This is a genomic window from Pectobacterium quasiaquaticum (assembly GCF_014946775.2).
GTDB classification, from domain to species: Bacteria; Pseudomonadota; Gammaproteobacteria; order Enterobacterales; family Enterobacteriaceae; genus Pectobacterium; species Pectobacterium aquaticum.
The window spans coordinates 1,553,773-1,669,115 of the sequence record NZ_CP065177.1; the positions used below are offsets into that span (position 1 = coordinate 1,553,773).

General features: G+C 46.5%; 104 protein-coding genes, 1 tRNA gene and 5 pseudogenes (2 of these 110 only partly in view). 61 read left to right on the top strand and 49 right to left on the bottom strand.

Features of this window, described 5'->3' with window-relative positions; all coding sequences use genetic code 11:
* From IG609_RS07165 to IG609_RS07175, 3 genes are all read left to right on the top strand, one after another.
* Positions 1–137: the 3' end of a tyrosine-type recombinase/integrase gene (locus IG609_RS07165; protein WP_193399469.1), read on the top strand. Its footprint begins 1,114 nt before the window's first position; 137 of the gene's 1,251 nt are visible here — the last part of the coding sequence; its start codon lies beyond the left edge, outside the window; its stop codon occupies positions 135–137.
* A 183-nt stretch (positions 138–320) separates the two neighbouring features.
* Complete coding sequence (locus tag IG609_RS07170) at positions 321–2,012, top strand: ATP-binding protein (protein WP_193399470.1); 1,692 nt, start codon at positions 321–323, stop codon at positions 2,010–2,012.
* Entirely contained in the window at positions 2,012–2,485 is a 474-nt protein-coding gene (locus IG609_RS07175) for a hypothetical protein (RefSeq protein ID WP_193399471.1), read from the top strand. The genes IG609_RS07170 and IG609_RS07175 overlap by 1 nt, the downstream gene beginning before the upstream one ends.
* Here IG609_RS07175 and dndE read toward each other — a convergent pair.
* Genes dndE through dndB form a run of 4 tightly spaced genes read right to left on the bottom strand, consistent with a single transcriptional unit; the run spans position 2,465 to position 7,494 of the window.
* Positions 2,465–2,800: a DNA sulfur modification protein DndE gene (dndE, locus tag IG609_RS07180; RefSeq protein ID WP_193399472.1), complete on the bottom strand. Its 336-nt coding sequence runs from the start codon at positions 2,798–2,800 to the stop codon at positions 2,465–2,467. The two genes, IG609_RS07175 and dndE, sit on opposite strands and share 21 nt — an antisense overlap.
* Positions 2,801–2,802: 2 nt before the next feature.
* Positions 2,803–4,761: a DNA sulfur modification protein DndD gene (dndD, locus tag IG609_RS07185; protein ID WP_193399473.1), complete on the bottom strand. Its 1,959-nt coding sequence runs from the start codon at positions 4,759–4,761 to the stop codon at positions 2,803–2,805.
* Positions 4,751–6,418: a DNA phosphorothioation system sulfurtransferase DndC gene (gene dndC / locus IG609_RS07190; RefSeq protein WP_193399474.1), complete on the bottom strand. Its 1,668-nt coding sequence runs from the start codon at positions 6,416–6,418 to the stop codon at positions 4,751–4,753. The genes dndD and dndC overlap by 11 nt, the downstream gene beginning before the upstream one ends.
* Positions 6,415–7,494, bottom strand: a complete 1,080-nt coding sequence (gene dndB, locus IG609_RS07195; RefSeq protein WP_193399475.1) for a DNA sulfur modification protein DndB — start codon at positions 7,492–7,494, stop codon at positions 6,415–6,417. Before dndB ends, dndC begins: the two co-directional genes overlap by 4 nt.
* 129 nt (positions 7,495–7,623) lie before the next feature.
* On the opposite strand from dndB, the gene dndA reads away from it, so the two are divergent.
* Positions 7,624–8,748 carry a cysteine desulfurase DndA gene (gene dndA, locus IG609_RS07200; RefSeq protein WP_193399476.1) on the top strand — a complete coding sequence of 375 codons (1,125 nt, stop codon included), beginning with the start codon at positions 7,624–7,626 and terminating at the stop codon, positions 8,746–8,748.
* Positions 8,749–8,862: 114 nt separating this feature from the next.
* Here dndA and IG609_RS07205 read toward each other — a convergent pair.
* From IG609_RS07205 to IG609_RS07270, 13 genes and pseudogenes are all read right to left on the bottom strand, one after another.
* Positions 8,863–8,952, bottom strand: a pseudogene (locus IG609_RS07205) (phosphorothioated DNA-binding restriction endonuclease); the annotation flags it as partial.
* Positions 8,953–9,040: 88 nt separating this feature from the next.
* Positions 9,041–9,586, bottom strand: coding sequence for a helix-turn-helix transcriptional regulator (locus IG609_RS07210; RefSeq protein ID WP_193399477.1), 546 nt, complete (start codon positions 9,584–9,586; stop codon positions 9,041–9,043).
* 49 nt (positions 9,587–9,635) lie between these two features.
* Positions 9,636–11,090: a flagellin N-terminal helical domain-containing protein gene (locus IG609_RS20455; protein WP_193399478.1), complete on the bottom strand. Its 1,455-nt coding sequence runs from the start codon at positions 11,088–11,090 to the stop codon at positions 9,636–9,638.
* 336 nt (positions 11,091–11,426) lie between these two features.
* Positions 11,427–11,845: pseudogene (locus IG609_RS20600) on the bottom strand (hypothetical protein); the annotation flags it as partial.
* 210 nt (positions 11,846–12,055) lie between these two features.
* Positions 12,056–12,661 (bottom strand): hypothetical protein, encoded by a 606-nt coding sequence (locus IG609_RS07230; protein ID WP_193399480.1) that lies wholly within the window; start codon positions 12,659–12,661, stop codon positions 12,056–12,058.
* Positions 12,662–12,670: 9 nt separating this feature from the next.
* Positions 12,671–16,936, bottom strand: coding sequence for an RHS repeat-associated core domain-containing protein (locus tag IG609_RS07235; RefSeq protein WP_250127245.1), 4,266 nt, complete (start codon positions 16,934–16,936; stop codon positions 12,671–12,673).
* Positions 16,929–17,372: a DUF1795 domain-containing protein gene (locus IG609_RS07240; RefSeq protein WP_193399482.1), complete on the bottom strand. Its 444-nt coding sequence runs from the start codon at positions 17,370–17,372 to the stop codon at positions 16,929–16,931. The genes IG609_RS07235 and IG609_RS07240 overlap by 8 nt, the downstream gene beginning before the upstream one ends.
* A gap of 28 nt (positions 17,373–17,400) precedes the next feature.
* Positions 17,401–19,230, bottom strand: coding sequence for a type VI secretion system Vgr family protein (locus IG609_RS07245; RefSeq protein ID WP_250127246.1), 1,830 nt, complete (start codon positions 19,228–19,230; stop codon positions 17,401–17,403).
* A gap of 121 nt (positions 19,231–19,351) precedes the next feature.
* Complete coding sequence (locus IG609_RS07250; RefSeq protein WP_039503428.1) at positions 19,352–19,870, bottom strand: Hcp family type VI secretion system effector; 519 nt, start codon at positions 19,868–19,870, stop codon at positions 19,352–19,354.
* A 331-nt stretch (positions 19,871–20,201) separates the two neighbouring features.
* The gene (locus IG609_RS07255; RefSeq protein ID WP_193399484.1) at positions 20,202–20,789 is read right to left on the bottom strand and encodes a hypothetical protein; all 588 of its coding nucleotides are present in this window, start codon (positions 20,787–20,789) and stop codon (positions 20,202–20,204) included.
* Positions 20,790–20,942: 153 nt separating this feature from the next.
* Positions 20,943–21,368, bottom strand: coding sequence for a putative zinc ribbon protein (locus tag IG609_RS07260; protein ID WP_129705764.1), 426 nt, complete (start codon positions 21,366–21,368; stop codon positions 20,943–20,945).
* 92 nt (positions 21,369–21,460) lie between these two features.
* Positions 21,461–21,673: a helix-turn-helix transcriptional regulator gene (locus IG609_RS07265; RefSeq protein ID WP_193399485.1), complete on the bottom strand. Its 213-nt coding sequence runs from the start codon at positions 21,671–21,673 to the stop codon at positions 21,461–21,463.
* Positions 21,674–21,777: 104 nt separating this feature from the next.
* Complete coding sequence (locus tag IG609_RS07270; RefSeq protein WP_193399486.1) at positions 21,778–22,368, bottom strand: YagK/YfjJ domain-containing protein; 591 nt, start codon at positions 22,366–22,368, stop codon at positions 21,778–21,780.
* 770 nt (positions 22,369–23,138) lie between these two features.
* On the opposite strand from IG609_RS07270, the gene IG609_RS07275 reads away from it, so the two are divergent.
* From IG609_RS07275 to vapC, 11 genes are all read left to right on the top strand, one after another.
* A complete protein-coding gene (locus IG609_RS07275; RefSeq protein ID WP_193399487.1) occupies positions 23,139–24,194 on the top strand; it encodes a hypothetical protein in 1,056 nt (351 codons plus the stop codon).
* Positions 24,195–24,289: 95 nt separating this feature from the next.
* A complete protein-coding gene (locus IG609_RS07280; protein ID WP_193399488.1) occupies positions 24,290–25,177 on the top strand; it encodes a GTPase family protein in 888 nt (295 codons plus the stop codon).
* A 183-nt stretch (positions 25,178–25,360) separates the two neighbouring features.
* Positions 25,361–25,519, top strand: coding sequence for a hypothetical protein (locus tag IG609_RS07285; protein ID WP_189654467.1), 159 nt, complete (start codon positions 25,361–25,363; stop codon positions 25,517–25,519).
* A 146-nt stretch (positions 25,520–25,665) separates the two neighbouring features.
* A complete protein-coding gene (locus IG609_RS07290; protein ID WP_193399489.1) occupies positions 25,666–26,499 on the top strand; it encodes a hypothetical protein in 834 nt (277 codons plus the stop codon).
* A gap of 57 nt (positions 26,500–26,556) precedes the next feature.
* Positions 26,557–26,907 (top strand): hypothetical protein, encoded by a 351-nt coding sequence (locus tag IG609_RS07295; RefSeq protein WP_193399490.1) that lies wholly within the window; start codon positions 26,557–26,559, stop codon positions 26,905–26,907.
* A 122-nt stretch (positions 26,908–27,029) separates the two neighbouring features.
* Positions 27,030–27,503, top strand: a complete 474-nt coding sequence (gene radC / locus IG609_RS07300) for a RadC family protein (protein WP_193399491.1) — start codon at positions 27,030–27,032, stop codon at positions 27,501–27,503.
* 39 nt (positions 27,504–27,542) lie between these two features.
* On the top strand, positions 27,543–27,878 hold the full coding sequence (locus IG609_RS07305; RefSeq protein WP_193399492.1) for a type IV toxin-antitoxin system YeeU family antitoxin: 336 nt from the start codon (positions 27,543–27,545) through the stop codon (positions 27,876–27,878).
* Positions 27,879–27,947: 69 nt separating this feature from the next.
* Complete coding sequence (locus tag IG609_RS07310; protein ID WP_193399493.1) at positions 27,948–28,268, top strand: TA system toxin CbtA family protein; 321 nt, start codon at positions 27,948–27,950, stop codon at positions 28,266–28,268.
* 117 nt (positions 28,269–28,385) lie between these two features.
* Positions 28,386–29,219 carry a DUF4942 domain-containing protein gene (locus IG609_RS07315; protein ID WP_193399494.1) on the top strand — a complete coding sequence of 278 codons (834 nt, stop codon included), beginning with the start codon at positions 28,386–28,388 and terminating at the stop codon, positions 29,217–29,219.
* A 93-nt stretch (positions 29,220–29,312) separates the two neighbouring features.
* Positions 29,313–29,543 (top strand): type II toxin-antitoxin system VapB family antitoxin, encoded by a 231-nt coding sequence (gene vapB, locus IG609_RS07320; protein ID WP_104209861.1) that lies wholly within the window; start codon positions 29,313–29,315, stop codon positions 29,541–29,543.
* Positions 29,543–29,947, top strand: a complete 405-nt coding sequence (gene vapC / locus IG609_RS07325) for a type II toxin-antitoxin system tRNA(fMet)-specific endonuclease VapC (RefSeq protein WP_193399495.1) — start codon at positions 29,543–29,545, stop codon at positions 29,945–29,947. The genes vapB and vapC overlap by 1 nt, the downstream gene beginning before the upstream one ends.
* 401 nt (positions 29,948–30,348) lie before the next feature.
* Here the strand turns inward: vapC and IG609_RS07330 are convergent.
* Positions 30,349–30,561: pseudogene (locus tag IG609_RS07330) on the bottom strand (IS110 family transposase); the annotation flags it as partial.
* A gap of 88 nt (positions 30,562–30,649) precedes the next feature.
* Here IG609_RS07330 and IG609_RS07335 point away from each other — a divergent pair.
* The 4 genes and pseudogenes from IG609_RS07335 to IG609_RS07350 all read left to right on the top strand — a co-directional run.
* Positions 30,650–30,913 (top strand): annotated as a pseudogene (locus tag IG609_RS07335) (integrase core domain-containing protein); the annotation flags it as partial.
* Positions 30,914–30,942: 29 nt separating this feature from the next.
* Positions 30,943–31,161 (top strand): annotated as a pseudogene (locus tag IG609_RS07340) (IS3 family transposase); the annotation flags it as partial.
* Positions 31,162–31,443: 282 nt separating this feature from the next.
* Entirely contained in the window at positions 31,444–35,052 is a 3,609-nt protein-coding gene (locus IG609_RS07345; RefSeq protein ID WP_193399496.1) for an AAA domain-containing protein, read from the top strand.
* Between the two features lie 51 nt (positions 35,053–35,103).
* Positions 35,104–35,948 (top strand): IS5 family transposase gene (locus IG609_RS07350; protein ID WP_250116837.1). Its coding sequence is split into 2 segments (ribosomal slippage): positions 35,104–35,449 and positions 35,449–35,948, totalling 846 coding nucleotides; the frame shifts between segments, so codons are not numbered across the junction.
* Positions 35,949–36,333: 385 nt separating this feature from the next.
* On the opposite strand, the gene IG609_RS07355 is transcribed toward IG609_RS07350, so the two are convergent.
* The 3 genes from IG609_RS07355 to IG609_RS07365 are packed head-to-tail and all read right to left on the bottom strand — an operon-like array spanning position 36,334 to position 37,409.
* Positions 36,334–36,678, bottom strand: a complete 345-nt coding sequence (locus IG609_RS07355; protein ID WP_226374164.1) for a hypothetical protein — start codon at positions 36,676–36,678, stop codon at positions 36,334–36,336.
* 49 nt (positions 36,679–36,727) lie between these two features.
* Positions 36,728–37,144, bottom strand: a complete 417-nt coding sequence (locus tag IG609_RS07360; protein WP_250127247.1) for a flagellin — start codon at positions 37,142–37,144, stop codon at positions 36,728–36,730.
* Positions 37,095–37,409, bottom strand: a complete 315-nt coding sequence (locus IG609_RS07365) for a hypothetical protein (RefSeq protein ID WP_226373433.1) — start codon at positions 37,407–37,409, stop codon at positions 37,095–37,097. The genes IG609_RS07360 and IG609_RS07365 overlap by 50 nt, the downstream gene beginning before the upstream one ends.
* A 526-nt stretch (positions 37,410–37,935) precedes the next feature.
* On the opposite strand from IG609_RS07365, the gene IG609_RS07370 reads away from it, so the two are divergent.
* From IG609_RS07370 to IG609_RS07385, 4 genes are all read left to right on the top strand, one after another.
* Positions 37,936–38,073: a YnfU family zinc-binding protein gene (locus tag IG609_RS07370; RefSeq protein ID WP_240348903.1), complete on the top strand. Its 138-nt coding sequence runs from the start codon at positions 37,936–37,938 to the stop codon at positions 38,071–38,073.
* A gap of 38 nt (positions 38,074–38,111) precedes the next feature.
* Positions 38,112–38,303: a hypothetical protein gene (locus IG609_RS07375; protein ID WP_116162547.1), complete on the top strand. Its 192-nt coding sequence runs from the start codon at positions 38,112–38,114 to the stop codon at positions 38,301–38,303.
* A gap of 86 nt (positions 38,304–38,389) precedes the next feature.
* Complete coding sequence (gene lpxL, locus IG609_RS07380) at positions 38,390–39,313, top strand: LpxL/LpxP family Kdo(2)-lipid IV(A) lauroyl/palmitoleoyl acyltransferase (protein WP_193399062.1); 924 nt, start codon at positions 38,390–38,392, stop codon at positions 39,311–39,313.
* 265 nt (positions 39,314–39,578) lie between these two features.
* Positions 39,579–48,212 carry a glycoside hydrolase family 94 protein gene (locus IG609_RS07385; RefSeq protein WP_193400359.1) on the top strand — a complete coding sequence of 2,878 codons (8,634 nt, stop codon included), beginning with the start codon at positions 39,579–39,581 and terminating at the stop codon, positions 48,210–48,212.
* Between the two features lie 263 nt (positions 48,213–48,475).
* On the opposite strand, the gene IG609_RS07390 is transcribed toward IG609_RS07385, so the two are convergent.
* Positions 48,476–48,694 (bottom strand): KTSC domain-containing protein, encoded by a 219-nt coding sequence (locus IG609_RS07390; protein WP_193399064.1) that lies wholly within the window; start codon positions 48,692–48,694, stop codon positions 48,476–48,478.
* A 307-nt stretch (positions 48,695–49,001) separates the two neighbouring features.
* On the opposite strand from IG609_RS07390, the gene dsrB reads away from it, so the two are divergent.
* The gene (dsrB, locus tag IG609_RS07395) at positions 49,002–49,205 is read left to right on the top strand and encodes a protein DsrB (protein WP_193400362.1); all 204 of its coding nucleotides are present in this window, start codon (positions 49,002–49,004) and stop codon (positions 49,203–49,205) included.
* Between the two features lie 68 nt (positions 49,206–49,273).
* Here dsrB and IG609_RS07400 read toward each other — a convergent pair whose 3' ends face one another.
* A complete protein-coding gene (locus IG609_RS07400) occupies positions 49,274–50,995 on the bottom strand; it encodes a methyl-accepting chemotaxis protein (protein ID WP_193399065.1) in 1,722 nt (573 codons plus the stop codon).
* 309 nt (positions 50,996–51,304) lie between these two features.
* On the opposite strand from IG609_RS07400, the gene IG609_RS07405 reads away from it, so the two are divergent.
* The 15 genes from IG609_RS07405 to IG609_RS07475 all read left to right on the top strand — a co-directional run bounded on the left by IG609_RS07405 (position 51,305) and on the right by IG609_RS07475 (position 67,746).
* The gene (locus IG609_RS07405; RefSeq protein WP_404825822.1) at positions 51,305–52,249 is read left to right on the top strand and encodes a DMT family transporter; all 945 of its coding nucleotides are present in this window, start codon (positions 51,305–51,307) and stop codon (positions 52,247–52,249) included.
* 808 nt (positions 52,250–53,057) lie between these two features.
* A complete protein-coding gene (gene flhD, locus IG609_RS07410; RefSeq protein ID WP_010279486.1) occupies positions 53,058–53,408 on the top strand; it encodes a flagellar transcriptional regulator FlhD in 351 nt (116 codons plus the stop codon).
* Between the two features lie 3 nt (positions 53,409–53,411).
* Positions 53,412–53,990, top strand: coding sequence for a flagellar transcriptional regulator FlhC (gene flhC, locus IG609_RS07415; protein WP_102118424.1), 579 nt, complete (start codon positions 53,412–53,414; stop codon positions 53,988–53,990).
* Positions 53,991–54,123: 133 nt separating this feature from the next.
* Positions 54,124–55,011, top strand: coding sequence for a flagellar motor stator protein MotA (gene motA / locus IG609_RS07420; RefSeq protein ID WP_102118425.1), 888 nt, complete (start codon positions 54,124–54,126; stop codon positions 55,009–55,011).
* Positions 55,008–56,063: a flagellar motor protein MotB gene (gene motB / locus IG609_RS07425; protein WP_102118426.1), complete on the top strand. Its 1,056-nt coding sequence runs from the start codon at positions 55,008–55,010 to the stop codon at positions 56,061–56,063. Before motA ends, motB begins: the two co-directional genes overlap by 4 nt.
* Before the next feature lie 39 nt (positions 56,064–56,102).
* Positions 56,103–58,106, top strand: a complete 2,004-nt coding sequence (gene cheA / locus IG609_RS07430) for a chemotaxis protein CheA (RefSeq protein WP_193399067.1) — start codon at positions 56,103–56,105, stop codon at positions 58,104–58,106.
* A 31-nt stretch (positions 58,107–58,137) separates the two neighbouring features.
* Positions 58,138–58,635: a chemotaxis protein CheW gene (gene cheW / locus IG609_RS07435; RefSeq protein ID WP_014915920.1), complete on the top strand. Its 498-nt coding sequence runs from the start codon at positions 58,138–58,140 to the stop codon at positions 58,633–58,635.
* Positions 58,636–58,770: 135 nt separating this feature from the next.
* A complete protein-coding gene (locus IG609_RS07440) occupies positions 58,771–60,447 on the top strand; it encodes a methyl-accepting chemotaxis protein (protein ID WP_193399068.1) in 1,677 nt (558 codons plus the stop codon).
* 402 nt (positions 60,448–60,849) lie between these two features.
* A complete protein-coding gene (gene cheR, locus IG609_RS07445) occupies positions 60,850–61,722 on the top strand; it encodes a protein-glutamate O-methyltransferase CheR (protein ID WP_102118429.1) in 873 nt (290 codons plus the stop codon).
* On the top strand, positions 61,722–62,774 hold the full coding sequence (locus IG609_RS07450; RefSeq protein ID WP_102118430.1) for a protein-glutamate methylesterase/protein-glutamine glutaminase: 1,053 nt from the start codon (positions 61,722–61,724) through the stop codon (positions 62,772–62,774). Before cheR ends, IG609_RS07450 begins: the two co-directional genes overlap by 1 nt.
* A gap of 38 nt (positions 62,775–62,812) precedes the next feature.
* On the top strand, positions 62,813–63,202 hold the full coding sequence (gene cheY, locus IG609_RS07455; protein WP_095699942.1) for a chemotaxis response regulator CheY: 390 nt from the start codon (positions 62,813–62,815) through the stop codon (positions 63,200–63,202).
* Between the two features lie 9 nt (positions 63,203–63,211).
* Positions 63,212–63,856 carry a protein phosphatase CheZ gene (gene cheZ / locus IG609_RS07460; RefSeq protein WP_102118431.1) on the top strand — a complete coding sequence of 215 codons (645 nt, stop codon included), beginning with the start codon at positions 63,212–63,214 and terminating at the stop codon, positions 63,854–63,856.
* 245 nt (positions 63,857–64,101) lie between these two features.
* Positions 64,102–65,253 carry a flagellar biosynthesis protein FlhB gene (gene flhB / locus IG609_RS07465; protein WP_193400366.1) on the top strand — a complete coding sequence of 384 codons (1,152 nt, stop codon included), beginning with the start codon at positions 64,102–64,104 and terminating at the stop codon, positions 65,251–65,253.
* Complete coding sequence (gene flhA, locus IG609_RS07470) at positions 65,246–67,330, top strand: flagellar biosynthesis protein FlhA (protein WP_193399070.1); 2,085 nt, start codon at positions 65,246–65,248, stop codon at positions 67,328–67,330. The genes flhB and flhA overlap by 8 nt, the downstream gene beginning before the upstream one ends.
* Positions 67,331–67,338: 8 nt before the next feature.
* Entirely contained in the window at positions 67,339–67,746 is a 408-nt protein-coding gene (locus IG609_RS07475) for a flagellar protein FlhE (RefSeq protein WP_226373435.1), read from the top strand.
* Between the two features lie 55 nt (positions 67,747–67,801).
* Here IG609_RS07475 and IG609_RS07480 read toward each other — a convergent pair whose 3' ends face one another.
* The 3 genes from IG609_RS07480 to flgA form a co-directional block, all read right to left on the bottom strand.
* On the bottom strand, positions 67,802–68,239 hold the full coding sequence (locus IG609_RS07480) for a flagella synthesis protein FlgN (protein WP_102118435.1): 438 nt from the start codon (positions 68,237–68,239) through the stop codon (positions 67,802–67,804).
* Between the two features lie 5 nt (positions 68,240–68,244).
* Complete coding sequence (flgM, locus tag IG609_RS07485) at positions 68,245–68,541, bottom strand: flagellar biosynthesis anti-sigma factor FlgM (RefSeq protein WP_116156116.1); 297 nt, start codon at positions 68,539–68,541, stop codon at positions 68,245–68,247.
* Positions 68,542–68,682: 141 nt separating this feature from the next.
* Positions 68,683–69,351 carry a flagellar basal body P-ring formation chaperone FlgA gene (flgA, locus tag IG609_RS07490; protein ID WP_193400368.1) on the bottom strand — a complete coding sequence of 223 codons (669 nt, stop codon included), beginning with the start codon at positions 69,349–69,351 and terminating at the stop codon, positions 68,683–68,685.
* A gap of 165 nt (positions 69,352–69,516) precedes the next feature.
* Here flgA and flgB point away from each other — a divergent pair, with 165 nt between their 5' ends.
* From flgB to flgL, 11 genes are all read left to right on the top strand, one after another.
* On the top strand, positions 69,517–69,933 hold the full coding sequence (gene flgB / locus IG609_RS07495) for a flagellar basal body rod protein FlgB (RefSeq protein WP_102118438.1): 417 nt from the start codon (positions 69,517–69,519) through the stop codon (positions 69,931–69,933).
* 28 nt (positions 69,934–69,961) lie between these two features.
* Positions 69,962–70,366 (top strand): flagellar basal body rod protein FlgC, encoded by a 405-nt coding sequence (flgC, locus tag IG609_RS07500; protein ID WP_010279553.1) that lies wholly within the window; start codon positions 69,962–69,964, stop codon positions 70,364–70,366.
* Between the two features lie 15 nt (positions 70,367–70,381).
* Complete coding sequence (flgD, locus tag IG609_RS07505) at positions 70,382–71,056, top strand: flagellar hook assembly protein FlgD (protein WP_193399074.1); 675 nt, start codon at positions 70,382–70,384, stop codon at positions 71,054–71,056.
* A gap of 74 nt (positions 71,057–71,130) precedes the next feature.
* Positions 71,131–72,366: a flagellar hook protein FlgE gene (gene flgE / locus IG609_RS07510; protein ID WP_193400370.1), complete on the top strand. Its 1,236-nt coding sequence runs from the start codon at positions 71,131–71,133 to the stop codon at positions 72,364–72,366.
* A gap of 21 nt (positions 72,367–72,387) precedes the next feature.
* Positions 72,388–73,143: a flagellar basal body rod protein FlgF gene (locus IG609_RS07515; RefSeq protein ID WP_193399076.1), complete on the top strand. Its 756-nt coding sequence runs from the start codon at positions 72,388–72,390 to the stop codon at positions 73,141–73,143.
* 27 nt (positions 73,144–73,170) lie between these two features.
* Complete coding sequence (flgG, locus tag IG609_RS07520) at positions 73,171–73,953, top strand: flagellar basal-body rod protein FlgG (protein ID WP_011093286.1); 783 nt, start codon at positions 73,171–73,173, stop codon at positions 73,951–73,953.
* 179 nt (positions 73,954–74,132) lie between these two features.
* Positions 74,133–74,846, top strand: a complete 714-nt coding sequence (gene flgH, locus IG609_RS07525) for a flagellar basal body L-ring protein FlgH (protein WP_039545081.1) — start codon at positions 74,133–74,135, stop codon at positions 74,844–74,846.
* 16 nt (positions 74,847–74,862) lie between these two features.
* Positions 74,863–75,972: a flagellar basal body P-ring protein FlgI gene (locus IG609_RS07530; protein ID WP_039545079.1), complete on the top strand. Its 1,110-nt coding sequence runs from the start codon at positions 74,863–74,865 to the stop codon at positions 75,970–75,972.
* Positions 75,972–76,934 carry a flagellar assembly peptidoglycan hydrolase FlgJ gene (gene flgJ, locus IG609_RS07535; protein ID WP_193399077.1) on the top strand — a complete coding sequence of 321 codons (963 nt, stop codon included), beginning with the start codon at positions 75,972–75,974 and terminating at the stop codon, positions 76,932–76,934. The genes IG609_RS07530 and flgJ overlap by 1 nt, the downstream gene beginning before the upstream one ends.
* Positions 76,935–77,059: 125 nt before the next feature.
* Positions 77,060–78,742: a flagellar hook-associated protein FlgK gene (gene flgK, locus IG609_RS07540; RefSeq protein WP_193400372.1), complete on the top strand. Its 1,683-nt coding sequence runs from the start codon at positions 77,060–77,062 to the stop codon at positions 78,740–78,742.
* A gap of 31 nt (positions 78,743–78,773) precedes the next feature.
* Positions 78,774–79,727, top strand: coding sequence for a flagellar hook-associated protein FlgL (gene flgL / locus IG609_RS07545; protein ID WP_193399079.1), 954 nt, complete (start codon positions 78,774–78,776; stop codon positions 79,725–79,727).
* A 367-nt stretch (positions 79,728–80,094) separates the two neighbouring features.
* Here the strand turns inward: flgL and fliR are convergent, their stop codons facing one another.
* From fliR to fliF, 13 genes are all read right to left on the bottom strand, one after another.
* The gene (fliR, locus tag IG609_RS07550; protein ID WP_193399080.1) at positions 80,095–80,880 is read right to left on the bottom strand and encodes a flagellar biosynthetic protein FliR; all 786 of its coding nucleotides are present in this window, start codon (positions 80,878–80,880) and stop codon (positions 80,095–80,097) included.
* Positions 80,881–80,882: 2 nt separating this feature from the next.
* Positions 80,883–81,152 (bottom strand): flagellar biosynthesis protein FliQ, encoded by a 270-nt coding sequence (gene fliQ, locus IG609_RS07555; protein ID WP_010279609.1) that lies wholly within the window; start codon positions 81,150–81,152, stop codon positions 80,883–80,885.
* A gap of 20 nt (positions 81,153–81,172) precedes the next feature.
* Complete coding sequence (fliP, locus tag IG609_RS07560) at positions 81,173–81,949, bottom strand: flagellar type III secretion system pore protein FliP (RefSeq protein ID WP_116186175.1); 777 nt, start codon at positions 81,947–81,949, stop codon at positions 81,173–81,175.
* Positions 81,946–82,368 (bottom strand): flagellar biosynthetic protein FliO, encoded by a 423-nt coding sequence (gene fliO / locus IG609_RS07565; RefSeq protein WP_193399081.1) that lies wholly within the window; start codon positions 82,366–82,368, stop codon positions 81,946–81,948. Before fliO ends, fliP begins: the two co-directional genes overlap by 4 nt.
* Entirely contained in the window at positions 82,368–82,781 is a 414-nt protein-coding gene (fliN, locus tag IG609_RS07570; RefSeq protein WP_193399082.1) for a flagellar motor switch protein FliN, read from the bottom strand. The genes fliO and fliN overlap by 1 nt, the downstream gene beginning before the upstream one ends.
* Complete coding sequence (gene fliM / locus IG609_RS07575; protein ID WP_102118448.1) at positions 82,774–83,787, bottom strand: flagellar motor switch protein FliM; 1,014 nt, start codon at positions 83,785–83,787, stop codon at positions 82,774–82,776. The genes fliN and fliM overlap by 8 nt, the downstream gene beginning before the upstream one ends.
* A 5-nt stretch (positions 83,788–83,792) precedes the next feature.
* On the bottom strand, positions 83,793–84,272 hold the full coding sequence (fliL, locus tag IG609_RS07580) for a flagellar basal body-associated protein FliL (RefSeq protein ID WP_102118449.1): 480 nt from the start codon (positions 84,270–84,272) through the stop codon (positions 83,793–83,795).
* A 155-nt stretch (positions 84,273–84,427) separates the two neighbouring features.
* Complete coding sequence (locus IG609_RS07585) at positions 84,428–85,726, bottom strand: flagellar hook-length control protein FliK (protein ID WP_193400373.1); 1,299 nt, start codon at positions 85,724–85,726, stop codon at positions 84,428–84,430.
* Positions 85,723–86,169 carry a flagellar export protein FliJ gene (gene fliJ, locus IG609_RS07590; RefSeq protein WP_010279625.1) on the bottom strand — a complete coding sequence of 149 codons (447 nt, stop codon included), beginning with the start codon at positions 86,167–86,169 and terminating at the stop codon, positions 85,723–85,725. Before fliJ ends, IG609_RS07585 begins: the two co-directional genes overlap by 4 nt.
* A gap of 8 nt (positions 86,170–86,177) precedes the next feature.
* A complete protein-coding gene (gene fliI / locus IG609_RS07595; protein ID WP_102118452.1) occupies positions 86,178–87,548 on the bottom strand; it encodes a flagellar protein export ATPase FliI in 1,371 nt (456 codons plus the stop codon).
* Positions 87,548–88,270, bottom strand: a complete 723-nt coding sequence (gene fliH, locus IG609_RS07600; RefSeq protein ID WP_193399084.1) for a flagellar assembly protein FliH — start codon at positions 88,268–88,270, stop codon at positions 87,548–87,550. Before fliH ends, fliI begins: the two co-directional genes overlap by 1 nt.
* Positions 88,263–89,255, bottom strand: coding sequence for a flagellar motor switch protein FliG (gene fliG / locus IG609_RS07605; protein ID WP_116162528.1), 993 nt, complete (start codon positions 89,253–89,255; stop codon positions 88,263–88,265). Before fliG ends, fliH begins: the two co-directional genes overlap by 8 nt.
* Positions 89,252–90,955 (bottom strand): flagellar basal-body MS-ring/collar protein FliF, encoded by a 1,704-nt coding sequence (gene fliF / locus IG609_RS07610; RefSeq protein WP_193400375.1) that lies wholly within the window; start codon positions 90,953–90,955, stop codon positions 89,252–89,254. Before fliF ends, fliG begins: the two co-directional genes overlap by 4 nt.
* A 258-nt stretch (positions 90,956–91,213) precedes the next feature.
* Here fliF and fliE point away from each other — a divergent pair, with 258 nt between their 5' ends.
* A complete protein-coding gene (gene fliE / locus IG609_RS07615) occupies positions 91,214–91,528 on the top strand; it encodes a flagellar hook-basal body complex protein FliE (RefSeq protein WP_039545060.1) in 315 nt (104 codons plus the stop codon).
* Positions 91,529–91,626: 98 nt separating this feature from the next.
* Here fliE and fliT read toward each other — a convergent pair whose 3' ends face one another.
* The 3 genes from fliT to fliD are packed head-to-tail and all read right to left on the bottom strand — an operon-like array spanning position 91,627 to position 93,857.
* Positions 91,627–91,998, bottom strand: coding sequence for a flagella biosynthesis regulatory protein FliT (gene fliT, locus IG609_RS07620; protein ID WP_193399085.1), 372 nt, complete (start codon positions 91,996–91,998; stop codon positions 91,627–91,629).
* Between the two features lies 1 nt (position 91,999).
* On the bottom strand, positions 92,000–92,407 hold the full coding sequence (gene fliS / locus IG609_RS07625; RefSeq protein WP_193400377.1) for a flagellar export chaperone FliS: 408 nt from the start codon (positions 92,405–92,407) through the stop codon (positions 92,000–92,002).
* A gap of 31 nt (positions 92,408–92,438) precedes the next feature.
* The gene (fliD, locus tag IG609_RS07630; RefSeq protein WP_193400379.1) at positions 92,439–93,857 is read right to left on the bottom strand and encodes a flagellar filament capping protein FliD; all 1,419 of its coding nucleotides are present in this window, start codon (positions 93,855–93,857) and stop codon (positions 92,439–92,441) included.
* A 276-nt stretch (positions 93,858–94,133) separates the two neighbouring features.
* On the opposite strand from fliD, the gene IG609_RS07635 reads away from it, so the two are divergent.
* The 8 genes from IG609_RS07635 to phoH all read left to right on the top strand — a co-directional run bounded on the left by IG609_RS07635 (position 94,134) and on the right by phoH (position 106,180).
* Positions 94,134–95,027 (top strand): flagellin N-terminal helical domain-containing protein, encoded by an 894-nt coding sequence (locus tag IG609_RS07635; protein WP_226374221.1) that lies wholly within the window; start codon positions 94,134–94,136, stop codon positions 95,025–95,027.
* A gap of 161 nt (positions 95,028–95,188) precedes the next feature.
* Positions 95,189–99,379, top strand: coding sequence for an FkbM family methyltransferase (locus IG609_RS07640; protein ID WP_193400382.1), 4,191 nt, complete (start codon positions 95,189–95,191; stop codon positions 99,377–99,379).
* Positions 99,380–99,465: 86 nt separating this feature from the next.
* Positions 99,466–100,632, top strand: coding sequence for a nucleotide sugar dehydrogenase (locus IG609_RS07645; RefSeq protein WP_193400384.1), 1,167 nt, complete (start codon positions 99,466–99,468; stop codon positions 100,630–100,632).
* Positions 100,633–100,746: 114 nt separating this feature from the next.
* Entirely contained in the window at positions 100,747–102,651 is a 1,905-nt protein-coding gene (locus IG609_RS20460; RefSeq protein WP_193400386.1) for a flagellin N-terminal helical domain-containing protein, read from the top strand.
* 33 nt (positions 102,652–102,684) lie between these two features.
* Positions 102,685–103,233 (top strand): hypothetical protein, encoded by a 549-nt coding sequence (locus IG609_RS07660; RefSeq protein WP_226374222.1) that lies wholly within the window; start codon positions 102,685–102,687, stop codon positions 103,231–103,233.
* Positions 103,234–103,418: 185 nt separating this feature from the next.
* Entirely contained in the window at positions 103,419–104,141 is a 723-nt protein-coding gene (locus IG609_RS07665; protein ID WP_193397609.1) for an RNA polymerase sigma factor FliA, read from the top strand.
* Between the two features lie 203 nt (positions 104,142–104,344).
* Positions 104,345–104,860, top strand: a complete 516-nt coding sequence (gene fliZ / locus IG609_RS07670; RefSeq protein ID WP_193400387.1) for a flagella biosynthesis regulatory protein FliZ — start codon at positions 104,345–104,347, stop codon at positions 104,858–104,860.
* Between the two features lie 531 nt (positions 104,861–105,391).
* On the top strand, positions 105,392–106,180 hold the full coding sequence (gene phoH / locus IG609_RS07675) for a phosphate starvation-inducible protein PhoH (RefSeq protein ID WP_193400389.1): 789 nt from the start codon (positions 105,392–105,394) through the stop codon (positions 106,178–106,180).
* A 71-nt stretch (positions 106,181–106,251) separates the two neighbouring features.
* Here phoH and IG609_RS07680 read toward each other — a convergent pair whose 3' ends face one another.
* The 3 genes from IG609_RS07680 to IG609_RS07690 form a co-directional block, all read right to left on the bottom strand.
* Positions 106,252–107,838, bottom strand: coding sequence for a methyl-accepting chemotaxis protein (locus tag IG609_RS07680; RefSeq protein WP_193400392.1), 1,587 nt, complete (start codon positions 107,836–107,838; stop codon positions 106,252–106,254).
* Between the two features lie 476 nt (positions 107,839–108,314).
* Positions 108,315–108,404: transfer RNA gene (locus IG609_RS07685), tRNA-Ser, on the bottom strand.
* Between the two features lie 216 nt (positions 108,405–108,620).
* A complete protein-coding gene (locus tag IG609_RS07690; RefSeq protein ID WP_010287191.1) occupies positions 108,621–109,259 on the bottom strand; it encodes an RpiB/LacA/LacB family sugar-phosphate isomerase in 639 nt (212 codons plus the stop codon).
* A gap of 345 nt (positions 109,260–109,604) precedes the next feature.
* On the opposite strand from IG609_RS07690, the gene IG609_RS07695 reads away from it, so the two are divergent.
* Entirely contained in the window at positions 109,605–110,258 is a 654-nt protein-coding gene (locus tag IG609_RS07695; protein ID WP_193397613.1) for a tellurite resistance TerB family protein, read from the top strand.
* Between the two features lie 94 nt (positions 110,259–110,352).
* Here IG609_RS07695 and fabA read toward each other — a convergent pair whose 3' ends face one another.
* Positions 110,353–110,871, bottom strand: a complete 519-nt coding sequence (fabA, locus tag IG609_RS07700) for a bifunctional 3-hydroxydecanoyl-ACP dehydratase/trans-2-decenoyl-ACP isomerase (protein ID WP_014915875.1) — start codon at positions 110,869–110,871, stop codon at positions 110,353–110,355.
* Positions 110,872–110,962: 91 nt separating this feature from the next.
* Positions 110,963–112,732 carry an AAA family ATPase gene (locus IG609_RS07705; RefSeq protein ID WP_193397614.1) on the bottom strand — a complete coding sequence of 590 codons (1,770 nt, stop codon included), beginning with the start codon at positions 112,730–112,732 and terminating at the stop codon, positions 110,963–110,965.
* Between the two features lie 177 nt (positions 112,733–112,909).
* On the opposite strand from IG609_RS07705, the gene matP reads away from it, so the two are divergent.
* A complete protein-coding gene (gene matP / locus IG609_RS07710; RefSeq protein ID WP_193397615.1) occupies positions 112,910–113,368 on the top strand; it encodes a macrodomain Ter protein MatP in 459 nt (152 codons plus the stop codon).
* A 113-nt stretch (positions 113,369–113,481) separates the two neighbouring features.
* Here matP and ompA read toward each other — a convergent pair whose 3' ends face one another.
* Positions 113,482–114,573, bottom strand: coding sequence for a porin OmpA (gene ompA / locus IG609_RS07715; protein ID WP_193397616.1), 1,092 nt, complete (start codon positions 114,571–114,573; stop codon positions 113,482–113,484).
* Positions 114,574–114,935: 362 nt separating this feature from the next.
* Positions 114,936–115,343 carry the 3' portion of an SOS-induced cell division inhibitor SulA gene (gene sulA, locus IG609_RS07720; RefSeq protein ID WP_193397617.1) on the bottom strand. The gene runs 99 nt beyond the window's last position, so the window shows 408 of its 507 coding nt (coding positions 100–507); the start codon falls outside the window, past its right edge — the gene reads right to left on this strand; the stop codon is at positions 114,936–114,938.

The window sequence follows — 115,343 nt, forward strand, 5'->3', positions numbered from 1 at the left end:
GTAATGGCGTTCGCGCGGCGTATATCCATAAGGCAGAGCATCTGGATGAACGCAAACTGATGCTGCAATGGTGGGCTGATTTTCTTGATGCGAATCGGCAGAAAGCGGTTAGCGCGTTTGATTTTGCAAAAAAATAGTTTTGACCATTAACTAACATTTTATAAGGTATGCAGAATTTCATACCTTATTTTTTGTATCTGTCCAAGGCTTACGGTATAAAAGGGTATTAGCCTAGGTTTGCGGCATCTATCCATGTTCCCAAATACCTCGGCTCGATAGTTCTAGTGGGGAATGTGAGATCAATCATGTTTGGAGAACACATGAATAATGAAATAGCGATCGATTTTAACGCTGGTAGAATATGTGAAGCTATTGCCAAAATTGGCTATGAACCACATACTGCAATTATGGATATAATTGATAACTCAGTAACAGCTAGCGCAAAAGATATCAGCGTTAACTTAATTCTTGCGGAGGGTAAAAATCTAAAATCAAGAAATGCGGTGTCAACTTATGTAATTACAGATAACGGTAATGGCATGGACTCGGATGGTATAAAAAACGCATTTTCACTTGGTTCAAATAATAGTAACTACGCACAAAATAGCTTGTCAAAGTATGGGTTGGGTTTGAAGTCAGCGGGGCTTTCTTTAGGAACATCAATTTCCATTATAAGCAAAGTCGATGGCTGCATATACGGTCCTTTCACATTTGATAGCAAGGCTATAAAAGAACAAAATAAGCTTTTCATAAATAAAAGAGAGCTTGATGATTTTTTGGGGCTAATACCTGATTTCTTTTCTGAAAGCACATCAGGAACGGTAGTGCTGGTGCAAGGATGTGAAAGTATTAACCAGGCATCGCCTAAGTTAACGACGGAGAAGTTGAAGAAGCGTCTTGGTGTAACGTACTTTTCTTTTTTAAAGAAAGATGATCCTTTGAGAATAACATTAGATATAAAACCATATGGCCAAGTTGGTAATGTAATACCTATTCAGCCAAGGGATATGTTATTCATGGATAGTCCTGATTTTAAAGAACGGTACATTCCCGATGAATATGATTATTATAGCCCAATTCTTGCCATGAAGGATAAATGGGTTCTTCAGGATGTAAAAGGAGATGATCTTCCTGTTATAGAAATAAAAGCTGTCGTTTTTCCACAGGCTAGTATGGCTGAGTCTAAATCGCCACTTCCTCAAAGTTTAAAAGATAAAATATCTACATATGAAATATCTAAAGAAAATAGTGGTTTTTTTATATACAGAAATGGCAGATTAATACGCTGGGGAGATGATTTGGATGGAATAATAACAAAGGACGATTTTAATGTAAGAATAAGGATGGATTTAGAAACTGCTCATGATGATGTTCTACATGTTGATATTACAAAGCAAAGATTAGAAGTTGATGATGAAACTCGAAACAAATTAAAGGCTATAGTTGATAAGGCTTTGATTACAGCAAAAGATATTCGAGGTTATTGCCAGAATAAATTAAAATCGACTAAAAATGAAGAGGGGTTAGGATTTACTGCAACTATAGAAAATGTTTCAGAGGATGATCCTGATTTGATTACAGGTCAGCTAAATTCTGAGATTATTAAGAGAAGAAATGACAGTGCTATAGATGGAGAAAATGCTAAACAAAAATTAGATATCACAGTAGATGATAAAATTCATCATAGCTTCAGAAAGATTATATATTCAGATAAAGTTGATTATGGGATGGTGTGGAAAGCATTTTATGATGCAACAGAAGGCGTTTTTGTAGGTATTAATAAAAATCATCCTTTCTATAAAGAATTCCTATCGAGGTACCCTGAAAATAGTACTGAACGTATCGTTTCAGAGGCCTTGATATTCTCGGTCGGGCTTGCTGAACGGAATACGCGAGATAACCTTGTAGAGGTTGAGGTGGAAATTTTTAATAAGGTTTTTAAAAAATTCCATAATAATTTAAATAATTGGTTGGCCGAATGGTCGGGTGAAAATATTAACTTGGCAGAATAATGATTAAGAGTAATGGTGTATTGGTTGGAGCAAGATATTGCTCCAATATATATTTTATTATTCACAATGGTTATTTATACATTGGTGAGACCGGAGGCCATCCTTCAATCAGATGGGGAGGGCACTTGAGTAAGGGGGGAACCCTCAGGGAGAATTTAAGGAGATTTGAGCAGGATGATATTAATGAATGCGAAGAAATTTTTTTCGCTAGTATTGCAACTAATATCATTGACTATGAAGATGAGTTAAACAGAAAGATAGCTAGAAAGGCTGTTGAGTACGAGGTTCAAAGGCATTTTTTTTTAAATACATGTGTTTTTGGGGAAGAACTTCGTGTTGTATCAACAGTCTCTAGCAATCCAGTAAGGTATCGCTTTGGTTTTGATCCTGATTCATTTTCACAAGCCATACTAAAAATGGCTGTTGAAAAATACAAAAAATGGAAAATAATGCTAGAGTGTGGAGATCTTTAAGAGGGTATTTAAGCCTCGAGATATATGAATTTTGATAAAGTCATGTATGTTCTGCTCCACCATATCTTTTTGCCTTCTGAACAATACGATTGATTCATAAATCTTATGCTCGCTACCTGCAAATGTTCTCCAGGTCATTTCAACATTACTATCCGAAGGAATATCTTCCTTCGGTGGTACTGTTGGATCGGCTAATGATTTACAAAGCGCCCAGCGGCACAGAACATTCCAATTTTCTATACCAGTTTTGCGTTTAAGAGTGATAAGTTGTTGTTTCTGTTTTTCAGATAAACGAATAATATCAATGTGTTGCATGATTAAAAGTACCCTTCTTTAAAGCTGGACGTTTTGCTTTGCTCACTATGACTAATATGGAACTCACGACTTATGTATGGTTTTAGTTGTTGATAATACTCACTAATAATTTCCTCATCGGTGGATAGCAAGATTACTTGCGGACCTGCCTTGGGAAAGTAGTGATTTACCAACTTACTACGGTGTTTACCGTCTAATCTACTAAGTGGTGTATCAATAACGGTTGGTAGTTCTTTACCTGAGGCTTCAGCTAAGCCCCACAAAATGGCGATTGCTAATAGCTGCCGCTCGCCTGCTGAAAGTTTAGCTGTCTCAAGTATATTACCTGCTGCATCATAAAGTGTGATAGCAAAGCTTTCAGGGCAAATTTTTAACTGACTGATAAGCTGTGACTTGCGGCCTAGTGCATCAAATTTTTGCTTAACTAATGTCTGCAACCGATCGATATTTTCACTTATTAACAGTTCAGCAAATCTTTGCAAAGTTGTTTTTAGCTTTTTAATGTGGCGGCTTACTTGGATAGTCCTTTTTTGTTCGAAAGTATCTTTGTTTTGCTGTGCCAATAAATTGGTATAGCGCTGTGATAAAATATTATTTTTTGCAGTTGTCTGTTCAAGTAATTGTTGTTTATGCTTACACTGTGTCGTGAGGTTTTTAAGAGTTGCCTCACATTCAGCTAATTCAGTAATTAAATGTTGAACTGATTCATAATCAGGTACAGTATCCAGCTGTTGTTGTAGTAAAGCTTGTTGCTCAAGCAGTTGTTGTTGTTCTTTTTGTAAATTCTGCCGTTGTTTATCTTCCTGTGTAATTTTTTCTTCTAAACCATTAAAAATACCCATTTCCGTTTTCAAAAAACATTCGACATTAGCCAGAACCTGTTGCTCTTGCGCTTGTTCGGCTATAATTTTATTAACGTGAAAAACGGTCTGTTCAGGTGCAGCTGTGGTTTTTAGTACATTGAGGATTTTTTCGTTATAAGTACTAATTGCTTCATCCAGTATTTTTGCCTGTGTTGCCTCAGTTTCTAGACGAATTTGCATTTTAGCTTGTTCAATCAGGTCTTTCACTAATCCCAGTGGGCCTACGCCAGCAGCCAATTTAATTTGTTCGGCTTTATTTAGGCTTAGTTTAGTTTCAATAGTACCTAGCTCAAACTTGAGTTCGTCACGCTTTTCAATTAGATGGGCACCGGCATTACGTACAGCTTGACGAGCTTTGTTAACAGTAATAGTGGTGCTACTGATGTCATGTTCAATTTCAACTAGTTCTTTTTTCAAATCTAAAACTGCAGTATTACACTGACCTATTTCATTTTCGCAAGACTCTACTTTCGCAATGATGCTTTGATCAACATTGGCTGCAAGGCGTTTTTTATCCACTTGAGCAAGGTCAATTTGCAATTGCGACAGTAAATCCAGGCCTAACAGGCTCTCAATACCTGTTCTGACTAGTTCTGATGAGCGTTGTGGATGTGCCAGATTTTCAATTTTCTCACCATCAAAGAAAAATAAATCCGACAAGCTGAGTGGGATAAATTCGTTAACAAATTCATCCCAGTGCTGGCTTAGATGCTCATTTAGCTGACGATCTACATGTACCCTAATTTTATCTTTGGTATCTACGCCATTTACATACCAGCTACGTTCGATATCGTAGAGATTAATTCTATTTTCTGTTTGATGTGTAAAGGTTAAATTTAGTCTCACTTCGGCTTCTGGAGGCGAAAAACGATTTTTACAGCTTGCTAAAAATGCACTATAAGCAGTACCTGCTCGGTTAGAACATCTTGCATGTTTGCCGTACAACACCAACTGTATGGCATCAAGAAAGGTTGTTTTACCTCCACCATTTAATGCACCTAGTAAGATCACTGGCTTATGGCGCTCCACCTCGAGGTTAATCGAGTGCTCACCTTGATAAATGCCAAAATTTATAATTTGTAATTTATTAAATATCATCGCTGACAACCTCTGTTTCAATCAGCAATGAGCTATATCCCCGTTCCTTGACTGAACGGGTAATAATAGCAATCTGCTCATTAATAGATTCTTTTTCTCTTTCCGACAAGTTTGGTGAATTGTCATATTGAATTTGCAACTCGAGCCTTTTACGTTCAAGAGCAAATGATTTGGCCTCATCCAAGGATGAAAATGCCCCTTTCTCTAAGCTATCTGTTAACTCTGCAGCTAAATTAGCTCGCCGCAACTGGCTTTTGTGTCTATTAGCAATAACCATAGCAGCACGTATTTGTTGATACATGAGGCCTTCATCATCGTTATTTTCAGTGCATAAGGTTTTGAGTTTATCCAACACTGTTTTGTTCAGAATAGGGTGATGAGCTCGGCGTGAGCCGGGGTAAGGTTTCCCCATGATTTTTTGGTAAATTGCAGGAAGATTATCTTCTGCTTCTAGTTTTTCCTCCAGCCAGATACGACGTATTTCTTCTAATTCTTCTAAAGGTAATAGTTCAAGATTTTTTACTTCTACTGGTCCCATTTCCTGCACTGCTACTTGAGCTAGCAATACTTTCTCAAGTAGTTCTTCACGAAAACTCTGTACGTATGGTCCTGGAACAATATCAGCCCCATTTTTTGTTATGTGTACAGTCAACGAGCCATTCATGCGGCGGAAATCACGACGTGATTTATCTCGACGTAGTTTGCTTAATTTTTTGTCATGATCGGCATCATTCACGTCAATTTCATTGCGAAGTGCTAATAACGGATACATCCATTCTTTTTCTTCGTCATTAGCAATCATCGCTGACATGGATTTATCTTCAGACACCATAGTACAAACATAGCAACCAAATCGGCTATCACCACAGCTTTGGGTACTTTTATCGACTACGAGTGGACATTCACCACCTTCAGTTGCTCCTTGGTACATGCCCATTAAATCCTGATTTGGGAAATTCCAAGGGTTGGATACTGAGTTCAGATATATCCAAACATCATCATTAGTCCAGTCGGCAATAGGAGGATAGACCCAAACCCTATCTAGAGTACCATTTGCCGTTAGGCCATCAGCTCGACGTGTATTGGTTTCAATATTTTCATAGTGCTCCATTGTTGCCGCGCGGGTTGTGCTTTCAGCTTTGCGCGTACCTAGAACTAAAATTGCCTCGCCTCGTTTATCGACTAATTTATTGATAAAATTATTGGAAGGAGCAATTTTTAGACGATCAGTACACCAACGGAATTTATAGCGTGGAGCAGGGTAGCCTTTGCCAATGAGATTAACCCAAAACCGATCTTTGACATCAGGTGTCAGGCGATGTGGCTGAATAGGAAGATCTTGCTGTTGTTTGGCTTCGAGCATACGTTCTAATGATTTTTCAACCCACATAGCAACAATAGGATTTTCTACAAGTGTATCTGTGCTAATGACATGCACATCTTTATGACACAGACCTTCTTTTCTGAGCTCTTGCAGAGCAGACCATACAAGCTGTAAAACTGCAGTGGAGTCTTTACCTCCACTATACCCGATGACCCAAGGAATTTGATCTGATAGATATAATTTCTTGATATGGGAAATAGTGGCAGCAACAGTCGCTTTTAGGCCTTGTTTGTTAAATGCGGAGTAAGAAGGACTGTTCACTGGCAAGCTCATTTCTTTAATCCTAAAAATTTATCTTCGACTTTTTGTTGCTCAAGGTTTAATGGTAGCTGTAAATGTTGTTTTAGAGCGTTCAATGTTAGTAAAGCGGAATGTACACTATGATCCATTCGACCTTTATTAAAGCAGCGTTCCATCCATAATTTGTTTGTTCGAGCCCAATTTAAACCCTGGAATTTATTTAGTATTGCTTTCCAATTTTTATGCTCCGCAAGCAGTTCGTTGCCAAACATAGCAAAACTTTTCAGAAGAATCGCACTGAATAGCACATAATTTGCCCTGTCCGCCGGTTTGATCTGATGATTTTTTGCTTGTTGCCAGAGGGGTAAATTGCTTGCTAGCTCGTCCCAATATTCCACGGCTTTTTCTGCTTGTTGCTGCCAATTTTTTTCAGTGATATCAGGACAAAGCTCCATACAGGCTGCATGCACTGAACTATGCATAAAAAATTTAGCTGAACGCTTGCTGATACGACTCGAAAACTCAACCACACCATTAAAAAACTCGCTACCCTCTACAACATGATTAGTCAGGTTTTCTTCAGGCGTAGAGCCATACAACACTGCGATGGATCTATTGGCTGGTATAGGGTAAAGGTTCAAATCACGGAAGATTTTTTGGCGTTGTTTAAGATTTTTATCAACGAAGAAAACGACAGATATAGTTTCATCTCCCAGTGCGGGGTCTTCCTCTAACGCTTGTTGAATAGCGGCACTTCGGTGTTGACCATCAGTCAGGTAGAACTCGGCGTCTTCATCAACGACAAGATTTCCAATCTTATTGCCATGCCCTTCAGCGGCTATGGGCTCAAAGTATGTTTGCCCTTCAATACAAGCCGTGATGGCTGAAAATGTATAATCCAGCCTGTTGTTGTGGATATAACGTGCAATCTGTGGGATGCGGCTATGATTTAACACTCGTTGCGCTTTGTCACTTTCTGCCAGCATTGACTCATCTAACGTAAAAATTTTTTTAAGTCTTTTGAGAGGACACATCACAATATAGTATTCGTGCCCAGCTTGAATCCCTCGAATCGCGGGGAAACTCATTCCAGATACTATATGGTTCACTATTAACAGCCCTCAAAGTTTCACTGTGCAGATTGTGTTCGAACGAAAAAATAGCTTGTTCGTACGAACATGAGCTAGCATAGTAGCAAAACCGTTGGATGATGTCTTTAGATTTTTAGGAACAAGCAAATGACAGTTTACCTCGATTACAGTGCAACTACTCCTGTCCTTCCTGAAGTGGCTGATCTTGTCTATACAATGATGGTTGAAGAGTATGGTAATGCTGGAAGCCGCACACACGAGTATGGGGTTAATGCAAAAAGAGCTGTAGAGTTGGCTCGCCATCAGGTTGCTGCTGTAGTAAAGGCTGATAAAACTGAGGTTATCTTCACCAGCGGTGCCACGGAAAGCAACAATTTAGCTATTTTAGGTTTGCGTGAGTTTGCTGAAAACGCAGGAAAAAAACACATAATTACCAGTAAGATAGAGCATAAAGCCGTATTGGAGCCTATTGCTCACTTAGAAGCTCAAGGTTTTGATGTGACTTATCTTGATGTTACACCTAATGGACTGATTGATACTGCGCAGTTAAAAAGATCATTACGTGAAGATACGGTGCTCGTATCGATTATGCATATTAATAACGAGACTGGCGTTATTCAGCCAATTGATGAAGTGTGCCAATTATTGAGTGAGCATAATGCATACCTACATGTCGATGCGGCACAAAGTTTTGGTAAGTACCCATTCAATCTTGAAAATACACGTATTGATTTCATCAGTGTTAGCGGGCATAAGCTTTACGCACCAAAAGGTATTGGAGCATTAATTATGCGACGCCGTGGTTACCTCAAATCACCGTTAAGACCACTTTATTACGGTGGTGGGCAAGAAAAAGGGTTACGTCCAGGTACCTTAGCAACTCCATTAATAGCAGGTTTAGGATTAGCTAGTGAGTTATCAACAAAGAACGCAGATAAATGGATTAAGCATGTTTCTGTATTAAAAAATGATTTCATTGCCGCTGTTACCGAACTTGGCGCTGTGGTTAATGGGAGTAATACGTCTCCTTATGTTTTAAATTTTTCTATTCCAGGTGTCAATTCAGAGGCTGCTATGGTTCAGCTTAAAGGGATAATTGCTATTTCAAATGGCTCTGCTTGTACTTCCAACAAGTACAGTCCGTCTCATGTACTAGTGGCTATGGGACTTGATGCTGAGCAAATAGATGGGGCTATTCGAGTTTCCTTTGGAGCCCATACACAACAAATACCATATGAAGAAATTCAGAAACAGTTAGGGGCATTGCTTTGACATTATATTCTAAATAACTATTGCATAATAGCGAACCACTTGCGGGTGTGGACTGTCAGCACTAGCCTTGCGAAATGAGCAGTGAAGAATCAATGTGCTAAATTATTTATGCCGCAGCAACGGCTTATGAGGCGCACGTTGATCACCTTTACGCCATATAGACATATTGGAAATTGCGGTTCGAAGTTCCTGGACAGATGGCATACGCAACACAAACTGAAAGGGAATATATTGCGATAATGCTCGCAAAATCAGAGGGATTCAAGCTTCCTGTTGCTCTCGGAATGTTACCTCATGCCACCTTATCGACGTAGATAACCCTGTGATGTTCTGCGTCAGTGATACTTTGCATATGTGAGATTCTGGCGATGAGTAAAAAGGTGAGCAGGTCCTTTATGCCATATTTTCTGTAGATATTGTTTTTCATATTGTTGGCTGTTTTATGGGTTATCACCATTTTCTTTGCGATGGTTTTTATTGCTATTCCGTCCAGCCAATAGCCGAAGAATATTTTCTCATTCGGTGATAACGATATCGTCTTGCCTTTTATTTCTCTGAACGATGACAGGGCAGAGATCACTTTTTTAATCGTGTTCATCGATGCGTGTTTTGATAACAGCAATACCTTTTTAGCCACCATCACTGGTGCATGTTTGCGGTTGTTGAGAATAATGATGAATGTTCGGTGGTTGGCGGTAATGATGTTAGTCAATAGCACCATATCGATACCGTGTTCAATATCAACGACAGTGATGGGTACATTACCGCCATCCCTATTTCCCAGACAGGTAAACGCTGCCGTAGTGAAAGGGCAGCGGCTGAATATTTCAATGCTCATGGCGATAGTGGTTCAGTGGAAAAATAGCAAAGTGATATCTGACGACGCATCATCCCTGTAACAGCTTTAATACGTTTCCCGACTGCTGATTGGCTTGCGACAAGACGGCCATCGATGCCTGCTGTAGGATCTGGGCTTTTGTCATCGCGGAAACCTCAAGAGCATAATCCGCATCCAATATGCGTGAGCGGGCGGCAGCCGTGGCAACCTTTTCCTGCGACAGCACGGCAGTGACGGATTCAAAACGGTTCATCTGGCTGCCGTATTCGCTGCGGTAACCGTCCAGCGTTTTCAGTGCATTATCGAACGTGGTTAATGCCGCTCTGGCCTGTTGAGGTGTACCCAGAGTCACAGAGGAAAGCCCCAGCGATTGGCTATCTGCTGGCGTTGGGTTGAGGGTGACCGTTTGCAATGCATCACCGAAACTCGCTCCGACGACAAACGTCGTTTCTTTGCTGATTGGTACGGAGGGCGGCAGTGGCGGGGCAGGCTCTGTCGGTGTGGGAAGTTCATCCCAGCTTGCGCTGCTATTGAATACGCCGCTGCCAACCACAATGACAATAAGATCTTCCGTTACCTCATCAATATGAATTTTTTCCAGTCGGTTTGCTGCGCCCACATTTCCATCGTTAAAGCCCCCGGTGTTGGCATCTTCAAAGCGGTCACCATCACCACTGTAGGTGATGGTCATGCCCTGATAAGTGGTCTGCGCCCCTGTATTGATATTGTATTCCCCGGCTTGCAGCAGCGAATCTGCCGAGTAGGTGGCTCCAGGTAAAAAGCCGTTATCTTGCGTAATCACGGCGGTATTCATGGTGCTTTCATCTGTCACACCGTTTGCTGACCAGACGATATCGGCGTCTGCTCCTTCTGCGGGCGTACCGGCCAGATGCCTGCCATCTCGCGCAAAGAGCTGGATATCGTCATCAGCGCTTAGTGAGTCGATAGTGATGGTAATATTTTTTGCGCCAGCAGGAATGTAAGCCAGCGAAATAACCCCAGAGGGAAATTGATGATTGATATTGGGGACGGGAAACTTTTCAGCCAGTGGCAAGGTTTCCCCTAATTTGGCAGGCTGAGGGCCTGGTTCAGCAGGAGCCAACGGATAACGGCCAAAGATCTGTGTCGATGAGGCGATGCGGTCGATCTCTTCCCTAATCTGCTGATATTCACCGTTCAGGCTGGTCTGGTCGCTATCTGACAGCGTACCGTTTGCCGCCTGCACCGCGAGTTGCCTGCCACGTTGTAGCAGATTATTGATGGCATTAAGCCCGCTCTCAGCCGTTTGCATTAGGCTGAGGCCATCTTTCATGCCGTTAGTGATGATGCTGTTGGCATTCAGATTAGCGGTCATCCGGTTGGCAATAGCCTGACCAGCGGCATCGTCCTTCGCGCTGTTGATACGCAGACCCGATGAAAGCCGTTCAATCGCCTGGCTCAATCGAGTCGCCGATTTATCCTGTTGATTCCGTATCGTTAGATGAAGAGAGGTAATCGGAGTCATTGCACACCAGTCCTGATTTGGCAAAAATAACGAATGGTTTTTATCTGCTGATTATTGATTTACCGGATAACAGGCAATAGTCAGCCCTTCCCGATAGTGGAAATAAAAACAGATAAAACATTACGTTATGGTTATTCTCGGCAATAGCTTATCGACGGTGGCGATCAAAAGATAATCGTTTTGATAGATCGATGCGATCGTATCGATCGGCGTTACCGATCAAAAGCGCTCTGAATCAGTGTTCACGTAACGGTATGAAAATTAAGCAGGTCGGTAGTCTGCCCAGTAAGCAAAGCAGGCGAAGGAGATATATTCGCAACGGAGATTTTGAGGGGGCTGAGCATCATCTGTATAGCATTTTCCCCATAGGGTAGCTAGCCTGCTAGAGAAGTTCCCAGACTGATTGAAGATCGCTTGCGGTTCGCCATTGTGGCCGCTGGTGACAAAGTCCGTTTCCCCACAGTTATCTGTATTTTGGCGTTGCTTCACCAGCAGATCCCAGCCGCCGTGTACCCAGTGGCGTCGGTGAACCAGCCCGCCATCGCGGTGGTGCCACACTTCCGCTATCTGGTCGCCATCCCACAGGTAGCGGGTCTTCATCGGGCTGGCCGCAGCGTTTATCGATGCGTCGCCCAATTCTCGCCGCTGGGTGTGTCCACTACTCTAAGATGGTTGCGGCTATCCCAGCGGCAGTGCTACACCTGTGGGCGATAGCCCGGCTGCACCACCTGTTTGCGTATCAGCCGGCTAGATCGTATTCCAACTGTACAACCCATAGGGTATAAAACTTCAGTCAATCAGCGGAGAGTACATAATGATATTATATATCAACAGGCTACGGTTGTCGTATGAGGGGGCAGATAATAATAACCTCGGTACCTCATCGACAATTATTTGATTTTTATGAAAATAAAAATATACATTATAATAAATCAGTAAATCATATTTAACTAGTAATTGAAACGTTATGGATAACGCTGTTCCTGATATCCATTTGGATAAGACTTCATTATGTTACTTAAAACGCCATTATCATAGCTAAATAATAAAGTATGATTAGAATACCCTTCCTGAGAATGCTCTCTCTCATGAACGACTATATCTATTAACATGTCGTCATTATAGTTATAATCCGAAAAACTCGAACCAAACTTCCCATAACTTAACTCTTTCGTTACTCTCCCATTGTTGAAAACGATATCCATAACAAAAGCCAATGAGTCAACATCGTAAAAACCAATCACTCTGACAATGGAGTCAGAGTAAAAGTAAAAATCACTATACTGAACCTCCCCATTTGACCCAATTCTTTCAACCAACAGAGTATCCCCAGTAGAATTAAAACTCCAAAACTGAACATCTTTTTTATTTTTTGGAACATTATTTAGCTCCTTTCCTAATTTGAAACCAAATCTCTCCGTTTCAAAAGGCCTGATATTTAACAATCTTCCCTTGCTTATTTTTTGGTCGACTGTGTGTTTTTTTACATCAGAATAAAATTTCTCTAAAAACGCCTGTGGGGCAGTGTTTATTTTTTCAAATTCAGATTTAAGTTTATCCATCTCTTTCATTGCAACCCCTTAAAATTTAAAAGTGCCATTTGATATATCTGATGCTATTTTACTAAGCTCATCCTTGAAGTCTGATTTATTAGTGATTGATTTAAGTCTGTCAAATACATTTTGTTTATAAACTTCCGTATGTATCTTTGAGTGCGCAGGTAATGTAGTACCTACAGATGATTTTACTGCGCTTGATGACGGCAAGAATATCCCGTTGTCAACAGAGTTGATATCAATTCCCATTCGATCCATTTTTCTTCTCAACCAACGCATTCTGACATCTTTAGCATTTGACATTACTATATGGTGTGCAGAGTTCTTATAGCCGGGAGCAACTTTCCCTGCCGCTTCCATGTTTTCACGTAATTTTTTCGCATCAGCTCCGCACCCAGCCAACCCAAACGGATCAACCCAGCACATGGGATTCTGGACGTAGCCATAGTTATTCTCACCCCCCGCTATCCCTATCGGGTCCGGCGACACATAACATCCACCAGTCGGGTCGTAGTACCGAAAACGGTTATAACATAGCCCGCTTTCCGCGTCACGGTATTGCCCGGCAAAGGCTAGTCCCGGATCGAGATTTTCAGCATTATCTGTATAACGCTGGCCCCATAAGTTGGTACGCGGAGCCTGCCAGCGAAGCTCGCCTTGAGGGTTGAAGATGGCCTGCGGTTCACCATTATGGCCGCTGGTGATAAAATCCGTTTCCCAGTTCCCCTCCACAGTTTGGCGCTGCTGTACCAACAGCTCCCAGCCGTTGTGTACCCAGTGGCGGCGGCTGATAAGCCGGTTGTCGCGGTAGTGACGCACTTCGGCTATCTGGTCGCCATCCCACAGGTAGCGGAGTTCGTCCTGCGTCTGCTCGCAGCGTTTGCCAATGCGCCGCCCGAACGGGTCGTAACGGTAGAACCAGCACTCTCCTGTCGGTGTGTTCACGACCCTGAGCTGGTTACGGCTGTCCCAGCGGTAGTGCCACACCTGTGGGCGATAGCCCGGCTGCACCACCTGTTTGCGTATCAGCCTTCCGGCCTTGTCGTACTGGTAGTGGGTATTCTCCTGCTGAGTCAGGCGTCCAGCCTGCCAGTCGGTCAGCCTTGTCGTGTCCTGCGGCAGCCCGTGACGGGTGTAGCGGTATTCCTCTTCGGTGTTAACCGTGCGACCCGCGCCACCGCTCAGTACCGACAGGACCCGCCCGCTGGCATCGAGTTGATAGCCTGCTGCCTCGCGGTTGCGCCGGGTGCCGGTCAGGTTACCCGCGCCGTCATACAGGTATTCCCGCGTCTGTGCCGGTTGCAGGCGACCGTCCACCGTCTGACCGCTCCGGTCCCGCGTCAGCCAGCCCATGACATCGTATTCGCGTTGCTGCGTAAAGCCGCCTTTGCTCTGTCGAGTAGATTCACGTCCAGCAGCATCATAAGCTAGCGTCAGTTCCGCGCCGTCCGGTAACTGTATCTGGCGCAGTTCACCCGTCGCGCTATAGCAGAAGGAACTGGTCAGTGCCGCGCTGTCTTCTTCGCCTTCCCAGTACAGGCTGCGGGTCACGGTATGCGACTCTTCCTGATAGTGGCGCGTCAGTACCGTGCCGCTGTTGTGCTCTTCTACCACACGGTCGCGCTCGTCATACGCCAACTGGATATGACTGGTCGCGGACGTGACGTCAGTCAGCCGGCCTGCCGCATCGTAGCGATACTGCAGCATATCGTCTGGTGCCGTTTCTTTTATCAGTAATCCGCGCCCGTCGTACAGGAAGTGGCGGGTTTCTCCTTCGCCATTGCGAACGGTGATGCAGTGGCCGTCTTCGTCATAGCTGTAATGGGTATCGGTGCCCGCCATGTCCCGTTCGCGGATAACCCGCGCATCGCCATCCAGCCACCACTGCCACTGGTTACCGTCCGGTGCTGTGACACACACCAGTTGCTGACTTTCCTTGTCGTACTCGTACTGCCAGGTGCGACCTGCCGCATCGATACGTGACGTCAGCAAATCAAACGCGCCGTAGGTTTGTCGCCACACCGCGCCGTTGCCGTCGGTATAGTTCAGCAGGTTGTTGTGTTTGTCATACTGGCGCTGCTCTTGTTTGTCATCAGGACGCAGCAGTTGCTCCGGCAGTTTCCAGCTTGCACGACGATAACCCAGTCGATAGGTCGAGCCATCTGGGCGTGTCCAGGTAGTCAGCCTGTCCTGCTGGTCGTAGCGCAGTTGCTGAGTACGGGACTCCGCATCCGTGGCACTCAACAGGCGCTGACGGTGGTCGTAAAACAGGCTGGCCTGTACCTGACCGTTATGGTCGCTGACTTCAGTCAGCAGGCCGTAGCGATTCCACGCAAAGCGCACTTCACTGTTGTCCGGTCCGGTCAGGCTCTGCGGGTTACCCTTGCTGTCGTACTGCCAGGCCCAGTGGCGCCCGAGTGGGTCAGTAATACCGATAAGCCGCTCATGGTCGTCGTAGGTGTACTGCCATTGGTGGCCACTGCCGTCGGTGAAGGTGCTGACCAATCCGGTATCATCCAGATAGGCAAATTCCACCACCCGGCCCGCTGGGGAGATTTCCCGCAGCAGGTTGCCCACATCGTCATACTCATAGCGGGTGATATGGCCGAGCGGGGATGTCTCCCACGCCATCAGGTGCAGGTCATTGAAGCCATATTCACTGCGTTGGCCTAGCCCATCTGTCATCACCACCCGGTCGGCCAGGTACTCAAACGTCGCCGTCAGGTAGCCGTCGGCACAGGTGGTGTAGATGCACCTGCCTTGATGGTCATACTCATAACGCGCCCAGGTTTTGTCGTTGTCGTGCCAGCGAGTCAGACGATGATGGTTGTCATACTCGTAGAACAGGTGATAGGCATGAGCGGCATCTGCCTCGACCAGTCGGCCTTGTTCATCCTGACGGTATTCGGCCAGCACAGTTTTCTGACCACCGTCAATGCGCTGCACCTGGCGCAGGAACTCGCCCTGCCATATCAGCAGCAGCTCGATGCCGTCACTGTGCTGTATCTTGCGCAGGTAGCCTTTGGGGTCGCGGAGAAAGTCGATGCGGTTCTGGTGATTGTCGGTAATCGCTGACAACAGCAACTGGTCACCCTGTTTGACGGTAAAGGCACGCCAGGTCTGGCTGTCGCGGTGCCACAGGTGAAAACCGTTATGCCGTCGCAGCAGCTTGAATTCGGGGTATTCGGCGCAGTACACCACGGTGGCACCGAGCCCGAAGGTGAAATCAATGTCATAGCCCTGTGCCAGCATGATAGTGACATGGATGCCGCCCTCATCCTGACTGACGGTAGCGACCTCGCTCCAGCTATCCTGCCAGCCACGGCCTAACAACCCAACATGTGAAGAAGCCGTACGATAGGTGCGTTCGAACACCAGCGGGATGGTCTGCCCCAGCGCCAGGTCGATACGATTTTCAATCACTTCACCGCTGGCGATATATACCGGGTCTTTCTTAAAGGCTTTGGCTGCGTCTTTATATCGCGCCCGCCCCTTGTTCGCCTTAAATGCCCGGGTGGCACAACGTGTCTTTTGCGTGAAACGTTTCCCGGCCCAGAGCGCGCCAGCGCCCATCCCTTTCATCACCGCTTTGGGGCCGCGATAAAAGAGTTTCCCCAGCCCCTTAAACAGGCCTCGGGTCGGCGGCACCAGAAATTCAACAGCAATAATCAGCGCTTTCTGCCAGCCGCTGAACTCGTCCTGTATCTCCAGTACGGTAGCCTGACCGGAGCCAAAGAACACCGTCGATGCACCGTCCTTGATGGTGGCACCACACACGGTTTTATCACCAATCCGTGCAGCCGGATGACCGTTCACAAAGACGGTTTCGCTGCCCTGCGCAATCAGTTGCGGACCGTTGTGTTTGGTGCAGAGAACGACATCGACTTCAGCACGGGAAACCGGATTCCCTTCCACCGACACATTCGGTGAACCACTGTCCACTTTCCCCGCAGGCGGTGAGGCACTGTCCACCATGGCGGATACCCGACCACTGACCGCCGATATCAGGCTTCCTGCCCCCAGCACCGCCAGCCCACCGACCACGGCAATCGCCAGTCCACCGGTGACGCCCACCAGAGCAACGGCCACCGCCGCAACCGCAGCAGCAACCAGCGCCCCGGCCACCGCACCGAGCAGCGCCCCCAGAAAGCTGCTGTGTTTGATAGGCTTGCCCGGTGAGGTCGGCGGTGAGCCGCTACCGGGTGCCGGTAAATCGGGTGGCAGCGTGGGCCGATTGCCCGCATGCATCGCGCCGACACGCGCAATACGGGCCAGAATTTCATCACGCATCGCCGCCTGCCTTATCCTCCAGTGTGGCAGGTTCAGCAGCGTCAAAGGTCTCAATCACGGCCAGCAATTCAGCTTTACGGGCATCACTCAGTACGTCAGCGGCGGTAATGGTGAAGGTCAGCAACAGGTTGCCACGTACCTGCATCACCACCACCTGATGCATTTGGCCTTCCGGTGACTGCCAGGTGTATTCCAGCGCCGGGGCTGGCGCGTCCGACAGTGTCAGTTCCCAGGCCAGCACTTCTTTGTAACCGTTGAGATGGGTAGAAAATTGCTCCAGCGTTTTCTGATACACCACGTCTGGCGTCTGACCAGGTTCAGTCGGGGTGCGGTTAACCACCAGATTGGTGGTTTCATCCGGCAAGACAAAAACGTGCAGGGATTCATCGCGCCACTGCGCAGGAATGGCCAGGGTGCCTTCGTTCATCTGGTACATGTTCACGTGTCCTTGTTGTTCTTGTTATTCAGTTCAGGTCGATTTGCTGGCCGTTGATGACAATGTGGGTACCCTTGATATTGATGACCCCGTCAGCGCCGATACCAATAAACCCCTTGTCAGTGGCTATCAGGATGTCCCCCTTCTGCGACTGGATAGCGATGTTGTTTTTCACCTGCAGGCTGTCGTTGTCATCCACGACCGTGTTGCGGTTTTTGGTCACGGCGATACTCTGCTGCCCCTGGATTTCAGTGGATTGGTCTTTCACTACCGATACCGCCTGATTGCCACCGACGCTTTCGGTGTGGTCAGCGGTCACAGTCGTACTACGGTTATTCAACACCACGGTGTTCATGTCTTTCTGGGCATGGATAAACACCTCTTCCTGCCCAGCCTGGTCTTCAAAACGCAGCTCATTGAAACCCGCCCCCTTGTGCGTTGACGTACGCAGCGAGGTACGTGTCTTGTTCGCTGGCAGTGGATACGGCGAGGGATTGGTGGCGTGGAAGGTTCTGCCTGTCACGATAGGCTGGTCCGGGTCGCCTTCCAGGAAGCTGACGATCACTTCATGGCCGATACGCGGGATGGCAATCAGGCCGTACTGACCACCCGCCCAGCCCTGGCTAACGCGTACCCAACAGGAGCTCTGGTCGTCGCTGGAGCCGTAGCGGTCCCACGGGAATTGCAATTTGATGCGACCATATTCGTCACAGTAGATTTCCTCACCAGCGGGCCCCACCACGGTGGCAATCTGCGGACCATCCACCATCGGTTTGTACGGCAGGTCGGCACGCCAGGTGCTTTTGGCACTCATCACCTCGAAGCTGTTGCTGTAGGTGGTCGGTTCACCGCCACTTTCTTCTTCCAGCGCCTGCGGCTGTTGCCCGCTGTGCGTGATGGCAACCAGTTGCCAGCCACTATTCAGCGTCGGATTAGGATGTTCGGTTAAGGTAAAACTGCTGCCGGGCATCAACATGGCGGCATTGGATTCACCCGAGCCGGTCATGGCATTCGCGCGTAACGCATCCAGCCGATAGCCGGTAAAGGCCTTGCCGCTTGGGTCTTGTTTGAAGCGGCCGGGGTAGTCGAAGTGTTGATAGCTTTCGCGCTGGTGTGACAGTTCGCCGCTCATCTTGCTGTGCAGCAGGCCGTAGGCCGGGGTTTTGAAGCTGTAATCCTTGAGGGCGACTTCTGCGGTACTGACGGCTTCGGCGTAGCGGAAGCGGCGCACATAGTCACCTTCGCTCAGCCCTTGGTTGGCGAGGTTGAAGAACAATTCCGGACCTTTGCTGAGCGCCCCGGCATCATCCGCAAAGACGACGCGGTGCTTGCCTTCTTCAAACTCATGGAAGAAGTACAGCCCTTCTTCCGCTGCCAGACGAGTGACAAACGCCAAATCACTTTCACGATACTGTACACAGTATTCGCGCGGGGCGTGGTCGTGACGCAGTGCAAAGGCATAATCGGTAATGCCAGACTCTTCCAGCAACGTACCGATAATGACCTCCGGCTTTTGTGCCTGGAAGAGGCGGGCATTGGTGCGCAGCCCCAGCCGCCACAGTGCCGGGCGAACCTCTGCCTGATAGCGTGTGCGGCGAAAGCCGGTGTCGCCCTGTGCGAATGCGCTGATAATCCCGCTGACGCGCCGTTTCAGTTCCCCTTCGTACCAGACCAGCAGCTCACACGGCTGGTCGAGCACCGCGCCAAAATCGACATCCGACAAGGCACTTGCCAGATTCAGCGACAGGGCAAACGGCTGGTTAAGCGCCTCGCTGAGCTGAAAATCCACCACAGCAAAGGTCGAGGCGGGCAATGCACCGACCTTTACCGTGAACTGTAATCCTGTACTGTTTGCCACGTTTATTCCCTCGCTTCCCGTGATGAACATCGTGTTGTCTGCACTCAGGTCTGGGAGAATCAGACCTCAGGACAGTGCACGCAGAAAACCCGGGACAAGCCCGGGTAAAGAAACAGAACGATTACGCTTCGACCGGTGTACGCCAGTCGTCAGAGCCGGAGGTACCGGCAACCGTGTGTTCCCAGTCAACCTTGCGGTAGGCCAGCGACACTTCGATTAACTGGGTGTAGTCCAGTTTGGACGGGTCCTGGCAGTGCGGCATCTGGCAGTTGATGTCGACGATGGTGGCGTCGGTCAGCACAGTAGAGAAGAAGTGCTCCTGCTTCCCTTCAACCGACGTGCGGTACCATTTCAGGGTCACGGTCGGCAGCATTTCACCGGAGGCCAGGGCGTTGTACATCAGCGGAACGGCTTTGTTCAGTGCCACGGTGAATTTGAACGGTTTGTGTACACGCTGGCCGGATGGCTGACCAGACTGTGGGTCGGTCGGTACGGTGACGATGTGCTTGAATTCCTGTACCAGCATTTCATCTTCGTGGCCTTCCACATAGATGTTGCCGACAGAGTCAGAAGTGAAGGCACCTGCGGTGATGTTGCCCTGTGTCTTACCTTCGATGCTGATATAGCATGGAGTTGGCATAGTCTTGCTCCTTGTTGTTGAACGGAATGAGTTATTAAACAGAATGAATAACTTCACGTTCCGTATAGCAATCCATATGCCAACTTTTATCTATATGTTTTATAACAATATTTACTTAACTCAAATTTTCCCTAAGCAAAATTTGAGCAAGAAATTGCGCAGACCTCGCGAAAAAACGGCATCCATTGCGCAAAAAGTGATTTCCACCAGAAAGTGAGCAAGAAGTTGCGCAGAATGCGCAGTTATGCTGAAAGTTTTACTTAGCTCTGTGAGATGGTCGTCTCTTTGGAAGGTATTGGCGATGAATGGGAGGGATATCCTCATAAATTTATCAATATAAAGCAGGGTAATAATCTATCCAGTAACCAAAGCAGGCGAAGAAAACATATTCGTCAATCATTGCCCGACGTGCTGACTGAGTGCGTAGGCGGGTGCTAATCCACATCTGAATTTGTCTGTCGGTTTTATCAGCCAGTGATGTCCACTCACGATAAGACAGGCCGTTAAGTAGCTCAGACCAGCACAGTAGTGTTAACGTTTCCTGAATGCCGGGTTCATTTTCCCGATCAAATAGTCTTTGAAGGGTGTAACTCAATTCATCCAGATGCAGCCGGTCACATTCGCTGATCAGAATGCCGCCCAGCATTGGATATCGTCGAAGGTAGCGGCTGGTTTCCACTGGCAGAATGGCTCTGCTGGCAGCCTCAATACGCGATACTCTTGATTTCTGTATTAGTTTCGCGGGGACAATCAGATGCGCCTTATGCTGGTCTGGCAGTGAAACTGCCGTCAATCTCAACCGATGGAAAGTATGAATTTTTCTCGTACTGATACCCTGATGAACGGCGTGCGCAGCACTGTCGTCAAGATGGCTTTGGTACTTATCCAGCAACGTGGATAGCGTCGTGTTACATGTCATTTAGAAAGCCTCCAACATGCTGAATAACAGACAGCCAGTGTCCTCCGTGGAATCGGATAGCGATCTGTTATTCAGGGAATAATTAATTAAAAGGAGTGAACTGAAAGGTGTCGTTTCTGGTTGGAATGATGGGATACGAGCAGCGGCCCTGAATTAACTATTCCGATGACCTTCTCCCTCAGGTACATAGCCATTATCTTCAACGGCTACACTGTAGATTCCGTCTTTACACGCCGGGCAGAGTTTCTTTCCTGTATAGCGGTTTTGGCACAACACGCAATACCAGGTGTTCGGTTCAGGAAGAGCGTAGCTGGCACGGATCTTCTCCCGCAGTTTTTTAATCCTCTCTTCTTCTTTCTCTTCGGGATCCCGGTAGGCACATGCCTTCAGTTTTCTTGAATCTATACTGAACCGATCATGCTCAAACCAGGCTTCTTGATATTGAGAGCCGTTATGCAGAGTTAACGTACAACCACAGGATGCACACGTCCAGTGACCCTGGGGCAGGCGGCTAGCCTCAGTTGCATTAACAAAACGATTTTTGGCGTTGTTAGCCAGATAGCATTTTAGAAAGCGCATAAATTGATTCCATTCCTGACGATAACGAGCTTAGTGGAAGCGATTGTCCCAACGCTGTTGGCAGGAAAATGAGTCGTGTTTAGAACGTGTGGCTACTGGCGAGACTGATCGATACGTTGCTGTAACCAGGTTTCGACTTCACTTTGTAGCCAGCGGGAACAGCGGCCCAGCTTAATCGGCTTCGGGAATTCACCCAGTTGAATCAGCTTGTAAAACCATTTGTCGGTTAATCCGGTCAACTGGGTGATGAAGGTCATATCGACGAACTGGTCGTTAAGAAGGCGGTAATCAGCAGCGGTACTCATCGTTTTTCTCCTTGAATAAATGGGAGAAGGAGCCGGAAAATGGAAATTGGCGAACTCCTTCAAACGATGTACGCGTGGCGTAATTATTTATTACAGAGTGACAATTAACCCAAACACCTTGGTCGACCTCTACGAGCAGGCTTGGGTATTTCACTGACATGATAAATAACCCGTTCTTTTTTCTGGTCCTGTTTACTCAGGTAACTCAAGATATATAGCATTCTGTCTCTTCCTTCATCGTCGTCATAGGATGTCACCCATTCCCCTTTTACCCTGTAATGTTCTTTGGGTTCACACCGGTGTGCATAACCATCCCCCTCTGTCACATTCGCCCAAATATCCCTAATGTCTTCAAATATGCTCCAAACTTTACGATGCTTCTGACCATTGAGATAAAACGCGGCATGGATATGAAAACTATGCTCTTCGGTATATTCCAGCACCCAGGCATGGCCGACGAGTCCCTTTAACGAATGACACTGTTGTAATAACAGCGTGATATCACAAACGGTAGAGTGAGTATCTGCGTAATGATGGGAGTCACTCTTTTTAAGATATGAGAGGTCGACTCGTAACATAAGTAATTTTGAATAACGGTCAAAGAGTCGATTGAAGTGGTTTCGTAGATTTCGACGCAGCGTCCTATGGTGAGTATACCTGACGTTGATATCGGTAATGATTTGATTGTATCCCATGAATTAATCCCTGAATGAGTGTTTTTCATGGGATAGGATGCTGGCGTAAATTTTAAAATTTTATTAGCATAAGATAATGCACATGAAGATAGCATTCTTGGCTCTTTCTTGTACTGAGTGATAGGCATAGAGATAGTGGAATGGATAATTTTATTTACATAAATCGTCTTCTTATAAAATATTAGTATTTACCTTAATTAATCGTTCCGCCTTCAGAATAATGAATATCTGGAATGGAATATGTCCTTGGGATGCTGCGGGTTTCCCTGAGTAACTATTCTGCCTCATTCATTGTGATAGTGTTATACTTACCAAGCGTCAATATTGCTTATCGCTGTATGTCTTGGTACGTTATCTCTGTTGCCGATTCGCATCTATTGTGAATCATTCCGGTATCAGAACTATGGTCGCCTTCAATCGACTGGGTACAAAAGCCAATGGCGACGAACCATCCTGATTCCTTTCTTCGGTGTGTGACTATAACGCCTAAACTCAGGTCAGATACAGATATCTGAAGCAATATGGATATGTCATCGTATAGACAAACCTTTGGGAAACAGCCTCAACACTTAGCGTGAATTTGGCTACAATACTGATATTTTCAGTGTAAAAAACACCTTTTATATCAATAAAAAACCTATAAATTCGCCTTAAAAAACATTGAATTCATGCTTAAAAAACACCTTTTTAACAGGTAAAATCATCTGCTGAAAGGTAAGATTAAATTGGTTTTTGATAGTGATTATCATTTGCGTATGGGGTAAGGTGCGATGGCGGATATGATGGATGACCTGAGGGTATTTAAGTTGCGTCTGAAAGATACAGGGCGCAAAGTGCATCTGTTAACCTATAGAGATATTAGTCAGCTCTATAGTTTTATCTGTTTTGACGAAAATATTCGCTTTCCTGCTAAACAAAACAGAACTCCCTCAGCAGAAAATAATATTCCTTTTGACTTCTTGGATCATATTTACTATAGGCAAAGGACAAACTATGGGGATTCGAATGTAAGGGTTCGTTATGATAAAAGAAACGACTATGAGAATGATAAAAGAAACGACTATGAGATCGATGTATGCCTGACTTCTGCGCAGAAAGATTGGTTGAAAAAATCAGTAGCAGAGAAAGAGGAAACCGAAAAGTATCTTTGTGATAAATATGATGAACTTCTGAAGAAACACAAAAAAATCACACTGCTACCATTTGCGTTTTATCTTCCAGATGACTGGGTTGAAGAGCATGAAAATCATAATTCCATGAAATTCTCTCTCAATGCTATTGAAGTATCACTGGAAGAGCTAAAGAGGCGCTTTGATAAGATGATAAAAACTCTTAAGTCTCGTAGTGAATATGATCCTGCTTGCGCCTATACTCGGCTTATTTTTATAGATGAAAAATTCAGGCCTTTTTATCTGGTGAATTTTTTCTTTCATGGTGATGATATTAATAATTTCTTTGCAGAAGATATCTGGAGTGAGTGGCTGAATACCCGAGATTCAAAAAATAAAGAAAATGAACGGGCGGTGCTTTACGCTTTTGATAGCGAGCATAAACCATGTAGAGATGCTGTGAAAGGATTATATTTCAGTTGTCCTGATGAGGGCGTTATCAGCAAATATGATACAAGTGACATAGTAGACTATATAATCAACCTCAATATAATTCAGCCGAATTTGATCAAAAATAACCGTAAGGCACATGAGGATTTTTTTCGTATTCAGGCACAGAGATACAATTCTATTCCAGGTTCAAGGACAAAAACGTTCTCAGACAACTTTACCTATACACCTTCTACTAAGAAAAAAACGAAAGACAAATCAGATTAAAAATTTTTCAGTTATATATCATCCCTATGAAAATCCACCTATTTCAATTCATCAGGCCATCCATCCCGGATGGCCTTTTTCATTCTGAGGCTGATATGAAAAAATCGTCAGGTTATTCCCTGATACGCCGCCATCTGCGGCGTTATCCCCGCTCGTTACGTCATGCCCTTATGCAGGAGCTGACCCGGCTGGTTACCTATGAACCGGTGATTGGCATTATGGGCAAAACCGGCGTCGGAAAATCGAGCTTATGCAATGCGCTGTTTCGCAGCGAAGTCTGCGCAGTGAATGCTGTCGCAGCCTGTACCCGTGAGCCACAACGCATTCGCCTGCGTTTTGGGCGTCATTATCTCACGCTGGTTGATTTACCCGGAGTGGGTGAAAGTCAGCAGCGGGATGAGGAATATCGCGCACTGTATCAATCCCTGTTGCCGGAGCTGGATATGGTGCTGTGGGTATTGAAGGCGGATGACCGCGCCTATTCTGCCGAGGAGCAGTTTTATCGGGATGTGTTCGGCTCCGTGAACGGTGAGCACACGCCGATACTCTGGCTGCTCAATCAGGTCGACAAGATTGAACCGAGTGAAGAATGGCACTGGGCCTCTGCGCAGCCGTCATTCAGGCAACGGGAACATATGGCACAAAAGCAGGCGGCTCTCGGGCAACAGCTCGGTATCGTGGCAGAGAACATTTTACCGCTTTCCGTTAAAGGCCGTTATCAACTGGGAAAAATGGTAGAGGCAATGATAACCCTTCTCCCAAAGCAGGCTCGCAGTCCGGTCATTCCCCATTTACGTGCCGAGCACCAAACCGAAAGCGCGATAGAGCAGGCCCGGGCCGGATTTTCCGACACGGTAGTCAGTGCGGTGGATTGGGTCATTGATCACGCGCCGTTGCCTCAGGTGGCAAAACAGGTGCTGCATGGCGTCACCCATTCCGTTGCCAGAGTGGCAAATGCCGTGTGGTCTTTCTTCTTCGACTAACGTTTTTGCTGCTTCTCATCAGATTTCTTTATCGTCACCGATCGATTTTGTCGATCGAACCGATCGAATTGATTTGTTATACCGGCATTTCTCCCCGCTATAAAATCGATATTCCATTCTGAGACTTTTTTACTTTTATGAATCAATAACATGTTCATGTAACGCGTATGCGTCTGGAGGGCAATGATGCCGTTGTTACTGCTTTGGGTGGGACTGGCAATCGTACTGGGATACGTGGCATCCAGCAGCGGTCGTTCATTCTGGGGCTGGTTCATTTTGGGTATGGTCATCGACCCGTTACTGGCCGGATTGTTGTATTACCTGATTTGCAGAGAAAAATAATATGCGAACGCTGTTGAAGCTGTTTGGCCGCTTTATGCGCTGGTATATCACGCTGGTGATTTTTATGGCCTGCCTGCTTTTTATCATCAATACCGTTGGCGGATGGGCCGGTTTTTAACCGAGAGCCCTTCCGAAGGAAAACCACAATGAAAACACAACCTGCACTGCCATGCAGCGGAATGCTGCTGGTCTCCCTGATGGTTCTGCCCATTCTGCCTGCACAGGCAAAGCCTGCTGACAATGAGCCGCAAATTATCACCGACAGCGAAGGGCATATGGTTTGCCATCTCTGTGGACCCGACAGGAAAGACAGTTTCTTTATTTCTGACTATCCACAGGGCTATAAAAATAAAACGGATCAGTACAGCAAGTTATGGGACATGACGCGCTATACCATCCTGCTGAATGATGCCATTCCTGCTTACACCGCTAACCGGACACCCGATTTTTATTACATCGATAAATATGCCGCGTCGCCCACCGTTCACTTTATTGAGTTTGACGATGACCGCTCTGATTTATCGGCTGTAGCGAAGGTGTCGGTGACAGAAAACAAAAACAACACGCTGCTCACTGTCACCTGGAAGAATGGAGAGAAAAACCGTTTCCAGATGAATAACCAGGTTCTGGCGTATCAGGCACACATACTGAGAAACACGCAGGACCAGCTTTTCTGCCGGAATTGTGGTGACAGCGGAAAGGATGTGCTGGTTCAGGGCGCGGATACCGCCAGCCTTTATACCCGTCTGACCGATACGCCGTATTACGCCTTTCTGGCGCAAAGTGCCGGGATGGCCTGCCCGGCAGGGAACTGGTATGCCGTCAATAAAACGAACCCCACACCTGAAATCAAGGCGATTGACCTCAAGGATTGCAGTGAAATCGTGAAGGTTGACAGTACCCATGATGCCAACAACACCACGCTTAACCTCACTCACTACAACGGAAAAAAGGACACGCTGACATTCAGCCATCGTTGAGTGTTACCGCCTCTGGTCATCGGAAGACTTCGAGCCTGTCGAGTAAAGGAAAATATCATGAAAAAAGCATTTGTCGCGCTCTGTCTGGGATTGTGTTCGCTAAGCGTTTTTGCAGAAAAAGCGCCTGTCAGAGTGCAAACCCGTACTGCCTCAGGAAACTGGTATGCCGGTCCCTATTATCCAAGGATATCCGTGACAGCGTTGACAGATTCTGTCGTCGTCAAAGACATTGTGGTTAATCGGGGAAATTGCCAGCACCTTTCCGAAGAATCCTGGAAGCCCGTTCGACTCCGCTTCGGTAGCACTTTTGAAACGACGTTTAAGTCAAAAAACTGGGGAGCCGCCTGTAATGTCCTTGAAATTATTGTCGAGACCGATCAGGGCATATGGGAATTCCAGATGGAATAACGACTGACCTTATTCACGGTTCCGATGCCTCGTGTGCTTGCGCGGGGCATTGTATTTATTGTGCTCTTGTCATCCATTTTATCCTGCTTTTTCATCATCCATCGTTTAGATAAGGAACCATCATGTCATGTAATTCATTGGCAGGCAGCGTTGCGTCCAGAGAGCAGCGCATCATCCAGATGGCGCTGTGCCTGCTGGAAAAACGCGTGCGTAAAAATGCGCGACAGTTCAAAACCTCTGAGGACACCAAAAGCTGGTTGATGCTGGAACTCAGCAGTCTGGAGCGTGAAGTCTTTATGGTGCTGTATCTGGATAACCAACACCGTCTGATAGAAAAGGAAATTATCGCGCTGGGCGGCATCAACAGTACCGAAGTGCATCCGCGTGAAATCCTCAAAGCGGCACTGCGTCATAACGCCGCTGCCGTGATACTGGCGCATAACCATCCTTCCGGCTGTGCCGAGCCCAGTCAGGCTGACCGCCATATCACCGACAAGCTGAAGGAATCACTGTCACAACTCGACGTCAGAGTCCTCGATCATCTGGTTGTCGGCGGCGCTGACGTGGTGTCGTTTGCTGAACGTGGCTGGTTGTGATGACCGCATTTATTACCGCATTTTTATAAGGAAACCATCATGCCATCATCGGATACCCCGGAGTGGGGATTAAAATGTGCCATCACTCGGCGATTCGGAGCCAGACTGGTGCAGGAAGGTAACCGTCTGCACTATCTGGCAGACCGGGCCAGCATTGTCGGTACGTTTAGCAAAACAGAAGCCCAAAGTCTGGAGCGTTGTTTCCCTGAGCTAATTGAGCTGTTGGAACAGAAGCTACGCATGGGGGAACTGAATCCCCGTCAGCAGGGGGGTGTCACGTTGTATTGTAACGAATGGACCTGTGAAGCCGATACGCTGGGCAGTGTTGGCTACGTGTATATTGTTATTTATCCTTCTTCAGCGGCAACACAATAACCCGCAGCTTCTTTCCCCATTCTGAACATTTTCCTGATTTTATCGACTTAACCTGTAGAGAGTATTCCCATGCAAACATCACCTGCAATCCCGCCACGGGAGGATAACCCCTGTGCGTCACCTGTAGCCGTCTGGCAACAACTGCTGACCTACCTGCTGGAAAAGCACTACGGCCTGACGCTGAACGACACACCGTTCTGTGAGGAAAATGTCATTCAGGCGCATATCGATGCTGGCGTCACGCTGGTCAATGCCGTGAACTTTCTGGTGGAAAAATACGAACTGGTGCGTATCGATCGCGACGGTTTTAACTGGCAGGAGCAATCGCCGTTTCTTACCGCTGTTGATATTCTCCGTGCCAGACGTGCTACCGGCTTGCTCAAGGCATAAAGATTGCGAGCTGCTTTCCAGTCACATCGCACCAAACCTGTTTATCCTTCTCCCCGATGCATAATACGCCAGCCCTTACCGGCTGGCGTATTTGCTTTTATGTATGGATCACAAACTATGCAAATTGAACCCGAGGTTTTAACCGAACACACCGAGCTGATTTGCTCGACCAATATCGAACGTATCGTTACTGGACGTGATACCGCGCTGCAACAGATAGAACAGATCCTCAACCAGCTACGGGCGATCTCAACACTGACAGCGACTATTGGCGGCGGTACCGTTGAAGACTGGGCGTTAAAGCAGGGGCATCGCTATGACTGTTGGTTAACGGAAACGTCTGACAAGGCGATGCCCGCCATCACCCGCACACTGGATCGCAATATCTGGCGCGACCTGATGCTGAAATCCGGCATGCTGTCTCTGATGGATGCCGAAGCCCGCAGCCAGTGGCATAAAAATCTGGATGAGGGTGAACTACCGGCCATCAGTGAGGACAATATTCTCAGTACGTTTGAGCAACTTCACCAGAGCAAGAAAGCGGTATTCGAGCGTGGGATCATCAACGTATTCAAAGGACTATCGTGGGATTACAAAACCAATCACCCTTGTTACTTCGGCAAGAAAATCATCATCAGCAATCTGGTGACGTACAACCGTTGGGGCTTTGGTTTGAACTGGGGCTGGCGACGCGATCAACTGGCCGATCTAGAACGTATGCTGTATCTGTTGGATGGTAAACCGATCCCCGACAATCGGGGCGATGTCACCATCCGACTGATGGACCATATCCGTGATAATCCCCACAAGCAGGAATACGAGGATGAGTTCTTTAGCGTGCGTTACTTTCAGAAAGGCACCGGGCATCTCACCTTTAAACGCCCTGACTTGATCGATCAGATGAACGATATTATCGCCAAATATTATCCGGGGATGTTGGCTGCGAGGTGATTAACCAATCATGTCACACAGGTATATCCCATTGACATATCCCATCAATATTCTATGCTATCGATAGCACAAAATTTCTCCAAGGAGACTGCCATGGAAAAAACTACAGTATTTAAAAGCAATCGCAGTCAGGCGGTACGACTCCCTAAAGCCGTTGCACTGCCGGATGATGTGAAGCAGGTTGATATCGTTGCGATTGGCCGCACACGTATCATTACTCCGGCAGGCGAAAGCTGGGATAGTTGGTTTGAAGGGGAGAGCGTAACACCTGACTTTATGATCACCAGAGAGCAACCCGATGAGCAGGTCAGGGAAGATTTTTGATGCTGAAATATCTGCTTGATACCAATATCTGTATTTACACCATCAAGAACAAGCCGCAGGAAGTCAAGGAGGCTTTCTACCGTCATTACGGGCAGTTTGCTATTAGCTCCATCACGCTGATGGAATTGATTTATGGCGCAGAGAAATCGGTAAACCCAGAGAAGAATCTCGCCGTGATTGAAGGTTTTTCTGCACGTCTGGAAGTGCAAACTTATGGCTTTGACGCTGCCGTACATACGGGGCAAATTCGTGCGGAACTGGCAAGACAAGGAACACCCATCGGCCCGTATGATGCCATGTTAGCGGGTCACGCGCGGTCCGCTGGTTTGATACTGGTAACGAACAATGTGCGTGAGTTTGAGCGTGTGCCAGGATTGCGCGTAGAAAACTGGGTCGGTAGATAGGCTGACAATAGCCAGTCTTTGTAATATGCTGTCGCAGTTCAACAACTGGCGTCACTGCTAGATACCGTAGTGAACGGCAGGTTAGGGAATGAAGCAATGTGGGCTGTGGGTACAAATGCGGGTACATGCGTGTTATATTTTAAGGTAAATCCTTTAAATACAATGCTGATGGCATTTTTTTCAAGTCCCGCCCCGGCACCATTGATAAATCAATAGACGTCAACCGACGTCTATTTTTTTGCCTAAAACCCACGGTTTTACTGGCTCCCCCTTCATTCCCATACTCTCCCAATGTCAACGCAATCCGACCTACATCAACTTGCTTGTGAGTATACATCTGAGTATATATGTTGGTTCTATCTTGCTCTGTATACTCACCGTAAGCACAAATGAGGATATTGATAATCAGCTGTAGGTTCAAAGGCCGCGATAATATCATCATGGGGGGAAGCGGTGAGCGCAAGCAATCGGTTGAACCCTTCCAGTGTATTTTCAATACGCAGGAAAGATGTTCGTCCATCCGGGTGTCGAATTTTTGCATCATGATGTTTTTTAGCGATATCTAGGGCAATCAGAGTCCCCGATACACCGATGTTACTAACAAAAGTGTTCATTGATTTTCTCCACTTGTGACAGACACAGACATTACAAGTTGTAGAAAATAGCTGACTTAAACGCTAGCTGGATGCACTCAATAGGTATCATGGGCCTGAGTTCATCAGCCATGAGTTTACAGAATGGGCGAAAACACTCGGGATCCGGATTGATTATATTCAACCCAGCAAGCCACAACAAAATACGTATATCGAGCGACACAACAAAACGATCAGGTACAGTTGGGTCAGCAAACATTTATTTGATACGCTTGAAGAAGTTCAAGACTATGCCACTCAATGGCTTTGGTTTTACAATCATGAACGGCCACATAAAGCCAATGGCGGAAAACCACCATTGATGGCCGCATAGCCTCTACTTTTAACTGCGGTTAAAAATGGGGAGATTACCATGATAACGCCGTTGCCGAAAATTTTTTCCAACTTCTCAAACGTGAACGGATAAAGAAAAGGATCTACGGAACACGGGAGGAAGCCCGAAGCGATATTTTTGATTACATCGAAATGTTTTATAACAGCAGACGTCGACATGGTTCTAGCAATCAGGTGTCGCCGAATGAATATGAACAGCAGTATTATCAACGGCTCGAAAGTGTCTAGATTACCCATAGCGATTCAGTGTGATTTTTGAGCTGGTAAGAAAGGGAAGAAAAGGCTTTGGGGTCCTCTTACTGCTTATTCCTCTTGAGATATTTAAGAAGTTTTCAAAAAAATTCTTAAATGCGGGATTTTATCGCCAAATTGGACTCTACGTTAAAGTGCTACTTGTTTGTATTAATGGATGATTAAGGCTTTTGTCAGTTGAACCAATGTCTTAATGTCTATGATATTATTGGGAGGTCGATTTTACAGGACATGGACTGACAAGGCGTACCAATAATAATGAAAAATTCTTCAAAAATTATCCTCACAGCATGGCAAGATTATCTGAAATGTAGTGGTGCAGAAAGAAGTAAGATCTCAGCCAATCAGGTGCATGAAGATCACCAACTCGTACTGAGCAAAAGCAATTGTAACGATGCTCCAAATGGTATCTGCCTTCATATACCCACTGAGACGTATGAAAACTGGAAAAGGCATTTTGTCAAATATGGTAAAAAGGGTGAAATCATCTCTGTAGAGCCAGTTAATCTGCTATTTCCACTACTACGCTGTATTGAATCTGAACGTGAAAAATCGAATGTTAAATATTTGCCACTGTTCTCTTTCCCACTACCAAAATCGTTTTTTGAGCAGGAAAATCGCTCTCTACTCATACCTGTTAAAGATGGACAACTAGTAAGCGCGTTGCCTTTCGCCTTCCGTGAGATGTTTGGCATTCAGTTGGCTGAGTTAGGCGAAAATCGCCATATGATGAGTATCGTTAGTGCGCTAACTGGCCGTAAATATGATTCCTTCATTAGCGCGTTTGAAGCACTCCAAGCTTGGGTTATACAGCAATCTAACGGTAAACATAAACTAGAAAACGCATTTAACGCTCTTGTTGCACCGCAACATAACGAAGATTACAACCTGAAGCGTGATGAGGAAGACTTTAGTTGGTTGTGTAACAATAGTCAGGCTGAATTCCCGTTACTAGAGCAGTACCTCAATCGTATCCATAGTGATGATCATCCCCCTGAGATATATGAACGGGTAACGAGTGGATTGTTTGAAACGCATTATCCGCTTGGACATGGTCAGATGGAGGCCATTCAGGCAATTAATCAAGATGAGCGTCTGATTGCAGTACAAGGTGCCCCTGGTACGGGAAAAACAACGTTATTTAAATCACTGATTGCTCAGCAACTCGTCACGCGTGCGCTTGCCATTGCGGATAGGGAAGACGGTAATTTCGGTATGTTGGTGACCTCTACTGCCATTAAAGCAGTGGAAAATATTATTGATGATCTGCGAGCGGACCCACTAACCCAAAACCTTGACTGGCTGTGGTTCCAGGGTGGTTCCAAGAAGCAAGTGCAGAACGAGCTTCCTCGATTAGAAAACCTCATAAGCCGCTGGCGGCAGGAGCGCTACAATGACGAAACGCAACGACATAGTTTGGCTATTTTGCTCAAACACCGTGATGAGCTGACTCTGTGTTACAAACAGTACCTGAACCACAAAGCTATTGCTCTCCAATCCGTCGTCGATTGTGAATTGAATACAACGAAAGTCGAAAAACTTCCCGAGCGCTTTGCTGAGAAGCTAGCTGTGTTTGCTAGCTATGCGCAGCAGCAGGGAGTGAGCGCATCCATTTACCATCCTGACGATCTTACCGATTTAGCCGATCAGTTAGCGCAAAGCCTTGTGCTATTACGCGAGAAAAAAGCACGCTATCAGCAAGCAAAAAAAGTCTATCAAACGCAGCAAGCAATCTGGGCACTACCGCATAATGCAGAACAAATGCTTCGCTGGATTGATTCGCCATTACGGCCTGCGCTTGAACTTCATTACCGAGACTACCCACGTAGTGGTATTAGGTTATATCTGGCCCGCCTGTTTGAAGGAAAGTACCGCGCACGATTACAGAAAATGCACACTGCGTCACCTGCGGATTTTCAGTATTTCAACCTTACTGCACACTCTCATCAACAATTAGCTGCTTTGGCTGATTCGGGAGAAGCACTGTCACTACAGCCAGAAAATCTTGAGCTGATGAAATTGCTTTTACAGAGTGAGCCTGACGAGAAGCAAGAAAAGGTCTTGCAGGACTTGGAGAACCAAACGACTGAATTACAAGAGCTATGGAATAAAGTCGTGCATGCTCAAGAAACAATGGCTCTGCATGAACGGTATTATCCAGAAGGAAGCTGGTGCGATATTTTACGTAAACGTTTTATCAGCCAGCATCGCGAAATGTTTGAAGCTGCTATTGCTTATCTTTGGCAGGAACAGTTGAAGCGAAAAAATGAACTTGAAGAGGTGCTAACCCACTGGCAGGCACTGATCAGTGGAAGCAAGAGCGCGGGCTATTACCGTTGGCTGGATAAGCTGGATGAATTCTATTCCTTGCTGTCGTTGGTTTATCCGGTGATGGCGACGACGCTGGTATCTGCCTGGAAAATGGCAGGTTATCGTAAGCTTGATGAACTCAAGGGCCATAAACCTTGGAATCTGGCTCTTTGTGATGAAGCTGGAATGGTTTCTGTTGAGTCTCTGGTTCCATTACTGAGCCGGAGTGAGAAAGCGATGATTGTTGGTGATCCGCTGCAAATCGAACCGATTCGGAACCTATCTGAAAATTTACAAACACAACTGCGTGAGCGCCACTTTAAAGATAACAACACCTTGTATGAACGTGTTTCTCCAGCAACGGTTACGGGCTGGCACCGAGCTGCGGGCTCTCTTTCTGGCCGAGCGGATGATATCGGCAACGGTATTGTTCTTGATGAGCATCGACGGTGTCAGAAACCGATTGCCGACCTTTTTATTCGGTTGGCAGGTTACCGTGGTGTCACGGTAGAAACGGCAAAACCTGCTGAACGTATTGCCCGAGCCTTTGAGAAGTCCGGTGGTCACCATTTGATGTTTTACAGCGTAGAAGGCCAAAAAGGGAACGTCGTTAATACCAATACTGATGAAGTCGATGCGATTGAGCAACTGTTGGATAAGCTTGAAGAGGCAGGATATGACTTGACCTCGGATGTTGGCATTGTCACACCTTATTCTAATCAGAAGATATTGCTGATTAATCGTCTTGCTCAGCGTATGAACCATGGTCAGAAAACCTGCATTGGTACTGTGCATCAGTTTCAAGGGGTTGGATTTGATGTCATCATTTATAGTCCGGTGATTTTTCATCCTCTGGACGCAGCTAATTTCCAAAATGGCGCACCTAATATGCTCAACGTGGTAGTTTCTCGTGCCAGGCAGCAATTTATTGTTGTCGGTAATTACCACCGTTTGCGACAGGCAGGGGGATATCTTAAGGTTCTTGCTGATAGTGTTGCGGATGACTTTATTCTTGAACAGGGTAGTCAACATCCACAATTTTCAGGTCTGAGCGAAACACCACGCTTGCAGCGTTATTATCGTGACTGTGAACATATTGCAGCGTTCAGTGCGCTGGCCTCCCAAAGTGAAAAGGAACTGGTTGTCATTACACCATGGATAAGACGGGGGGGGAAAGAGTATCAAAGACCTGAGCTGGCACAACTAGTTGCCACTCAGCAACGTGGTGTTAAGGTAAAAATCTATTATGGCTATTATCATCAAAGTGTTGAACGAGCTGATGATAACGATGAGCTTTTAGTTGCGGAATATCGTGAGAAACTTGGAAAAGAAAATGTTGTTCGTTTAGTGGAAGGCACCCATGAAAAAATATTAATGATCGATGGCCGCTATATTATTCTTGGTAGCTGGAATTGGCTTTCACACGGTTACCATAATAGCTGTCAGCGTAGTGAAAAATTTAATAATGCCATTCGCCATGAAATAAGTGCAGAACTTGATGATTCTTCGCTGGCTAAGGAATTGCGTGAACGTCTGGGACTAAGCTGTGTCCCGTAACTATTTTTTGTACAATCAGGAGCATGATTTCACCATAAAAAGTGCTTCAATTTGGCTCGTTACGATTTTCCCGATGATGCATGGGCACTGATTTCTCCTATGCTGCCGCCTGAAAGAGGCTCTTCCCGAGGCGGGCGTCCTTACTTTGCTCACAGGCATGTCATGAATGGCATATTTTGGGTACTTTGCTCCGGCGCGCCGTGGCGGGATTTACCAGAGCGTTATGGTCAATGGAAAACCATTTACAACCGCTTTAACCGGTGGTCTAAAGCCGGAGTAATGAACAGTATTTTCAATAAATTACTCCAACTCTTGGATGAAAAAGCACTGATTGACTGGGATGTTATCGCGCTGGATGGCAGTAACGTTCGCGCCCTGAAAGCGGCGGCCGGTGCGAAAAAAAACATCCCGATGAACACGAGGACCATGGGCTGGGTCGCTCTCGCGGCGGCTTTGGCACCAAAATCCATCTGGCGACAGATGGCACAGGATTACCGCTGAGTTTTTGCCTGAGCGGTGGACAAGCCCACGAAAGCCGATATGCGGAAAGCTTGCTTAACCGAGTCGGGGTTATCCGAAAAAGCGGGAACCTGAAATCACGTCCGAAAGCAGTACTGGCGGATAAGGGTTACTCCAGTAGACGTATTCGCATTTATTTGAAAATAAAAGGAATAAAAGCGGTTATTCCGTTTAAATCGAATGAGAAGGCCAGTCAGGACGGACGTCGGCCTCTCAATACGAGTCTGTACAAAAAACGCAATGTCGTGGAGCGTTGCTTTGCGATACTCAAAGAAAATCGCCGTATCGCTACCCGTTCGGAGAAAACAGCCAGAAACTACCTGAGTATGCTAAAACTGGCGGCGATCAGGTTATTTTTGAAGCGGTTGTTAAGTTAAGGGACACACCCTAGATTAGCTAAGTAGTCTCCATTGAGAGCGGCTCCGGATGAGGCAAATCTACAGTTAAAGTAAAACATACTTTATCTGTTCGGGGGGTGTCCTCATCCGGCAGTATTGTTCTGGTAGCAACACTCGCAAAATCAGTGGGGTTCAAGCGTCTTGTTGCTCTCAGAATGTTATCTCACGCGACCTTATCGACGTAGGTAACCCTGTGATGTTCGGCATCAGCGATACGTTGCATATGTGAGATTCTGGCGATGAGTAAAAAGGTGAGCAGGTCCTTTATGCCCTATTTTCTGTAGATATTGTTTTTCATATTGTTGGCGGTTTTATGGGTTCTAACCATCTTCTTTGCGATGGTTTTTATTGCTATTCTGTCCAGTCAATAGCCAAAGAATATTTTCTCATTCGGTGATAACAATATCGTCTTGCCTTTTATTTCTCTGAACGATGACAGGGCAGAGAGTACTTTTTTAATCGTGCTTATCGGCACGTGTTTCGATAACAGTAATACCTTTTTAGCCACAATCACTGGTGCATGTTTGCGGTTGTTGAGAATAATGATGAATGTTCGGTGTTTGGCGGTAATGATGTGCGTCAATAGCGTCATGTCGATACCGTGTTCGATATCAACAATGGTTATTGACACATTGCCACTATCCCTATTTTCCAGACAGGTAAACGCCGCCGTGGTGAAAGGGCAGCGGCTGAATATCTCAATGCTCATAGCGATAGTGGTTCAGTAGAAAAATAGCAAAGTGATATCTGACGACGCATCATCTCTGTAACAGCTTTAATACGTTTCCCGACTGCTGATTGGCTTGTGACAAGATTGCCATCGATGCCTGCTGTAGGATCTGGGCTTTTGTCATCGCGGAAATCTCAAGGGCATAATCGGCATCCAATATGCGGGAACGGGCAGCAGCGGTGGCAACCTTCTCTTGTGACAGTACGGTAGTGACGGATTCGAAGCGGTTCATCTGGCTGCCGTATTCACTGCGGTAACCGTCCAGTTTTTTCAGCGCATCATCGAACGTGGCTACTGCCGCTCTGGCCTGCTCTGGCGTACCCAGCATGACAGAGGAAAGCCCCAGCGATTGGCTGTCTGCAGGCATTGGGTCGAGGGTGACCGTTTGCAATGTATCACCGAAACTCGCCCCGATGACAAACGTCGTTTCTTTGCTGATCGGCACTGCCATCCCAGGCAAAGAGCTGGATATCGTCATCGGCGCTTAATGAGTCGATGGTGATATTTTTTGCGCCAGCAGGAATGTAAGCCAGTGAAACCACACCAGAAGTGAAGGGATACTGGATATTGGCATCGGGAAATTTCTCTGCCAGCAGTATGGTGTCGCCCAGCTTGACCGGCTGAGGACCAGGCTCAGCCGTTTGCATCAGGCTGAGACCGTCTTTCATTCCGTTGGTGATAACGCTGTTGGCATTCAGATTGGCAGTCATCCGGTTGGCAATAGCCTGACCAGCGGCATCAGTACAATGATGGTTTGGCTCCGAATGAATCCGAGCGCAGATAATGGCTTGGCTACAAAGATGTGGCCAAAATTAGTTGACCGCTACAGAGCCTTCATCTAAAAATATATTTTCTACTAATTGGAGGTGTTGCCACCTTATTGTAAATAAAATAGTGTTTTTATTTTCTAATTAAATCTGGTGTTAATGTTTTTTTTATAAACGTTTTCGGAGGTGGGCGGATTATTCAATGAAAGTGTTTCTGTTACATTCTCAATGTGGTTATCCATTTTTCCTATAAGGAAATATTGATCGATTTTTTCAGGATGATACTTATTCTATAAGTGTCCGAATCTGGTTGGTTTCTTTTTTTTGTTGAATAACAGGGTGTTGAGTTTTAATGTTAGATATTTTAGGCTAATGACGATGATATCGTGCTATTTATGATTTTAGGGCGTACACTGCATATTCATACACCTATTTGGTACAATGTATGGCTACCTTTGATTTTCTTCAGATGTTTAATCGCACAACGGTGAAAGTGACTTGTCCCGTATGCAACCATATCACTGAGCAGAAAAGAAATAGATTTCGCGAAAATATTACGGTTATTTGTCCTAAGTGTGGATTGTATTTTTTGCCGAGGGGAGAGTAGAGGATGTTATTTATCTTCCATTTTCAAAGAATTATAGAATGGGCTTGATTGCCTCTAATGGAGGAACATTCCAATTGACTAAAGAAGAGCTTAAAGTGTTTTTATTCACACAGACTTGTGTGATTCTCTCTGGTGTGCTTGCCGCAAGAGAAGGCCAACCACTTATTATCCAGCAGCGTTTTAGTAAAATTTATGAAATATTGTCCGATGAGTATGATAAGTTACAATAATTAAATGATTTTTCGTTATTTTCATATCTGTATGGTGGTAACTTAAACGGAGTGCCAACCACGCAAAAATGAGTAGAGATAAAAATATGTTTAATCGCTATCGGTTTTTTTTAAGCTACGGGCATCCCAGATACTGGCTATTATGGCTTGGTCTGGGAATATTATTTCTATTGGTCCAATTACCTTATCCTATATTGGTGGTATTTGGGGGATGGTTAGGGCGCCAATCAATGCGTTTTTTAAAAAGACGGGTAGCGATTGCCAGGCGTAATTTGATGCTTTGTTTCCCTGACATCTCATCTCAACAGCTTGAGAGTAAACTCATTGATAACTTCTCCTCTCTTGGTATTGCACTGTTGGAGACTGGGATGGCATGGTTTTGGTCCGATCGGCGAATAAAAGAATGGGTTGATATTATTGGTATTACTCACTTACAAGAGGCTGATAGTAAGCGATGTGGTGTTATCGTTGTTGGTGTACATTTTATGACGCTAGAGTTGCATTTTCGTATTTTAGGCCATTGCAAATCGATGACTGTGATGTATCGTCCTCATAATAATAAAGTGTTGGAACTGGTGCAAAAATGGGGGAGATCGAGATCGGGAAATGTATTGGTTGACCGGAAAAAACTCATTTCAATGGTGCACACGTTGAAGCAAGGCGGCATTGTTTGGTTTGCACCCGATCAGGATTATGGCGTAAAAGGCAGTGTATTTGTGCCTTTTCTGGGCGTAGAACGTGCAGCTACCAGCAATGGGACGTTTATTATTGCCAAGCTGACCCGTTCTGAATTGGTGACGGCTGTCGTGATTCGTAAGGATGGTGGAAAAGGGTATCAACTTATTATTTCTCCGATCTTAGAAGAATATCCTTATGATGACAGTCTGTTAGCAGCTCATTATCTGAATAAAATGATAGAACATGAAATCATGAGGGCCCCTGAGCAGTATCTCTGGCTGCATCGGCGCTTTAAAACTCGGCCTCACGGTGAACCCTCTTTGTATATTTAATTTATTATCTTTGAATTATTTCGTTGTACGTTTTGCTTTTTCTGTTTTTTGACCGCGCCTAATGGATTAGCGTTTATCGACTATACTTCCTTACCTCTCTTTTCTTGACTCCAATTTCTCTCACCATTTGGGCAATTGACCCGTATTTTTTATTCAGTTCCTGTATCAAGTGTCGGTAATCCTGACCAATAAGGTTTGCCTGGCTTTCTGAACGTTACCTTTAAGGTGGTCAGTGCGTATTTTGCATCCAGACCAAAAGGCGATTATGAAAATATTTTCCCGCCACTTTTCCTTCTCCCGCCAAGATGTTGCTTCGCCTTGGAATGACATTCTCCCCGTCAGAGGGGATCTATTCGGCATGGAGCGCTTAGAGCAACACGGTCGCACGTTAGCCAGCGCGCAGCCTGTGACCTTATCGCCACCTGATGTGATCTCGTTACACCAGCGCTTGAATGATAATGCGAAAGTATTACTGGCCTCTTACCGAGCTAGTGCTCAAGAGCTGGATAAAGGGGGCAGTGTTGTGCCTGCTGCTGAATGGTTACTAGATAACTACCATCTGGTCGCCGCGCAAATTCGTGAAGTCCGTGAAGACTTGCCACCTCGTTACTATCGCCAGCTACCCAAACTGTTACAAGGCCCTTTTGCCGGTTATCCACGGGTATTTGGGCTGGTATGGGCCTTTATTGCTCATACTGACAGCCATGTTGACCCCATTGCTTTACGTCGCTTTATTATGGCGTATCAGGATGTTCAGCCTCTGACGATCGGTGAGCTATGGGCTGTGGCTATTACCTTGCGCATTGTGTTGATAGAAAATCTGCGACGTCTGGCTGACCAGATGACTGTCGGGCGCAAGGCTCGCGCAGATGCTGAGCGGGTTGCCAATGAACTTTTGCAATCCGGTGAGGCTGGCGCCGTTCGAGGCGATGAAATAGCAAATAGCTATCTCTCCGCTTATATTCTTTCTTCTGATAACGATGCCCCCCTGTCGGAGACGTTTGCGGCACAGTTGGTCAAGCGACTACGCGATCAGGATCCAAAGACAACGCCCGCATTAGGGTGGCTTGAACAACGGCTAAAACAGCAGGGAAGTTCAACAGAAGAAGTTGTGCAACACGCTCAGCAGCGTCTGGGCATTTCTAATGTCACTGTGCGCAATATCATTACCAGTATGCGATTAATTTCGGATATCGATTGGGCTGAGTTTTTCGAAAGCGTGAGTCTTGTTGATGCACGTCTGCGGGCGAACAGTGACTTTGCGACCATGGATTTCCCTACTCGAAATTTATACCGCAGCGCGATTGAGCAACTCGCGCGTCAGGCATCCAGCTCTGAGCTGGATATTACAGAACAAGCGCTTTTACTTGCACAACAGGTGCCAGCTTCTTCGCATTCTGACGAACTTACCGAACGTAAGCGCGAACCGGGTTACTATCTGATTGCGGAGGGAAGGCCACAGCTTGAAGAGGCGATCGGTTTTCAGCCCGCGTTTCTACTGCGATTCAATCGCTTTACCCTGAATGGTGGCATGCGCGGCTATGTTGGTGCTATCGCGTTTTTTACTGTGCTTTTACTGGCGGGGATCGGCATCGTGTTGTCTTCTCCTGCGGTGTCGAATGTCTGGCTCGTGGTAATGGGGCTGATCTGTATCATTCCCTGCTCTGACGTCGCGACCACCTGGGTTAATCGGTTGGTCACCTGGCTATTTGGTGCAGCACCGTTAGCTGGGCTGGAGTTGTTGCAAGGCGTGCCCAGCCATTGCCGGACATTAGTCGTGGTGCCAACGCTGTTGTCCCGCGAGCAAGATCTGTTACAGCAGGTCGAACAGCTTGAAGTTCACTACCTATCTGGTGGGCAGGGCGATATCACCTTTGCATTGTTGACTGATGGTGTGGATGCCGAAACGGAACACCTTGCAGGCGATCAACCCATGTTGACGCAGGCATTACTTGCCATACAACAGCTCAATGAACGTTATGGAAAAGGGCCTGCGGGTGACCGATTTTTGTTATTGCATCGTCGACGGGTCTTTAATGCTTCGGAAAACGTGTGGATGGGCTGGGAGCGTAAGCGCGGGAAATTGCATGAGCTTAACCGGTTATTACGTGGCGCGACGGATACCCACTTTATTTCGGTAGACGGTCATCACATTCATGTTCCTGCTGATGTTCGCTACGTGATCACGCTGGATGCGGATACGCGCTTGCCGCGGGATACGGCCTTAAAACTGATTGGCAAAATGGCTCATCCTCTCAACCAACCGCGCTGGGATCGGCACGGGGAACATATTGTGGCGGGATATGCCATCTTACAGCCTCGCATTACGCCATCTCTGCCTGCCGGGCATGAAACTTCCTTATATCAGCGGATTTTCTCGGCACCGGGGGGCATTAATCCTTATGAAGCGGCGATCTCCGATGTCTATCAGGATTTGTTTGGCGAAGGGTCCTATACCGGTAAAGGTATCTATGATGTCGATGCGTTTGAACGCGCGCTCAAAGACCGTATTCCTGAAAATAGCCTGCTCAGTCACGATCTCTTTGAGGGCATTTATGCCCGTGCGGGGCTGGCTTCTGATGTTGAATTAATCGAAACCTTTCCCTCTCGCTATGACGTTATCGTCAAACGACAACATCGCTGGACGCGCGGTGACTGGCAGTTGCTGCCATGGATTCTGGGGCGGATGCCGTCAGTGTCAGGTACGACGGTGCATTTACCCGCAGTGGGGCGCTGGAAAATGATTGATAACTTACGCCGATCGTTGCTCGCTCCAAGCCTTCTATTGATGCTGATTGGATGTGCGGTGCTACCGCCTGATATGGCATGGAAGGGCATCGCTATCGTCCTGCTGGTCTTGGCGTTTCCCTCCTGCCTGCCTGCGTTATGGGATGTTATCGCACGCGGTGTGCGTGGCATAACCCGACAACAGTCGCTGAGTCAAAGCCAGCCTATCCGGCATTTATTGCGCGACCTTAAGCTAGCTTTTATGCAGGTCGTGCTCTCTTTTGTCTTTCTTGCCGATCATAGCTGGCAAGCGCTCGATGCACTCATTCGCACGTTGATACGGCTAACGATTACCCGCCAGCATTTACTTGAATGGACGACGGCAGCGCAGTCGGGTCGCTGTCCCCGCCTGACGCTGGTGGGCTTTTATCGTCAAATGCTGGGCGGGGTGTTACTCGGTGTGGCGGCGGTGGGAGGCGGGTGGTTAATGACTCCGCAGAATTGGCCACTTTGGCTATCGCTTGGCATTGTGTGGCTTGCTGCGCCAGCTCTCGCACTGCAAGTGAGTCGCGAGCGCTCAATGTCACGTCAGGAAAACATTAGTGAGGCAGATAAACAGGCGCTGCGATTGACCGCCCGACGTACCTGGCGCTTTTTTGAAACCTTTGTTACTGAAGGTGAAAACAGTTTGCCACCAGATAATTTCCAGGAGCAACCGAAACCGGTTGTGGCTCACCGGACTTCCCCAACCAATATCGGTCTGTATTTACTGTCTACCGTCGCAGCGCGCGATTTTGGTTGGATTGGCCTGACTGAGGTGGTTGAACGGCTCAATGCGACACTGAGCACCATGGATCGATTATCGCGTTTTCGCGGTCATTTTTTTAACTGGTATGACACGCGGGATTTACAAACGCTGCAACCGGCTTATGTGTCCTCGGTGGATAGTGGCAATTTGGCTGGGCATTTGATCGTTCTGGCGAATGCCTGCGAGCTTTGGCGGGAAGAAAATGTGTTGTCGGATTATCGGGAATCTTTGGCTGACCACCTGCAGTTGATCCGTACATCACTACTGCTTCATCAAGCAACGAAGAATGAATCCGTCTTGCTCCGGTTGTTAGATAAAATCGACAGTTTGCGAAATAGCCATTTGCCACCGGAACGCCTGTTACCGGAAATAATATTGCAATTGGATCAATTGCTACAGCGGACGCAAACGCGGTTAACACCAGCCAATGAAGATGACGTTGCAGAATCCATTTTCTGGATTAATGCGACGCAATCGATGCTGATCGCCCATGAGCGTGAGCAGCACGGTTCTGTGACAGAGTCTGAATCCCTGATGGAAAGCCTGCGTGTAGTGGCTGAACGTTCACGCAAGATGGCGATAGAGATGGATTTCGCCTTTCTTGTCGATCCTGAACGCAAATTGCTATCAATTGGCTATTTGATGCCAGAAAACCAATTGGATGTGAGCTGTTACGACTTGTTGGCTTCCGAGGCCAGATTAGCCAGCCTGTTTGCGATTGCCAAAGGGGATGTGAGTACGCGTCACTGGTTCCGTTTGGGGCGTTCGGCTGTGCGTACTGCTTACGGGTCGGCGCTGATGTCATGGTCGGGTTCGATGTTTGAATATTTAATGCCATCGCTGGTCATGCGTGCTCCTATGGGGAGTTTATTAGAACAAACCACACGGTCGGTTGTGGCACAACAGCAGGTTTATGGTCGAGCGTTATCCGTGCCATGGGGGATTTCCGAATCGGCCTACAATGCACGGGATATAGATTTTACCTATCAGTATTCAAATTTTGGCGTTCCTGGCTTAGGTTTAAAGCGTGGGCTGGCAGACAATCTGGTTGTCGCACCTTATGCTACTGGCTTGGCAACCATGGTGGACCCGCTTGCTGCCTGCCGAAACTATGCGCGTTTGGCTGATATGGGGGCGTCGGGCCGCTATGGCTTCTATGAGGCGCTTGATTTCACGCCGTCTCGTCTGCCGGATAACAAAAAAGTGGCTATCGTTTACAGCTTTATGTCGCACCACCAGGGGATGACGCTGATCGCGATCGCCAATACTTTGCATGACGGTAATATGCGCCGTCGTTTCCACCGCGAACCAATGATTCAATCCTGTGAGCTGCTGTTACAGGAAAGTTTGCCGACGCAGGTGGCGCTTGCTGAGCCTCAGGTTGAAGAGGCGAAGGCCAGCGGAGGTGAAAGCCGCAATGAGGCGGCGATGTTGCGGCGATTCTCTGCATCGCCAACGGGGGCGCCGATGACACATCTGCTCTCTAATGGCCGCTATGCGGTGATGCTTACCACAACGGGTTCCGGCTATAGCCACTGGCGTGAATTAGCCATTACTCGCTGGCGTGAAGACACCACTCAGGATAACTGGGGGAGTTTTGTGTTGCTGCGTGATATACGCAGCAACAGAATTTGGTCCGCCGGTGAACAACGTCAGCTAAGTGAGTCCGTGGGCCATGTCCCCGAATCTCCTGGCGTTATCGGTAATGTGGTGGGGGAACCAAGGCATCGTTATGAGGTGATTTTCGGTGAAGATCACGCATCGTTTATCCGCCATGAGCGTTCTTTGACCACCACGCTTGATGTGTTGGTGTCGGGGGAAAGCGATGGGGAAGTTCGCCGAGTCACATTGACAAACAGTGGACGCCGCCAGCGTGATATCGAACTGACATCCTACGCGGAAATGGTGTTGGCGCCGCCCAGTGCCGACACGGCACATACTGCATTTTCCCGCATGTTTGTACAAACTGACTATCTGGAGGCATTCTCCGCCCTGATTGCGACCCGACGCCCACGAACGCCGGATGACCCTCCCGTCTGGGCCGCGCATTTTGTCGTGCTGGAAGGGGCCACTGGCAGCAAGATGCAGTATGAATCAGACCGAGCGCGTTTTATTGGCAAGGGTAAATCAGTGATGACAGCTGATGCCATTCTGGGTCATCAGGTCTTGTCGAATACCACCGGTACGGTACTTGATCCTATTTTCTCACTTCGTCAAGAGGTACGAATTCCTGCCGGTAAAACGGTGAGAGTGGCATTTTGGACCGTGGTGGCGGCTTCCCGCGAAGCGTTAATTGATGTGATTGATAAGCACCACGATCGCAGCGCCTATGAGCGGGATAAAACGTTTGCCTGGACGCAGGCTCAGGTGCAGTTGCGCCATCTCGGCGTGAAATCTGAGGAAGCGGCAGATTTTCAGCGCCTAGCCGCGCCAATCATTTATGCCGATCCTCGTTTTCGTGCGCCGTCTGAATCTATTGTGAAGGGCGCAGGGAAACAATCCGATCTGTGGCCACTGTCTATTTCTGGTGACCTACCGATCGTGTTGCTGCGTATTGATGATCTTGACGATATGGCGCAGGTACATCAGCTATTAAGGGCCCATGAATACTGGCGAATGAAGCTATTGAATGTCGATCTGGTGATCGTTAACGAGCGTTCCTCATCCTATATTCAGGATTTGCAGATAGCGATTGAAACGGCCATTCGTAGCAGCCAATCAAGAGCCCGCCTTGGCGGAGAATCAACGCGAGGGGAGGTTTTTGCGCTACGTGCTGATTTAATGTCAGTAGAAGCAAGAGCGCTGTTGCTATCAATCGCCCGCGTCTCGCTGATTGCACGTCGTGGGCCGATTTCCCATCAGTTGGCGCTCATTTCGTATCCCGATAAGGAAACTAGGCCGATAATCCTCATCCCGCCAAAATCCGAGCCTGATAACACTTCCCGTCCTGAAGGGCTGGCATTCTTTAATGGAATTGGCGGTTTTGATCGGCAAGGCCGGGAATATGTCACGGTGCTGGATACTGAGCACACTACGCCAGCACCGTGGATTAATGTGATCGCCAATCCAACGTTTGGTTTTCAGGTTTCGGCGCAGGGAAGTGGCTACAGTTGGGCAGAAAATAGCCGTGAAAATCAATTAACACCTTGGAGCAATGACGCGGTGATTGACCCTAGCGGTGAGGCACTTTATCTCCGCGATGAGATGAGTGGTGCACTGTGGACCCCTACGGCATGGCCGATTAATGACGGCGGATGTTATGTTGCACGCCACGGTTTTGGCTATAGCCGTTTTACCCATGCTGCCAATAATATCGAGTCGATGCTATTGCAGTATGTCCCTTTGAGTGACGCGATAAAAATCTCGCGTTTGCGATTGCGTAATACTTCTATGCATACGCGGCAACTGACGATTACCGCTTATGCAGAATGGGTGCTGGGTACATCACGTAGCGCCAGCGCGCCTTATCTGTTAAGCCATGTGGATTCACAAACGGGTGCAGTGTTGGTTCAGAATCCGTGGTCTGGTAGTTTTCCCGGACGGTTTGGATTTTCTGATCTGGCGGGTAGCCAGCAGTCGCTGACGGCAGACAGAACGGAGTTTCTCGGGCGTAACGGGCATATGCACGCGCCTTTAGCGTTGGTAAACCAAAGCCCATTGTCGGGGAATACTGCTGCGGGGTTTGACCCATGTTGTTCGTTACAGACGGCGGTGACGATTGCGCCCGGCGAGGAGGTTGAGATTGTCTGGTTCATCGGGCAGGCGGCGTCTGTTGAACAGGTCAGAAAGCTGGTGGAGAAATATCGGCAGATCGATCTGGATGCAGTTTTGCATGACGTGGAAGCGTATTGGGAATCGGTAACTGGGGCGATCCGCGTTAAAACACCCGATAGCGCCATGGATATCATGCTTAACGGGTGGCTGCTTTATCAAACACTGTCTTCCCGTATTCAGGCGCGTTGTGGTTTTTATCAGGCCAGCGGCGCATATGGTTTCCGCGACCAGTTACAGGACGGCATGGCCTTAACCTTTTCCCGACCGGAGGAGACGCGCCAGCATCTATTACGTGCGGCGGGACGGCAATTTACCGAAGGTGATGTGCAGCACTGGTGGCTACCGCATTCGGGAGCTGGGGTGAGAACACGGATTTCCGACGATCGTGTTTGGCTGGCGTTTGCCACGGCGAATTATATTCAGGTTAGCCAGGATTATGACGTGCTGACTGAACAGATCGGTTTTCTGGAGGGGCCGCTTGTCGCCGAAGGGGAGCATGATGCGTTCTTCCAGCCGATGCCGTCGGCTGATACGGCGACGCTATTTGAGCACTGTGCGCGCGGTCTGGATCAATGCTTACAGTTGACCGGACAGAACGGCTTGCCACTTATCGGTGGTGGTGACTGGAATGATGGTATGAACCGCGTTGGTGAGAAGGGTAAAGGTGAGAGCGTGTGGCTCGGATGGCTGTTGATTTATACCATCGCGCGCTTCGCGCCGTTGGCTGAACGGTATGATACTACTCGTGCGGCCCGCTGGCGCGATCATGCCGAGTCTGTCAGGGAGGCTATTGAGCGTACAGCCTGGGATGGTGCCTGGTATCGTCGGGCAACGTTTGATGACGGGACATGGCTGGGTAGTCGTAGCAATGATGAATGTGCCATTGACTCTATTGCCCAATCATGGGCAGTGCTTTCCGGTGCTGCTGATGCAGAAAGGGCGGCGACGGCCATGGCCTCACTGGAGCAGCATCTGATTCGTCAGGATGACGGGCTGGCGCTGCTGTTTACGCCGCCGTTTGATCGTGCCGAGCGCGATCCGGGTTATATCAAAGGATACCCACCGGGGTTACGTGAAAATGGTGGTCAATACACGCATGCCGCGATGTGGTCGGTGCTAGCGTTTGCCCAATTAGGACAGGGGAATAAGGCAAGGGATCTTTTTGCTTTACTTAATCCGATTAACCATGGCTCGACGCCGCAACAAATCGCCCGCTACCGTGTTGAACCTTATGTTATCGCCGCAGACGTTTATTCGGTGGCACCACATTCGGGACGGGGGGGCTGGACGTGGTATACCGGCTCGGCAGGGTGGATGTATCGGGCGGGCATTGAAGGGATATTAGGGATCCGCCGTGAAGGAAACGAGTTGATGCTGTCACCTTGTATTCCCGATGATTGGCCCGGCTTTGAGGCTCAGGTGGCCGTAGGTGAGAGCCGTTATTGTATCCAGGTCGTGAACGACCGCCATCAGTGCCAAGGGATATCAAAGGTAATACTGGATGGCAGGGATATGCTATTCAGTGCGGAGAAGAAACAGATCGGGATTGTGTTAGAGAAAGGAGAACACCATCTGGAATTGTTCTTATAATATAAAGAGTTATATTTTTGATTAACCGACATCGCTGCGCGATCATCCATTTCTGATTATGAGCCAATGAGTGTTGTAGCGGTTGCGGAGCGCATGTCCTACCGATCGTGATATATTTAATGTACATTAAAATCAAGTAATTAGCGGTAATTTTTGGCGATAGCTGACAGATGACGTAGCAAGTTGATGTGGCGAAAAATCACTCTCTTAATCGCAGTTAAGGGACGGCGACGAGTGGCGAAACGGTTGTCGCTAAATTTTATCTATCTGTTTTTTCGACATAAGAATTTATCTTTTATTACGCCATCAAAGAAACGACCTTTAGAGACGACAGCGTCAGAAATAAATTTTTTATAGATAGATTCAGGCACGCCAACATATTGATAGATATCTTTGTTATGAAACGCTATCTCAAGGGTGTGCGTCTTTGGGTCATACCCAATGGAATCAATTCGTGATGATGAAATCTGCTGCCGCTGCAATGTCTGTTCCTCCCCAGTGTAAAATAAGATCAAAGTATAAAAAGGTTTACTGCATGACGCATTGTCGACGATCATGCTTATTTATTGAATATGTATCAAATTTCTGGCGGGTTGGTTAGTAAAATCGTTAGTTTATCGCCGGTCAAGATCACCTGAATAATTGAATAATTGATATGTAGTGACAGAGAGGGGCAATATGGCGTTGTTAAAAAAATAAAATTAATCATTTCATACAGCTACTATTCCTACCGTAGTTTTAAATGATGATGCTGTTTTTTGATGTTAGAAGCTATTTTGAGATAAATTTATGAAAGTTAATGATCTGGTTACGGTTAAAACCGATGGAAAGACGCGGCGTGAAGGGACGATTCTTGCTGTAGAAACGTTTCAGGAAGGGGTAATGTATTTAGTTGCATTGAAGGATTACCCATCTGGTATCTGGTTTTTCAATGAGATGGATAGCAAAGACGGTACGTTTGTTGAACCAAAGATATTGCCAGAAAAAGAGTAAATGGGATGATGCCAATATGCGAGCATTGTCCGAGTGAACAATGCTCGCAGTGATGTTGGTATCCAGTATTAGAACGTTTCCCAGTTACCGTTTTCCGTGTTGGCCTGACGGGGAAGGGCGAGTGATGAACGGTCCTTGGCAGCCAATGCGTTCGGCCGAGCCGGTGCGGAATGACCGCCTGATAAATGGCTGGACAGCTTAAATGTTGCAACCGCACGGGTAAGCAATGCTGCTTGCTCTTCGAGTGATGCCGCTGCGGCACTGGCTTCCTGAACGAGCGAAGCATTTTGCTGTGTCACGCTGTCCATTTCAGATATCGCCTGACCGACCTGAGTAATCCCTCGACTTTGCTCGTCAGAAGCAGATGCAATCTCACCCATGATGTCGGTGACGTTAGTGACGGCATCGACGATCTCTTTCATGGTTTGACCCGCGTTATCAACCAGAACAGAACCACTGCTGACCAGATTTACCGATTCAGAAATCAGCGTTTCTATCTCTTTTGCTGCTTGCGCACTGCGCTGTGCGAGGCTGCGAACTTCACTTGCTACGACGGCGAAACCGCGACCTTGCTCTCCCGCTCTGGCTGCTTCAACCGCCGCATTGAGTGCGAGAATATTCGTTTGGAAAGCAATGCTGTTAATAACGCTGGTAATCTCAGATATTTTCTTTGAGCTGCCTGAAATACTGTTCATCGTGTTCACAACGTTTGCAACGATTTCACCGCCTTGCTTGGCTTTTCCTGAGGCATTTGCGGCGAGCTGGCTAGCATGATGCGCATTTTCTGAGTTTTGCTTCACGGTTGCGGTTAATTGCTCCATGCTTGCCGCCGTCTGTTCAAGCGCTGCGGCTTGCTGTTCTGTTCGCGAGGAAAGGTCGGTGTTACCGGATGAGATCTCCGTCGAACCTTGGTAAATAGAGTCTGCGCTTTCCCGAACGGTGGTGACAGTTGTGACCAGAGAAGACTGCATTTGTTGAACGTTTCTGGCTAGCGTGCCAATTTCATTTCTGCCATAACGGTCCGACATTTGAGTCAAATCGCCCTGCGCAATGCGCTGAATTCTCATGACCAATTGATTTATCGGTTTGATGAGGATCCCGCGCAACAGGAAGAATGTCAGAAGCGTTAAAATGGTGGCCAGCGCAAAGCTGCCGCCCATTAACGAATATCCAAGCAGTGCATTTTTATGCGCGGTTTCGTTTAAATCTTTCGCTCTTTGTGTGCGGTAAGCGACAGCTTCTAGCAAAAATTTGTTATAGGCCAAATCCAAAACCCGGGTTTCTTCTGATTCGAGAGTGATAACCTCTTCAAACAGGCCTTGTTTTGCCGCAGTGAGCATCAGCATAAGACCTTGGTTGACGTACGCGTCATAGGACTTACGCAGATCGCCATCCAACGCCATATCCTGAGGTGTTTTAACCGAACGTTGTTCATAGACAAGGAAGGCTTTTTTCGACTGTTCCAGACGCTGCTCAGCCTGTTTCAGGTTGTCATTGAAGACCTGAGAATCACCAATACGCGCAGCCGCTGCCGCTTGAATTAGCAGCAGACGTGCGGTGCGAAGGTGGTTGGAACTGTTTGAGATCCCCATTCGGGTATCGATTTCTTGTGTGACGTCGTCTAATGACTGATTGCTGCTTTGTAGAAAATAGCTGGATGTGCCAATAGATGCTGCAAATAACAGCATGATACCACCCAGAATAATGATGAATAAGGGTACTAGCCGTAAATTGCTCAGCATGCCTGCCTCTGCGTGCTGCTCAGACCTTGACGTTATTTTCATATCCATGCGCTCATTCTCAGGAGTTTATGATTTACCATGCCACGCGCTGCGGCATTGGCGTTTAGGTTTTAGTGTCTACATTAATGACAATTCATTAGCTAAACAACCAATGTAAAAGATAATCGGCCCATATTGGGAAACCTTAATCAAATTCTATGCGATCCCGATCACGTTTTTAACGCTTTAAAAAGAAAACAGAAATACGTGATGAGAAATCATACGGATTGTATAATAAAAATAAAGAGTCTGCCTCCTAACTTTATTTGTCTGAGGTTCAACGCTATTATGGAAAATCTATCTTCGGAGGGATTTTTTTTGGAAAAGCGTACGCATTTTTTTTCGGATAAAAAAATTGTTTTTTTTATCGCCACATTATGCTGTTTGCTCTGGGGAAGTGCTTATCCGGCAATTAAAAATGGCTACGAGCTGTTTCACATTGCAGATAATGATGTTCCTGGGAAGCTCGTTTTTGCAGGCTACCGGTTCGCGTTCGCTGGGCTGTTGCTCTTGGTGCTTGCTGTGTTAAGCGGACGCGCCATCGGGCGCTTTCAGCGTGGGCAGTTAGTGCAGTTAACTACCCTTGGAATATTCCAAACATCGCTGCAATATGTTTTTTTCTATATCGGTCTGGCTTATACCACCGGTGTTAAAGGTTCGATCATGAATGCAACCAGTACTTTTTTTAGTGTACTGCTAGCTCATTATCTATACCAAAATGATAAATTAAATGTCAATAAACTAATTGGTTGTATATTAGGCTTCGCTGGTGTCATGGCCGTTAATATCAACAGTAACGGAATGAACATTGGTTTTACGCTGTTAGGTGATGGGTTCGTTGTTATTGCTGCATTTATTTTGTCTGCATCGACTATATATGGTAAGCGGATATCACAAACGATGGATCCAACGGTGATGACCGGTTATCAACTGGCTATTGGCGGAATTATTTTAACCATGTCAGGATACTGTACCGGCGGGACACTCATGATACCTGATTGGGAAGCTGTACTGATGCTAGGTTACCTTATTTTGCTTTCTTCAGTCGCTTTTTCGTTATGGAGTCAATTGTTGAAATATAATCGGGTCGGTATGGTCGCACCATTTAATTTCCTTATCCCTGTTTCTGGTACGCTGTTGTCAGCACTGTTTCTTGATGAAAGCATTCTGGAGTGGAAATATTTCTTTGCACTTGTCTTGGTATGCTCAGGTATTTGGCTGGTTAACCGAATCGTGAAAAGCGATCGTAAAATTCCTCTGTGATCCAACTCATCTATCGTACTGAAGGCACTGTTTGTAGTGTGATGCTTGAGCTCGTTGAAACCGAAAACCACTTCATACTGCAGTGCCTACATTTACCCCCCAAAAATCACTAATTTCTTTAATATCAATACAGTAATGTTTAACCACCTTTTTGCAGCGAGAGCGATATGCTTTGTTGTCGTTGCAACTGATTTCTGGCAGAGGATAGATAAATGTTGCTCTATAACATGAGGTTAAGAGTTTTTTGGGTAAAAAGTGTAAGTTTTTCGTGAAAGGTATAAACTTACATAACGGCATGTGTTTGGGATATGATGGATTTTCTATATATCTATCATTTATATAGCAACCAAATTGTTTCTTTTTTATTATTTTTAATGCTCTTCTTTGTAACGTTTTGTGTGCGTTTTTGGCGTAAAAATAAGCATAAAAGTGATCTGACCAGACAGCGTTTAGCTCATAGCGCTTTCATTTGCGTGATCTGTATCACATAATGGCCAAATTCATTCTTCAGTCGCGTTGTATGTGCTATGGATTAGGCGGTACAGTTGCGCTGTTTTAGGATTAATCCTATGCTTTAGTTGAAGCAAGTCTTCAGGGTGGAACAAGAAAGCAACGCATGAACGGATTCGCAGCGTGATGCGTAAAGTTGGCAAGTAACCATTGCCCGAATAAGAAATGATAAAACAGTAGCTCGCAGTATCTGGCACCGATAGTTTTTTATGCCATCAATGGAGAGTGATTTTCGAACTGGGCGATATGGTCTATCACTTAACTTATGTTTTAAACATAGCCTGTCGGGATGGGAAATATGGGTACCTCTGAATTACTCAAACACATTTATGACATTAATCTGTCTTATTTGTTACTAGCACAACGTTTAATTAATGATGAAAAAGCTTCTGCTATGTTTCGTCTTGGTATCAATGACGAGATGGCAGATATCTTGATGCAACTAACTTTACCGCAGATGGTGAAATTGGCAGAAACTAATCAATTGATATGCCATTTTCGTTTTAACGATCACAATACAATCAAAGTCTTGACTCAGGAATCACGTGTGGATGATTTACAACAAATTCATACGGGGATTTTGTTGTCGAGTAACTTATTACAACAGTTAACTTCGAAAGAAGAAAACCTGCCTAAGAAAAGGGCATAAGTAATGGCGGAGAAAAGTATTGTTCAGGAGGCGAAAGACATCCAATTGGCGATGGAACTCATTTCGCTCGGTGCTCGGTTACAGATGCTGGAAAGTGAAACTCAGTTAAGCCGCGGACGTCTGATTAAACTGTACAAAGAACTTAGAGGAAGTCCGCCGCCAAAGGGAATGCTACCTTTTTCAACGGATTGGTTTATGACTTGGGAACAGAATATTCACTCATCAATGTTCTACAACGCTTACAGCTTTTTAATCAAGAGTGGGCAGTGCAGCGGTGTTGAAGCGGTTATTAAATCTTATCGGCTTTACCTGGAACAGTGTGCGCCGCAGAGCGATTCTCCACTGTTGGCATTGACGCGGGCTTGGACGTTAGTCCGTTTTGTTGACAGCGGTATGCTGCAACTATCGTCATGCAATTGTTGCAAAGGGATGTTCATTACTCACGCTCACCAACCTAAAAACAGTTTTGTTTGTAGTTTGTGCCAACCCCCTTCCAGAGCGGTAAAAAGGCGTAAACTTTCGCAAAATCTTGCCGATATAATACCTCAACTGCTGGATGAACAGGTAAAACACGCAGTCTGAGCCTGTAGCGATTTGTGAATCTATCATTGTTGATTGTGAAAGCGGTGATAGATTTTTTCCTCTAGAATGTCTTAGCTACGGCTCCGCAGTTTTATCTCTCTTTCCGCCCACCTTTTTATTATAAGGATTTCTTGTGCTGGTTATATTGGGTTATATCGTCATTGTGGCCTCGGTACTCGGCGGTTATCTCATGGTCGGTGGGGCCTTGGGAGCGCTTTATCAACCTTCTGAGCTGCTGATTATCGGCGGTGCTGCGGTAGGCGCTTTCATTGTTGGTAATAATGGAAAGGCGATAAAAGCAACACTACGTGCGCTACCTCTTCTGGTCAAAGGCTCTAAGTATAATAAAGCATTGTATATGGACCTCATGGCGTTACTCTTCCGTGTGATGGCCAAATCTCGCCAGCAAGGTATGCTTTCCTTGGAATTTGATATTGATAACCCTCGCGAAAGTGAAATTTTCTCAAGCTACCCCAATATTCTTGCTGACAACAATGTGGTTGAATTTATCACCGATTATTTACGGTTGATGGTCAGCGGTAATATGAATGCATTTGAGATTGAAACGCTGATGGATGAAGAGATCGAAACGATTGAGCATGAAAGTGAAATACCTGCATCGAGTTTGACGATGATGGGTGACGGCCTTCCTGCATTTGGTATCGTCGCTGCAGTTATGGGTGTTGTTCACTCACTGGCCTATGTTGACCGGCCTGCAGCTGAGTTGGGGATGATGATCGCTCACGCCATGGTGGGTACCTTCTTGGGAATTCTACTTGCTTATGGCTTTGTCTCCCCATTAGCCGCATTACTGCGCCAGAAAAATGCAGAAAAAATCAAAGTATTGCAATGCATTAAAGTCACTTTACTGTCTAGTCTTAATGGTTACGCGCCGCAAATTGCCGTTGAATTTGGTCGTAAAACACTGTACTCGACGGAGCGTCCTTCCTTTACTGAATTGGAAGAACACATTCGTCGTGTGAAATCGCCGACTCAGCAAGCGTCGGACAGTAATGCATGAAACATCAGCATCCCATTATTCGCAAAAAGCGTAAGTCTGGACATGGGGGCCACCATGGTGGCTCTTGGAAGATTGCCTACGCTGACTTCATGACAGCAATGATGGCATTGTTTCTTGTAATGTGGCTTATCGCAATTTCTACGCCAATGCAGTTAGCGCAAATCGCGGAGTATTTTCGTACCCCGCTAAAGGTTGCATTAACTTCAGGTCCTAAATCAAGCGACAGTTCCAGTCCCATCCCAGGTGGAGGGAATGATCCCACTCAGCAAGATGGTGAAGTGAAAAAAGCCATCAAAACGGATAACGTGGAAAAGAAGTTGGATGAGGCGCGGCTCAATAAATTGCGCGAACGTTTGGATCAGTTAATTGAGGCTGACCCTCGATTACGAGCACTCCGCCCGCATCTGTTAATTGAAATGATTGATCAAGGGTTACGCATCCAAATTATCGATAGTCAAAATCGCCCCATGTTTAAAACTGGGAGTGCACAGGTTGAGCCCTATATGCGAGATATCCTGCGTGCGATAGCCCCTATCCTGAACGATTTCCCGAATAAATTGAGTATATCAGGCCATACTGATGATGTTCAGTATACGACAGGGGAACGTGGTTATAGTAACTGGGAATTGTCTGCGGATCGTGCTAATGCATCACGTCGAGAGCTTATTTTTGGGGGCTTGTCTGATGGAAAAGTTTTGCGCGTTGTGGGTATGGCTGCGACAATGCACCTAAAACAGGCTGTAAGTGGGAATGATGCGATTAACCGGCGTATCAGTTTGTTGGTATTGAGCAGACAAGCTCAAAAGGATATTGAAGAAGAAAATGCAGAAAGCTCTGCTGTAAATATAGACAAAGTGGAAAATTTACAAAATATGCAGTTGGGTAAGCCTAAACCTACCATTCCGGCTGCCGAAAATAGTGATAATAACAATACGAGTGGAAGTGGTGGGGCATTGCCACAACCAACTAATGGAGTTCCTGCTCCAGAGCGTCAACAGCCAACCACTGCGTTGCCTGCTGCGCCCGATAGTCAGGCGACGCCTTCTCAATAAGCCGCGATTCACAGCAGAGGTGACCACGTGAGCATGGACATGAGTGCTTTTTATCAAACGTTCTTTGATGAAGCAGATGAATTACTTGCAGATATGGAACAACACTTATTGTTGTTGGATCCGTCCGAACCCGACACTGAGCAACTGAATGCAATTTTCCGTGCAGCTCACTCCATAAAAGGAGGCGCTGGCACATTCGGTTTTAAAGCATTGCAGGAAACTACACACCTGTTAGAAAACCTACTCGATGGAGCAAGACGTGGCGAAATGCGTCTTAGCACTGATATCATCAACCTGTTTCTGGAAACAAAAGACATTATGCAGGATCAGTTGGACGCTTATAAAACCGCACAGGAACCCAATGCTGAAAGCTTTGAGTATATCTGTCAGGCCTTGCGCCAGCTTGCTCTGGAGTCTAAAGCCGATGGTGACGCAGCCGCATCTGATGCGTCGGCCGCAACACAGAACTCTGCTAGCCCAGCCTCTAATGGTGCAGGTAAAGGTGAAATGCGTATTGCATTAACCGGCCTGAAGTCTCAGGAAATACCTCAGATGCTGGAAGAGCTTGGCAATCTGGGGACGGTTAAAGATCCACATCAAACTGACACTAGCGTAGAAGTGACATTGGTCACGTCTGAAAGTGAAGACGATATTAGCGCGGTTCTGTGTTTTGTACTTGAACCTGAGCAAATCAGCTTCAAATCTGCTGTGGCCAGCCAACCTGTTGTCGCTGAAGTCGTAGAGACATTGGCGGTGGTTCAAGCACCCGCCGCAGCTGCTCCAGTGGCCCCGTCTGTGCCAGTTGCTGCAAAACCGCAAGTTGCGCCGGAAAATGGAAAAAATAAAGCAAAAACTGGTGATACTAGTATTCGTGTAGCGGTTGAGAAGGTTGACCAACTTATCAACCTCGTTGGTGAGTTAGTGATTACGCAGTCCATGCTGGCGCAGCGCTCAAGCGAACTCGATCCTGTGGCGCACGGCGATTTGCTCAACAGTATGGGGCAGTTGGAACGTAACGCTCGCGATCTGCAAGAATCGGTTATGTCGATCCGTATGATGCCGATGGAATATGTATTTAGCCGTTTCCCTCGATTGGTTCGTGACCTCGCTGCGAAATTGGATAAGCAGGTTGACCTAACGCTGATGGGGAGTTCGACTGAGCTGGATAAGAGTTTGATCGAACGTATTATCGATCCTCTGACGCACTTGGTGCGTAACAGCCTCGATCACGGTATCGAATCTCCAGATAAACGCGTTGCTGCAGGTAAGTCTGCGGTGGGTAACTTGACGCTTTCTGCGGAACATCAAGGCGGTAACATCTGTATTGAAGTTATCGACGATGGGGCAGGGCTCAACCGCGAGAGAATTCTGGCTAAAGCTTTGTCTCAAGGTTTGGCCGTGAGTGACTCGATGTCTGATGAAGAAGTGGGCATGTTGATCTTTGCTCCAGGTTTTTCAACCGCTGAGAAAGTCACCGACGTTTCTGGCCGTGGTGTCGGCATGGATGTGGTGAAGCGAAATATTCAGGAAATGGGGGGGCATGTCGAAATCCACTTCCAGGCCGGAAAAGGCACGACTATCAGAATCCTGTTGCCACTAACGCTCGCGATCCTTGATGGCATGTCTGTTAAAGTTAACAAAGAAGTCTTTATTCTACCACTTAACGCCGTGATGGAGTCCTTGCAGCCGCAGTCGGAAGACCTGTATCCGTTAGCTGGCGGAGAAAGGGTATTGCAGGTTCGTGGTGAATATTTACCTCTCGTTGAACTGTTCCATGTCTTTGATGTAGATGGCGCTAAGACGGATGCTACTCAGGGTATTGTCGTTATTTTGCAAAGTGCGGGTCGACGTTATGCCTTGCTGGTCGATCAACTGATTGGGCAGCATCAGGTCGTCGTTAAAAACCTGGAAAGTAATTATCGCAAGGTGCCAGGCGTTTCAGCCGCTACCATCCTTGGTGATGGCAGCGTTGCGCTGATTGTGGATGTTTCAGCGTTACAAGCGCTCAATCGTGAAAAGCGTGCGGTTGAAACTGCTGCTTAATAAAACAGATCATTAATAAAGGGTGGAAAACATGACTGGACTTGCAAGCGTCACGAAATTAACTGGCGAAACAGTAGGACAGGAATTCCTGATTTTTACGCTGGGTGACGAAGAGTACGGCGTTGATATTTTAAAAGTACAAGAAATTCGCGGTTATGACCAAGTAACGCGTATTGCTAACACACCTTCCTTCATTAAAGGTGTTACCAACCTACGTGGTGTCATTGTACCGATCGTTGACTTGCGCATTAAATTCGCCAAGCAGGATGTTGAATACGATGACAACACGGTTGTGATTGTTCTCAACCTTGGTCAGCGTGTTGTCGGGATTGTTGTAGATGGCGTGTCTGATGTGTTGTCATTGACTACAGACCAAATTCGTCCCGCGCCGGAGTTTGCTGTAACGCTGTCAACGGAGTACCTGACTGGTTTAGGCTCTTTGGGCGAGAGAATGCTGATTCTGGTTGATATCGAGAAGCTGTTGAGTAGTGAGGAAATGGCGCTGGTTGATAGTGTATTGAAAGTCTAATCTATCGGCCTCCGGGGGCTACGAAAGTGGCCCCGAAAACCTTCCTTAGTCATATTCTTGTTAGTTCAGAAATTCGTAAAGATATCCAGAATAATGCCGATATAATAGGTGGTTGGTCTACTCAAAAGGCGTTATATGTTTAACCGTATAAAAGTTGTTACAGGTTTGATGCTTGTACTCGTGTTGTTTGGAGCTCTTCAGCTTATTTCTGGTGGTTTATTCTTTAGTGCATTAAAAAATGATAAGGATATCTTCAGTTCAACGCAGGTTATTAACCAAAAGCGTTCCGAGCTGGATTCGGCATGGTCATATTTATTACAGACTCGCAATACACTTAACCGTGCGGGGACGCGTTTTGCGCTTGATGCAAGTGGTACGGGGGCGGGGGCTGGCGGTAAAGAGCTTCTTACCTCTGCTGAAAAGCAGCTCGCGGTGGCAAATGATTATTTCATTCGATATGAGAAAATACCTCAGGATGTACGACAGGATGACAGTATTTCTCGTGGTGTAAAAGAAAACTATGTCGCTCTAAATGCAGCATTGACTGAACTGATTCAATTTTTGAACGCTGGGGAATTTAAGAAATTTATTGAGCAACCGACCCAGCGCTTCCAGGATAACTTTGAAAAAGCGTATTACGCTTATAAAGCTGAAAGCGATAAACTTTATCAGGCTGGTATAGCTAAAAATGATGCAGCTTACGACTCAGCGCTCTGGATCCTTGGCTTCATTATCGTGTTGGTTTTTGCGTTAGCGCTGATGTCTTGGGTTGGTATTCAACAGCTATTAATAAGGCCGCTAAATAATATTGTTGAACATATTCGTCATATTGCGAAAGGCGATATGACAAAAACGACTAACTTTCACAGCAGCAATGAAATGGGCATTTTGGCTGAGAGTATTCGCCATATGCAAAGTGAGTTTGTTTCAACAGTTAGTGCGGTTCGACAAGGTGCTGATGCCATTTATACTGGTGCTACAGAAATTAGCGCTGGTAATAACGATCTTTCATCGCGTACCGAACAACAGGCTGCTTCATTAGAAGAAACAGCAGCAAGTATGGAACAGTTGACCGCAACAGTTAAACAGAATGCGGAAAATGCTCGTCAGGCCAGCCAGTTGGCACTCAGTGCGTCAGAGACGGCGCAGAAGGGGGGTAGGGTTGTCGATAATGTCGTCAAAACCATGCAAAATATTGCTGGAAGTTCGCAAAAAATTGCCGATATCACTAGTGTGATTGATGGTATTGCTTTCCAAACTAACATTCTTGCCTTGAATGCGGCGGTTGAAGCAGCCAGAGCAGGGGAACAAGGCCGTGGTTTTGCGGTTGTCGCAGGTGAAGTCCGTAGTTTGGCACAACGTAGTGCTCAGGCTGCGAAAGAAATTAAAAGTTTGATTGAAGATTCTGTCAGCCGAGTTGATGAAGGTTCTGCACTGGTTGAAAACGCGGGCGAGACGATGGGAGAAATCGTCAGTGCTGTCACTCGTGTAACGGATATTATGGGTGAAATTGCCTCTGCTTCTGATGAGCAAAGTAAAGGTATTGATCAGGTTGGCCAAGCTGTAACTGAGATGGATCGAGTTACGCAGCAAAACGCCTCCTTGGTTGAAGAATCTGCCGCTGCGGCTGTTGCATTGGAAGAACAAGTGAAAGTACTGAATCAGGCTGTTGCCGTATTCCGCCTCTCTGAAGATGAAGGCTCGTTTAGAAGGGCGACAGCAGGCCAAAAAAACGCATTGTTGGCTTCAGCAGTAAATGGCAGTAAAAAGGCGAAAGAAGGTTCATCAAATGATAATTGGGAAACGTTCTGATCAGAACCGTCATGTAGACTATAAGTAACCCATGCTGTAGGAACATCGTTGATGAGATAACCCCCAGCCACTTACACTTACATGCAGGTGGCTGGGTGATTGTTGATTCGCCATAATGTAAAAAAATGAGCATGCGAGTAGTTGATGAGTGCACACTTGAGGTTTGTAAGTGATACAGCACTTGGCGGTTTGAAGCAGTGTAATTCATGGTATTGTTCAATCTGTAATTTGTGTTACAGACATGATGGGTGAGGTTGGCTTTGGTATTACCAATACAGTGTCAGTTTTAAATCGTAATTCGATGAATAATTGACGAATGACAATAAAAACCTGCGGTAGCTGTGAAGGAAAGTTCAAATTGAAAAAACATCATAGCAAGAATCAGTATCCGAGCAGTGTGATATGAAAAGTACGCCATCGAGAAATCGCCCCGAGTCTGCTTCTATTCTGACGCAGATGGTTGACAGATTGCCGTTGTCGGACACCCATTTCCGCCGAATCAGCCAATTAATATATCAGCGTGCTGGCATTGTCCTTGCCGATCACAAACGTGAAATGGTTTACAATCGTTTGGTTAGACGCCTTCGCTTGCTTGGAATCAATGATTTCGGTCAGTATTTAGCACTATTAGAGTCAGATCCTAACAGTGCAGAATGGCAAGCTTTTGTTAATGCGTTAACCACTAACTTGACGGCGTTTTTCCGCGAAGCTCACCATTTCCCTATATTGGCTGAGCATGCCAAAAAACGTCCTAATGGTTACACTATCTGGAGTACGGCCGCCTCTACAGGGGAAGAACCGTATTCATTGGCGATGACTCTTGCTGAAGTTTTGGGTAATAAAGCGAGCGGGTGTCAGGTATGGGCCAGTGATATTGATACCCAGGTGCTAGAAAAGGCAACCGCTGGCATCTATCGCCATGAAGAATTGCGCTCTCTTTCTCCACAGCAGCTACAGCGTTTTTTTTTACGCGGTACCGGACCACATAGTGGTTTGGTTCGTGTTCGCCCTGAGCTTGCGTCAATGGTGCATTTCCAACAACTCAATCTGCTCGCACCTGATTGGTCCGTTCCCGCGCCATTTGATGCTATTTTTTGTCGTAATGTGATGATTTATTTCGATAAAGAAACTCAAGAGCGTATTCTCCGTCGATTCGTCCCAATGCTTAAACCGGGTGGGCTGTTATTTGCTGGGCATTCAGAGAATTTCAGCCAGATCAGTCGTGAATTCTATCTGCGTGGGCAAACTGTATATGGGCTGGCTAAGGAAAGATAATGAGCAAGATAAGAGTATTATGTGTTGATGATTCTGCCCTCATGCGTCAGATCATGACTGAAATAATTAATAGCCATCCTGATATGGAAGTTGTCGCTACTGCCCCAGATCCGTTAGTCGCTCGTGATTTAATTAAAAAATTTAATCCTCAGGTATTAACGCTGGATGTTGAAATGCCGCGTATGGATGGACTGGATTTTCTTGAGAAACTTATGCGTTTGCGCCCGATGCCTGTTGTCATGGTATCGTCCTTGACTGGAAAAGGGTCAGAGATTACGCTTCGCGCGCTGGAGCTTGGTGCGATTGATTTTGTTACCAAGCCACAGTTAGGTATCCGTGAGGGGATGTTGGCGTACAGTGAGTTGATTGCGGAAAAAATTCGCATGGCCGCTAAGGCGCGTCTACCGCAACGTAGTACTGCCGCAGAGTCGACAAAGATTATTCAGCATATGCCATTACTCAGTAGTGAGAAGCTGATTGCGATCGGTGCGTCAACGGGGGGAACGGAAGCGATACGGCATGTATTACAACCCCTGCCGCCGACAAGCCCTGCATTATTGATTACACAGCATATGCCACCGGGTTTTACGAAGTCTTTCGCAGAGCGTTTGAATAAATTATGCCAGATTACGGTGAAAGAAGCAGAAGACGGGGAACGTGTTCTTCCTGGTCATGCATACATTGCTCCAGGTGCACGCCATCTGGAACTGGCACGTAGTGGGGCAAACTATCAAGTACGTTTAAATGATGGACCTCCCGTCAATCGGCATCGTCCATCAGTTGACGTGTTATTCCGTTCGGTTGCGCAATACGCCGGGCGAAATGCCGTAGGGGTAATCCTTACTGGAATGGGCAATGATGGGGCAGCTGGTATGTTGGAACTCCATCAGGCTGGTGCTTATACTCTCGCCCAAAATGAAGCAAGTTGTGTGGTTTTCGGGATGCCGCGTGAAGCGATTGCGATGGGTGGCGTTGATGAAGTGGTGGATTTGCACCAGGTGAGCCAGCGTATGTTGGCACAAATCTCTGCCGGACAGGCATTACGTATATAAGCAGCTCTTGGTGAGCAATAAATATTTTAGGAGTAGGTATGGCCGATAAAGAACTCAGATTTCTGGTAGTGGATGATTTTTCGACGATGCGCCGAATTGTCCGTAACCTGCTGAAGGAACTGGGCTTTAATAACGTAGAAGAGGCAGAGGACGGCGCAGATGCACTGAATAAGCTTCGCTCCAGTGCTTTTGATTTCGTCATTTCTGACTGGAATATGCCCAACATGGATGGACTGGAGCTATTACAGACTATTCGTGCTGACGGCGCGCTTTCCAGCCTTCCCGTGCTGATGGTAACGGCAGAAGCAAAGAAAGAGAACATTATCGCTGCGGCACAAGCGGGTGCTAGCGGCTATGTAGTTAAACCATTTACTGCAGCTACCCTTGAAGAAAAACTGAGTAAGATTTTCGAAAAATTGGGTATGTAAGGGGATCTTATGACGCCACATATGCCGTCCGTGAACGACACCGCTTCAGCAACCGAGATCATTTCGCGTATCGGTCAATTGACTCGTATGCTGCGCGACAGTTTGAAAGAGCTGGGTTTGGATAATGCGATAGCAGAAGCAGCAGAGGCTATTCCTGATGCCCGCGATCGTCTTGACTATGTTGTCCAGATGACTGCGCAAGCTGCAGAGCGTGCTCTGAATTGCGTAGAGGCTGCACAGCCACGTCAAAACCAACTAGAAGCGGATGCCAAATCCCTGAAAACCCGTTGGGATGAATGGTTTGAAAACCCAATTGAACTGGCAGATGCACGTGAATTAGTGACGGATACGCGTAGCTATCTTGAGGATGTACCACAGCATACCTCGTTTACCAACGCACAACTGTTGGAAATTATGATGGCGCAGGATTTCCAGGATCTTACTGGTCAGGTAATCAAGCGTATGATGGATGTTGTCCAGGAAATTGAAAAACAACTGCTGATGGTGTTGCTGGAAAATATTCCAGAAAAACCAGATTCACCTAAGCGTCCTAATGATGGTCTGCTCAATGGACCTCAATTGGACAAAGGAGCAGCAGGTATCGTCGCCAATCAGGATCAGGTTGACGATCTTCTGGATAGTCTCGGATTCTGATAAACCTTGCTTCAAAAAAAGAAGTCATCTTCTTTTTTGAAAAGGTTACCATCACCGTCGCCCCAGTTATTTATGGCCAGTACTTATGGCCATAAATAGCTAAATTCGTTTTTCTCTTCCCCTTAATTCTTACTATGCGTTAAAGAAGCGCTGGTTTTTCCCGTTGTTCCAGCCATAAAACTTTCTCGTATTTGTCATGCTAGGCAGCAAATTCCTATCCCGAAAGTCGTAACAGGAACGCCATAGTGGCTGAAGATAGCGATCTAGAAAAAACAGAAGCCCCCACTCCCCAAAAAGAGGAGAAAGCGCGTGAAGAAGGGCAGATCCCGCGATCGCGAGAACTGACTTCTGTTCTGATGATGGTCGCAGGTCTGGCTATTTTGTGGATGGGAGGCGAAGCCATGGCTGGCCGATTGGCCAGAATTGTCTCACTGTCGTTAAACTTTGATTACGCAACGATTGGTGATGACACTCAAATGCTACGGCATGTCGGCTCATTACTGCGTCAGGCTGTATCGGCGTTGATGCCAATTATGCTCGGTGCTGTGTTGGTTGCGCTGTCAGCACCTTTGCTGCTTGGTGGGATATTATTTAGTACCAAATCATTACAGGTTGACTTCAAAAAATTAGATCCTATTTCTGGGTTGAAACGATTGTTTTCCGCTCAATCACTCGCTGAGCTCTTCAAGGCAATATTGAAATCAGTCGTGGTTGGGATCATTAGTACCTTGTTCTTGATTCATAACTGGCCGAAGATATTGCATCTGGTATCTGAGGCGCCGATTGCGGCGATGGGTGATGCGCTAGAACTGGCCGTGATGTGTGGTTTCCTTATTATCATGGGCCTCATTCCCATGGTCGCTTTTGATGTGTTTTGGCAAGTTTGGAGCCATATCAAAAAGTTACGAATGAGCAAGCAGGAAATTCGTGATGAGCATAAACAGAGCGAAGGTGACCCGCATGTTAAAGGTCGTATTCGTCAGCAGCAGAGAGCAATTGCTCAGCGTAGAATGATGGCTGATGTGCCGAAGGCTGATGTGATAGTCACTAACCCGACGCATTATGCGGTAGCATTACGTTATGATGAGAAAAAAATGAATGCGCCGAGAGTGTTAGCTAAAGGGGCTGGTGAAATTGCGTTGCGTATTCGTGATTTGGGGGCCGAACATCGCGTTCCTATTTTAGAAGCCCCTCCGTTGGCGCGAGCGCTATTTCGTCATTCAGAGGTCGGACAGCATATTCCGGCTGCGCTGTATGCCGCTGTTGCAGAAGTCTTAGCCTGGGTTTATCAACTGAAACGCTGGAAGCGGGAAGGTGGATTAATTCCTAGAAAACCGAAACATCTACCCGTGCCGGATGCACTGGATTTTGCTAAAGAGAATATTACTGATGGCTAATTTGGCCTCTTTGCTTCGTTTACCGAGTAATATGAAAGGTGGCCAATGGCAAATATTAGCCGGACCAATATTGATCCTGCTGATACTTTCCATGATGGTATTGCCGCTGCCGCCATTCATTCTGGATCTGTTATTTACCTTTAACATTGCACTGTCCATCATGGTATTGCTGGTTGCGATGTTTACACAGCGGACGCTGGAGTTTGCTGCGTTCCCTACGATTCTGCTGTTTTCTACTTTATTGCGTCTTTCGCTCAACGTCGCTTCTACCCGTATCATTTTGTTGGAAGGGCATACAGGGACTGCCGCCGCAGGTAAAGTGGTTGAAGCATTTGGTCACTTTCTGGTAGGCGGAAATTTTGCCATTGGTATCGTGGTCTTTATCATTCTTGTCTTAATCAATTTCATGGTTATCACCAAAGGTGCCGGACGTATCGCTGAAGTCGGTGCTCGCTTTGTATTGGATGGAATGCCAGGCAAGCAAATGGCGATTGATGCTGATCTTAATGCTGGAATCATTGGTGAAGAAGAAGCGAAAAAGCGCCGAGCTGAAGTCACTCAGGAGTCAGATTTTTATGGCTCAATGGACGGTGCCAGTAAATTCGTGCGTGGTGACGCTGTCGCTGGATTGATTATCATGGTCATCAACGTCATTGGTGGATTGGTCGTTGGTGTTGCGCAGCACGGCATGCCAGTAGGACAGGCAGCAGAAAGCTATACGCTACTTACCATTGGTGATGGACTGGTTGCCCAGATTCCAGCTCTGATTATTTCTACCGCCGCGGGTGTTATTGTTACTCGCGTGAGTACCGATCAGGATGTTGGCCAGCAGATGGTCACCCAGCTATTCAATAACCCACGAGTGATGGTGCTGAGTGCGGCGGTTATTGGACTTATTGGTCTGGTTCCTGGAATGCCCAACTTTGTCTTTCTGTTATTTACCGCAGCTTTGTTAGCGCTTGCCTGGTGGATGCGTGGAGAACAGCAGAAAGAACCCGTCATGCAACCTATGCCAGCATCAATGGAGAAGCATCAGATTGTTGAAGCAAGCTGGTCTGATGTACAGCTTGAAGATCCGCTGGGTATGGAAGTTGGTTATCGATTAATCCCAATGGTTGACGCGCAGCAAGATGGCGAACTGCTGGGCAGGATTCGTAGTATCAGGAAAAAGTTTGCCCAGGAAATGGGATACTTACCGCCAGTGGTTCATATCCGGGATAATTTGGAACTTCAGCCTGCCAGCTATCGCATACTGATGAAAGGTGTTGAGGTGGGTAGCGGTGAGGCTCATCCGGGTCGTTGGATGGCGATCAATCCGGGTAATGCTGTTGGCTCTTTGTCTGGCGATATCACGAAGGATCCGGCGTTTGGGCTCCCAGCGGTCTGGATTGATAATGCCCTCAAAGATCAGGCTCAGGCTCAAGGATTCACTGTCGTAGAGGCAAGTACCGTAGTAGCAACCCACCTGAACCACTTAATTGCATTGCATGCCAGTGAACTGTTTGGACGGCAGGAAGCTCAGCAATTGATGGATCGCGTTGCGCAGGAAATGCCAAAACTGACAGAAGATTTCATTCCGGGCGTGGTGACGTTAACGACTTTGCATAAGGTCTTGCAGAATTTGCTTAGCGAGAGGGTTTCGATTAGGGATATGCGTACCATCATGGAGACATTGGCTGAACATGCGCCGGTGCAGCCAGATCCTTATGAACTCACTACGGTGGTTAGGGTTGCTCTGGGGCGTGCGATAACTCAGCAGTGGTTTCCAGGAGACAGTGAACTTCAGGTTATCGGTTTGGAAGGCTCGTTGGAACGACTCCTGTTACAGGCGCTTCAAGGAGGCGGTGGTCTCGAACCGGGGCTTGCCGATCGCTTGCTTGAACAGGCGAAACAAGCGCTACAGCGGCAGGAAATGTTGGGTGCTCCGCCGGTTTTGCTTGTGAACCATGCTTTGCGTGCTTTGCTTGCCCGATTCTTGCATCGTAGTCTGCCAAACATGGCCGTACTGTCTAATTTAGAAATCAGCGATCATCGCCAGATTCGCATGACATCAGTGATAGGGGAAACTCAGAAGTGAGGACGATGATGCATTTTCTGGCTGCAGTCGTGATGGCATTCCCGCTCTGTGCTATCGCGACGCCCGGTAGTTGGAACGGAAGTATGACGGGCATAAAACTTGATCATCGTGGTGAAATGGTTACGACGTCAGCTTTTGTTCCTAACATAGCGGTTAATCCAGATGAAACGATTACGACAATATATTGGCGGCACGTGATTGATTCTGTGATACCAGTAGGGCTTGTTGTGAAATTGTGTTCACAATCACCGCAGCGCTGTGTTGACTTAGACGGGAGTGGTGACGGGCAAACTCAAGCATTTAACGGATTGGCTGCTAATAATGAGTTTCGTTTTGTATACTACATTGAAGGAAATGGTCGTATTAATCATACGTTCAGCGTGCGTACGATCGATATTGCGGTAAATTATAAGTAGTTTTCTAAGTGGCTGTTTAGATGGTCAAAAGTCTCTGCCTAAAGCGCAGAGACTTTTAGAATGTAATTTTCCTACCGCCAACTGTTACACCTTTCGACTGACCATCTGGGCCATACAATCCCTGACCGTGACGAGGCTTCAATATGTTGATGGCTTCGTTCGTGTAGGCAATATGCCGGCTAAGCAGAAGGCCATTATGCTGATTCTGATCATTCAAACGCCTGGTTAACTCTTGCACTTGCTGCCAGTAAGTCGACAGTTTTTCAATGCCGTCATAAGGCGCTTGCAACTTAAGAGTCGATTCAGTTTTATGGCGCTGCGTTTCCAAATGCTGCATCGTCGCTAGCAAGGACGTTTTCTTCTCTGTTACCTGTTGCAGCGCGATGCTATTAATATGGCCAGCGCAAAGCAGGGTTTGCTCTTCAGACATAACAACATCGAGGTCACGTAAGTTGCTCAGCAGCTGATCTAAAATAGCTTGCAGATTTTCCATAAATATTAATTACCTGCTAAAAAATCCTGCGTCTCTTTAAGCAGCGCATCCGCGATTTTTCCGGCGTCCATGTTAAGTGAGCCATCACGAATTGCCTGCTTCAAGGTTTCAACCCGGTTCATGTCTATGTCGTGCGTACCTGGCTGCATCAACTTTGCCTGCGCATCGCTCAGCTTCACCTGCGTTGCACTTACTTCAGACTGGACTTCAGTCTGTGTACGTTTAGCTTTAGCGATATCGCCAGATTCACGTTGCTGCACTTGACTGACCGGCTTCAGTGACTGGGTGCGATCAATACTCATAATACATCCCTCTAATTTGAGGATAAATGGTTAATAATCAATGTGTTAAGGAGTATTTATCACATTGGTGTTCAATTCTAAAACGTCATCATTAATGACTCTGTAACTATCATCGGCAAACATGAGCAAATCTTTAATTAATTACTGTGAGATCAGAATAATCCCATCTTCGTTTGCGATTCCGCTGACTATTTGTCCATTTGCCGTTCTGACTCTGACCCCTTGCCCATCTGCCGCGTTGTTCATGGCTTTTCCTTCGCTATTGATTGTAAAGCCTTCCCCTTGGGCAATAATTTGCACTAACTGACCGGCCTTTACGACCCAAGCGCGCCGGATCATAGACGCGGTAATAACCTGGCCAGGAGTGAGATCGCGCAAAAGGACTGCGCCTTGTGCGTCTGGTAACGTCAGTATAGGGCGCAACGGTAATAAATCGAGCCTGCCTTTTGTCAAACGAACGTCTTTTTCCGTCAGCGTGGTTCCTCGATTTATCAGTCGTGCACTGGTGACATAATTCCCAGTTACCTGAACTTCGATTTGAATGAAACGACGATGTTGCCCGCAACGTACGGACAGGCTCACATTACCCCACATTTTCGCATTTCCAGGCAGCGCGATTTGCGGCGCTTGGCACTCTGGCCATTGCGATTCTGGCGATTTTACCACAACGTTTACGGTATTCGTGCTTCCCTGAAAGCGTGAGGCAAAAAATTGATTGACCTGTGCAGGAAGGTCGTTGGCATTGACTGCTGTACAAAGGGTGAAAAAACAGGACGCAGCCAGATAGAGGTAATAATGTATTGTTTTCATTCCTGCCCAGCTCTCCTGATTCTGATTATATTGGGCGTTAAGTGTAACGATGCCAGCATGAGGTTAAGGCAATAAATAGCGCTGCATTTAGTGTCTATTCATTCGATGGTATAGCCATCATGAGAATTATCCTACTTACTCCAAATTCTAACTTGCGGAGGGAGCATGCTTGATAAATTAGACGCCTCATTGCGGTTTCAGCAGGAAGCGTTGAACTTGCGTGCCCAGCGGCAGGAAATTCTGGCCGCGAATATTGCCAATGCGGATACGCCAGGATATCAGGCCAGGGATATCGATTTTGCCAGCCAGCTCAGTAAAACGATGGAGCAAGGACGGGTGAACGGTACGGGTATCGCGCTGAAAACCACATCAGTACGGCATATACCAGCACAGAACTTTCAACCGCCGGAACTTGATTTGCTCTATCGTGTACCCGATCAGCCTGCGTTGGATGGTAATACGGTCGATATGGACCGCGAACGCACTAATTTTGCCGATAATAGCCTGAAATATCAATCCAGCCTGACCGTTATTGGCGGACAGATTAAAGGTATGATGTCGGTCCTGCAGTCAGGTTCGTGATCGTAGCGCGATAGGAAGGTAAAGATTCATGTCGTTATTAAATATATTCGAAATTTCAGGCTCAGCGCTTTCTGCGCAATCTCAGCGTCTGAATGTGAGCGCCAGTAATCTGGCTAACGCAGACAGCGTGACGGGGCCTGATGGCGAGCCTTATCGCGCCAAGCAAGTTGTATTCGAAGTGAATGCCGCTCCGGGGCAGTCTACAGGTGGTGTACGCGTTTCCAATGTTATTGAAGACCCATCGCCTGCTCGTCTGGTTTACGAACCGGGTAATCCGCTGGCTGATGGGCAGGGATACGTTCGCATGCCGAATGTCGACCCTGTGGCAGAGATGGTAAACACCATTTCTGCCTCGCGCAGCTATCAGGCAAACGTCGAAGTTTTGAATACGACAAAATCAATGATGCTGAAGACGTTAACCATCGGCCAATAACTGGGATATGAAATAATGTCTATCACAACTAATGATACTTCCTCTGCGGCTAAAACACAGAGTTCATCGTCGACAACGGCGGTCGAGAAGAACAGCAGCGCTGACCTCCAAAACCAATTTTTGACGCTTCTGGTTGCACAGTTGAAGAATCAGGATCCGACGAATCCGATGAGCAACGACCAGTTGGTCAGCCAACTTGCTCAGCTCAATACCGTCAGCGGTATTGAGAAATTGAACACCACCCTAGGTTCTATTTCTGGCCAGATCAATAATAACCAATCCATGCAGGCAACAACGCTGATTGGGCACAGTGTCATGATCCCTGGAAAAGACATTCTTGTTGGTAAAGAAACCAGTACCCCCTTTGGCGTAGAGCTGGAAAAAGCAGCGGAAGTTGTCACCGTTACTGTCAATGATTCGACAGGTAAAGCCGTACGTACGATCGAACTGGGGACGCTTTCTGCCGGCGTTCACTCATTCAACTGGGATAGTAAACTTTCTGATGGTACGGTTGCGCCTGATGGGGCTTATACCATCAGTGTCGCCGCCAGTACGGGGGGCGCACAGCAAGTTGTTCAGCCATTGAGCTATGCAGTTGTCAATAGTGTCGTTCGCGGCGATAACGGTGCATTGCTGGATTTAGGTCTGCGCGGCAGAGCCACCATGGACGATGTCCGGCAGATTCTGTAATGGTGTAAATTTCATGTTATTCCAGTGAAATTCACTATCTGGAATATGACTTAATCAATTCTCTGGAGAGCGACATGGGTTTTTCTCAGGCAGTCAGCGGCTTAAACGCGGCATCTAATAATCTGGATGTCATCGGCAATAACATCGCTAACTCAGCGACAGTGGGCTTTAAATCCGGTACTGTTACATTTGCCGACATGTTTGCGGGTTCTAAAGTGGGGATGGGTGTTAAAGTTGCATCGGTACTGCAGGATTTTGGCAATGGTACGGTGACGTCGTCTTCACGAGACCTAGATATCGCAATTAGCGGTGGTGGTTTTTACCGCCTGCAAGACACCAATGGCTCGACTTATTACAGCCGTAATGGTCAGTTCATGCTGGATGGTCGTAATATCGTCAACGCGCAGGGTATGCAACTGACGGGTTATCCGGTTGCAGGCACACCACCCGTTGTACAAACGGGTGCTGACCCAGTACCGTTGACTGTTCCTGATGGTGACATGCTGTCGAGTGCGACAACGACGGCTGCTTTGAAAGCAAACCTGAAATCTTCCGATTCGGTTCCAGCAACAGCTTGGGCTACTAATCCTGGCGCAGAAGGCACTTATAACAGCAAAACTGCGCTGACGACCTATGACAGCCAAGGTAACAAGCACGATTTCACACTGTATTTTGTTAAAACGGCGCCCAATACGTGGCAAACCTATGCTCTGGATGGTGCTATAACACCAGTAACATCAGCCTCGTATCAAAATGCAGGAATATTGAATTTTGGGGCGAATGGTGCTTTAGTTTCTCAGTCTTCCACAACGCCGACAGCGGTTCCTGGATTTTCTATTCAAATTGTGGGCACGAATGGTGCTGCTACGAATCGTTTTGTTCTCGACCTAACCGGCAGCATCCAACAAAATACCGAATACAGCTATAAGAGCCCAACTCAGAACGGTTTCGCTCCAGGCTCGCTGACCGGTTTTGCTATCAATGATGATGGTACGATCGAAGGCAGTTACAGTAACGGTCAGAAACAAGCGCTGGGTCAGATCCTGCTGGCTAGCTTTGCCAACCCAGAAGGTTTATCGCCTGAAGGCGATAACGCTTGGTCTGAAACGGCGAGCTCTGGTCAGGCTGTCGTTGGTCTTGCTGGTACCGGAAGTCTGGGTAAACTGATCGGTAAATCTACCGAAAGTTCAAACGTTGACCTGAGTAAAGAGCTGGTCAGCATGATTGTTGCGCAGCGTAATTACCAGTCAAACGCGCAAACGATTAAAACGCAGGATTCCATTCTGCAAACGCTGGTTAGCCTGCGTTAATTATCCTAACGGGGACATTGCATGGATCACGCGATTTATACGGCAATGGGTGGCGCGAGCCAGTCATTGGAAAAGCAGGCGATTACGGCGAACAACTTGTCCAACGCTTCAACACCGGGTTTTCGGGCTCAGCTATCTGCACTGCGCGCTGTGCCGGTCAATGGGGTGACGCTGCCCACCCGAACGCTGGTTGTCGCTTCAACGCCTGGCGCTGACATGACTGAAGGCGTCATGAATTATACTGGTCGTGCAATGGATGTCGCTTTACCGAAAGAAAGCTGGCTTGCTGTGCAAACCGCTGATGGCGGTGAAGCGTACACTCGTAATGGTAATATGGAGATCAACGCGGATGGGCAGTTGACTATCCAGGGGCGTGTTGTGATGGGGGATGGCGGACCGATTGACATTCCTCCTCAAGCCCAAATCAGTATTTCTCCTGATGGTACAATTTCTGCACTGAATGCGGGTGACCCGCCGAATACCATTGCCCAGCTAGGTCGTCTGAAGCTCGTCAAGGCTACCGGACAAGAAGTTGAGCGGTCTGATGACGGATTATTTCGCTTGACGCAACAGGCTCAGCAACAACGTGGTAATGTTCTGCAAAATGATCCCACTGTGCGTATTATGCCGGGTGTGATCGAAGGCAGTAATGTGAACACAGTTGATACGATGGTCGATATGATTGCCAATGCTCGTCGCTTTGAAATGCAGATGAAAATCATTAGTAGCGTCGACGATAATGCACAACGTGCTAATCAGATATTAGCGATGGGTTAAGCGCCGAGTGCGCACAGGAGTGAATAAATGATCCGTTCTTTGTGGATTGCCAAAACTGGGTTGAATGCTCAGCAAACCAATATGGATGTTATTTCCAATAACTTGGCAAATGTCAGCACCAATGGTTTCAAGCGTCAGCGTGCGGTATTTGAAGACTTGATGTATCAAACCATTCGTCAGCCTGGTGCTCAATCTTCAGAGCAAACTATGCTACCGTCCGGTTTACAACTCGGTACTGGGGTTCGCCCAGTATCAACAGAGCGTATCCATACTCAAGGGACATTTTCCGAAACTGGTAATTCGAAAGACGTTGCCATTAAAGGTCAAGGGTTCTTTCAGGTGCAGTTGCCTGATGGTACAACGGCTTACACGCGTGACGGTGCCTTCCAACTTGACGGTAACGGCCAGTTAGTGACGTCCAGTGGTTATCAGGTTCAGCCAGCGATTACTGTTCCAGCGAATGCGACGGAACTGAATATAGGTCGTGACGGTATTGTCAGCGTTAAAGTGCAAGGGCAGGCGGCAACAAACCAGATTGGCCAGTTGACACTGACAACCTTTATTAACGATAGCGGCCTTGAGAGCATGGGCGAAAACCTGTATCTGGAAACCGCGAGCTCTGGCGCGCCGAATGAAACGAACCCAGGTTTAAATGGTGCAGGTCTGCTGTATCAGAAATATGTCGAAACCTCCAACGTCAATGTGGCAGAGGAATTGGTATCGATGATTCAGACTCAGCGTGCTTATGAGATCAACAGTAAAGCCATTTCTTCTTCTGACCAAATGTTGCAGAAATTGACTCAGCTGTAATGGTAGGTAGCCTGCTAATTTCAGGCGCGAGAGCGGGTGCTCTGGTTGCCTGATAGTAGCAATATAGACAGTTAACGAGATAATGATGGCCATAAGCACCCGATGAGTGGGTAGTATGGTTTTGATTTACCCCGTGAATAGGTGAAATAGATTAATTTAAGGCGATATCCGCAGTGATAATGAATGCAAAGTCGGTTATCAAACCACTCCGCCGACACCGTCTGTTGGCATTGATCGCGATGTTAGCACTTAACGGTTGCGCCTATATTCCGCATGATAAAGTTGTCACTGGGCCTACGACTGCTCAGCCTGGATCGCCCGTATTAGCGGGGCCAAATGGTTCTATTTTTCAAACTGTACAGCCGATGAATTATGGTTATCAGCCGATGTTTGAGGATCGTCGCCCACGAAATATTGGCGATACATTGACGATCGTGCTGCAGGAAAATGTGAGCGCGAGTAAAAGTTCGTCTGCCAATGCAAGTCGCGATGGTTCATCCACGTTTGGCCTGACGGCGGTACCGCGCTATCTTGAAGGGCCGTTGGGTAATAACCGAGCCTCCCTGAATGCAACTGGAACAAACGAATTTACTGGGCAAGGTGGTGCGAATGCAAACAACACCTTCAGCGGTACGATTACGGTCACCGTGGGCCAAGTACTCGCTAATGGCAACCTGCAGGTCGTTGGCGAAAAACAAATTGCCATTAATCAGGGAACAGAGTTTATCCGTTTCTCTGGGGTAGTAAATCCGAGAACCATCAGCGGTAATAACTCGGTGCCATCAACGCAGGTTGCGGATGCGCGGATTGAATATGTCGGTAACGGTTATATTAACGAAGCGCAAAACATGGGCTGGTTACAGCGGTTCTTCCTCAATGTTTCTCCGTTCTAAGCTTAAGAGGCCTGCCATGCGGATTGCATCATTTTTCACTGTACTGCTGACGTTACTGACGCTGAATATTGTCCCTGCGTCGGCAGAGAGAATTCGCGATCTGGTGAATATCCAGGGCGTACGCGGTAATGCCTTAATTGGTTACGGTTTAGTGGTTGGCCTAGATGGTTCTGGCGATCAGACCATGCAGACGCCGTTTACCACGCAAAGCTTAACTAACATGCTTTCCCAGTTAGGGATTACCGTTCCTGCTGGAACCAACATGCAGTTGAAGAATGTGGCTGCGGTGATGGTAACGGCGGAGCTCCCGCCTTTTGGCAGATCAGGCCAAAATATTGATGTTGTTGTGTCTTCGCTCGGTAACGCAAAGAGCTTGCGAGGCGGGACGCTGCTGATGACCCCATTGAAAGGGGTAGACAACCAGGTTTATGCACTGGCGCAGGGGAACGTTTTGGTTGGTGGTGCTGGTGCATCCGCTGGTGGGAGCAGTGTTCAGGTTAACCAACTTGCAGGCGGACGAATCAGTAACGGTGCGGTTATTGAGCGGGAGTTACCGAGTACGTTTGGCACGTCAAATACGATAGTACTGCAACTGAAGAATGACGACTTCTCAATGGCGCAGAAAGTCAGCGATGCAATCAATCGTTCTGGATATGGTGGTACAGCGACGCCGCTGGATTCTCGTACCATCCAGGTACTTGCTCCGCATGGCAATAGTTCTCAGGTTCGCTTTTTGGCCGATGTCCAGAATATAGAAGTCAACGTCGGTATTCAGGATGCCAAGGTAATTATTAATTCTCGTACTGGATCTGTTGTGATGAACCGCGATGTTACGCTGGATAGTTGTGCTATCGCCCAGGGTAACCTCTCCGTGACGATCAATCAGCAGGCCAATGTTAGCCAACCTAATACCCCATTTGGCGGTGGTCAGACGGTGGTAACACCGCAGACAGAGATTTCGGTTCAGCAAGCGGGTGGTGCTTTACAGCGTGTCAATTCCAGCGCCAATCTCAACAACGTCGTGCGTGCACTGAATTCTTTGGGCGCGACGCCGATGGAACTGATGTCTATTCTGCAGGCGATGCAAAGTGCTGGCTGCTTGCGTGCCAAACTGGAAATTATCTGATGAGTGATATGCAGACGCTGAATAACGCAGCCTATGATGCGCAATCCCTGAATACGTTGAAGCGTGAAGTTTCAGGCAATCCTCAAAGCAAAGAGGGCATTAGAGCGGTTGCGCAACAAATGGAAGGCGTGTTTGTACAATTGATGATGAAAAGCATGCGTTCAGCGATTCCGCAGGACGGGCTCTTCAACAGCGATCAGACGCGTCTGTATACCTCAATGTATGACCAGCAAATTGCTCAAGAGATCTCAACTAAAGGCAAGGGGCTTGGGCTTGCGGATGTCATGGTTGAGCAATTAACCCGACAATCCCCAGAGGCTACGGCAGCTAAAGCCGCTGTTCCGTCTGTTCCACTAACATTCGATGGTGATGTCCTTAAACGCATGCCAACTGCGGCCGTGGAACAGATGGTACGTAAAGCGCTGCCCAAATTGCCAACGGCGGGCTCAGCGTTGCCGCTATCCGATAGTAATTTTGTGTCTCAGATTTCCTTACCCGCTCAGATTGCCAGCCAGCATAGCGGTATCCCTCATCACCTGATCATCGCTCAGGCTGCGCTTGAATCTGGCTGGGGACAGCGTGAAATCCCTACCGAAGATGGGCGCCCAAGCCACAATCTATTCGGCATTAAGGCCGGCGGCAGTTGGAATGGACCAACCACTGAGATAACCACGACAGAATATGAGCAAGGTGTAGCTAAAAAGGTAAAAGCCAGCTTCAGAGTTTACGATTCCTATATTGAAGCTATTGGCGATTATGTGAAATTGTTGACCAATAACCCACGCTACTCTGCTGTGATGAGTGCCGGAACGGCTGAGCAAGCGGCACATGCATTGCAAAAAGCGGGTTATGCAACGGATCCGCAATATGCTCAGAAACTGGTTAATATGATCCAGCAAATGAAGCATTCAGGTGAGAAAGTGGCAAAAGCTTACACTCATGATTTGAGCCGGCTATTTTGATTTTTTTATTCAAGATTTACGCGCCCTGACCGATAAAGTATTTAACTTATGTGGCGTATTTGCTGCTTTCAGCATTTGGTTAATCGCGCAGGGCGGAAAAGCCTGTGTAAAAGGAACAACACCCTATGTCCAATTTAATTAATACGGCGATGAGTGGCTTAAAAGGTGCACAGGCCGCTCTTAGCACAGTCAGTAACAACATTAGTAATCAAGCTGTTACTGGGTATAGCCGGCAAAATACCATAATTGAACAAGCAATTAGCAGCAGCACATCCGCTGGATATATGGGTAACGGTGTTAATGTTGTTAGCATTGACCGCCAATATAATGAATTTATTACCAACCAGCTACGTTCTGCGCAAACGACAAGCAGTTCAGTTACCGCTTATTACGAGCAGATTTCCAAGATTGATAATCTGCTGGCCAGTAGTACGACTAGCCTGTCATCAACCATACAGGGCTTCTTTTCTAACCTGCAAAATCTCACCAGTAACGCAGGTGATTCGTCGACTCGTCAAACTGTACTGGGCAAAGCTGAAGGGCTGGTAAACCAATTCAAGGTGACGGATAAATATCTGCGTGACATGGACAGTGGGCTGAATACGCAGATTCAAAGTACTGTTGGCCAAATTAATACGTATACCGATCAGATCGCATCGTTAAACAACGAAATCACGAAACTAATGGGCGCAAATAGCGGCACGATGCCTAATGATTTGCTCGATCAGCGCGATGTATTAGTCGATCAACTTAATAAGTTAGTGGGCGTTGATGTCGTTATTCAAGATGGAACGGTTTATAACGTTGCGTTAAAGAATGGTACCAACCTCGTTCAGGCAGGCACAAGCAATCAGCTAGCCGCAATAGGTTCCAGCATCGATCCGACTCGCCTTACCATCGGATATAAAGATCAGACAAACGATATTATCACTTTGAATGAGAGTACATTAACGGGCGGTTCATTAGGCGGATTGCTCTCCTTTCGTTCAGAGACGCTGGATGGGGCACGCAATCAGCTAGGGCAGTTAGCGCTGTCATTTGCTGATGCATTTAATGTTCAACATCAAAAAGGTTATGACCGTGATGGCGTTAAAGGCGGTGATTTCTTCTCTTTTGGTAAAGCGGTTGCCCTGAATGACAGTAAAAACAGTGGTAATGCGGTACTAACACCATCTTATACCGATACCAAAGACGTACAGGCAACTAATTATTCGATTAAATATGATGGCACTGATTGGCAAGTAACGCGTTTGTCTGATAATTCAAAATTTACCGCAGCAGTAACAACCGCAGGGGCTCCGCCTGAGAGCAGTCTGAATTTTGATGGCATCAAAATGAGCATTACAGGGACACCTGCAATGAATGATAGCTTTCTGCTTAAGCCGGTCAATGACGCCATTATTGATATGTCAGTCGCTATTTCCAATCCGAATAAAATTGCAGCAGCATCCGCTTTTGATGAAAATAATAACCCTATTGCTTTTGGCGGTGTGAGTGATAATACCAACGCCAAGGCGCTGTTGGCCCTGCAAAATGAAAAAATAGTAGGTGGAAAAGCGAGTGTTTCCGGCGCATACGCTAGTCTAGTTGGCGCGATTGGTAACCAGACCAACACGCTGAAGATAAATAATACATCGCAGCAAAACGTTGTTAAGCAACTGACGGCAGAACAACAGTCCGTGTCCGGTGTAAACTTGGATGAAGAGTACGGCGATCTGATGCGTTATCAGCAATATTATATGGCAAATGCTCAGGTCATCAAAACAGCACAATCCATATTTGATGCCCTTTTAGCGGCCCGTAGCTAGTTTGACCATTTGATTGAGAGGAATTAATACCATGCGTTTAAGTACTAGCATGATATATCAGCAAAATATGCAAGGCATTATTAATGGTCAGGCGACGTGGCAAAAAACGGGCGAGCAGTTGGCAACGGGCAAGCGTGTCGTAAACCCATCAGATGATCCGATTGCAGCAGCGAATGTTATTATGCTTGGCCAGGCTCAGTCGGAAAACAGCCAATATACGCTAGCACGTACGTTTGCTAAGCAAAGCATGTCATTGGAAGATTCTATATTAGATAAAAGTGTCATCACTATTACCTCTGCCCTAACTGAGGTGATTAGCGGTGGTGGTATTAAGAGTGATGACGATCGGAAATCACATGCCACAGCGTTGCGCGGTATGAAGGCTGAATTATTGAATCTGGCGAATAGCACCGATGGCAATGGCAATTATATTTTTGGCGGTTATGAAACAGATAAAATTCCTTTTGTTGAGGGAGCTACAGGCGTTAACTATGTCGGCGGAGATAAAGCGATTTCACAGCGTGTCGATGCTGCTAGAGATATGAATGTCAGCCATGTCGGTTCTGCAGTTTTCCGTGAGGTAACGGGAGACGCGAAGAAAGAACCTGATGGCACTGTTCAATCGGATTTGTTTGAAACGCTGGACATTGCAATTAAGGCGCTTGAAACCCCGCTTGATGGGGCTGATGATGCAACCAAAGCCGGTGTTGCTGCTGCAATGGATACGGCCAATCGCGGTTTAAACAATACGCTAAATAATGTTTCTGCCGTTCGTGCAGAGTTAGGGATTCAGCTTAATGAGATTGATAATCTTGATGCAATTGGTAAAGATCGCGATGTGACAAATAAAGCGACATTATCACAGTTGCAGGATACAGACTGGTATGAGGCGATTTCATCCTACATCATGCAGCAGTCTTCTCTGCAGGCCTCTTATACGGCTTTCCAGAATATGCAAGGAATGTCGTTATTCCAGATGAGATAGTAGTCATAGACGATATTTTTTCTATACTACTTTACGGTTTGAATACGCTTAAACCGGGCGTATTTTTTAGGCGTGTCACTCCTTTTATTATATTGAATGGATGACATGCCATTTTTTATTCCCCTAACATCCTCAATTCCCTCTGACATTCTCTTTTATATAACGCCTATTATTTTAGTGCATGGGCTGTTTTAGTGCATCGCTATCTGATGCACTTTCCTGGCGCAATTTTGAAAAAATCACAGCGTCGTATAGCCATAGGACGAGCTACAGTAGCAAACTGTAAAGATGTTGGAGGGAATAAATATATGCACTTGGTGTCCGTATTGGCCTCACTTCGACCACTACGGATTGATATAGGGAACGGCTAAGAACTTGATAGTTGAGTGAGAATGTCAGCGAGTAAATCGAATACTTCGCTGAATAAATGCTCTGCGAAGGGGGGGACCAGTGGAAGCAATAAACCTAACGTCATGATTCCCACCGTGAGAGTAATCGGGAAGCCAACGACAAATATCGAGAGTTGGGGGGCCATACGGTTAAGCATGCCTAATGCCAGGTTGATGGTCAGTAATAGCGTTATGATGGGCAATGCCAACATCAGTCCGTTAATAAAGATTAACCCGCCAGCGCGCGCAAGAGCAAGAAAGGCATGACTGTTAATCGGATTAACACTGACGGGCAGAGTATAGAAACTATCTGCTAATAACGAAATCAGCCAGAGGTGCCCATCAAAGGTTAAGAACAATAGTATCGCGAGAATATTCATGAAACGGGCAATTATTGGCATGTTCGGGCCACCAGTGGGATCAAAGAAGGTCGCAAAAGCGAGTCCCATTTGTAAGCCAATGAGTTCGCCAGCATGGCGAATAGCGGCAAATGCTAACTGCATTGACAGGCCGAGCGTAACACCGATGAGAATTTGCTGTATTAACAGCCATACGCCCATGACGGAAAAAATAGGCGTGGTATTTAACGGTAAATAGGGCGCAACAAGCAGGGTAATCATTACGCCCAAACCGATTTTTACCCGATTGCCAATTGCTCTTTCGTTAAAGACCGGTGCGGTGCTGAGCAGTGCGAGAATTCTGACAAAAGGCCAGAAAAACTGACTGACCCAATTCATCATGTCCCAACTGTTAAACGTCAGCATGCTTACCCAATAATGTTAGGTAACTGGCCGAATAGCGTACGCATATAGTCCAGCATGAGGTTTAACATCCAGGGGCCAGCGATCACTAAGGTGAAGAATACCGTTAGGATTTTAGGGATAAACGACAGCGTCATTTCGTTTATCTGAGTGGCTGCCTGCAGGAGACTGATAAGCAGCCCGCTGAGTAGTGCTGCCATCAACGGAGGCGCCGCCAACGCCAATGCTACCTTCATTGCCTCATAGCCAAGTGCCATCACCGATTCTGGTGTCATCGTCGCATTCCTCTCTTCGTCTAACTATAAAAACTCTGCGCTAATGAACCGAGTAGCAACTGCCAGCCATCGACTAATACGAAAAGCATGAGTTTAAAAGGCAATGAAATGGTTGCCGGAGGAACCATCATCATCCCCAGTGCCATCAATACGCTGGCAACAACGAGGTCAATGATGAGGAAAGGAATAAACACGGTGAAACCAATTTGGAAAGCAGTTTTTAGCTCACTTGTCACGAATGCGGGGAGAAGTACACGCATGGGCACCGCTTCAGGTCCCTGGATCTCTGGAATTTCTGCCAGCCGGGTAAACAACGCCAAATCGGTTTCCCTAGTCTGCCGCAGCATAAATTCACGTACAGGTTCCGCGCCACGCTCGATGGCGATTTCCATGCTGATTTTATCCTGACTGAAGGGAAGATAGGCTTCGTCATAAACGCGGTTTAATACGGGTGACATGACAAAAAATGTCAGGAAAAGGGTCAATCCGAGTAATATCTGGTTCGGTGGTGCGGTTGGTGTACCCAGCGCATTGCGTAACAAGCTCAGTACAATAATGATTCGGGTGAAGCTGGTCATCATTAACAATGCAGCAGGAAGAAATGTTAATGACGTAAGGAAAACCAGCGTCTGTACGGATAGCGTCCAGCTCTGTCCACCGTTAGGTAGAGGTTGCGTCACAATACCAGGAAGCTGTGCCCACACCGATGGTGCCATAAACAATAGACCAATGGCGAAAGCGTAGCGCAGTGTGCGAAGCAGGAAGGTGATACGAAAATAATTAGACAAGGCACTCATTCCGATTTTTCCGGACGCTTTAAAACTTTCTTTAACAGTTGATTGAAATCTACCGGCTTGGTGTCACCAGTTGAGGAACTGTCGTTGGTGGCTTGTGCTGTAAGTGTATGCAGCGGTGTGATTTGCTGAGCCGTAACACCTAACACCAGCCAGGTATTATCAACTTCTACAATAACGACACGTTCACGCTGCCCAACTGAGCAACTAGATACGACTTTTAGCAACTTGTTTTGCTTGGCTTGAGGAGCAAAGCCGAGTTTGCGAGCTAGCCAGGCAATCAGCAGAATAAATAATAAAACACCAGCGAGCACACTACCAACCTGTGTCAGTAACATGCTGCCGGTAAGTGGTGGCTCAGTAACAAGTGTTGACTGTTGACTTGCTACTGGGGCCGGAGAGGATATCGAGGCTATTGCCATTAACGACTCAGGCGACGCATACGTTCGGATGGCGTGATGATATCTGTAATACGGACACCGTACTTGTCAGATACCACAACCACCTCGCCTTGGGCGATGAGATAGCCATTAATCAGGATATCTAACGGTTCACCTGCTAAGCCATCAAGTGCAACAACAGAGCCCTGAGTCAGGCGCAGTAATTCTTTTATTGTCATTTTAGTCCGGCCAAGCTCAACGGTGAGTTTGACAGGGATGTCCAATATCAGGTCGATATCCTGCAGAGCACCCAACGGATCATGACCATCTAGCGCCTTAAAAATACCTTCCGTTGTCGGGGCCGGTTTTTCTGCAGCCTGCTGCTCGTTAAATGCATCAGCCCACAGATCGTCCACTGATTCCTTGTCGTCGGACGGCTTCTTGGTGTCACTCATGGGGCTGTTCCTCGTTATCCAGAGAATTCAATATAGGGTTAATCAAATGTTCAACACGCAGGGCATATTGCCCGTTCAATGTGCCATATTGGCTGGTCAGCACGGGCACGCCGTCAACATGAGCGACTATTTTATCAGGTTTGTCGATCGGTAAGACATCGCCGGGCTGTAGCTTCAGAATCTTGGAGAGGCGCAGCGGAATATCAACAAAGCTTGCAACTAATTCCAATTCAGAATGTTGTACCTGCTTGGCTAAGGTGTCCCGCCAGCTCTGATCTTCCTGGCGTGAGTTTTCCAATGGCGGGTTGGCGAGCAATTCGCGCAACGGCTCGATCATTGAAAAAGGAATACAGATGTTAAATTCACCCGTCAGCGAACCGATTTCAACATGAAACGGTGTCGTCACGACGATATCATTAGGTGACGTTGTGATGTTGGTAAACTTGACCTGCATTTCTGAACGCACGTATTCGATGTCAAGTTTGTAAATCGCATTCCAAGCTTCGCCATAGGCTTCCAGAGCCAGGCGTAACATACGTTTGATTACTCTTTGCTCTGTGTGGGTGAATTCGCGGCCTTCTACTTTCGTCGGAAAACGTCCGTCACCGCCAAAAAGGTTATCTACAGCGATAAACACCAGGCTCGGAGAAAACACAAACAATGCAGTACCGCGTAGCGGTTTTAAGTGGATAAGGTTCAGGTTTGTCGGTACCGGAAGGTTCCTGGCAAACTCATGATAAGGCTGGATCTTAATTCCACCCACGGTAATATCGGGGCTGCGACGCAACAGGTTAAACAATGCCATTCTGAATTGGCGTGCGAAACGTTCATTAATAATTTCTAATGCCTGTAAACGCTCACGAATAACGCGTCGCTGAGTGTTCGGATCATAGGGTTTAACGTCCCCGTCCGTTTTTGATGTCGCATTGTTATCAGCGTCGCTGTCGCCGCTGTCGCCATTCAATAGTGCATCAATTTCTGCTTGTGAAAGAATACTATCGCCCATAATGGTTACCGCAGTATAAAGGCCGTGAACAGAACATCAGTAACGACCTGGTTAGGTTGACCAGGAACTAATGGTGGGCTTAGCACTTGCTTAATTTGCTCTATCAACTTTTGCTTACCTTGCTCATTGGCAAGCGCAATCGCGTCCTGACGAGAAAGCAGTAATAATAGTCTGCTGCGAACTTCTGGTAGATAATTCGTAAACCGTGTACGCGTGGCTTCATCGGGTAACCGCAGCGTGAATCCAACATATAACACGCGATCAGGGTCATTATCTGCATTGACGAGATTAACGGTAAAGGTATCCAGTGGCATGAAAACAGGCTCTGGCGGTGGCGGCGCTTCCTGCTCAGCCGTTGCTGCGTTTTTCTGATTTAATAGCCACCAGGCGGCGCCCGCAGCGCCAGCCGCAGCGAGAGCAACGATAATCAGTAGTATTAGCCAAAAAGACCGTTTACGTCCTGGTTTAACTTGCATATCAGACATAGCTAAAGAGATTTCCCGTTACTTATCGATATTTACTGTCGGATGAAACCAACAATAAATAAATGCGTAATGTCGATGATTATCCTGCCTATTGCTATGTTCAATACAGAGAATAGGCAGGGAAAACCGTGCTAACTTGTTCGTTTACTTCAGTTTCAGGCAAAGATATCAACGCCGTTGACGGATGATGCCATTGATCTTAACGGTTCTGGTACGTCTAATAATTCACTGGTGCTTTCTGATGAATGGCTAAATTGTTGTTGGTAAGACGGCCCACGATTATTGCCATCGTTGTTATTACCCGCCATTTGCTGCTGCCAGGCAGAGGAATCACTGCCTACGCTGCTCTGACCAAGGTTAATTCCGCTTTCTGCCATTGCATTACGCAGGTGAGGCAGCGCAGCTTCCAGCGCTGAGCGAACCTGACCGCTTGCTGAAGCCAGATGAATTTGAGCTTGGTTATCATCAATTTTTAGACTGATGTGCAGAGCACCCAATTCCTGTGGGTTCAAACGTAACTCTACGGTCTGTTGACCATTACGGCTGAACATAATAATTTGCTGGCCCAATGCGTCTTGCCATTGCGGTGAGCCAAAGGGAGCGTTCAGTTGCGCACTCGCTGCCTGAGGGGATGACGTGGCAGTTCCCACCGATGCTGGCTGGATAGGCATCGCCTGTGCCACAGGTGGCGTAGTTTGAGACGCGCCGTTGCCTAAGGTCGAGACTGATTCAGACACATTGCGATCGCCTGCAAGGGAATTTGGCGTCGTTAGCGCAAACTTTGCAGCCTCATCCGTAGATTCGGTTGTTGCTGATGAGGTTTGCTTGGCTGCATGATGCAGATCGCGTGATATACCTGCATCTTTATCTGGCGTCACTGACGTGTCGAGTAATGTTGCCAATGTGCCTCTAGTACTTTCACCCGTAGTGTTTAGTACTGGTGCGGGCGCTTCATTCTGGCGTTTAGCATCAATGAGTCCTGGAATGTTTAAACCTGCATTAACGGCAGTTGCTGCAGTGCTATCAGCGGCAGGTTGTATAGGAAGCGGCGTTGACTGCAACATGGCAAGCAGTGCCTGCACGGCGATAGTGTCCTCTGCGGTGCTGTCACCTTCTTTTTTGTCCAGGTTTTTAAACTTCGCTTGCTCTACAATTTCTGGATTTTGCTGACCCGCTGTAATCGTTGCGCCCGTGAGAGAACTGAAGGAAGAAAGCAGCGCGTTTAAATCGTCTCGGCTAAGCGACGCATTATCTTTCCCTAACGCGCTTAGCAAAGCTTCTTTCTCTACTTTATCGAACGTTTTCTTACCCGAGGCATCATCGGCTACTTGTGATATACGTTTGCTCAACAGATCAACAAAATCTTTTGGCAGCTCACCCTGTGTCAGTAATGAAGCAGAAGAACTGCTTGTATCACTGGCCGTGGTAGCTATAGGTAACGCGGACAGATTCATGATTCTGCTTTCCTCTGTGAGGCCCGTTGGGCAAATTCATCCATTTGTTTTTGTTCTATTTTATTTTCTTTGGCAAGCTGTCTTGTCAGTTCACGATCCTGCAGTTTTTCAAATGCGTTCAAGCGCTGCTGTTTTTCTTGCCAGGTCTTCATGGCTAAATCTAAACGTGATGTCCACTGCGAGAGCTGTTGCCTGTGTTGCTCAATTGCACTGTCCAGCGTTCGGATGAACTGCTGATAATTCTGCCAGCTATTATTCGCCATACCAGAGGACATCGTCGAGTTCAATTTTTGGCGATAGTCATCCTGATAGTTTAACAGCATATTGAGTTGCTGCTCGGCCTGTTGATGTGCTTGACGCACTTGACCCAACTGACCAGCAGCTTTCTCAACGTCCTTCTGCGCCAGTTCGCGTAGTGTAACCAGCGGTGACTGGGTTTTCATCTGCTCTCCTACTCGTTACGAGGGAAAATAGTGTGCAACGCTTGGCAGGACTCTTCATAGTTACTTTGTTCAAACATCCCCTGCTGCAAGAAGGCTTCCAGATGCGGGTATAGCCGAATTGCTTTGTCAAGCATAGGGTCACTGCCTGCCGCATAGGCACCAACACTGACTAGATCACGGTTACGTTGGTAGCTGGATAGTAACTGTTTAAATTGCCTTACAGAAGCATAATGCCCTTCATCGATCAGCGATGTCATTGCGCGACTAATTGATGCTTCAATATCAATTGCTGGGTAATGACCGGACTCAGCTAATTGACGTGACAGCACGATATGTCCGTCAAGGATGGCACGTGCGGAATCAGCAATAGGATCCTGCTGATCGTCACCTTCTGTTAGAACAGTATAGAAAGCGGTGACTGAACCACCTCCATGAATACCATTACCTGCGCGCTCTACTAGCGCAGGTAATTTAGCGAAAACAGAAGGGGGATAACCCTTGGTTGCCGGCGGTTCGCCAATCGCTAACGCAATTTCACGCTGTGCCATGGCATAACGCGTGAGAGAATCCATGATGAGCAGCACGTGATGCCCGCGATCGCGAAAATCTTCAGCAATACGCGTGGCATACGCGGCTCCTTGCATCCTTAATAATGGAGAAACATCAGCCGGTGCAGCAATAACGACGGAACGCGCTCGTCCTTCCGCTCCCAGGATATTCTCGATAAAGTCTTTCACTTCTCGGCCGCGTTCACCGATAAGGCCGACAACGATGACATCTGCCTGAGTATAGCGCGCCATCATCCCCAAAAGCACACTTTTACCGACACCTGAACCTGCAAACAGGCCCATTCGCTGCCCCCGACCCACGGTGAGCAAGGCATTGATGGCCCGAACACCCACGTCCAGAACACTGTCGATTGGTGTTCTCTGTAATGGGTTGAACGGCGGCGTAATGAGTGGTGCGCGATAACCTGTATCCGGCGCGGGTAAACCATCCAACGGTTTTGCGCTACCATCCAGCACTCGACCCAGTAATTCAGGGCCTAAAGGCAATTGCTTTCCCTGACTGCTGCTGTCTTGGCCGACACGGGCATAAACACGCGCTCCGGGCGTAATACCTTCAACTTCTTCTAGTGGCATAAGAAAGAGTTTTTGCCCATTGAAACCGACAACTTCGCTTTCTATTTCTTCAACCTGAGAACCATTCTGCCGTTCGATAAGGCAGGTCGCGCCCAGAGGCATGTGCAACCCTGTCGCTTCCAACACCAAACCTGTCGCACGCGTTAAGCGGCCGTAACGACGCACCGAGGGGGTGTCATCAATACGCTTCTCAAATGCATCAAGAGAAGAGAGCCAGCGCCCGAGGCGTGAAGTCATTATAATTCCCCTGGGGCAGCTAAACGGCAAAGTTCATGCCAGCGTGTTGCCAGACTGGCATCCAGATCGCCTTCTTCTGCACTCACTTTGCAACCACCTGGATGGAGCTGGCTATCAGCAAGCAATCTCCAGCCATGTAGGCTGAGTGTCGGGCCCAAATATTGTTCAACGCGTTCCAGATCGGAAGGATGGACGCGCAATTGTGTTTTACCTGAGAACATAGGCTCTTGCTGAATCAATTGCTGTATCTGGCTGAGCAAAGCATTGCCGTCACACACTGGAGGTTGTCCCAAGATTTGCTTGGCTGCGGTCAACGCCAACTGCATCAGGCGAGCTGGGATAACACTGTCGAGTGTATCCAACGTCTGTTGGAATTCGGTGACCATCTGCTGCATCTGTTCAATGACCGGCTGTTGCTGCTGCAAGGCATTTTGCAAACCCTGCTGTTGCCCCTGTGCTAATCCTTCCTGATAACCTGCGTCATAGCCTTGTTGATGACCCTGTGCAAACCCGGCTTCTCGTGCCTGTTGCATTGCACTTTCACGCAGAGATGCCAGCTCATCCTCGAAGGTAGGAATGGTGTTCTCTTCATTGAAATGAACCATGTCAGACACGTCGGGTGCATCATTTGTCTCATATGCTGGCATGTTTTTTGAAATTGGTTCAGCCAAATCATTGAGCTTCCAAGGCTCCCAGGCCAGATTTTTTGGGGCATTAGACATAGGCATCCTCGCCGCCACCAATAATCATCTCGCCGCTGTCTGCCAGTCGGCGAACGATAAGCAGAATGGCTTTCTGTTCGTTTTCGACCTGCGACATACGTACTGGACCGCGTGTCGAGAGATCGTCGCGAAGAATTTCTGCCGCACGCTGAGACATATTGCGCAGGAATTTTTCGCGCAAAGGTTCTTCTGCGCCTTTCAATGCCAACAGCAAAGACTCGGATTCCACTTCTTGCAGAAGACGCTGGATGCTGCGGTCGTCCACCTCGACCAAATTTTCGAACAGGAACATTTCGTCGATAATTTTTTGTGCCAGTTCGCCATCGAACTCGCGTACCGCATCGATAACGGCTTCTTCCTGTTGAGTTTTCATCAGGTTGATAATTTCTGCCGCAGTACGAACACCACCCATCTTGCTGCGTTTGAGGTTCTGACCATCCAGCAAGCCATTCAGAACGTCTGTCAGTTCTGCTAATGCAGAAGGTTGAACGCCACCGAAGGTCGCGATACGTAGCATAACGTCGTGGCGAAGACGTTCGTCAAACAGGGCTAAGATATCGGCAGCTTGAGCGCGTTTCAGGTGAACGAGGATTGTTGCGATAATCTGTGGGTGCTCGTCGCGAATAAGGTCTGCGGCAATCTGCGGCTCCATGAAGTTGAGCGTTTCCATTCCACTCGTGGAGTCGCGGCTTTCCAGAATATCTTCTAGCAGGCTAGAGGCGCGCTCTTCACCAAGGGCTTTGACAAGCACTGAGCGAAGGTAGTCACCCGCATTCACACTGAGCGCAGCATATTGCTCTGAGTCAGCCTCAAACTCCCTCAGGATTTCGAGCAACTGCTGTTGCGATACCTGCCTCATATTCGCCATTGCAGAACTAAGATGTTGTACTTCTTTAGCCGAAAGATGAGTAAATACTTCTGCGGCGCGGTCTTCACCAATGGTCATCAATAAGATGGCGCTTTTTTCTGTTCCTGTCAGGTTCATAGTTCAGTACTCATCCATTGACGAATTACTAGAGCGACAACGCGTGGATCGTTCTCTGCCATTTCACGTATGCGGTTACTTTGCATCTCTGCATTGACGCGTTGCTGCGATTTCCGCTGTTGCTCAATTTCTGAGCTGCTCAGGTTGACCATAACATCGCTGTCTGCACCTTGAGACAGCGTCGCTGCTGCCAGTGCCGCTTCTTGTTGCTGTGCTTTTCTCTGCAACTGCGGACGTACCAGTTTACGCCACAGGATCCAGGCGACGATCAGAACCAGCAGCCAACGGCCTGCTTCGATCAAGAGATCGAAGAATACTTGTTTTTGCCAGAAGGGGAGTTCTCCAGTCCCATCGGTACTATCCATAAATGGCGTGTTAACGACATTTAAGGTATCCCCACGTTCGGCAGAGAAGCCCATTGCTTCCCGTGCTACCGTTTCAATCTGTTTGATCTGCTCTTCCGTCAGTGCAACTGGCTTGCCATCCTCCCCCGGGGGCTGATAGTTAACAATAACCGCTGCAGACAAGCGCTTCACACCACCGGTACTGTGTTTGGTGTGTAAAATGGTCTTGTCGACTTCATAGTTGGTGGTTGCATCATTGCGAACATTTGATGTTTGAATAACGGTATTCGCATTTGCCGCATTGTTTGGGTTCTGCTGGCCTGCCTGATTATTTGTATTGGCGTTGGCATTATTTGGCGGCGTCGCAATGGGGGCTGTGGGTGCGGGTGCTGGCTGATTGGTTAGTGCACCAGGAACGCCACCGACGTTAGGGCCCCCTCTTTGCTCACTCTGGCTGGTTTGCTGAGAGCGAACAGCCGCTTTATCTGGCGGTTGATTGGGTTGATATTGCTCATCAGTTTGTTCGCGAGCAGAGAAATCGATTTGCGCGGTGACTTGGGCATGTACGTTACCCATGCCAACCATTGGCGCGATAATTGACTCGATGCGGCGTTGGTACATCGCCTCGATTTCGTTGCTATACTTCAGTTGCGCAGCATTCAGGTCGCGGCCGCTGCCGCCAGCTTGGGTTAATAGGCGTCCGGTCTGATCGACGACCGTAACATTGTCCGGTGGCAGGCCAGCAACACTGCTGGAAACCATATAAACAATGGAATTGATTTGCCCTTCATCTAATGCACGACCAGGCTGTAATGTCAGTGTGACAGAAGAAGAGGGGGCTTTTTGCTCACGAACGAACAGCGAAGGCTTTGGTATGGCAAGATGAACTCGCGCATTCTGAACAGGGCCGAGCGTTTCTATCGTTCTGGACAGTTCACCTTCCAACGCACGCTGGTAATTAATTTGCTCGCTGAATTGGCTGATGCCAAATTTTTCCTGATCGAGCAATTCAAAGCCAACGGCGCCACCTTTTGGCAGCCCTAATTGAGCCAGTCGGAGTCGTGTCTCATAGACATTTGCAGCAGGGATCATGATCGCCCCACCGCTTTCCGCAAAACGATAAGGGATATTCAGCTTCGTTAATTCACTGACAATCGCACCGCCATCGCGGTCATTTATATTGCTGTAAAGCACTCGATAGTCTGGACCTTTGGCCCATAGCGTCAACGCAACAACGATCGCAATAGTGGCCGCCGCTGCGATCAATAGCGGAATTTTCGGATTGGCGCGTAACCGGTTGAGTATTTCGCCAAAGCTATTTTTACCGGTAGCGGCGCCGGTGAATGAGGCGTTCATACTCTATCTCTGCTTGGTTGTTGAACGATATACTTAACGTTGTGACGTGACAAAACAGAACTCCCTGATTGCGCAATCAATAAAACATTTCCCCTACATTTGCGGGCATGTCATTATTTTCCGTAAAAGAAAAATCGATGGGTCGATAAGGTGGCATTTTTCACGTTAATTACCCCATTTAGACTAAACGGGGTATGGTAGTGTATGGTCGTCATAAGTGTGTGTGGAAAAGCTTAATTAGCATTTTAGTGAGGTGTTATGTCGGTTCAAGGTATTGATGGCGTTTTACAGCAAATGCAGGTCAAAGCCCTGCAGGCCACTGGCACGCCAATAGCTAGACCATCGGTAGAACCTGGTTTTGCCAGCGAACTGAGGGCGGCGATCGATAAGATCAGCGACACGCAACAGACGGCTCGTACGCAGGCTGAAAAATTTACCTTAGGTGTGCCGGGTGTGGCATTGAATGATGTGATGGTGGATTTGCAGAAATCATCCATTTCAATGCAGATGGGTATTCAGGTGCGTAATAAACTGGTATCTGCGTATCAGGAAGTGATGAATATGTCTGTGTAGGGCTAACTCATAAACGCATTGTTTTATAGGTGTTATAATTCTCATCTTGCTTGATACCTGTGAATGCAGGCATCAAGCAAAACTGTTGAGTGTGGCAATTATTGCCTATTACTGACATCACCAGGGAGAAGTCGCTGTTCAGAGAATTCGCCATAGGTGGAATTCACATTTTGCTGGGCAACGGAGTTCTTCATCAATAAGCTCAGGTCATCCATTCTTTTCCGTAGCAGTTCTTTAATTTGAGATTCATTCTCAATAATTTCGCGTAGTATTCGGCGGAAATGTAGCTGCATAACGCTGTCAACATCTGTCGGAATCGGTCTTTTAGTGAGATTTTCAACCAACTGAATGTAAACAATCTCCTGAGCAACCAATTCATCCCATTGACCACCTGATGCTAATGCAAGAATTTTACGGCTAAGAGCTTGCAATTGTTGATAATCTTTGAAAAGCTGATGGAGATTGCTCATGCTATTTTTCCTGAGGCGGCTGATAGTTTGGGCCGATTTGACGCCAGGCGCTGGCTATGTTTTCCAGCAAAGCTTCTACTTCCTCTATCACCTTCACATCGTTGTGCAGGTTGGCGATCATTAGGCGTTGCGTCATATAGTCATAAAGCGCTGACAAATTTTCTGCCAGCTCACCGCCTTTTTCCATATCTAGCCCAACCTTCAAGCCATTAGTAATGATATCGATGGCTTTCGATAACGCAGCGCCTTTCCCTGGTATGTCGCCTTGTTCCAGTAGAATACGGGCACGAACCATCGAACTACGGGCACCATCGAACAACATCACGATAAGTTGATGCGGACTGGCGCTCATTACCGCACTTTCCAAGCCAACTTGAGCATAGGCTTGGCTGCCCGTTTTGCTATACATTTCGCTGTCCTTTATTGTCACTTACTCGGTATTAATTGCTAAGTGCTGCTAACTGCGTTGTTAAATAACTGCTGGTGCTATTCATCTGTGATACCAGCTTGTCCAGTTGAGTAAACTGTGCTTTATATCGGGCGATATTCTCTTCGATACTTCGTTTGGTTTGTTCTTCGGTTTTTGTGAGTGTTTTTTGTGTTGCAGCGATACTTTCTTTGGCAATTTGAATTGAACCTTTATCCTCACCCGAGGTAACTTTGAGTACAGAGTCTAGATAAGTGTTAACCTGTGTGGCAAAGCCTGTGTTTTTGCCATCGCCGACGAAAAACTCTGTAACAGAACCGTTTTTTTCTTGTAGCGATTTCTGCAGTTTACTACTGTCAATCTCCAATTTGCCATCCGTTGGATTTTGTTTAATCCCCATTTCATTCAATGTACTGATATCCATTCCATTTTGTGCACTGGAGATTTGCATCTTCAGTTTAGTTTGAATACTGCGCACTGTGCCGTTACCGAGTAAAACACCATTACTTGCATCTGGCGCCTCAGAGTTTGGGTCGGTAGGGGTAAACTTCGTCAGGTTGCCAATGGTAGTTTGCAGAGCGTTATAAGCGTCAACCCATTCTTGAATCGCCTTCTGCATTGGCGCATTGTCTCCAGTGAGCGTTAATGTCTCAGGAGTATCAATTGCGGTTTTCGATTTTAAGTTTAATGTTACACCTTCAATGGCATCATCTATTGTATTACTCTGTCGGACAACCTGGATACCGTTTAGCTGGAGAATAGCATTCTCAGCAGCGGTCTGTTGTTTCATGCCGTTGCTGCTTCCCCCTGCGGTATAAGATAGCTTTTGGTTTAATTCGTCGTCACCACTGACGCTGATCGTCATCTGTGAGTCAGTACCTGTGCTTTTGGATGTAATTGAAAGGTAGTAGTTGCTGTCATCTGCTTTGATAATGCTTGCGCTGACATCACCATTCGCTTTATTAATCGCATCGCGAATGCCTTCCAAAGAGGTTTGCTCTTGCGTCAGTTTAATTTCAAGCGGTTTGTCTTGGCCATCCTGTTTAATTGTGAGCGTCCGCGTACTGGCTCCATCGCCTAATGCCGTTTTATTGCTCGTTTCTTTGGCGGAAATGACGGAATGGGCTGCAGCAAGGTTCTGTACTTCTACGTTATAAGTACCAGCTACAGCTTTGCCTGAGGAGGTTGCGCTAAAAGCTTTGTTTTCACCACTAACGGCAGTTTTGTTAATTTCGTTTGCTTTAGCCAATGCCGTATTAGCGGATTCCAGCTTCGTGAGTGCTGTTTTCAGTGTATCGAAAGCAGTGTCACGATTTTTGTATACTTTCTGTTGATTGTTAACAGGCGTGATGCGTGTCTGCTCAAACGAGGTCAACTGGTTTAGGATATCAGTAAAACCACTGGTAGAGCCTGTAAAGCTGATGCTAGCCATAATAATTCCTTTAATGGGTTTCAGGTACCATAAACTGCTTATCGGCAGCTATAGAAGAAAGTTTAGCATCATTGCGCTAATATACTGCCTATGCAGATATGGTTTTATCCACGACGCAACCACAATATTTCATATCAGCAAATAAATTTCTAAAAATAATTAAAGCTTCGTTCAAGCACGCCGATACAGGTTAGGACGGTGATAAAAGCCGTGGGCAACAGCCCGAACTTTAAACCGACCCGAAATCGACTTAAATGCGTAATAAGGAATATAATTATGGCAGTCATCAATACTAACAGCCTGTCTCTGACGGCTCAAAACAACCTGAACAAATCTCAGTCTGCACTGGGTACGGCTATCGAGCGTTTGTCTTCTGGCTTCCGTATCAACAGCGCAAAAGATGATGCTGCGGGCCAAGCTATTGCCAACCGCTTCACTGCTAACATCAAAGGCCTGACTCAGGCTGCACGTAATGCTAACGACGGTATCTCCGTTGCACAGACCACTGAAGGCGCATTGAACGAAATCAACAACAACCTGCAGCGTATCCGTGAACTGACCGTTCAGGCTAATAACGGTTCTAACTCTGCTGATGATCTGGTTTCTATCAACAACGAAGTGGTTGATCGTCTGAAAGAAATTAACCGTGTTTCTGCACAAACACAGTTTAACGGTGTTAAAGTTCTTGCTACTGCACAAACGCTGTCTATTCAGGTTGGTGCCAATGATGGCGAAACTATTGGTATCAGTCTGAAGAAAATTGATTCTTCGACGCTGTTTGCTGGCAATACTGGTATGTCGGCTGTTACTGAGACAAGTACTGGTGCTGCAACTGCCGGTATTCTTTCTGCTTATACTGCCGCAACGGGTGCAACTGCAGCAACCGCAACTGTTGCAAGTGGCCTGTTAGCAGATATTGACAGCGCTATTTCCTCGGTTGACTCGCTGCGTAGCAGCTTGGGTGCGATTCAAAACCGTTTTGAATCTACCGTAACTAACCTGAACAGCACCGTTAACAACCTGACCTCTGCACGTAGTCGTATCGAAGATGCGGACATTGCAACAGAAGTGTCTAATATGAGCAAAAACCAGATCCTGCAACAGGCTGGTACTTCTGTATTGTCACAGGCTAATCAGGTTCCACAAACGGTATTGTCTCTGCTGCGTTAATCCGTTAGCGTCAATCCTGACAAATAGCATAAAAATAGCGGGTTTTTATCCCCGCTATTTTTTTTATGTCCTTTATAGTGGATCACTCCAGGCTTGCATGTCGGGAATAGAGATCATTGCAGATGTGACATGCTGCTATCACCTATAGTGAAGTGCTCAATATGAAAAAATCGTCTAAAAAATCGGTTGTTAACAAGAAAAAAAATCCAAACTCTGATGTGAATAAGAAAGTTAAGTTAGCGGCCGAATGGCTTTCAACACAGCCGGGAAACGCTTTGCAGCTAGTAACGGAGTTGTTACGGAATGATGAAAAAAATCCTTTACTTTTGGTGATCGCGGCGAGAGCACGGCAAAAACTCGGTAATTTCTTTGAAGCAGAGCAACTGATTGACGATGTACTGAAGCTTTACCCTTCGTATCTTGAAGCCATATATGCTAAGGCCGATTTACTATACCGTAGGGAACGACTAGAAGAAGCAGAAATATATTTATCAAGCATAATAAAAGCGGTAGCTAAGGCAGAGTCAAGACCCTTGCGATCACTCTATGCTACTGTCTTACAGAAATTGAAAAAATATGAGTTGGCGGAAAGTATCTTCAAGGGATTAATACAAGAAGATCCTGCCAACTGGATGTACTGGAGTAATCTAGGAATGATTAAACAGGATCTTGGATATTTTGACGAGATGGATGCTGTTTATCAAAAGGCGGAAGAAACAACAAAAAGTAACCCAGCACCATTTTTTAATCGCATTGTCGGATCGCATTACCATCCTGAAAGAACGGCTGAACAGATCTTAGCGCTGTGTAAGGCATGGCAGCCTAAGTTTAAATTTGATAAAGAATCGTCACGAGCTGTAGCTAAAAATAGAAATCCAGACAAACGGTTGCGAATTGGCATGATTTCTGATGGTTTTCGCTCCCACCCTGTGGGGAATATGATCACCATAGGATTGTCGCATATCCCTGAATCAGAAATAGAGTTTTATACCTATAGTACTAATCATAGTGAAGATCATATCACACAAAAAATAAAAGAAATTTGCACCCAATGGAAAGTAGTTGCCGATATCTCTAATGATTCACTAGCTGAAATAATTCGTGAAGATAAGATCGATATACTGTTTGATTTATGTGGCTATAATTCAAATAGCCGTATGCTAACCCTATTACAGCGCCCAGCACCAATACAAGTAAAATGGGTGGGTGGATTAATTAGTAGCACCGGCCTTGAAACAATGGACTACCTATTAAGTGACTCTATTGAAACGCCTGCAGGAGTGGATGCACTATATACAGAGAAATTGATTCGCTTGCCAGATGATTATATCTGTTATGACCCTCCTTACTATTTACCCCCCGTTAGTGAATTACCTGTTACGAGTAAAGGGTATATTACATTCGGCTGTTTTAATAATGCATCAAAAATAAATGATACCTTATTGGCGCAATGGGCGCTTATTTTGCATTCGGTCCCGAATTCACAGTTGTTTTTGAAGAGTTTTAATTATTCTAATCAAACATTAAGTGAGCGCATCTACTCTGCTCTAGAGAAAAAGGGTATTAGTCGTGCTCGGGTTAGGATTGAGGGGGGGGCTCCGCATCGGGAATTGCTCGCAAGCTATAATGATGTCGATATTGCACTCGATCCTTGGCCTTATTCGGGTGGGTTAACTACGTGTGAAGCAATGGTGATGGGGGTGCCAGTGGTAACGTTGCCAGGGCCGACATTTGCTGGTCGTCATTCTGCTTCTCATTTGGTTAATGCGGGTATGCCTGAACTTGTGGCGAACGACTGGGAACAGTATGTTAATATCACCGTGGGGATAGCGAACGATTTAGATAGCTTAAGCGTTATTCGCCAACATTTGCGTGATATATTGCTGGCTTCTCCAGTCTGTGATGGTAAACGTTTTGCAAAAAATTTCTCTGACGCCATGCGAGCGGTATGGCAGCGTTATTGTGAAGGAAAAGCCCCCGAAGCACTGACGCTAAGTAACGATTTTCTGCCTTATTTCCACGATGATAATCAACCTGTTACATTACAGCACCCAGTTGGGGATAGTGTTGCTAGCGCGAAGCTGCAAGATGGGTTCAGTTTCCAACTATCGGGGAAAATAATCGTTATGGATAACGGCGGTAGCCTAGCTACGCATAAAAACTTTATTAATCTGTCTGCTACTGAGGCTTTTCATTTTGTCATTATGGACATGGTAGGCGAAGTTGAAGAACGGCACCTTCCTCTGCGTAAAAAAGGCATACAGCATATAAAATTGCATGGGTTGGGTGACGGAGAGTCTGTACCTGTTTATATGTGTCTTGCACCGGAGTATTGTAGTAATCTTGTTCCTTTATCTTCAAAGGGGGGAAGTAAAGTACTTGCTGAGGTAATGGCTCAAACCTCAAAACTTGATCATATTCATGGGCTGAATCATCTGGATTGGCTGATTTTAGATAATCGTTATGATATTCGCAAAGCTATTATCCATGGTAAACGTATTCTCTCTGACTGTCTTGTTGTTCAAGTAAAAATCACTTTTTCTCAGACTCATCAAGAGCAATTACAATTTAGCGATGTAACTTCTCTTTTGACACAATATGGTTTTTCTTTTCATTCGTTAGAAGATATTGAATATGCTAAACCTATCGTGATTGATGAGCAGAAAACGCTGCCGTCATCAAAAATGACTTCTGCTGTTGCAGTTTATCTGCCTGATAATATTCGAGTGCACTCGCTGACAACAGAACAGCGTGAAAAACTAGCATTTATTCTGCATACAGCTTATGGTATTCACGATTTATCATATTATCTATTAGCATTAGATTCACTAGAATGGGCTAGTACCTATATTAATGAAACTGAAAAATTCAATCATTTTGTTGAAAATAATAATAAACATTCTTTACCGCAAAAACTTATCGTTAGTTTAACATCTTATTATAAACGATTTAAAACACTTCACTTGACATTGGATTGTCTTGTAAAACAGTCGGTTAAACCAGATAGACTGATTTTATGGATCGCAGAATCGGAACGTTCACTTGTTCCAGAAAATGTTCTGGCTTTCCGCGCGCGTGGGGTTGAAATAAAATATTGTGAAGATATAAAGTCATACAAAAAAATTGTGCCTACATTAATCGAAGATCCTAATGCATTTATTGTAACGGCTGATGATGATCTTTGCTATAAACCTGATTGGTTAGAAAAGCTTATTAATGCATGGAATGGTAATTATAAAACCGTAGTGGCATGGCGAGCTCATAAAATTGTGCTCGATCAAGATAAACTTCCAATTTCTTATAGAGAGTGGGTCTGGGGAGATGAAAATCTTTCGTCTGAAGAATCCACATTACTATTCCCAACATCAGGTGCAGGGACACTTTATCCACCTCATTGCTTTTATCGTGATGTAATTAATGAAAATATTTTTGAACGTTTATGCTCTAATACTGATGATGTATGGCTTTATTGGATGTGCCGATTGAATGGTTCATCTTTTAAAGTTGTTGGCGAGAAAATGGAATTACTAGAATGGAAAGATAACGCCGAAAATGAGTCATTATGGCATGATAATATACTAAAAGGGAAGAATGATAAAAATATAAAAAACATGATCTCCTACTATGGTCTTATAGATGATGAACCAAATTTTTCACCATGTGAAATTTCAAATGTGAACAATCTTTTTTCTTTCCAATATTCTAATAATATGGTTTGTATGTATTTGCCCAATGAATCTGATCATATACAACGTGTAATAAAAACAAGCCATAATTTTTATGAATCGGAGATGCTGGAAGATATTGCAAGAAGGACAAAGACTGGCTCTATTATTATTGATGTTGGTGCAAATATTGGTAATCACTCAGTTTACTTTGGTCTATTTTGTGGTGCAGAAAAAGTACTATCATTTGAGCCACAAAAAGAGGTATATAATACACTATCTAAAAACATTTCTTTAAATTCACTAAGTCATAAAATTACTGCATTTGAGATGGGGTTAGGTAGTTATGAAACTACTGCAAAACTTGGTAATGTTGATGAAAAAAATATAGGTATGACAAAATTAGAAATCAATGATAAGGGTGGTATTAAAATATCTACATTAGATTCGATGATAGGAAATGATATAATAGAAAGTATTTCTATTATAAAAATAGATGTAGAAGGTATGGAAATGGAGGTTTTGCGCGGTGCGAAAAAAACGCTTGAGGCGTATAGCCCAGCCGTGTATGCTGAAGCAGCAACTAAGTCAGAGTTTGATATGATAAATAAATTTTTGTTAAATTTTGGGTATGTTGCAACTAAGCGATTCAATGCTACTGCTACATATTTATTCGAAAAAAAATAATACATTAGCAATTTTCTCATAGGCATATTATATATCGGTAATATGCCTATGGAAATTATAAAATAAATAGTTTTAGGTAAATGATCATGAAAATAGCAATTGCAGGAACAGGATATGTTGGATTATCTAATGCGATGCTTTTGGCACAGCATAACGACGTCGTTGCCGTTGATATTGTTCCTGAAAAAGTGGCTATGTTGAATGATAAAATTTCACCTATCGTTGATCGTGATATTGAAAGTTTTCTTCAAAATAAGTCGTTAAATTTTTCGGCAACATTAGATATAACAACTGCATACAAAAATGCAGATTTTGTTATTGTGGCTACGCCAACTGATTACGATCCTGAAACGAATCGCTTTAATACACATTCAGTTGAAGTTGTGATACAACAGGTCATGTCTTTAAATTCGTCAGCAGCCATTGTAATTAAATCGACAGTTCCTGTTGGTTATACAAAGCAAGCTAGAGAAAAATTCAAGACAGAAAATATCCTTTTCTCACCGGAATTTTTGCGAGAAGGGAAAGCGTTGTATGACAATTTACATCCGTCACGCATTGTTGTAGGCGAACGCTCTGCTCGTGCTGAAAAGTTTGCAGAACTGCTACTGCAAGGTGCAATAAAAAAAGATGTTCCTGTGTTGCTTACTGAATCTACAGAAGCGGAGGCGATCAAGCTATTTTCTAATACGTATCTGGCAATGCGTATTGCTTATTTTAATGAGTTAGATACGTACGCCCAATCCTTAGGGTTGAACAGTCAACAGATTATTGAAGGCGTTGGATTAGATCTTCGTATCGGTAATCATTATAACAACCCCTCATTTGGTTATGGTGGCTATTGTCTCCCAAAAGATACGAAGCAGTTGTTAGCCAACTATGCTAGCGTTCCCAATAATATTATCCAGGCTATTGTTAGTGCTAATAGCACTCGTAAAGATTTTATCGCCGATTCTATAATAAAAATGAATCCTAAGGTTGTTGGTATTTATCGGTTGGTTATGAAATCGGAATCTGATAACTTCAGATCTTCGGCTATTCAAGGAGTAATGAAGAGAATTAAAGCTAAAGGAATACATGTTATTGTTTATGAACCGGAAATTGAAGGGGCTGAATTTTTTAATTCACCAGTAATTAATGATTTATCACAATTTAAACAGTGTGTAGATGTAATATTAGCTAATAGAATGTCTATTGAATTAAATGATGTGCTAGCTAAAGTTTATACGCGAGATATTTTTGGCTGTGATTGATAAACAATCTATCAATAAATTCATATTTATATTTTTGGCGCAAATTTTTCTAAAGTTTTGGTCCTGAGTGCCTATAAGAGCTAAAGATTTTAAAAAATTTTGCAGGGATGCTTCATGGCAGGTATCAATACCAATCTCCCTTCGCTTACGGGTCAAAAAAACAGCAATAAATCGTCTTCCTCACTAAGTTCCGCAATTGAACGCCTTTCTTCCGGCTACCGTATCAACGGCACTAAAGATGATGCCGCTGGGCAAGCAATTGCCAACCGTTTTACTTCGAATATCCGAGGACTAAATCAAGCTGCGCGTAATGCTAATGATGGAGTGTCGATGCTGCGGACGGCAGAAGGTGTGCTTGATGAAATTAACAGCCGTCTGCAACGCGTTCGTGAACTGACAGTGCAAGGTCTGAGTGATACCTATGCCGGTGATACAGGGGATAGTATTCAGGCCGAGATTAACCTTAACCTGAAAGAGATTGACCGACTGAATTTGTGGGCTTCTTTTAATGGTATTCCATTACTCAATGGCAGTGGTGGTACTAAAGCACTACAGGTTGGTGCTTATGATCATGAAACGATGGATGTTGATTTCGGACCGCCCGGATTCAGCGTGCAGGAAATGGGGTTACTGGATATGACGGTTCAGGGGACGCCAGGGAGAGTTACACCCGTCTCCTCGCTGAGTGGAGCATCTAGCCAGATCAATTTGGATGACTCGACACATACGACAGTTGCCTATATTCCACCGGATAATAATCCTAATTTGGTGCGATCTTCACGCGGTAGCAATCTGGTTCAATTGGAGGGGGCAGGTGGAAGGTTGATGAATGTGTCGATCAGTGCATCCCATGATACCGATACTCGATTGAACGATGTGCGATTGGGGGTTAGCAGTGGTGTGGTCGTCAATACGGCAAGTGAATTTATCTCTAGCGCCCGCTATCTGGACAGTAATGGTAATGCATTGTTTTTAAGTCAAGCAGGGGTAGTGACTTCTGGAGGAAAATATTGGATACAGCATCAGACCAATAACGGTATGTATTACTATGAAGCTGAAGTAACGGTTCATGGCGATCAAAACAAGATCACTGCTCAAGCAAAATCAACGACACGAATAGCAAAAGATGATATGACGAATGGCATCTCTGATGTATTGCGTTATGCCCCTTCGGTATCCAAAGCGAGCGCTGATTATAGCCTTGCACTGGATGGTTCAGATGAAACCAATAATGCCAATATGGCGTTTGTTCGATTGGGAAGTGAGTATTATGTTGAAGAGCAGATCAGCGCGGGACAATATGCTTACTATCGCGCTGATGTGACTATTAAGACTGGGGGCACTCAAAATTCAATTACTGTGACCTCCGATCGTGGTCAGGTTATTTCAGTGAGTGACCAACCGTATGTTAGTGGTTCATCAGTCGCACATCTTGATCCCGAGAATAATAATGTTCAGGTTAATTATGTCGATCTTGCTGGTAGATCGTATTCAGATGTCATGCGTGCAGATGAAGATGGAAGCTATGTTTTTCATCTCGATGAGTTTGTTGGTGGAGAAGATGCGTATAAAACAGCTAAAGTAGTACGTAATCAAAATGGACAGTATATGCTGCAAACTGTAAATGGCGCAGCAGACGTTATTCTATACTATCCACTTTCCTATTCCGTCTCAACTGACGTCGAAAATAATCAGACCATACTGACCTTGCGCGAAGCCGATGTCGCACAGCGTTTACGTAATCCTCTCGATCCCTTAGCCGTCATCGACCAGACGATTGCCAGAGTCGATGCCAAGCGGGGGAAATTTGGGGCATTGGAAAATCGCTTACAGTCTGTTGTGCAAAACAACACGCAGGCTAGCATAAATCTGACTGCATCACGCTCACGAATAGAAGACGTAGATTTTGCAAAAGAAGTTGCTGTTATGACCAACCAACAGATACTGCAGCAGGCATCGATATCGGTATTGACGCAGGCTAATCAAATTCCACAAACGGTGTTGGCATTATTAAAATAAGAATGGATCTATCTTATTAAAAAACAAGAGGTTTTGATCATTGAATCACGTAGCGCACAGGATATTTATGATGACCGATATGAAGGTGAAACGTTAAAGCAAATTTTAAGGCTCCAGGGTATCCATGCTAGGTATATTGAGGTGGTCAATCAGGAGCTATTTGTTAAGGCTCTGAAGTTGGGACAAAAAGAACATATAAAATATGTACATATCAGTGCGCATGGAGAAGATGAGGGATTCGTTTTAACTGACGGCACTGAAATTTCATGGGCAGATTTTGATACCTTGGCATGGCCATATTTAAAGGGAGTTTGCCTTTGTTTTTCAAGTTGCTCCGTAGGGAAAGGGGCAGAAAAATTATTTACACATCATAAATCATTTTGTAGCGCGATTGTTGCACCTACCCGAACTATCACCTGGGGTGAGGGGTTAGTCGCATACTCTGCATTTTATCACCGTACGTTATCAACGGACACCTCGCCGGAACAAGATGTAAAAGTACTGAACCATATCGTCGGCGCGGGAAGCTTCAGATTGATCAGATCTTCTTACCAATCTGTAACTTATGCTTTGGGTAGTTAATTCGGTATTAAAGAACGATACCCAGCTAATTTTACGAGATATGCTACGTTTTCACCTAATTTGGGAACAGTCCCTCAGGCCGTATCCCAAATAACCCTCCTTTTACGCCCCTATTCAGACGATTGGCTACCCTACCTAAAAGCATAATAGTGTCGATAACATTATCATCGTAGGTATTTGTCACTGTGAGCGATTTGTATACCGCCGAAGGCACAATGGATAAAAATTCCCTTTGGAAGCGCTATGTACCACTAGTGCGCCATGAAGCCTTGCGTTTACAGGTTCGTCTCCCCGCGAGTGTTGAGCTTGACGATCTGCTACAGGCTGGCGGTATCGGCTTGCTTAGCGCAGTTGAACGTTATGATTCGTTGCAAGGTACGGCGTTTACTACCTATGCCGTCCAACGAATTCGCGGTTCGATGCTGGATGAATTACGCAGTCGTGATTGGGCTCCACGCAGTGTACGGCGTAATGCGCGGGAAGTGGCACAAGCAATGCAACAGGCTGAACAGCAACTCGGTCGTACTCCAACGGAGCAGGAAGTTGCGCAGACCTTGAATATCACGCTTGAGGATTATCGTCAGATACTGCTGGATACCAACAATAGCCAGCTTTTCTCTTACGATGAATGGCGTGAAGAACATGGTGACAGCGCAGAGGCGTTACTGGAAGGCAATGAAGATGCGAATCCATTGCACCAACTGATGGAAGGCAATTTGCGCCATCGAGTAATGGATGCGATTGAAAACCTGCCAGATCGCGAGAAGTTGGTGTTGACGCTTTACTATCAGGAAGAGTTGAACCTGAAAGAGATCGGTGCCGTTCTTGAAGTCGGAGAGTCGAGAGTGAGTCAGTTGCATAGCCAGGCGATAAAGCGCCTGCGCGTGAAATTAATGAACGATGTTTAATTGCGCTGCGTAGGAATACTGTTATCAACGTATATCTTCAATTACTGAAGCAGCAGTCCATGGCAATGTTTGAATATTGATGCGCGCCTTATATCAGTATTTAGATGATTAATGCCACCTGTTTTTAGCACACCAGATTCTCTGGCGTAATTAACGATGCTATCGCTTTACATTGAAGTTATATATTGTCATGGAATGGATTCATGCACCCATCAATTCGGAAGAAACAGCTCCTAAGCCGTTATCTGAAAGACTTCAAGCATAGACAAACCAATTGTTCCCAGTGTGATAAAGCGCTTGACCGCGTTTCACTGGTATTTCGTAACCAGCTTATCAATAAGAAATCGATTGGTAGCATCGACAGGCTTATCGATGATGAAATATGGTCTGGCTTGCAACAAGAGTTAATCCCACTTTGCCGCTTTTGTAGCGAAATATTATGCAATACCCATGCTAGCTATTTCGATATTAAAGCTTTCACACACTATCTGATCGAACAAACCGAAGTTCGCCATAGCACAATGCGCGAATATGTCATTCGTTTGAGGCGCTTGGATGAGCTGCTTGCCGCCAATAATTATCCTGCAGAAACCTTTTCTCGGTACCGTGATGGAGTACAGCAGCGCGTATGTGATTACCTTCCCGATATTGAGCAGAATATTTACCGCAGCGCCTTACGAAAATACGATCAATATCTCGACTGGCAGCGGCATTTCTGATGCTCATCATGCGTCGTTCTCAGGCTGACATTGCCAAACCATGGGATACTGACCATACGTAAATGTTATGACAGTGTAAAAAATGCTTGCATTGCAGGGGGAAATTATTGCACTGTCATACTACTGAAATCATTCGGCACTAATTTTTAGGCAATGGTTAGCAGTAGTTCTACGATGCGATCAATCATTATTCAGTGGAATAGTCGTTGTCACAGTGAGGAACGCGAATGGTAATGTCCTTTTTTGGACTTTATAGTCGATGTCAAGATTCTACGCTGCTGACTCGCCGATGCGAGGGATTTTCCTCCCACTTATTTTCAACACTGCGCCATTTTCTCTTTACCCAAACTTTCCGTATATTTTCTTTTTCTATCCATGAACGCTCGGTCCGTTTTTCATTCGGCTCGTGGATAAATCATGTGTATTCTCCGTCCGCTATTGGCTTAATAAGGAAGCCTAACCTCGTGAGTGAGTTAAACGTCACGCGCTGTAGAGCAGTGCGGTAAGTGAAACAAACTGTAAGGTGCCACTATGGGAAGACAAAAAGCAGTGATCAGAGCTCGTCGTGAAGCCAAACGCGTTATCCGTCGTGAGTCGCGTAGCCATCGTCAGCGTGAGGAAGAATCGGTCACTTCTCTGGTTCAAATGGGCGGGATTGAAGCAATCGGAATGGCGCGCGAAAATCGTGATAATTCTGTTATTCAAGCTCGTACCGCTGCCCAGGAACATTACTTGTCTGCGATAGAAAACAAACAGTTGATTTTTGCCACAGGTGAAGCTGGCTGCGGTAAAACGTATCTGAGCGCGGCGAAAGCGGCGGAGGCACTAATCCATAAAGAGGTTGAGCGTATTATTGTTACGCGGCCAGTATTACAGGCCGACGAGGATCTTGGCTTTTTACCCGGAGATATTGCGGAGAAATTTGCGCCTTATTTCCGCCCGGTTTACGACATACTTTTGCGGAGGTTGGGTGCCTCTTTCATGCAGTACTGTTTGCGGCCGGAAATCGCCAAAGTTGAAATTGCGCCATTTGCCTATATGCGCGGACGGACGTTTGAAAATGCGGTTGTGATTCTGGATGAGGCGCAAAACGTGACAGTGAACCAAATGAAAATGTTCCTGACGCGTTTAGGCGAAAATGTCACGGTTATCGTCAATGGCGATGTCACGCAGTGTGATTTGCCATCTGGGGTTAAATCCGGCCTGCGCGACGCGCTGGAGCGTTTCGTTGAAGATGACATGATTGGCGTGGTCTCTTTTGGTAAAGAAGACTGCGTCCGCTCGGCGCTGTGCCAGCGGACGCTCCATGCCTATGGCTGATAAATCGAAAGTTTAACAATAAAGCCCTGAATCTATACAGATCAGGGCTTTATTTGTCTATAACGTGAGCATTATCCAGGGTAGTTTTCTAACTGTAATGGCCGCGGTGAAATAGTACTGCGTTTCTCCATGCTATTGAGCTTAAAGGTATCAACAGCACTGCGTAATTTTGCTGCTTGTTCACTTAGCGAGTCAGCGGCTGAAGATGCCTGTTCAACCATTGCTGCGTTTTGCTGGGTGACACCCTCCATCTGGTTTACAGCAATATTGATTTGTGCGATGCCTCTGCTTTGTTCCTCTGAAGCCAGTGACACCTCATTTATCAGGTCTGACACATTCTTAATGACGTCTTTGACATCAATAATAGAATCCCGGACTGCGCTGGCTTGAGAGGAGCCATTTTTAACCGCCAACTGCGCATTATCTATCAGGGTTTTTATTTCTTTTGCTGCGGAAGATGAGCGTTGTGACAGTGTTCTAACCTCACTGGCGACGACGGCAAAGCCACGGCCGTGTTCACCAGCGCGAGCTGCTTCAACGGCTGCATTCAGTGCCAGGATATTGGTTTGAAAAGCGATGCCTTCTATTAGCGTAGTGATTTCGGCAACCTTGGAGGAACCGCTGGCGATTTCCTCCATTGCTTGAATCATACGAGAAACGGAATGATCGCCATGTTCGACCACATCATTAGCTTTTTTACCCAACTGATTGGCTTGCATCATATTCTCAACATTACTTTCCACCGTTGATGACAGTTCATGCATACTGGCGGCGGTCTGAGCAAGCGAGGAAGCCTGCTCTTCTGTTCGTGAGGAGAGGTCAATATTCGCCGATGCGATCTCGCTTGAGGATATCGCCACATTCTCGCTTGAAGCACGCACATGGCTCAACACATTAGAAAAACGCGTGATCAATGTGTTGAAAGCTTGTGCTGTTTGGCCGATTTCATCATCACGTTGTGCATCAGCTTGTTGAGTTAAATCCAGCGTTTCGCTGATGGTTGTCAATTTTGTTCGTAGATTATTCAGGCTTTGCCGAACATAGCGCAGAATCATGGTAGAGAATGTGCCTGCCAAAACCAATGCGCCAATAATGAGTCCAGTGAGCATCCATGCTGTTAAGTTAAAGTTATCACTGTTTTCTGTTTGGAGTTTCTTCGCCAAATCTAAATTATAGCGATATTGATCTTGAAATCCTTGGAATAGTGTTTTCTCTATATTGATAATGTTCCCCTGTTCCAGGGAAGAATTATCAGTAGTTGCACCCTCTTGAATGAGTGGAGTAATGACACTGCGGTAACTATTGAAGGCTTCGATATTCTTTTTAGACAGATTCAGATCGTTGTCGTCTGAAATGTCATTTTTCATATAGTCGTTAATGCTTTTTTCTGTTGTATTTAATGCATTGACTATTTCTTGTCTTTTTTCTTTCTTCTTTTGGGGATCAGAAATGAGAATAAACTGCAATAGATACGTTCTGGCATTGCTAATAGCGTCATTGGCTGTGTTCAGCTTGCCTATACTAGGCAACGTATTGGTCATCACGTACTCAAAGCGATCTTTTGATGAACTCAGTGCGTTCAACCCAAATCCCCCGACACAGATCAACGCCAGAGCGAAGATGCTCATCGCCAGAACCAGTTTTTTTACAATTGTCATGTTAGAGTTCTCCGTCGGTAGATATACATTTTTTATATGACATTGAAATGTTGTCTTCTCGCCATTATCAGGCAATAACATTAAGACTACATTAATAATAACCTGAACCTCAGAAGTCGCTTGTTTTATTTGGTTATGATTGTCGATCACCTCTAAACATAAAATCATACGTGATGCTGTTGTGATATTTTTTTTATTATAATGAATGGTTTTTGCTAAAATACTTAGCGTGCTATTTTATTATCGGAATTCTGATGTGTTTCATGGCGATGATGATCACACTTTTAAAATAAACACCAACAGAATTAATAATAGCGATGAAGTTAATAACTGTTCGGTGCTTTTAAAAGGCGTTATCTGCTTAATGAGGCTGATGGAGTAAAGATGTTACTTTGTTTAGCCTGCTACGAGACGTCTTCATCGGTTCCAATAAAAGAAAACGCCCTTAACTTGCGTTAAGGGCGTTTTCTTTTATATGGCGGTGAGGAAGGGATTCGAACCCTTGATACGTTTTCACGTATACACACTTTCCAGGCGTGCTCCTTCAGCCTCTCGGACACCTCACCGGGGGTTGCCTACAAGGGGCAACGGGGCGCTACTATAGGGAGTCGCTTAGCATCGGTCAAGCAGTATTTAGCGCGAACGATGCGTATGGCTAAGCATTGAACGGTAACGGATAGTCGGCGTAACCGTACTGTTAAAATGTATGAAAAATGTGTGGGAAATTGGCATAAAAAAACCACAGACCGCAATGGCCTGTGGTTTTTTTCAGCTATTGACGATTATGCCAGCAGCGTTTTGATGTAGCTGGTCAGTGCTTCGTCTTTGCTGTTCGCGAAGAAGTATTCCTGGAATTTAGGACCCGCAATCGCGCCTTTAACCAGATCCTGATCGAGGCCTTTCAGGATGGTGATCAGATCGTTGTAGGTCACTGCTTTTACAGCATCCAGGATTTTCTTGTTACGTTGTTGAGGAGCAACGCGATCGCTTGGATAGCCGCGGCCGCCTTCTTCTTTGAACAGTTGGGTAAACAGGTTTTCCAGGTTCAGTTCAGCGCCCCAGCCAAAGCCTTTAGCGTAAGGAACGGATACGGCGTTACCGTTGTTGATCTGAGAGAATAGGTAAGCATCAGATGGGTCAACAACTAGACCGCAGATTACGCCTGGGAAAGAGTTACAAGCCAGCATTGCGCCCTGGCCAGTACCGCAACCGGTCACAACGAAGTCAGCCGCGCCGGAGTTCAGCAGGATAGCTGCCAGAATACCGTTCTGGATGTAGGTCAGCTGCGCTGCATCTTCAACGGCGTATTGACCGTAGTTGTGTACAGTGTGCCCCAACGGTGCCACCGCTTTGGTCAGAGACTCGGCGATGATGGCGTTTTTGGCAGCTTGGCTGTTCTCGTTAATCAGTGCAATTTTCATGTTCGTTCCTTTTCTGTGACGGACTAATACATTTTTTAAAACTGTATTTCAATTTGTTGTGTGCAGTATACCGTTTCAAAAATAAAGCGCAAATCGTGGAAGCAAAGAATGCGGCACAGCCCATAAATTCAGGAAGAGTGCGATGCAATAAAAAGAGAAAATAAAATCATAACATATTGAAAATTTAGCTGTATTTCATCATCGATGGATTGCCCAGATGGACCGTAGAGAAAGTGCGCTCCATACTTTTCATTGCTATACACAATCTGACAAACAAACACCTTGCGCACCATTACTATGAGTGACAACACCATCAGTGATGTCACTTTTCCTTGAGGAATGAAAATGAATAATTGGCTGCAACAGATTCAGGGTTTATTGGGCTCCGGTAGCAAGCAGGAGAATCCGCATCAAGGGGGTAAAAACGGCAATTTGGGCGATATGCTTAAACCAGCTGCGCTGGGCGGTTTGGCGGGCGTGTTGTTGTCGAATAAATCCACGCGGAAAATCATGGGTTCATTGGGTAAGAATGCGTTGATCATTGGCGGCAGTGCAGCGGCGGGCGTGGTGCTGTGGAACCAATACAAAAAACGCGTTCGTGACACGCATCAGGACGATCCACAGTTTGGCACCCAGTCCTCGGGTGACAATATTCGTGCCCGTCGTCTGATTCAGGCTCTGGTTTTTGCTGCTAAAAGTGACGGACATATTGATGCGACTGAGAAACAGCGTATTGATGAAAATATTCAGCAACTGCAGCTGGGCAGTGAGGCGCAACGTTGGGTGCAGGAAGCTATAGAACAACCGCTTGATCCAATTTTGCTGGCGAAAGATGTGAAAAATGAGGAAGAGGCGCTTGAAGTCTACTTCTTGAGCTGTGCGGTCATTGATGTCGATCACTTCATGGAGAAAAGCTATCTGGATGCGTTAGCGACCGAATTGAAGATACCGCAAGATGTACGGCAGTCGATCACCCATGAACTGAAAAGTCCATCATAATAGAGCGAATGGTTTAAGCTGCGGTGAGAGAACGTTGGAGAAATAAACGGATAACGCGGGCGAAAGGTTTTTCGCCCGCGGTGCTATCTGATACTTAGAAAGCGCTGGTATCTTTAAACAGACCCACTTTCAATTCGTCAGCGGTATAGATCTGCTGACCATCAACCAGTACTTCACCATCAGCAATACCCATCACCAAACGGCGATTGATCACGCGTTTGAAGTGAATGCGATAGGTTACTTTCTTCGCTGTTGGCAGCACTTGTCCGGTGAATTTAACCTCACCCACGCCGAGCGCGCGGCCTTTGCCTTCGCCACCCAGCCAGCCCAGATAGAAGCCGACCAACTGCCACATGGCATCCAGACCGAGGCAACCTGGCATCACCGGATCGCCGATGAAATGGCAACCGAAGAACCATAGGTCAGGCGTGATATCCAATTCTGCCTCCACATAGCCTTTGCCATATTTACCGCCGTCTTCCGTCATTTTAACGACGCGGTCCATCATGAGCATGTTAGGGGCGGGCAACTGAGGGCCGTTCGGGCCGAACAGTTCACCACGACTGGAGGCAAGGAGGTCTTCTTTTGTATAGGATTCGCGTTTATCTACCATGGTCTCTGTAAGCCTTGTTTTAATGAAGCACGCAGGTTAGCGTACAGCTGTACGCTGGGCAAGTCTGTTGCGTCTGGTTAAACCAGTTGGTTTAACGGAAAAACCAAGGGAAACGTCTACGCTCCTGCGGTGAAATCTGTCCAATTCGTTCACGAATGGCGGACAGCAGGTTTGGTTGCTGTTCATCGTCATAGGCGAGATTGGTCAATAATGATACTGCTTCTGGCGCAGTTTCTACTGGGAACAAATGGAATTTCCCTTCGCGTACTGCCTCAACGACATCTTCTTGTAGACAGAGATGCCGTAGATTAGCGGCAGGTAAAATCACACCCTGCGTTCCCGTCAATCCACGACGCTGGCAAACCTCAAAGAAGCCTTCGATTTTCTCATTCACGCCGCCAATGGGTTGCACGCGGCCAAATTGATCGACAGAACCGGTCACGGCGAACTGCTGATTGATCGGTCGCAAGGAGAGGGCGCTAATCAACGCACATAGTTCTGCCAGTGAGGCACTGTCACCGTCAACTTCGCTGTACGATTGTTCGAAGACCATGGACGCAGAGAAGGGAAGCTGTTGTTCAAGTTCCAGTTCTGTAATCAGGAACGCCTGCATGATCATCATACCCTTGGCGTGCAAATTGCCAGCCAGTTCGGCTTTGCGCTCAACGTCCGTGAATTCACCGTCGCCAGCGTGAACTACGCAGCTGATACGCGTCGGCTCGCCAAAGGCAACGGGGTAGCCTGGGAATTCCAATACGGAAAGTCCATTAATCTGGCCAACGACTTCACCTTCCGTTTCGATCAGGATCTGGCCTAATTCTATTTCATCCTGCATGCGTTCACGGAGGTAGCCTTCACGCCATTGGCGTGCAGCAACGGCGTCAACCAGCGCCTGCTCCGTGATCTGGCCATCTCTCGCGTACAGAGACGCATATTTTAACTGGCCGATTAGCCAGCGCGGACATAATGGCAAATTGCCCTGATCGCCGCTGTAGCGTACTGCAATGTTGACCAATGCAGGCCAGGCATCTGCATCCAGCAGCGGCAGTTGATTTTCGCTACATAGTGCATTGATGTAGGAGCACCAGCGCGCCATGTCATCCGTTTCAATCAACTGCAATTGCGCTTCGAACTCGCCGTAAATTGCGTGCTCGCCTAACTCCGGCTCCATATCATGAATATCTGCCAGACTTTCACGGTCACCGAGAATAATCAAGCGAATATCAAGCGGCATCGGTGGCACATCAACAGGAAGTGGCTTGCGTTCGTCTGGTGACAGCCAACGATAGATGCCTTCAGTCGTAATCTGTTTCAGACGTAGCCACATCAAAGGCTGAGCCAGCAGCGCTCTGGCCGACAGGATCAACGTACCGCCATTAATCTGGTGAATCAGCCCTGGGTGCAGCGTGATTTCATCGTGAAAACTGCGTACGCAGCCAAAGAGCTGTTCAGGTTCAATCCATTCCTGATAACCACAGGATTGCTGTGCGGCAAAGTTATCCGCAGGCTGTGTGGCAGGTTCAATCCGGATATGACGACCCTCAATGATATATTTACTGCCATGTATCCCCCCGGAGTCTGGCCTGATGGCGCTCATCGCACGGGCGATCAATGCCATATATTCATCATTCTCTTGCGCTTTCAACAGCATAAAGCGCGAAGGAGATCGAGGGTGGCAAAAGAGCGTCAGGCTGTCTGCTAGACGCGACTGAATAGCGGAGAATTCAGCTGGAGCAAGCTGAGCTGCCTGAGCGAATAGCGTTTGATAAGGCGTATTATTAGGCAGTAAATGCTGCCATGAGAGTCGGTTACTGGTCAAAGTATCAATGTAATCGTCTGAAGGAAAAGCGTGATTATACAAGAATAATCTAGACTTCACATAAGGAGAGTCATCTCTCCGTCATCTTTCATGCGCTGAAATTCAGGCCGCGTTTGGCTAATCGTCTTAAACGCTGTCAGAACGCCGCCAGAAAGCGGTTAAAATCAGGGAAAACTGTTATGCTGAAAGTCACGTTACGCGGTCACTGAAGAATTTAATATGAAATATCAACAACTAGAAAATCTTGAGTGCGGATGGAAATGGAAATACCTAGTGAAGAAGCATCGAGAGGGAGAAGCGATTACGCGTTTTATCGAGCAAAGCGCTGCTGATGACGCCGTACAGGCATTGCTTAAAATGGAAAATCAGCCGGTGAAAGTGCTGGCGTGGATTGCGCAATATATGAATCCCACCTTAGAAAACCGGATGAAGCAGACGATCCGTGCACGGCGTAAACGTCATTTCAACGCAGAGCACCAGCATACACGCAAGAAATCGATCGATCTGGAATACCTTGTCTGGCAGCGCCTTGCGGCTCTCGCTCAGAGACGCGGAGTGACCTTATCAGAAACGATTGTGCAGTTAATCGAAGACGCTGAGCACAAAGAAAAATATGTCAGCCAGATGTCGTTGCTGAAACAGGATCTTAAAGCCATTCTGAATAAAGACGAGACATGATGGTTTTTTTTGTCATTTATCGTACAGACAAACACGCATAAAAAACCTCGCCTGAGCGAGGTTTTTTTTCGTTGTCAGCCTTAAACCACCACCAGAGGTGGTGGTTCAATAACTTAAGCCTGAGGCTGAGTTACAACGTCTTTGATGCCTTTAACTTCGATCTCTACGCGACGATCTGGTGCCAGGCAGTCGATCAGCGCAGCACGAGGTTTCACGTTGTCACAGGTAGAACCCGTAACTGGTTGAGATTTACCCAGACCACGAGCAGAGACTTTGTTCGCAGGAATACCTTTAGAAACCAGGTAATCAACTACGCTCTGTGCACGTTTTTCAGACAGACCTTTGTTGTATTGCTCTGAACCTAAACGGTCAGTGAAGCCCAGAACAACAACGGAACCGTCTTTCGGATCCAGAGAACTCAACTGGGTGTACAGTTGATCCAGTGATTGCTGGCCTTCTGCTTTCAGCGTTGCTTTGTTGAAGTTGAACAGGACGTCAGATTTAAGTGTGAAACGCTTGGTTTCAACAACTGGAGCTGGCGCTGGAGTTGGAGCTTGAGCCGGAGCAACAACAGGTGCTACGCGGTCATCCTGGCCGAAACGGTAAGACAGGCCAACGCTCATCAGCAGGTTGTCTGGACGGGCACCAACGGTACCAGCATCACCAATGTTGCTTACCCACTGGTAGTCAACACGGGCAGCCCAATTTTTGTCGAGAGCATATTCAACACCAACTGCAGCCAGCGGAGAAACGCCAGTGTCGTCGTTGTTGATGTCGCCACCACCAATAGCTGCATGGCTGTCAGCGCGCCATACCATACCGCCTAGACGAGTATAAACATCCAGATCAGGCATAACAGGGTAGCTCAGTTTAGCAGCCAGTTGGATGCCCTGTGCTTTGAAGCTCGCGCTGTCTGCTGGGTTAGAAGTGGAACCTGCATACTTCATGCGGCCTAGCCAGTCGTAGCCCAGTTCAAAGCCCAGATACGGGTTGGCTTGATAACCAACAAATGCACCCGCACCTAACTTGCTTTTGATCGGGTTGTTAACGATACCGTTGTAACCATTGCCGTAGAAACCCGTATCGTGGAATTGAGACACACCCAGTTTACCACCGGTGTACCAAGTATTGTCTTTAGGAGCTGCTTGCGCGACGGTCGCGAAGCTAGCCAGTGCCACTGCAACTGCTATAGCTGTTTTTTTCATTTTACGCCTCATTATCATCCAAATCGGCAATTAACCTGAAGGGCTAATAAACCTTTGGTTAAAATCCTTTGGTTGGAGACTTTGCCCTTATTTATGACTTACTGTCAGTTAACTGACGTTATAAAAGAGCAACTCCAGCGGGTTAAAGTCTACAACGTGATGAGAAAGTTACAAGTATGATGTGATTTGCGTCATAAGAAAACCGCACGATTCATACATACTTGCTAACAAATAGTCGATGCTTTTGACAGATCTCACGCCTTTGTACTGTATTAAATATAGCCAAAAAGCCCGCAGAATACCGCTCTGCGGCGTTCGACAAGGTATATAGCCGGAAGGGGCTGAGAAAATTCTTAATTTACTTAATGATACAATGTCGAATGAATTTTAAGGCTAGGAAACAGTCTATAGGCGTCACCGCCAGCACTTTCTGGTCGCATGATAAAGCCATACGTATTTCCTGCCTGTGCGGCATGACGTAATCGAACCTTCTCTTCTTCCGTCAATTCGTGCGGTAACCAGCATAAAACAGCGCTGTAATTCCCTGTCAGCAAGGCCTTTTCCATGGCATCAACCGCAAACTGCGGATTGATGTGGTGGAGCTGTACCATTTTATCCAGCGGTAGCCCAGATTGCTGTACCCAAGGGCGGCTCAATTTTTGCTGAGGTGAAAGCCATAGCAACCAACGAGACTGCGTGCCTAGCTGCTGTAAGAGCGGTAATAAGAGGTGTGTGACTATGGGCTGATCGGCGTTGTACACGATTTCGCT

Excerpts from the sequence above, each read along its gene's own strand:
- IG609_RS07305 (WP_193399492.1), top strand. The coding sequence starts at position 27,543 with ATGCCATCATCGGATACCCCGGAGTGGGGATTAAAATGTGCCATCACT.
- IG609_RS07365 (WP_226373433.1), bottom strand. The coding sequence starts at position 37,409 with ATGACTGCCAATCTGAATGCCAACAGCGTTATCACCAACGGAATGAAA.
- IG609_RS07315 (WP_193399494.1), top strand. The coding sequence starts at position 28,386 with ATGCAAATTGAACCCGAGGTTTTAACCGAACACACCGAGCTGATTTGC.
- IG609_RS07585 (WP_193400373.1), bottom strand. The coding sequence starts at position 85,726 with ATGAATCTGTCCGCGTTACCTATAGCTACCACGGCCAGTGATACAAGC.
- flhD (WP_010279486.1), top strand. The coding sequence starts at position 53,058 with ATGGGTACCTCTGAATTACTCAAACACATTTATGACATTAATCTGTCT.
- cheA (WP_193399067.1), top strand. The coding sequence starts at position 56,103 with ATGAGTGCTTTTTATCAAACGTTCTTTGATGAAGCAGATGAATTACTT.
- IG609_RS07475 (WP_226373435.1), top strand. The coding sequence starts at position 67,339 with ATGCATTTTCTGGCTGCAGTCGTGATGGCATTCCCGCTCTGTGCTATC.
- fliT (WP_193399085.1), bottom strand. The coding sequence starts at position 91,998 with ATGAGCAATCTCCATCAGCTTTTCAAAGATTATCAACAATTGCAAGCT.
- IG609_RS07645 (WP_193400384.1), top strand. The coding sequence starts at position 99,466 with ATGAAAATAGCAATTGCAGGAACAGGATATGTTGGATTATCTAATGCG.
- lpxL (WP_193399062.1), top strand. The coding sequence starts at position 38,390 with ATGTTTAATCGCTATCGGTTTTTTTTAAGCTACGGGCATCCCAGATAC.
- flgG (WP_011093286.1), top strand. The coding sequence starts at position 73,171 with ATGATCCGTTCTTTGTGGATTGCCAAAACTGGGTTGAATGCTCAGCAA.
- fliD (WP_193400379.1), bottom strand. The coding sequence starts at position 93,857 with ATGGCTAGCATCAGCTTTACAGGCTCTACCAGTGGTTTTACTGATATC.
- fliL (WP_102118449.1), bottom strand. The coding sequence starts at position 84,272 with ATGTCTGATATGCAAGTTAAACCAGGACGTAAACGGTCTTTTTGGCTA.
- IG609_RS07640 (WP_193400382.1), top strand. The coding sequence starts at position 95,189 with ATGAAAAAATCGTCTAAAAAATCGGTTGTTAACAAGAAAAAAAATCCA.
- flgK (WP_193400372.1), top strand. The coding sequence starts at position 77,060 with ATGTCCAATTTAATTAATACGGCGATGAGTGGCTTAAAAGGTGCACAG.
- IG609_RS07260 (WP_129705764.1), bottom strand. The coding sequence starts at position 21,368 with ATGCGCTTTCTAAAATGCTATCTGGCTAACAACGCCAAAAATCGTTTT.
- fliN (WP_193399082.1), bottom strand. The coding sequence starts at position 82,781 with ATGAGTGACACCAAGAAGCCGTCCGACGACAAGGAATCAGTGGACGAT.
- fliS (WP_193400377.1), bottom strand. The coding sequence starts at position 92,407 with ATGTATAGCAAAACGGGCAGCCAAGCCTATGCTCAAGTTGGCTTGGAA.
- flgJ (WP_193399077.1), top strand. The coding sequence starts at position 75,972 with ATGAGTGATATGCAGACGCTGAATAACGCAGCCTATGATGCGCAATCC.
- fliE (WP_039545060.1), top strand. The coding sequence starts at position 91,214 with ATGTCGGTTCAAGGTATTGATGGCGTTTTACAGCAAATGCAGGTCAAA.
- flgE (WP_193400370.1), top strand. The coding sequence starts at position 71,131 with ATGGGTTTTTCTCAGGCAGTCAGCGGCTTAAACGCGGCATCTAATAAT.
- IG609_RS07530 (WP_039545079.1), top strand. The coding sequence starts at position 74,863 with ATGCGGATTGCATCATTTTTCACTGTACTGCTGACGTTACTGACGCTG.
- cheR (WP_102118429.1), top strand. The coding sequence starts at position 60,850 with ATGAAAAGTACGCCATCGAGAAATCGCCCCGAGTCTGCTTCTATTCTG.
- IG609_RS07275 (WP_193399487.1), top strand. The coding sequence starts at position 23,139 with ATGGCGGATATGATGGATGACCTGAGGGTATTTAAGTTGCGTCTGAAA.
- flgC (WP_010279553.1), top strand. The coding sequence starts at position 69,962 with ATGTCGTTATTAAATATATTCGAAATTTCAGGCTCAGCGCTTTCTGCG.
- dndC (WP_193399474.1), bottom strand. The coding sequence starts at position 6,418 with ATGAGCTTGCCAGTGAACAGTCCTTCTTACTCCGCATTTAACAAACAA.
- cheY (WP_095699942.1), top strand. The coding sequence starts at position 62,813 with ATGGCCGATAAAGAACTCAGATTTCTGGTAGTGGATGATTTTTCGACG.
- IG609_RS07375 (WP_116162547.1), top strand. The coding sequence starts at position 38,112 with ATGGGCTTGATTGCCTCTAATGGAGGAACATTCCAATTGACTAAAGAA.
- fabA (WP_014915875.1), bottom strand. The coding sequence starts at position 110,871 with ATGGTAGATAAACGCGAATCCTATACAAAAGAAGACCTCCTTGCCTCC.
- flhC (WP_102118424.1), top strand. The coding sequence starts at position 53,412 with ATGGCGGAGAAAAGTATTGTTCAGGAGGCGAAAGACATCCAATTGGCG.
- IG609_RS07345 (WP_193399496.1), top strand. The coding sequence starts at position 31,444 with ATGAAAAATTCTTCAAAAATTATCCTCACAGCATGGCAAGATTATCTG.
- IG609_RS07635 (WP_226374221.1), top strand. The coding sequence starts at position 94,134 with ATGGCAGTCATCAATACTAACAGCCTGTCTCTGACGGCTCAAAACAAC.
- IG609_RS07285 (WP_189654467.1), top strand. The coding sequence starts at position 25,361 with ATGATGCCGTTGTTACTGCTTTGGGTGGGACTGGCAATCGTACTGGGA.
- IG609_RS07450 (WP_102118430.1), top strand. The coding sequence starts at position 61,722 with ATGAGCAAGATAAGAGTATTATGTGTTGATGATTCTGCCCTCATGCGT.
- flgL (WP_193399079.1), top strand. The coding sequence starts at position 78,774 with ATGCGTTTAAGTACTAGCATGATATATCAGCAAAATATGCAAGGCATT.
- IG609_RS07280 (WP_193399488.1), top strand. The coding sequence starts at position 24,290 with ATGAAAAAATCGTCAGGTTATTCCCTGATACGCCGCCATCTGCGGCGT.
- IG609_RS07400 (WP_193399065.1), bottom strand. The coding sequence starts at position 50,995 with ATGGATATGAAAATAACGTCAAGGTCTGAGCAGCACGCAGAGGCAGGC.
- IG609_RS07480 (WP_102118435.1), bottom strand. The coding sequence starts at position 68,239 with ATGGAAAATCTGCAAGCTATTTTAGATCAGCTGCTGAGCAACTTACGT.
- fliJ (WP_010279625.1), bottom strand. The coding sequence starts at position 86,169 with ATGAAAACCCAGTCACCGCTGGTTACACTACGCGAACTGGCGCAGAAG.
- IG609_RS07255 (WP_193399484.1), bottom strand. The coding sequence starts at position 20,789 with ATGACATGTAACACGACGCTATCCACGTTGCTGGATAAGTACCAAAGC.
- flgD (WP_193399074.1), top strand. The coding sequence starts at position 70,382 with ATGTCTATCACAACTAATGATACTTCCTCTGCGGCTAAAACACAGAGT.
- IG609_RS07290 (WP_193399489.1), top strand. The coding sequence starts at position 25,666 with ATGAAAACACAACCTGCACTGCCATGCAGCGGAATGCTGCTGGTCTCC.
- fliG (WP_116162528.1), bottom strand. The coding sequence starts at position 89,255 with ATGAACCTGACAGGAACAGAAAAAAGCGCCATCTTATTGATGACCATT.
- vapB (WP_104209861.1), top strand. The coding sequence starts at position 29,313 with ATGGAAAAAACTACAGTATTTAAAAGCAATCGCAGTCAGGCGGTACGA.
- dndA (WP_193399476.1), top strand. The coding sequence starts at position 7,624 with ATGACAGTTTACCTCGATTACAGTGCAACTACTCCTGTCCTTCCTGAA.
- fliP (WP_116186175.1), bottom strand. The coding sequence starts at position 81,949 with ATGAGTGCCTTGTCTAATTATTTTCGTATCACCTTCCTGCTTCGCACA.
- IG609_RS07440 (WP_193399068.1), top strand. The coding sequence starts at position 58,771 with ATGTTTAACCGTATAAAAGTTGTTACAGGTTTGATGCTTGTACTCGTG.
- fliQ (WP_010279609.1), bottom strand. The coding sequence starts at position 81,152 with ATGACACCAGAATCGGTGATGGCACTTGGCTATGAGGCAATGAAGGTA.
- fliH (WP_193399084.1), bottom strand. The coding sequence starts at position 88,270 with ATGTCTAATGCCCCAAAAAATCTGGCCTGGGAGCCTTGGAAGCTCAAT.
- dndE (WP_193399472.1), bottom strand. The coding sequence starts at position 2,800 with ATGCAACACATTGATATTATTCGTTTATCTGAAAAACAGAAACAACAA.
- IG609_RS07270 (WP_193399486.1), bottom strand. The coding sequence starts at position 22,368 with ATGGGATACAATCAAATCATTACCGATATCAACGTCAGGTATACTCAC.
- cheW (WP_014915920.1), top strand. The coding sequence starts at position 58,138 with ATGACTGGACTTGCAAGCGTCACGAAATTAACTGGCGAAACAGTAGGA.
- fliI (WP_102118452.1), bottom strand. The coding sequence starts at position 87,548 with ATGACTTCACGCCTCGGGCGCTGGCTCTCTTCTCTTGATGCATTTGAG.
- fliR (WP_193399080.1), bottom strand. The coding sequence starts at position 80,880 with ATGCTGACGTTTAACAGTTGGGACATGATGAATTGGGTCAGTCAGTTT.
- IG609_RS07385 (WP_193400359.1), top strand. The coding sequence starts at position 39,579 with ATGAAAATATTTTCCCGCCACTTTTCCTTCTCCCGCCAAGATGTTGCT.
- IG609_RS20455 (WP_193399478.1), bottom strand. The coding sequence starts at position 11,090 with ATGACTCCGATTACCTCTCTTCATCTAACGATACGGAATCAACAGGAT.
- IG609_RS07515 (WP_193399076.1), top strand. The coding sequence starts at position 72,388 with ATGGATCACGCGATTTATACGGCAATGGGTGGCGCGAGCCAGTCATTG.
- ompA (WP_193397616.1), bottom strand. The coding sequence starts at position 114,573 with ATGAAAAAAACAGCTATAGCAGTTGCAGTGGCACTGGCTAGCTTCGCG.
- IG609_RS07680 (WP_193400392.1), bottom strand. The coding sequence starts at position 107,838 with ATGACAATTGTAAAAAAACTGGTTCTGGCGATGAGCATCTTCGCTCTG.
- flgA (WP_193400368.1), bottom strand. The coding sequence starts at position 69,351 with ATGAAAACAATACATTATTACCTCTATCTGGCTGCGTCCTGTTTTTTC.
- flgH (WP_039545081.1), top strand. The coding sequence starts at position 74,133 with ATGAATGCAAAGTCGGTTATCAAACCACTCCGCCGACACCGTCTGTTG.
- fliZ (WP_193400387.1), top strand. The coding sequence starts at position 104,345 with ATGCACCCATCAATTCGGAAGAAACAGCTCCTAAGCCGTTATCTGAAA.
- flgM (WP_116156116.1), bottom strand. The coding sequence starts at position 68,541 with ATGAGTATTGATCGCACCCAGTCACTGAAGCCGGTCAGTCAAGTGCAG.
- fliO (WP_193399081.1), bottom strand. The coding sequence starts at position 82,368 with ATGGCAATAGCCTCGATATCCTCTCCGGCCCCAGTAGCAAGTCAACAG.
- phoH (WP_193400389.1), top strand. The coding sequence starts at position 105,392 with ATGGGAAGACAAAAAGCAGTGATCAGAGCTCGTCGTGAAGCCAAACGC.
- IG609_RS07265 (WP_193399485.1), bottom strand. The coding sequence starts at position 21,673 with ATGAGTACCGCTGCTGATTACCGCCTTCTTAACGACCAGTTCGTCGAT.
- IG609_RS07235 (WP_250127245.1), bottom strand. The coding sequence starts at position 16,936 with ATGCGTGATGAAATTCTGGCCCGTATTGCGCGTGTCGGCGCGATGCAT.
- vapC (WP_193399495.1), top strand. The coding sequence starts at position 29,543 with ATGCTGAAATATCTGCTTGATACCAATATCTGTATTTACACCATCAAG.
- IG609_RS07175 (WP_193399471.1), top strand. The coding sequence starts at position 2,012 with ATGATTAAGAGTAATGGTGTATTGGTTGGAGCAAGATATTGCTCCAAT.
- flhA (WP_193399070.1), top strand. The coding sequence starts at position 65,246 with ATGGCTAATTTGGCCTCTTTGCTTCGTTTACCGAGTAATATGAAAGGT.
- flgB (WP_102118438.1), top strand. The coding sequence starts at position 69,517 with ATGCTTGATAAATTAGACGCCTCATTGCGGTTTCAGCAGGAAGCGTTG.
- dsrB (WP_193400362.1), top strand. The coding sequence starts at position 49,002 with ATGAAAGTTAATGATCTGGTTACGGTTAAAACCGATGGAAAGACGCGG.
- IG609_RS07230 (WP_193399480.1), bottom strand. The coding sequence starts at position 12,661 with ATGAAAGAGATGGATAAACTTAAATCTGAATTTGAAAAAATAAACACT.
- fliF (WP_193400375.1), bottom strand. The coding sequence starts at position 90,955 with ATGAACGCCTCATTCACCGGCGCCGCTACCGGTAAAAATAGCTTTGGC.
- IG609_RS07370 (WP_240348903.1), top strand. The coding sequence starts at position 37,936 with ATGTTTAATCGCACAACGGTGAAAGTGACTTGTCCCGTATGCAACCAT.
- IG609_RS07695 (WP_193397613.1), top strand. The coding sequence starts at position 109,605 with ATGAATAATTGGCTGCAACAGATTCAGGGTTTATTGGGCTCCGGTAGC.
- IG609_RS07210 (WP_193399477.1), bottom strand. The coding sequence starts at position 9,586 with ATGAGCATTGAAATATTCAGCCGCTGCCCTTTCACTACGGCAGCGTTT.
- IG609_RS07170 (WP_193399470.1), top strand. The coding sequence starts at position 321 with ATGAATAATGAAATAGCGATCGATTTTAACGCTGGTAGAATATGTGAA.
- radC (WP_193399491.1), top strand. The coding sequence starts at position 27,030 with ATGTCATGTAATTCATTGGCAGGCAGCGTTGCGTCCAGAGAGCAGCGC.
- IG609_RS07355 (WP_226374164.1), bottom strand. The coding sequence starts at position 36,678 with ATGAGCATTGAGATATTCAGCCGCTGCCCTTTCACCACGGCGGCGTTT.
- cheZ (WP_102118431.1), top strand. The coding sequence starts at position 63,212 with ATGACGCCACATATGCCGTCCGTGAACGACACCGCTTCAGCAACCGAG.
- IG609_RS07295 (WP_193399490.1), top strand. The coding sequence starts at position 26,557 with ATGAAAAAAGCATTTGTCGCGCTCTGTCTGGGATTGTGTTCGCTAAGC.
- matP (WP_193397615.1), top strand. The coding sequence starts at position 112,910 with ATGAAATATCAACAACTAGAAAATCTTGAGTGCGGATGGAAATGGAAA.
- IG609_RS20460 (WP_193400386.1), top strand. The coding sequence starts at position 100,747 with ATGGCAGGTATCAATACCAATCTCCCTTCGCTTACGGGTCAAAAAAAC.
- fliM (WP_102118448.1), bottom strand. The coding sequence starts at position 83,787 with ATGGGCGATAGTATTCTTTCACAAGCAGAAATTGATGCACTATTGAAT.
- IG609_RS07310 (WP_193399493.1), top strand. The coding sequence starts at position 27,948 with ATGCAAACATCACCTGCAATCCCGCCACGGGAGGATAACCCCTGTGCG.
- motB (WP_102118426.1), top strand. The coding sequence starts at position 55,008 with ATGAAACATCAGCATCCCATTATTCGCAAAAAGCGTAAGTCTGGACAT.
- IG609_RS07240 (WP_193399482.1), bottom strand. The coding sequence starts at position 17,372 with ATGTACCAGATGAACGAAGGCACCCTGGCCATTCCTGCGCAGTGGCGC.
- dndD (WP_193399473.1), bottom strand. The coding sequence starts at position 4,761 with ATGATATTTAATAAATTACAAATTATAAATTTTGGCATTTATCAAGGT.
- IG609_RS07250 (WP_039503428.1), bottom strand. The coding sequence starts at position 19,870 with ATGCCAACTCCATGCTATATCAGCATCGAAGGTAAGACACAGGGCAAC.
- IG609_RS07690 (WP_010287191.1), bottom strand. The coding sequence starts at position 109,259 with ATGAAAATTGCACTGATTAACGAGAACAGCCAAGCTGCCAAAAACGCC.